At 72.7% G+C, this 111,225-nt stretch carries 107 protein-coding genes and 4 tRNA genes; 66 read left to right on the top strand and 45 right to left on the bottom strand.

Translation table 11 applies throughout. The features are described 5' to 3' along the window. The first annotated feature begins 122 nt into the window (after positions 1 to 122). Positions 123 to 380 carry a FitA-like ribbon-helix-helix domain-containing protein gene (locus ACZLKG_RS02880; protein WP_463647885.1) on the top strand — a complete coding sequence of 86 codons (258 nt, stop codon included), beginning with the start codon at positions 123 to 125 and terminating at the stop codon, positions 378 to 380. Then, entirely contained in the window at positions 377 to 766 is a 390-nt protein-coding gene (locus tag ACZLKG_RS02885; RefSeq protein WP_463647886.1) for a type II toxin-antitoxin system VapC family toxin, read from the top strand. Before ACZLKG_RS02880 ends, ACZLKG_RS02885 begins: the two co-directional genes overlap by 4 nt. 79 nt (positions 767 to 845) lie before the next feature. Here ACZLKG_RS02885 and ACZLKG_RS02890 read toward each other — a convergent pair whose 3' ends face one another. Beyond that, the gene (locus tag ACZLKG_RS02890) at positions 846 to 1,439 is read right to left on the bottom strand and encodes a hypothetical protein (protein ID WP_463647887.1); all 594 of its coding nucleotides are present in this window, start codon (positions 1,437 to 1,439) and stop codon (positions 846 to 848) included. A 520-nt stretch (positions 1,440 to 1,959) separates the two neighbouring features. Here ACZLKG_RS02890 and ACZLKG_RS02895 point away from each other — a divergent pair. Then, positions 1,960 to 2,964, top strand: coding sequence for an O-antigen ligase family protein (locus tag ACZLKG_RS02895; protein WP_463647888.1), 1,005 nt, complete (start codon positions 1,960 to 1,962; stop codon positions 2,962 to 2,964). Positions 2,965 to 2,969: 5 nt separating this feature from the next. On the opposite strand, the gene ACZLKG_RS02900 is transcribed toward ACZLKG_RS02895, so the two are convergent. From ACZLKG_RS02900 to ACZLKG_RS02915, 4 genes are all read right to left on the bottom strand, one after another. Beyond that, entirely contained in the window at positions 2,970 to 4,466 is a 1,497-nt protein-coding gene (locus tag ACZLKG_RS02900) for a bifunctional PIG-L family deacetylase/class I SAM-dependent methyltransferase (protein ID WP_463647889.1), read from the bottom strand. Beyond that, positions 4,459 to 5,529: an acyl-CoA dehydrogenase family protein gene (locus ACZLKG_RS02905; RefSeq protein ID WP_463647890.1), complete on the bottom strand. Its 1,071-nt coding sequence runs from the start codon at positions 5,527 to 5,529 to the stop codon at positions 4,459 to 4,461. The genes ACZLKG_RS02900 and ACZLKG_RS02905 overlap by 8 nt, the downstream gene beginning before the upstream one ends. Next, positions 5,526 to 6,095 (bottom strand): CinA family protein, encoded by a 570-nt coding sequence (locus ACZLKG_RS02910; protein WP_463647891.1) that lies wholly within the window; start codon positions 6,093 to 6,095, stop codon positions 5,526 to 5,528. Before ACZLKG_RS02910 ends, ACZLKG_RS02905 begins: the two co-directional genes overlap by 4 nt. A gap of 128 nt (positions 6,096 to 6,223) precedes the next feature. Further along, positions 6,224 to 6,952 (bottom strand): glycosyltransferase family 2 protein, encoded by a 729-nt coding sequence (locus ACZLKG_RS02915; protein ID WP_463647892.1) that lies wholly within the window; start codon positions 6,950 to 6,952, stop codon positions 6,224 to 6,226. Between the two features lie 134 nt (positions 6,953 to 7,086). Between ACZLKG_RS02915 and ACZLKG_RS02920 the strand changes: the two genes are divergently transcribed. Both ACZLKG_RS02920 and ACZLKG_RS02925 read left to right on the top strand, forming a co-directional pair. Then, complete coding sequence (locus ACZLKG_RS02920) at positions 7,087 to 8,187, top strand: FUSC family protein (protein ID WP_463647893.1); 1,101 nt, start codon at positions 7,087 to 7,089, stop codon at positions 8,185 to 8,187. An 84-nt stretch (positions 8,188 to 8,271) separates the two neighbouring features. Further along, positions 8,272 to 9,114, top strand: coding sequence for a formate/nitrite transporter family protein (locus ACZLKG_RS02925; RefSeq protein WP_463647894.1), 843 nt, complete (start codon positions 8,272 to 8,274; stop codon positions 9,112 to 9,114). A gap of 119 nt (positions 9,115 to 9,233) precedes the next feature. Here the strand turns inward: ACZLKG_RS02925 and ACZLKG_RS02930 are convergent, their stop codons facing one another. Then, positions 9,234 to 9,437: an AbrB/MazE/SpoVT family DNA-binding domain-containing protein gene (locus ACZLKG_RS02930; protein WP_463647895.1), complete on the bottom strand. Its 204-nt coding sequence runs from the start codon at positions 9,435 to 9,437 to the stop codon at positions 9,234 to 9,236. A gap of 116 nt (positions 9,438 to 9,553) precedes the next feature. Here ACZLKG_RS02930 and ACZLKG_RS02935 point away from each other — a divergent pair, with 116 nt between their 5' ends. From ACZLKG_RS02935 to ACZLKG_RS02945, 3 genes are all read left to right on the top strand, one after another. Then, positions 9,554 to 9,871, top strand: a complete 318-nt coding sequence (locus ACZLKG_RS02935; protein ID WP_463647896.1) for an ArsR/SmtB family transcription factor — start codon at positions 9,554 to 9,556, stop codon at positions 9,869 to 9,871. 3 nt (positions 9,872 to 9,874) lie between these two features. Continuing rightward, positions 9,875 to 10,504, top strand: a complete 630-nt coding sequence (locus ACZLKG_RS02940) for an SRPBCC domain-containing protein (RefSeq protein ID WP_463647897.1) — start codon at positions 9,875 to 9,877, stop codon at positions 10,502 to 10,504. 554 nt (positions 10,505 to 11,058) lie between these two features. Next, positions 11,059 to 12,141, top strand: coding sequence for a 3-deoxy-7-phosphoheptulonate synthase (locus tag ACZLKG_RS02945; protein WP_463647898.1), 1,083 nt, complete (start codon positions 11,059 to 11,061; stop codon positions 12,139 to 12,141). A gap of 8 nt (positions 12,142 to 12,149) precedes the next feature. Here ACZLKG_RS02945 and ACZLKG_RS02950 read toward each other — a convergent pair whose 3' ends face one another. After that, a complete protein-coding gene (locus tag ACZLKG_RS02950; RefSeq protein WP_463647899.1) occupies positions 12,150 to 12,695 on the bottom strand; it encodes a CinA family protein in 546 nt (181 codons plus the stop codon). A 135-nt stretch (positions 12,696 to 12,830) separates the two neighbouring features. Between ACZLKG_RS02950 and ACZLKG_RS02955 the strand changes: the two genes are divergently transcribed. Further along, positions 12,831 to 14,315, top strand: a complete 1,485-nt coding sequence (locus ACZLKG_RS02955) for an RNB domain-containing ribonuclease (protein WP_463647900.1) — start codon at positions 12,831 to 12,833, stop codon at positions 14,313 to 14,315. Between the two features lie 178 nt (positions 14,316 to 14,493). Here ACZLKG_RS02955 and ACZLKG_RS02960 read toward each other — a convergent pair whose 3' ends face one another. Then, positions 14,494 to 16,524 carry a heavy metal translocating P-type ATPase gene (locus tag ACZLKG_RS02960; RefSeq protein ID WP_463647901.1) on the bottom strand — a complete coding sequence of 677 codons (2,031 nt, stop codon included), beginning with the start codon at positions 16,522 to 16,524 and terminating at the stop codon, positions 14,494 to 14,496. A gap of 128 nt (positions 16,525 to 16,652) precedes the next feature. Beyond that, the gene (locus ACZLKG_RS02965; protein WP_425715550.1) at positions 16,653 to 16,889 is read right to left on the bottom strand and encodes a heavy-metal-associated domain-containing protein; all 237 of its coding nucleotides are present in this window, start codon (positions 16,887 to 16,889) and stop codon (positions 16,653 to 16,655) included. Between the two features lie 124 nt (positions 16,890 to 17,013). On the opposite strand from ACZLKG_RS02965, the gene ACZLKG_RS02970 reads away from it, so the two are divergent. Further along, positions 17,014 to 17,697: a Crp/Fnr family transcriptional regulator gene (locus ACZLKG_RS02970; protein ID WP_425707660.1), complete on the top strand. Its 684-nt coding sequence runs from the start codon at positions 17,014 to 17,016 to the stop codon at positions 17,695 to 17,697. Between the two features lie 101 nt (positions 17,698 to 17,798). Next, positions 17,799 to 18,497 carry a biliverdin-producing heme oxygenase gene (locus tag ACZLKG_RS02975; RefSeq protein ID WP_425707661.1) on the top strand — a complete coding sequence of 233 codons (699 nt, stop codon included), beginning with the start codon at positions 17,799 to 17,801 and terminating at the stop codon, positions 18,495 to 18,497. A gap of 193 nt (positions 18,498 to 18,690) precedes the next feature. Here ACZLKG_RS02975 and ACZLKG_RS02980 read toward each other — a convergent pair whose 3' ends face one another. Further along, a complete protein-coding gene (locus tag ACZLKG_RS02980; protein WP_463647902.1) occupies positions 18,691 to 19,893 on the bottom strand; it encodes an O-antigen ligase family protein in 1,203 nt (400 codons plus the stop codon). Between the two features lie 162 nt (positions 19,894 to 20,055). Between ACZLKG_RS02980 and ACZLKG_RS02985 the strand changes: the two genes are divergently transcribed. Then, entirely contained in the window at positions 20,056 to 21,153 is a 1,098-nt protein-coding gene (locus tag ACZLKG_RS02985; protein ID WP_463647903.1) for an alpha/beta hydrolase, read from the top strand. A gap of 192 nt (positions 21,154 to 21,345) precedes the next feature. Here the strand turns inward: ACZLKG_RS02985 and ACZLKG_RS02990 are convergent, their stop codons facing one another. Continuing rightward, entirely contained in the window at positions 21,346 to 22,317 is a 972-nt protein-coding gene (locus tag ACZLKG_RS02990; protein WP_463647904.1) for a LacI family DNA-binding transcriptional regulator, read from the bottom strand. Between the two features lie 181 nt (positions 22,318 to 22,498). On the opposite strand from ACZLKG_RS02990, the gene ACZLKG_RS02995 reads away from it, so the two are divergent. The 6 genes from ACZLKG_RS02995 to ACZLKG_RS03020 all read left to right on the top strand — a co-directional run bounded on the left by ACZLKG_RS02995 (position 22,499) and on the right by ACZLKG_RS03020 (position 28,791). Further along, positions 22,499 to 23,326, top strand: a complete 828-nt coding sequence (locus tag ACZLKG_RS02995) for an ABC transporter permease (RefSeq protein ID WP_463647905.1) — start codon at positions 22,499 to 22,501, stop codon at positions 23,324 to 23,326. Then, the gene (locus ACZLKG_RS03000) at positions 23,323 to 24,120 is read left to right on the top strand and encodes an ABC transporter permease (protein WP_463647906.1); all 798 of its coding nucleotides are present in this window, start codon (positions 23,323 to 23,325) and stop codon (positions 24,118 to 24,120) included. Before ACZLKG_RS02995 ends, ACZLKG_RS03000 begins: the two co-directional genes overlap by 4 nt. Then, positions 24,117 to 25,133: an ABC transporter ATP-binding protein gene (locus ACZLKG_RS03005; RefSeq protein ID WP_425707667.1), complete on the top strand. Its 1,017-nt coding sequence runs from the start codon at positions 24,117 to 24,119 to the stop codon at positions 25,131 to 25,133. Before ACZLKG_RS03000 ends, ACZLKG_RS03005 begins: the two co-directional genes overlap by 4 nt. A gap of 102 nt (positions 25,134 to 25,235) precedes the next feature. Next, entirely contained in the window at positions 25,236 to 26,306 is a 1,071-nt protein-coding gene (locus tag ACZLKG_RS03010) for an ABC transporter substrate-binding protein (RefSeq protein WP_463647907.1), read from the top strand. Continuing rightward, a complete protein-coding gene (locus ACZLKG_RS03015) occupies positions 26,299 to 27,399 on the top strand; it encodes an adenosine deaminase family protein (RefSeq protein WP_463647908.1) in 1,101 nt (366 codons plus the stop codon). The genes ACZLKG_RS03010 and ACZLKG_RS03015 overlap by 8 nt, the downstream gene beginning before the upstream one ends. Positions 27,400 to 27,645: 246 nt before the next feature. Continuing rightward, positions 27,646 to 28,791, top strand: coding sequence for an iron-containing alcohol dehydrogenase (locus ACZLKG_RS03020; RefSeq protein ID WP_463647910.1), 1,146 nt, complete (start codon positions 27,646 to 27,648; stop codon positions 28,789 to 28,791). Positions 28,792 to 28,964: 173 nt separating this feature from the next. On the opposite strand, the gene ACZLKG_RS03025 is transcribed toward ACZLKG_RS03020, so the two are convergent. The 3 genes from ACZLKG_RS03025 to ACZLKG_RS03035 form a co-directional block, all read right to left on the bottom strand. Next, positions 28,965 to 30,368 carry an FAD-binding oxidoreductase gene (locus tag ACZLKG_RS03025; RefSeq protein WP_463647911.1) on the bottom strand — a complete coding sequence of 468 codons (1,404 nt, stop codon included), beginning with the start codon at positions 30,366 to 30,368 and terminating at the stop codon, positions 28,965 to 28,967. An 11-nt stretch (positions 30,369 to 30,379) separates the two neighbouring features. Beyond that, a complete protein-coding gene (locus ACZLKG_RS03030) occupies positions 30,380 to 31,900 on the bottom strand; it encodes an FGGY family carbohydrate kinase (RefSeq protein ID WP_463647912.1) in 1,521 nt (506 codons plus the stop codon). Between the two features lie 107 nt (positions 31,901 to 32,007). Continuing rightward, on the bottom strand, positions 32,008 to 32,799 hold the full coding sequence (locus ACZLKG_RS03035) for an IclR family transcriptional regulator (protein WP_463647913.1): 792 nt from the start codon (positions 32,797 to 32,799) through the stop codon (positions 32,008 to 32,010). A gap of 276 nt (positions 32,800 to 33,075) precedes the next feature. Here ACZLKG_RS03035 and ACZLKG_RS03040 point away from each other — a divergent pair, with 276 nt between their 5' ends. Further along, positions 33,076 to 34,719, top strand: a complete 1,644-nt coding sequence (locus tag ACZLKG_RS03040) for a glycerol-3-phosphate dehydrogenase/oxidase (protein ID WP_463648077.1) — start codon at positions 33,076 to 33,078, stop codon at positions 34,717 to 34,719. 301 nt (positions 34,720 to 35,020) lie between these two features. On the opposite strand, the gene ACZLKG_RS03045 is transcribed toward ACZLKG_RS03040, so the two are convergent. From ACZLKG_RS03045 to ACZLKG_RS03075, 7 genes are all read right to left on the bottom strand, one after another. After that, the gene (locus ACZLKG_RS03045) at positions 35,021 to 35,764 is read right to left on the bottom strand and encodes an SDR family NAD(P)-dependent oxidoreductase (protein WP_463647914.1); all 744 of its coding nucleotides are present in this window, start codon (positions 35,762 to 35,764) and stop codon (positions 35,021 to 35,023) included. A 167-nt stretch (positions 35,765 to 35,931) separates the two neighbouring features. Beyond that, positions 35,932 to 36,987, bottom strand: coding sequence for a PfkB family carbohydrate kinase (locus ACZLKG_RS03050; RefSeq protein WP_463647915.1), 1,056 nt, complete (start codon positions 36,985 to 36,987; stop codon positions 35,932 to 35,934). Next, positions 36,984 to 38,474, bottom strand: a complete 1,491-nt coding sequence (locus ACZLKG_RS03055; protein WP_463647916.1) for a purine-cytosine permease family protein — start codon at positions 38,472 to 38,474, stop codon at positions 36,984 to 36,986. The genes ACZLKG_RS03050 and ACZLKG_RS03055 overlap by 4 nt, the downstream gene beginning before the upstream one ends. Positions 38,475 to 38,600: 126 nt before the next feature. Next, entirely contained in the window at positions 38,601 to 39,626 is a 1,026-nt protein-coding gene (locus ACZLKG_RS03060) for an ADP-ribosylglycohydrolase family protein (RefSeq protein WP_425707674.1), read from the bottom strand. After that, positions 39,623 to 40,390 carry a GntR family transcriptional regulator gene (locus tag ACZLKG_RS03065; RefSeq protein WP_425707675.1) on the bottom strand — a complete coding sequence of 256 codons (768 nt, stop codon included), beginning with the start codon at positions 40,388 to 40,390 and terminating at the stop codon, positions 39,623 to 39,625. The genes ACZLKG_RS03060 and ACZLKG_RS03065 overlap by 4 nt, the downstream gene beginning before the upstream one ends. 58 nt (positions 40,391 to 40,448) lie before the next feature. After that, a complete protein-coding gene (locus ACZLKG_RS03070) occupies positions 40,449 to 41,531 on the bottom strand; it encodes a FecCD family ABC transporter permease (protein WP_425707676.1) in 1,083 nt (360 codons plus the stop codon). Next, positions 41,528 to 42,712, bottom strand: coding sequence for a FecCD family ABC transporter permease (locus ACZLKG_RS03075; protein WP_425707677.1), 1,185 nt, complete (start codon positions 42,710 to 42,712; stop codon positions 41,528 to 41,530). Before ACZLKG_RS03075 ends, ACZLKG_RS03070 begins: the two co-directional genes overlap by 4 nt. Before the next feature lie 97 nt (positions 42,713 to 42,809). Here ACZLKG_RS03075 and ACZLKG_RS03080 point away from each other — a divergent pair, with 97 nt between their 5' ends. The 6 genes from ACZLKG_RS03080 (at position 42,810) to ACZLKG_RS03105 (ending at position 50,937) form a co-directional block, all read left to right on the top strand. Next, the gene (locus tag ACZLKG_RS03080; RefSeq protein WP_463647917.1) at positions 42,810 to 43,865 is read left to right on the top strand and encodes an iron-siderophore ABC transporter substrate-binding protein; all 1,056 of its coding nucleotides are present in this window, start codon (positions 42,810 to 42,812) and stop codon (positions 43,863 to 43,865) included. Positions 43,866 to 43,917: 52 nt separating this feature from the next. Continuing rightward, positions 43,918 to 44,910, top strand: coding sequence for a siderophore-interacting protein (locus ACZLKG_RS03085; protein ID WP_463647918.1), 993 nt, complete (start codon positions 43,918 to 43,920; stop codon positions 44,908 to 44,910). 276 nt (positions 44,911 to 45,186) lie between these two features. Next, positions 45,187 to 45,798: an O-methyltransferase gene (locus ACZLKG_RS03090; protein WP_463647919.1), complete on the top strand. Its 612-nt coding sequence runs from the start codon at positions 45,187 to 45,189 to the stop codon at positions 45,796 to 45,798. Positions 45,799 to 46,001: 203 nt separating this feature from the next. After that, positions 46,002 to 47,210 carry an acetamidase/formamidase family protein gene (locus tag ACZLKG_RS03095; RefSeq protein WP_463647920.1) on the top strand — a complete coding sequence of 403 codons (1,209 nt, stop codon included), beginning with the start codon at positions 46,002 to 46,004 and terminating at the stop codon, positions 47,208 to 47,210. Between the two features lie 648 nt (positions 47,211 to 47,858). Then, positions 47,859 to 49,139 (top strand): alpha-hydroxy acid oxidase, encoded by a 1,281-nt coding sequence (locus ACZLKG_RS03100; protein WP_463647921.1) that lies wholly within the window; start codon positions 47,859 to 47,861, stop codon positions 49,137 to 49,139. Between the two features lie 226 nt (positions 49,140 to 49,365). Beyond that, positions 49,366 to 50,937 (top strand): FGGY-family carbohydrate kinase, encoded by a 1,572-nt coding sequence (locus ACZLKG_RS03105; RefSeq protein ID WP_463647922.1) that lies wholly within the window; start codon positions 49,366 to 49,368, stop codon positions 50,935 to 50,937. A gap of 127 nt (positions 50,938 to 51,064) precedes the next feature. On the opposite strand, the gene ACZLKG_RS03110 is transcribed toward ACZLKG_RS03105, so the two are convergent. From ACZLKG_RS03110 to ACZLKG_RS03120, 3 genes are all read right to left on the bottom strand, one after another. Further along, positions 51,065 to 52,003 (bottom strand): serine hydrolase domain-containing protein, encoded by a 939-nt coding sequence (locus tag ACZLKG_RS03110; RefSeq protein WP_463647923.1) that lies wholly within the window; start codon positions 52,001 to 52,003, stop codon positions 51,065 to 51,067. Between the two features lie 136 nt (positions 52,004 to 52,139). After that, complete coding sequence (locus tag ACZLKG_RS03115) at positions 52,140 to 53,627, bottom strand: aldehyde dehydrogenase (NADP(+)) (protein ID WP_463647924.1); 1,488 nt, start codon at positions 53,625 to 53,627, stop codon at positions 52,140 to 52,142. An 8-nt stretch (positions 53,628 to 53,635) separates the two neighbouring features. After that, positions 53,636 to 54,484 carry a FadR/GntR family transcriptional regulator gene (locus ACZLKG_RS03120; protein WP_463647925.1) on the bottom strand — a complete coding sequence of 283 codons (849 nt, stop codon included), beginning with the start codon at positions 54,482 to 54,484 and terminating at the stop codon, positions 53,636 to 53,638. 70 nt (positions 54,485 to 54,554) lie between these two features. Here ACZLKG_RS03120 and ACZLKG_RS03125 point away from each other — a divergent pair, with 70 nt between their 5' ends. The 6 genes from ACZLKG_RS03125 to rpiA are packed head-to-tail and all read left to right on the top strand — an operon-like array spanning position 54,555 to position 61,367. Then, positions 54,555 to 55,829 carry a fumarylacetoacetate hydrolase family protein gene (locus ACZLKG_RS03125; RefSeq protein WP_463647926.1) on the top strand — a complete coding sequence of 425 codons (1,275 nt, stop codon included), beginning with the start codon at positions 54,555 to 54,557 and terminating at the stop codon, positions 55,827 to 55,829. A gap of 19 nt (positions 55,830 to 55,848) precedes the next feature. After that, positions 55,849 to 56,853, top strand: a complete 1,005-nt coding sequence (locus tag ACZLKG_RS03130; protein WP_463647927.1) for a C-terminal binding protein — start codon at positions 55,849 to 55,851, stop codon at positions 56,851 to 56,853. Continuing rightward, positions 56,850 to 58,286, top strand: a complete 1,437-nt coding sequence (locus ACZLKG_RS03135; protein WP_463647928.1) for an aldehyde dehydrogenase family protein — start codon at positions 56,850 to 56,852, stop codon at positions 58,284 to 58,286. Before ACZLKG_RS03130 ends, ACZLKG_RS03135 begins: the two co-directional genes overlap by 4 nt. Before the next feature lie 39 nt (positions 58,287 to 58,325). Then, positions 58,326 to 59,846, top strand: a complete 1,521-nt coding sequence (gene xylB / locus ACZLKG_RS03140; protein ID WP_463647929.1) for a xylulokinase — start codon at positions 58,326 to 58,328, stop codon at positions 59,844 to 59,846. After that, the gene (locus ACZLKG_RS03145) at positions 59,843 to 60,586 is read left to right on the top strand and encodes an HAD family hydrolase (protein WP_463647930.1); all 744 of its coding nucleotides are present in this window, start codon (positions 59,843 to 59,845) and stop codon (positions 60,584 to 60,586) included. The genes xylB and ACZLKG_RS03145 overlap by 4 nt, the downstream gene beginning before the upstream one ends. 1 nt (position 60,587) lies before the next feature. Further along, positions 60,588 to 61,367 carry a ribose-5-phosphate isomerase RpiA gene (gene rpiA / locus ACZLKG_RS03150; RefSeq protein ID WP_463647931.1) on the top strand — a complete coding sequence of 260 codons (780 nt, stop codon included), beginning with the start codon at positions 60,588 to 60,590 and terminating at the stop codon, positions 61,365 to 61,367. A gap of 141 nt (positions 61,368 to 61,508) precedes the next feature. Here rpiA and ACZLKG_RS03155 read toward each other — a convergent pair whose 3' ends face one another. The 7 genes from ACZLKG_RS03155 to ACZLKG_RS03185 all read right to left on the bottom strand — a co-directional run bounded on the left by ACZLKG_RS03155 (position 61,509) and on the right by ACZLKG_RS03185 (position 67,246). Continuing rightward, positions 61,509 to 61,946, bottom strand: coding sequence for a PPC domain-containing DNA-binding protein (locus ACZLKG_RS03155; RefSeq protein WP_425707693.1), 438 nt, complete (start codon positions 61,944 to 61,946; stop codon positions 61,509 to 61,511). Positions 61,947 to 62,054: 108 nt separating this feature from the next. Beyond that, positions 62,055 to 62,480, bottom strand: coding sequence for a hypothetical protein (locus ACZLKG_RS03160; RefSeq protein WP_425707694.1), 426 nt, complete (start codon positions 62,478 to 62,480; stop codon positions 62,055 to 62,057). Continuing rightward, complete coding sequence (locus ACZLKG_RS03165; protein ID WP_425707695.1) at positions 62,477 to 63,931, bottom strand: Nramp family divalent metal transporter; 1,455 nt, start codon at positions 63,929 to 63,931, stop codon at positions 62,477 to 62,479. The genes ACZLKG_RS03160 and ACZLKG_RS03165 overlap by 4 nt, the downstream gene beginning before the upstream one ends. 62 nt (positions 63,932 to 63,993) lie before the next feature. Further along, complete coding sequence (locus ACZLKG_RS03170; RefSeq protein WP_463647932.1) at positions 63,994 to 64,467, bottom strand: RpiB/LacA/LacB family sugar-phosphate isomerase; 474 nt, start codon at positions 64,465 to 64,467, stop codon at positions 63,994 to 63,996. A 36-nt stretch (positions 64,468 to 64,503) separates the two neighbouring features. Beyond that, positions 64,504 to 65,397, bottom strand: a complete 894-nt coding sequence (locus tag ACZLKG_RS03175; RefSeq protein WP_463647933.1) for a ribokinase — start codon at positions 65,395 to 65,397, stop codon at positions 64,504 to 64,506. Next, positions 65,394 to 66,464, bottom strand: a complete 1,071-nt coding sequence (locus ACZLKG_RS03180) for a LacI family DNA-binding transcriptional regulator (protein WP_463647934.1) — start codon at positions 66,462 to 66,464, stop codon at positions 65,394 to 65,396. The genes ACZLKG_RS03175 and ACZLKG_RS03180 overlap by 4 nt, the downstream gene beginning before the upstream one ends. Before the next feature lie 227 nt (positions 66,465 to 66,691). Next, the gene (locus ACZLKG_RS03185; protein ID WP_425707699.1) at positions 66,692 to 67,246 is read right to left on the bottom strand and encodes a GNAT family N-acetyltransferase; all 555 of its coding nucleotides are present in this window, start codon (positions 67,244 to 67,246) and stop codon (positions 66,692 to 66,694) included. Positions 67,247 to 67,515: 269 nt separating this feature from the next. Here ACZLKG_RS03185 and ACZLKG_RS03190 point away from each other — a divergent pair, with 269 nt between their 5' ends. The 4 genes from ACZLKG_RS03190 to purM all read left to right on the top strand — a co-directional run bounded on the left by ACZLKG_RS03190 (position 67,516) and on the right by purM (position 71,954). Next, positions 67,516 to 68,286, top strand: coding sequence for an SDR family NAD(P)-dependent oxidoreductase (locus ACZLKG_RS03190; protein ID WP_463647935.1), 771 nt, complete (start codon positions 67,516 to 67,518; stop codon positions 68,284 to 68,286). A gap of 184 nt (positions 68,287 to 68,470) precedes the next feature. Then, positions 68,471 to 69,010 (top strand): hypothetical protein, encoded by a 540-nt coding sequence (locus ACZLKG_RS03195; protein ID WP_463647936.1) that lies wholly within the window; start codon positions 68,471 to 68,473, stop codon positions 69,008 to 69,010. A 272-nt stretch (positions 69,011 to 69,282) separates the two neighbouring features. Continuing rightward, entirely contained in the window at positions 69,283 to 70,743 is a 1,461-nt protein-coding gene (gene purF / locus ACZLKG_RS03200) for an amidophosphoribosyltransferase (RefSeq protein ID WP_463647937.1), read from the top strand. Continuing rightward, entirely contained in the window at positions 70,740 to 71,954 is a 1,215-nt protein-coding gene (purM, locus tag ACZLKG_RS03205) for a phosphoribosylformylglycinamidine cyclo-ligase (protein WP_463647938.1), read from the top strand. The genes purF and purM overlap by 4 nt, the downstream gene beginning before the upstream one ends. A 235-nt stretch (positions 71,955 to 72,189) precedes the next feature. Here the strand turns inward: purM and ACZLKG_RS03210 are convergent, their stop codons facing one another. Continuing rightward, positions 72,190 to 72,381 carry a DUF3073 domain-containing protein gene (locus ACZLKG_RS03210; RefSeq protein ID WP_425707704.1) on the bottom strand — a complete coding sequence of 64 codons (192 nt, stop codon included), beginning with the start codon at positions 72,379 to 72,381 and terminating at the stop codon, positions 72,190 to 72,192. Between the two features lie 378 nt (positions 72,382 to 72,759). Here ACZLKG_RS03210 and ACZLKG_RS03215 point away from each other — a divergent pair, with 378 nt between their 5' ends. Beyond that, a complete protein-coding gene (locus tag ACZLKG_RS03215; RefSeq protein WP_425707917.1) occupies positions 72,760 to 72,975 on the top strand; it encodes a BldC family transcriptional regulator in 216 nt (71 codons plus the stop codon). Between the two features lie 115 nt (positions 72,976 to 73,090). Here ACZLKG_RS03215 and ACZLKG_RS03220 read toward each other — a convergent pair whose 3' ends face one another. Beyond that, on the bottom strand, positions 73,091 to 73,399 hold the full coding sequence (locus ACZLKG_RS03220) for a DUF3618 domain-containing protein (protein WP_425707705.1): 309 nt from the start codon (positions 73,397 to 73,399) through the stop codon (positions 73,091 to 73,093). Beyond that, positions 73,396 to 73,884, bottom strand: coding sequence for a phage holin family protein (locus ACZLKG_RS03225; protein WP_425707706.1), 489 nt, complete (start codon positions 73,882 to 73,884; stop codon positions 73,396 to 73,398). Before ACZLKG_RS03225 ends, ACZLKG_RS03220 begins: the two co-directional genes overlap by 4 nt. Before the next feature lie 643 nt (positions 73,885 to 74,527). Here ACZLKG_RS03225 and ACZLKG_RS03230 point away from each other — a divergent pair. Continuing rightward, entirely contained in the window at positions 74,528 to 76,450 is a 1,923-nt protein-coding gene (locus ACZLKG_RS03230) for a peptidoglycan DD-metalloendopeptidase family protein (RefSeq protein ID WP_463647939.1), read from the top strand. 102 nt (positions 76,451 to 76,552) lie between these two features. Here the strand turns inward: ACZLKG_RS03230 and ACZLKG_RS03235 are convergent, their stop codons facing one another. The 4 genes from ACZLKG_RS03235 to ACZLKG_RS03250 form a co-directional block, all read right to left on the bottom strand. Continuing rightward, positions 76,553 to 76,708: a hypothetical protein gene (locus ACZLKG_RS03235; protein ID WP_425707708.1), complete on the bottom strand. Its 156-nt coding sequence runs from the start codon at positions 76,706 to 76,708 to the stop codon at positions 76,553 to 76,555. 264 nt (positions 76,709 to 76,972) lie between these two features. After that, positions 76,973 to 77,045: transfer RNA gene (locus tag ACZLKG_RS03240), tRNA-Phe, on the bottom strand. A 36-nt stretch (positions 77,046 to 77,081) separates the two neighbouring features. Continuing rightward, positions 77,082 to 77,155, bottom strand: a tRNA-Asp gene (locus ACZLKG_RS03245). Between the two features lie 61 nt (positions 77,156 to 77,216). Beyond that, positions 77,217 to 77,289 (bottom strand) — tRNA-Glu (locus tag ACZLKG_RS03250). 412 nt (positions 77,290 to 77,701) lie between these two features. Here ACZLKG_RS03250 and ACZLKG_RS03255 point away from each other — a divergent pair. From ACZLKG_RS03255 to ACZLKG_RS03300, 10 genes are all read left to right on the top strand, one after another. Continuing rightward, the gene (locus ACZLKG_RS03255) at positions 77,702 to 78,061 is read left to right on the top strand and encodes a metallopeptidase family protein (protein ID WP_425707918.1); all 360 of its coding nucleotides are present in this window, start codon (positions 77,702 to 77,704) and stop codon (positions 78,059 to 78,061) included. Between the two features lie 298 nt (positions 78,062 to 78,359). Further along, entirely contained in the window at positions 78,360 to 79,043 is a 684-nt protein-coding gene (locus tag ACZLKG_RS03260; protein WP_463647940.1) for a hypothetical protein, read from the top strand. Continuing rightward, positions 79,036 to 79,224 carry a hypothetical protein gene (locus ACZLKG_RS03265; RefSeq protein WP_463647941.1) on the top strand — a complete coding sequence of 63 codons (189 nt, stop codon included), beginning with the start codon at positions 79,036 to 79,038 and terminating at the stop codon, positions 79,222 to 79,224. Before ACZLKG_RS03260 ends, ACZLKG_RS03265 begins: the two co-directional genes overlap by 8 nt. Positions 79,225 to 79,347: 123 nt before the next feature. Then, positions 79,348 to 80,094 carry an SRPBCC family protein gene (locus ACZLKG_RS03270; protein WP_463647942.1) on the top strand — a complete coding sequence of 249 codons (747 nt, stop codon included), beginning with the start codon at positions 79,348 to 79,350 and terminating at the stop codon, positions 80,092 to 80,094. Then, positions 80,091 to 80,915, top strand: a complete 825-nt coding sequence (locus ACZLKG_RS03275) for a GvpL/GvpF family gas vesicle protein (RefSeq protein WP_463647943.1) — start codon at positions 80,091 to 80,093, stop codon at positions 80,913 to 80,915. Before ACZLKG_RS03270 ends, ACZLKG_RS03275 begins: the two co-directional genes overlap by 4 nt. A gap of 126 nt (positions 80,916 to 81,041) precedes the next feature. Beyond that, positions 81,042 to 83,696 carry a mechanosensitive ion channel family protein gene (locus ACZLKG_RS03280; protein ID WP_463647944.1) on the top strand — a complete coding sequence of 885 codons (2,655 nt, stop codon included), beginning with the start codon at positions 81,042 to 81,044 and terminating at the stop codon, positions 83,694 to 83,696. Positions 83,697 to 83,772: 76 nt separating this feature from the next. Further along, positions 83,773 to 84,228 carry a peptide-methionine (R)-S-oxide reductase MsrB gene (gene msrB, locus ACZLKG_RS03285; RefSeq protein WP_463647945.1) on the top strand — a complete coding sequence of 152 codons (456 nt, stop codon included), beginning with the start codon at positions 83,773 to 83,775 and terminating at the stop codon, positions 84,226 to 84,228. Then, a complete protein-coding gene (locus ACZLKG_RS03290) occupies positions 84,228 to 85,127 on the top strand; it encodes an endonuclease/exonuclease/phosphatase family protein (RefSeq protein ID WP_463647946.1) in 900 nt (299 codons plus the stop codon). Before msrB ends, ACZLKG_RS03290 begins: the two co-directional genes overlap by 1 nt. Further along, positions 85,124 to 86,044, top strand: coding sequence for an AEC family transporter (locus ACZLKG_RS03295; RefSeq protein ID WP_463647947.1), 921 nt, complete (start codon positions 85,124 to 85,126; stop codon positions 86,042 to 86,044). Before ACZLKG_RS03290 ends, ACZLKG_RS03295 begins: the two co-directional genes overlap by 4 nt. Further along, positions 86,041 to 87,000, top strand: a complete 960-nt coding sequence (locus ACZLKG_RS03300; protein WP_425707723.1) for an EamA family transporter — start codon at positions 86,041 to 86,043, stop codon at positions 86,998 to 87,000. The genes ACZLKG_RS03295 and ACZLKG_RS03300 overlap by 4 nt, the downstream gene beginning before the upstream one ends. Positions 87,001 to 87,051: 51 nt before the next feature. Here the strand turns inward: ACZLKG_RS03300 and ACZLKG_RS03305 are convergent, their stop codons facing one another. Further along, positions 87,052 to 87,813 carry a TetR/AcrR family transcriptional regulator gene (locus ACZLKG_RS03305; RefSeq protein WP_463647948.1) on the bottom strand — a complete coding sequence of 254 codons (762 nt, stop codon included), beginning with the start codon at positions 87,811 to 87,813 and terminating at the stop codon, positions 87,052 to 87,054. A gap of 89 nt (positions 87,814 to 87,902) precedes the next feature. Here ACZLKG_RS03305 and ACZLKG_RS03310 point away from each other — a divergent pair, with 89 nt between their 5' ends. Genes ACZLKG_RS03310 through ACZLKG_RS03320 form a run of 3 tightly spaced genes read left to right on the top strand, consistent with a single transcriptional unit; the run spans position 87,903 to position 90,309 of the window. Continuing rightward, a complete protein-coding gene (locus tag ACZLKG_RS03310; protein ID WP_463647949.1) occupies positions 87,903 to 88,844 on the top strand; it encodes an ABC transporter ATP-binding protein in 942 nt (313 codons plus the stop codon). Continuing rightward, on the top strand, positions 88,841 to 89,701 hold the full coding sequence (locus tag ACZLKG_RS03315; protein ID WP_463647950.1) for an ABC transporter permease: 861 nt from the start codon (positions 88,841 to 88,843) through the stop codon (positions 89,699 to 89,701). Before ACZLKG_RS03310 ends, ACZLKG_RS03315 begins: the two co-directional genes overlap by 4 nt. After that, entirely contained in the window at positions 89,698 to 90,309 is a 612-nt protein-coding gene (locus ACZLKG_RS03320; protein ID WP_463647951.1) for a hypothetical protein, read from the top strand. The genes ACZLKG_RS03315 and ACZLKG_RS03320 overlap by 4 nt, the downstream gene beginning before the upstream one ends. Here the strand turns inward: ACZLKG_RS03320 and ACZLKG_RS03325 are convergent. Further along, a complete protein-coding gene (locus ACZLKG_RS03325) occupies positions 90,269 to 91,048 on the bottom strand; it encodes a TetR/AcrR family transcriptional regulator (protein ID WP_425707728.1) in 780 nt (259 codons plus the stop codon). The two genes, ACZLKG_RS03320 and ACZLKG_RS03325, sit on opposite strands and share 41 nt — an antisense overlap. Before the next feature lie 104 nt (positions 91,049 to 91,152). On the opposite strand from ACZLKG_RS03325, the gene ACZLKG_RS03330 reads away from it, so the two are divergent. The 3 genes from ACZLKG_RS03330 to ACZLKG_RS03340 all read left to right on the top strand — a co-directional run bounded on the left by ACZLKG_RS03330 (position 91,153) and on the right by ACZLKG_RS03340 (position 93,489). Continuing rightward, positions 91,153 to 92,166: an ATP-binding cassette domain-containing protein gene (locus ACZLKG_RS03330; RefSeq protein WP_463648078.1), complete on the top strand. Its 1,014-nt coding sequence runs from the start codon at positions 91,153 to 91,155 to the stop codon at positions 92,164 to 92,166. Beyond that, on the top strand, positions 92,163 to 93,014 hold the full coding sequence (locus tag ACZLKG_RS03335) for an ABC transporter permease (protein WP_463647952.1): 852 nt from the start codon (positions 92,163 to 92,165) through the stop codon (positions 93,012 to 93,014). Before ACZLKG_RS03330 ends, ACZLKG_RS03335 begins: the two co-directional genes overlap by 4 nt. Before the next feature lie 217 nt (positions 93,015 to 93,231). Further along, positions 93,232 to 93,489, top strand: coding sequence for a GlsB/YeaQ/YmgE family stress response membrane protein (locus tag ACZLKG_RS03340; RefSeq protein ID WP_463647953.1), 258 nt, complete (start codon positions 93,232 to 93,234; stop codon positions 93,487 to 93,489). Between the two features lie 196 nt (positions 93,490 to 93,685). On the opposite strand, the gene ACZLKG_RS03345 is transcribed toward ACZLKG_RS03340, so the two are convergent. Continuing rightward, the gene (locus ACZLKG_RS03345) at positions 93,686 to 93,952 is read right to left on the bottom strand and encodes a DUF7218 family protein (protein ID WP_463647954.1); all 267 of its coding nucleotides are present in this window, start codon (positions 93,950 to 93,952) and stop codon (positions 93,686 to 93,688) included. A gap of 445 nt (positions 93,953 to 94,397) precedes the next feature. Here ACZLKG_RS03345 and ACZLKG_RS03350 point away from each other — a divergent pair, with 445 nt between their 5' ends. Together ACZLKG_RS03350 and ACZLKG_RS03355 are read left to right on the top strand one after the other, a co-directional pair. After that, positions 94,398 to 95,558, top strand: a complete 1,161-nt coding sequence (locus ACZLKG_RS03350) for an NAD(P)H-dependent flavin oxidoreductase (RefSeq protein WP_463647955.1) — start codon at positions 94,398 to 94,400, stop codon at positions 95,556 to 95,558. Continuing rightward, positions 95,555 to 96,031 carry a nucleoside deaminase gene (locus tag ACZLKG_RS03355; protein WP_463647956.1) on the top strand — a complete coding sequence of 159 codons (477 nt, stop codon included), beginning with the start codon at positions 95,555 to 95,557 and terminating at the stop codon, positions 96,029 to 96,031. Before ACZLKG_RS03350 ends, ACZLKG_RS03355 begins: the two co-directional genes overlap by 4 nt. A 47-nt stretch (positions 96,032 to 96,078) precedes the next feature. Here the strand turns inward: ACZLKG_RS03355 and ACZLKG_RS03360 are convergent, their stop codons facing one another. Then, the gene (locus tag ACZLKG_RS03360; RefSeq protein ID WP_463647957.1) at positions 96,079 to 97,044 is read right to left on the bottom strand and encodes a helix-turn-helix transcriptional regulator; all 966 of its coding nucleotides are present in this window, start codon (positions 97,042 to 97,044) and stop codon (positions 96,079 to 96,081) included. 62 nt (positions 97,045 to 97,106) lie between these two features. Here ACZLKG_RS03360 and ACZLKG_RS03365 point away from each other — a divergent pair, with 62 nt between their 5' ends. Continuing rightward, complete coding sequence (locus tag ACZLKG_RS03365; protein ID WP_463647958.1) at positions 97,107 to 97,709, top strand: DinB family protein; 603 nt, start codon at positions 97,107 to 97,109, stop codon at positions 97,707 to 97,709. Next, on the top strand, positions 97,706 to 98,167 hold the full coding sequence (locus tag ACZLKG_RS03370; protein WP_463647959.1) for a VOC family protein: 462 nt from the start codon (positions 97,706 to 97,708) through the stop codon (positions 98,165 to 98,167). The genes ACZLKG_RS03365 and ACZLKG_RS03370 overlap by 4 nt, the downstream gene beginning before the upstream one ends. A gap of 94 nt (positions 98,168 to 98,261) precedes the next feature. On the opposite strand, the gene ACZLKG_RS03375 is transcribed toward ACZLKG_RS03370, so the two are convergent. Then, positions 98,262 to 98,334: transfer RNA gene (locus ACZLKG_RS03375), tRNA-Lys, on the bottom strand. A gap of 206 nt (positions 98,335 to 98,540) precedes the next feature. Between ACZLKG_RS03375 and ACZLKG_RS03380 the strand changes: the two genes are divergently transcribed. After that, a complete protein-coding gene (locus ACZLKG_RS03380) occupies positions 98,541 to 98,939 on the top strand; it encodes a VOC family protein (RefSeq protein ID WP_463647960.1) in 399 nt (132 codons plus the stop codon). A gap of 9 nt (positions 98,940 to 98,948) precedes the next feature. Here the strand turns inward: ACZLKG_RS03380 and ACZLKG_RS03385 are convergent, their stop codons facing one another. After that, a complete protein-coding gene (locus ACZLKG_RS03385) occupies positions 98,949 to 99,545 on the bottom strand; it encodes an NUDIX hydrolase (RefSeq protein ID WP_463647961.1) in 597 nt (198 codons plus the stop codon). Between the two features lies 1 nt (position 99,546). Further along, positions 99,547 to 100,368: a transglutaminase-like domain-containing protein gene (locus tag ACZLKG_RS03390; RefSeq protein WP_463647962.1), complete on the bottom strand. Its 822-nt coding sequence runs from the start codon at positions 100,366 to 100,368 to the stop codon at positions 99,547 to 99,549. 267 nt (positions 100,369 to 100,635) lie between these two features. On the opposite strand from ACZLKG_RS03390, the gene ACZLKG_RS03395 reads away from it, so the two are divergent. From ACZLKG_RS03395 to pstB, 8 genes are all read left to right on the top strand, one after another. Beyond that, on the top strand, positions 100,636 to 101,280 hold the full coding sequence (locus ACZLKG_RS03395) for a hypothetical protein (RefSeq protein WP_463647963.1): 645 nt from the start codon (positions 100,636 to 100,638) through the stop codon (positions 101,278 to 101,280). A 142-nt stretch (positions 101,281 to 101,422) separates the two neighbouring features. Then, positions 101,423 to 102,397, top strand: a complete 975-nt coding sequence (gene mshD / locus ACZLKG_RS03400) for a mycothiol synthase (RefSeq protein WP_463647964.1) — start codon at positions 101,423 to 101,425, stop codon at positions 102,395 to 102,397. 480 nt (positions 102,398 to 102,877) lie between these two features. Next, a complete protein-coding gene (locus ACZLKG_RS03405) occupies positions 102,878 to 105,247 on the top strand; it encodes an RNA degradosome polyphosphate kinase (RefSeq protein ID WP_463647965.1) in 2,370 nt (789 codons plus the stop codon). Further along, positions 105,244 to 106,224 (top strand): NUDIX hydrolase, encoded by a 981-nt coding sequence (locus tag ACZLKG_RS03410; protein ID WP_463647966.1) that lies wholly within the window; start codon positions 105,244 to 105,246, stop codon positions 106,222 to 106,224. The genes ACZLKG_RS03405 and ACZLKG_RS03410 overlap by 4 nt, the downstream gene beginning before the upstream one ends. Positions 106,225 to 106,532: 308 nt before the next feature. Next, on the top strand, positions 106,533 to 107,768 hold the full coding sequence (locus ACZLKG_RS03415; protein WP_463647967.1) for a PstS family phosphate ABC transporter substrate-binding protein: 1,236 nt from the start codon (positions 106,533 to 106,535) through the stop codon (positions 107,766 to 107,768). 141 nt (positions 107,769 to 107,909) lie between these two features. Beyond that, complete coding sequence (locus ACZLKG_RS03420; RefSeq protein ID WP_425707754.1) at positions 107,910 to 109,037, top strand: PstC family ABC transporter permease; 1,128 nt, start codon at positions 107,910 to 107,912, stop codon at positions 109,035 to 109,037. Further along, positions 109,034 to 110,260, top strand: a complete 1,227-nt coding sequence (pstA, locus tag ACZLKG_RS03425) for a phosphate ABC transporter permease PstA (RefSeq protein ID WP_463647968.1) — start codon at positions 109,034 to 109,036, stop codon at positions 110,258 to 110,260. The genes ACZLKG_RS03420 and pstA overlap by 4 nt, the downstream gene beginning before the upstream one ends. Positions 110,261 to 110,350: 90 nt before the next feature. Then, positions 110,351 to 111,130, top strand: coding sequence for a phosphate ABC transporter ATP-binding protein PstB (gene pstB, locus ACZLKG_RS03430; RefSeq protein WP_463647969.1), 780 nt, complete (start codon positions 110,351 to 110,353; stop codon positions 111,128 to 111,130). The last annotated feature ends 95 nt before the right edge of the window (positions 111,131 to 111,225 follow it).

Genomic DNA, 111,225 nt, shown 5'->3' on the forward strand with positions numbered 1-111,225 from the left:
TGCCGGCGGTCTGGTAGCCGGTTTGCCGGCGGCGCTGCGCGACCACGTGGTGTGGTCGCGCAGCGCTGTCCGAGCCGCATTGATCCATACACTCTGCATAGAGTGTGAGCTAATCTGGATGCATGGCCTCGCTGGTGCAGATCAGGAACGTGCCCGACGACGCGCGTCGGACGCTCAAGGCGCGGGCTGCCGCTCGTGGTGAGTCCTTGAACACCTACCTGTTGAAGCTGATCGAGCAGGAGGTCGCCCGGCCAACGGCCGCCGAGGTGCTCGACCGCGCAGCCAGCCGCAGCGAACGAGCGACCGCGTCTGCCGTCACCGTGCTCGACGAAGCGCGGGCGGAGCGCGAGGGCGAGCTCCCGCAGAGTTCGCCGACGTGATCGTCGTGGACAACGCCGCAGTGGTCGATGCCCTCACTGCGGTGGCAGGGACCGACGAGCTACGCGCCCGGCTTGCACGGGACGACCTGCATGCCCCCAGCTTGATCGACGTCGAGGTGGTCTCTGCCCTGCGGGGGCTCACCCTCGGAGGCCACCTCAGCGTGGCCCGGGCGGAGGACCTGCTCACCGATTTCGACGACCTGCCCCTGCGGCGCTGGCCGTCCGGCCACGCCCTGCGACGGCGCGCCTTCCAGTTGAGGCACAACGTCTCCGCCTATGACGCCGCCTATGTCGCCCTGGCCGAGGCGATGGACTGCCCGCTGGTGACGCGCGACGGCCGCTTGGCTCGCTCGGGCGGCCACGGCGCGCGGATCGTGGTCCTGTAGCCGATCCGTGCGGGCGCCTCGGCGCGCGGGGGCGCTGGTGAGAAGGCGGGTGAATCACCTGCGTGAGGTTAGTTCATCACTATTGCTCTGAACCTTCGTGCACGACGACAACCCCGCCTATCGCCTCACGAAGCATTTCCAGGCTGTCGGAAGGCGCGTTGATGATCCAGTTCGCACCGACGAGCCACTCAAACTGCCCGACCTCTGCGAAGACCTCCCTGCTGGTCTCAACCTGCGCGTTGGCTTCGTCGGCGTTGATGTAGATTGAAAAGACGTCCTCGGTCGAACAACTGCCCGATTGAGCTGCCATCGGCATGTGGTTCGTCTGCTCCCAAGTAGCGCAGTCGTAACCAGCCGCGACGGCAGCATCGCGCAGATCCACTAGTGATCCGTAGCTTTGCGCTTCCACCTGCGGTGATGCACTGGGCGTGGGTTCGGGTTCCGATGTGGGCTCAGGGTCGGTCTCGGCGGGGCTCTCCTCCCAGCGATAGACCTGGTCGCGGGCATCCACCGACTGCGAAGTGGAATCGGTGGACGGGGTCTCCTGTTGCGTCGATGCAGGTGACGACTCGCTGGCTTCCCCGGACGGGGTGGCATCGGTGGGTTCGTCGCCGCTGCATCCCGTCAGCGTTGCAAACGCCACCAACGCCAATCCATAGACTGATTTACGCATCCGTGCGCTCCCGTGCTCTCGAAATGTCAATTCAAGGATATCTGAGTGCTACCGTAAGATTAATGTGATGTGCGGCGCATTTCGAAAGATGCCGGTGCTCCCAGTGCAACCAATGCTGGTGTTGCTCTAGTGCCGCACTCTCCCGACGAAGTGGCGTTGTGGCCGCTCGCCGCGAGCCCGTGGCTACGCTCGACGGTTCGTCATTCTGTTGGGGGGCGATGCCGAGACCTTCGGCTTTGCGTCCGCGGGGATGGTTCGACGCGTGAGGCCTACGTGGGGCAGGCGCCGTCGTCTCGCGGGGCCGCCCGGCCTGCGGGCTGAGCGCCGACCCCACACTCTTCCGCCGAGCCCACAGAGTCGGTGCCGAGCCTGCCCACGGCGCATGTGGGGTCGGCACTCGATGTGTGGGTTCGGCGTCGGAGGGGTGTGCCGGGGCGTCGCTACGGCGTCGGCCGGCCCTTGATGCCGACGCAGGTGGTCGCTGACGCGGCGGAGGTCGAGCTGACCTACCGTTCTCAGCGTGCTCGTTCCTCACGGTCGCCGCCCGGTGGCGGACCGGTACCTGGTGGGGGCCGCGCTCCTATGGGTGGCGTGGGTGCTCGCCGCCTCGGCCCTTGCGTCATCGACGGCCGGGTCATGGGTGCCCTACGTGGCGGCACCGCTCGTCCTCCTTCTAGGCGTGCTGGCCGGTGGGCGGCTAGTGACGGAGTGGGAGCGCTGGTGGGTCGCGCCGGTCGCCGTGGTGGGCGCGCTCGCGGTGCTCGCGGCCGACGCGTTCTACGCCAACGCGCAGGCGGCCATCGGGGTCCAGGCCGTGGCGCTCGGCGCGCTCATGCTGGTCTCCGTCCGGCGCCTGGGGTTCAGCGAGCGTACTCCGCTCAGCGTCATCTCGGCTGTTCTGCTGGTCGTTCTTGGGGTCCTGCTCGCGTCGCGGTCGCAGGCGGCGCTCCTGCTCGCCGTCGTCGGGGCGCTGGCCGTGGTGGTCGCCCGGTGGCGGGGCGGACGCGTGCGCGCGCGGAGGTGGGCCTGGGCCGGCGGCGCGATCGTCGGGCTGGCCGGCGTCGGCGTCGTGTGGCTCGGGAGCCGGGATCAGTGGCCGGGGATCCTCACCGGGAGCGGCAGCCTGAGCGGCGCACGACACACGCTGTGGGCCGACGCGCTCGAGCTGTGGGCGCAGGCGCCGGTCGTGGGCGCGGGGCCGGGCTCGTTCGTCGAGCACTCCGCGCTGGCGGCGTCCGACCCGAGCCTGTCCGAGGTGCACTCGGCGATCCTGCAGGTCGGGTCGGAGCTCGGTGCGATCGGAGTCGTGCTGTTCCTCGGCCTGCTCGCGACCGGCCTGGCGGTGGCGGCGCGGGGGAGCGGGGTGTCCGGCGTCGTCGGGGTGGTGGCGTGGACCGCACTCGCCGTGCACGCGATGATCGACCACCTCTACGAGTTCCCGCCGGTGGTGCTCCTCGCGGGCGTGGTCATCGGCTGGGCGGGGGCCGCCGGCGGCCCCCGCGGCGAGGTCGACCGCAGGGGCTGACGGTCCTACCCGCCGCCGAAGAACTCCCCGCTCGCCACGCTCGGGCGCGGCGGTCCGAACGTCTCGATGAGCACGTCCTCGTCGCGGTAGGACGCCAGCTGCTCCCACCCCGGCTGGTCCGCCAGCGCACGATGGATCGCTTCGGCATCGCGGTACGCGCCGGGGATCGCATGCCGCCAGTGGGCCGCCGCGAGCACCCCGTCTTCCGCGAGGGACTCTTGCGAGTAGCGGAGGGCGTCCTCGAACTCGCTGTCGCTGAGGTAGTACGCGAGCTCGCTGAGCACGACGAGGTCGAGCTCGCCCGCGGGCCAGTCGGCGATGCCGCCGACCCGGAAGTCCACGTGCGGGTGCGGGACGCGCTCGCGCGCGGTCTCCAGCGCGGCGGGGACGACGTCGGTGGCGAGGAGCTGCTCGCAGCGGTCCGCCAGCAGCGCCGTGAGCCCGCCGATCGAGCAGCCCGGCTCGTATCCCCGCCGGAACGTCCGCCGCGGCAGCATGGCCACCGTCAGGGCGTACTTGCGCTCCTCGTACCACCGCTCGTCGACCGACCACGGGTCCTCCCCACGGTCGTAGATCGCGGCGAACCCGGCCGCGCCGTGGGGGAAGACGACCTGGCGGCGGCGCAGCATCCGGTCCCGCACCCGGCGGGGCAGGACCACCTGGTGCTCCGGGTCCGCGCCCACGGGGCCGACGGGCACGCCGAGGTCGAGGCTGATCTGCGAGCGGAAAGCCGCCATCGCCGCGGACCGTGCGTGGTCGAGCTCGTCGTCGACGACCAGCACCCGGGCAGAGTCCCAGTCGACACCCGGGTGCTCCCGCGGCAGCGTGTGCTGCCACAGCCACACCGGGTATTCGACGAGTCGCGCAGTGGGGACGCGGGCCAGGGCTCGGCGCGCGGCGCGCCCGGTGGCGTCGTGGTCCGGGTGCCCGTCGTGGCGCAGCGGTGCGGCCACCCACGTCCCCGGCGGGAGCTGGCCGAGCGCCTCGGCGATGCGCTCGGCGAGAGCGTCCTCGTGCTCGGAGACTCGCCCGTCGGGCAGCCGCAGCCGACTCCGCCGGATCTCGTGGTCCGGATCGGCATCGAGCTCCGCTAGCGTCGCAAGTGCGACGTCGGACTCCGCGGAGCGGACCTCGGCGAGGTCCTCCGGCGAGATGAGCTCGGGCGGGTGGGAGGCGTTGCCGTCGGTGACCGCGAGCACGAGCGTGGGGATCCCGGCGCGGACGGCCGTGCCGAGCAGGGCGCCGGCGCCGAGCACCTCGTCGTCGGGGTGCGGGGAGACGACGACCAGCGCGGGTGCCTCGGCGGAGTCGGTGGTCCCGGCGGACTCGTTCGCTCTGACGGGCCCGGTTGTCGCGGTGTCGCCGGAGGCAAGGTCGGCGGGGCGGTGGTCGCCGGTCGGCGCCGCGCGCAGGGTCCACGGCTCGAGCCCGTCCTCGAATTCCCGCAGCACCGCCTCCGACGTGGCCGGCGCGGCGTCTCCGCGGAACAGCGGCTCAGGCATCGCCGTCGGCGATCGCCGGCATGCCCGCCCCCGGGCGTCGCTCCGGGGTGTCCCCGCCGTTGGGGTCGAAGCCGATGATCGACCCCCAGAGGACGGACGCGTCCTCGCCCGCCTCGGACCGGGCGGCGACCTCGGCAGCGATCTGGGCCTCGTCGGCCTCGGCGTGGGACTGCCGGATGTACACGCCGAGATCGGCCACGCGCCGTGCATGGTCGCCGTCCGCGCACAGGGGGGCGGCGCCGAGGCCCCGGCCGACCCGCTCGAGGACCGTGGTGGCGAGGCGATCGATCCGGGTGCGCACCGAGAGGGCCCGCGCCGTTCGCAGCCCCGCGCGGTCGTCGGGGTCGGCGTCGATCGTCGCGGCGGCCTCGGTGAGCAGCGCCCACCCGGCCGCGAGCTCCGCGGCGGTCGCGCCGGCGTGCGCGCGGACCAGCTCCGAGGCGCCGGGGCGCGCGGCCCGGGCCAGGAGGGGAGCCGCGACGCCCGCGGCCCCGCCGAACCAGCAGGCGGCCACGCCGGCCCCGCCGTGCCAGAAGCCGGGCCGGTCGAGGTAGTCGGCGTGGCTGCCCAGGCGGCGCGCGGGTACCTCCGAGAGCTCGACCCAGCCGGAGTCGCTGTCCGCCATGCCCACGGCCGGCCACGTGTCCGGCACGGCGCGGACGCCGGGCCGGCGCAGGTCGACGGCGAACAGTGCCACCGCACCGCCGTCCCCGTCGACGGTGGCCGTGACGAGCGCGTGCGTGCACAACGACGCGCCCGAGCACCACGGTTTGGTGCCGGACAGCGTCCAGCTGCCGCCCGCCTCGGCGGCGTAGAGCCGGGGGCTGGGTGGCTCGGCCGCCCAGACGCCCCAGTGGGAGCCGGGCTCCACCAGCTCGGGGGCGCCGAGGTCGGTGGTGATCGCCACGGCGTCGGCGTGTGCCTCGGCGAGCCGGCCGGTCACGACGTTCCGCGCCGTCAGCCGCGCGAGGGCGCGCCATCGGGCGAGGGTGTCCCCGCGGCCCGGCAGAGGGAGCTCCAGCTCCGTGAGCAGCGGACCGTAGGTGCCGCGCGCGGGGCTCACGGGTGCGCCGCCGTCGGGTCGGTCGCGTTCGTCGACCCTGCGGAGGGGCGCTGTTGGTGCCGCTCGTCGTCGGGCCCCCAGCGCGTGGCCGCCTCCCACAGCATCTCGAGCGCGCGCTCCTCGGTCCGGGCGAGGATCTCGAGCGGCTCGCCGTCGACGTGGTGCAGCTCCGAGCGCACCTGGTCCCCGGCGAGGACGGCGAGCCAGGTGGTGCCCGGCTCCTGGCCCTCCTGGGTCGAGGGGCCGCCGGCCCCGGAGGCCGCGACCGCGAGGTCGGCGGCCATCAGGACGCCCACCGAGCGCGCCATCGTCTCCATCGCCTGCCGGGAGATGACCGGGCCCGGCGGGACGTCGAGGCCCTGGCGCTTGACCTCGGGGGAGTAGCAGACCACGGCGTCGCCGAACCACGCACCGGAGTCAGGCGCCGCCGCCAGCTGGGTGGCGATGTTTCCGCCCGTGAGGGACTCGGCCACGGCGGCCCTGAGGTCGTTCGCCAGCGGGACGGCGGCCAGGCGCTCGGCGATCCCTCCGGCTCGCTCCTCGTGCTCCTGCGAGTAGGTCACCATCGCGGTCCTTCCTGTGCTCGGGCGGTGCTTGTGTCGATCGCTGCTCGGAGCGCGCGTGCCGGTGCCTCGCGCTGCGGTGGTCGTCGGGCGAGGGCGGTGGGGGGCCGCCTGGCGCGTCGAGGCCCCGGTCAGCCGGTGCGCACCCTGGCCGGGGCGAGCGCGCCGGCCAGGTGGGCGAGATCGTCCGCGAAGCCGGCGGGTGCGCGGCCGGCGGTGCGGCGGGAGGTGACGACGGGCATGTCCAGGGCGCGCACCGTGCACAGCCCACGGGCCGCGGCGCGGCGCACGAGGTCGACGTCCTCGCCGGTCCGCAGCGGTCGGAAGCCGCCGAGGAGCCGGAAGGCCTGCGCGGAGAGGCCGAGGTTGGCGCCGTGCACGTGGTCGTGGCCGCGCGCGCTGACGGCGCTCGCGTACTGCTCAGCCCAGGCGCGGGCGAGGGGATCCTCGGCGTGACCGCCCTCCAGCGCGACGGTCCCCACCACGAGGTCGACCTGCCTCGACCGGTATCGAAGGTGCGCCGCGACCCAGTCCTCGGGGACCACGGAATCCGCGTCCGTCGTCGCGATCCAGGAGCGCGGGTCCGGTGCGGCGCCGGACAGCAGCGCGCGGTCGCAGCCGGCCTGGCGGGCGGCACCGACGTTGCGCGCCTCGATCTCGAGCACCTCCGCGCCGCAGGCCCGGGCGATCGCCGCGGTGCCGTCGGTGCACGAGTCGGCGACGACGATGACGCTCACCTCCGCCCCGGCCGCTCCGGCGGCCGCCCGCAGGGAGTCGAGCGTGCGCCCGATCAGCGCCTCCTCGTCACGCGCGGGGACGACGACGCAGACGTCGGGCCGGCGCGCAGGACCCACGCTCACGACTGGCCTCCTCACGGTGTGCCGGGTCGACGCGCGCGAGTGCACGCCGTCACGGGCAGTGCACCACAGCGCGGACCGTCTCGCACGGCGAGGTGGCCTGCAGGGGCGGCGCCGGGTGCAGGGACAATGGGCGGATGCGTCGACTGCGAGAGCTGGCCCTGCGGCCACAGTTCACGACCGACCTGCTGCAGATCCTCAAGAGCGTCGCCGCGGCCACCGCGGCGTGGTGGGTCTCAACCACCGTGCTCAGCTCCCCGCTGCCCTTCCTCGCTCCGTGGACGGCGCTGCTGACCGTGCACGCAACGGTCCACCGATCGCTGTCGCGCGGGGTGCAGTCGACGGTGGCCTCGGCGCTGGGCGTCGGACTGTCGTTCCTGGTGGGCGCCTACCTCGGCGTCAGCGTGTGGACCTTCGCTCTCGCACTGTTCGTCGGGCTGGCCGGAGCGCGGATCACCTGGATCCGGGACGAGGGCGTCGCGATCGCAACCACCGCGATCTTCGTCCTCGGCAGCGGATTCTCCGAGCAACAACCGCTGCTGCTCGACCGCATCATCGAGGTCGGCCTCGGCGTGGGCATCGGGGTGGCGGTCAACCTGCTGGTCATCCCGCCGCTGCGCGATCAGCAGGCGTCGCGCTACGTGGACAGCATCAACCGCCGGATCGGAAACGTCCTGGTCAACATGGCCGACGAGTTCTCGAACTCTTGGGAGACCGACAAGGCCGAAGCGTGGCGGGACGAGATCGAGTCGATGACCCACGAGCTGAACACCGCGTGGCAGTCGGTGCGCTTCGCCACCGAGAGCCGGCGGTACAACCCCCGGGAGCGCCTCGCTTCACGGTCGAGGGCAGACGAGGAGGTCAGCTACGAGAACATCCTCGAGCGCGTCGACGAGGGGATCTCGCACCTGCGTCACCTGGCTCGGACCCTGTACGAGGCCGCCTACGCCGAGGGCGCCTGGGACGAGGACTTCCGCGAGCGGTGGACTGCGATCGTGCGCGACACGGGTCACGCCGTCGCCGATCCCGACGCGGACGTGGAGCCGGTCCTCGGCCGGCTGACCGACCTGGCGCGGGACCTGTCCCACGAGCACGAGCTGCCGGCGGAGAGCTGGCCGCTCTACGGCTCCCTCCTGTCCGGCATGCGGCACATCGTCGTCATCATCGACGACGTCGCCTCGGCCCGCGAGGCGCGCGAGGCCGGGGCGAGCAATCCGCGAACCAGCGGTTCGTCGTAGGCACGCGTCGACGGGCAGCCGGTGCTCGCCGGCAGGTAGGCGGCCCGGTCGGCGAGGTTCGGCGCGCGTCCTTACGCTGAGCGGATGGATCAGAGCGAGCAGCGGCGGCGCCTCGGCCACACGGACTTCGACATCGAGGACGGGCTGGCTCAGGAGGCCGCCGCCACCGTGGTCAAGGGCTCGGAGCGGCTGAACCGGACCTGGCCCGAGCTGATCGTCACGGGGTTCTTCGGCGGGATCGACGTCGGGCTCGGCATCCTCGCGATGCTGCTCGTCAAGCAGGCCACGGGCTCCGACATCCTCGCCGGCATGGCCTTCGGGATCGGCCTGCTGGCGCTCAGGCTCGCGCACTCCGAGCTGTTCACCGAGGAGTTCCTGCTGCCCATCAACGCGGTGCTCGCCGGCCAGGGGACGTGGCTGCAGATCCTCCGGCTGTGGTCGGTCAGTCTCGTCACCAACCTCCTGGGTGGCATCGTGTTCGCCTGGCTCATGGTGCTCGCCCTGCCCGGGTATCACGCCACCATCACCGCCAGCGCGCTGAGCTACCTCGAGCAACCGTCGTTGGCCGTGACGATCGGGCTGTCCGTGCTGGCAGGGGCCACGATCACGCTCTCGACGCGGATGCAGCAGGGCACCTCCAACGACGTCGTGGCCGCCGTGACCTGCATGGCCTCCGGTCTGCTGCTCATCGGGTTCGGCATGCTGCACGGCGCGCTCAACGCGCTGGTCGTCTTCGCGGCGATGTTCGCCGGCGCCGAGATCTCGGTGGGGGACTTCCTGCAGTGGTTCGGCCTGGTCATCCCGTTCAACATGCTCGGCGGCCTGTTGATCATCACGCTGCCTCGCGTGGTGCGGACCTGGCGGCTGCTGCAGGGGCTGAGGCGCGGTGACTTCACGCTCGAGGAGCTCGAGCGGCAGGCGGGGTGATGGTGGTTGCTGAGTTCGGATCGGACTGGTCGCACGGCCGACCGGGCTACTCCGTCGTCGGCGAGACGAGGGAGAGGCCCGGGTACGGGTGCGCGCTCACTCGCCACGCAGCAGCGTCATCAGCTCGTCGGTGGACCGGGTTGTGGTCGCGGTACCGCGCACCGGCCGACCACGCGCTCGCCCCCGCACCCGCCCTGCGAGCTGTGCACGATGCGCAGCGTGCCGCCGTCGTCGACGACGTCGACCTCGTCCCCCTCGGAGAAGCCATGCCGACGTCGCAGTTCGGCTGGGATGGTGACCTGACCCTTGCTGTTGAGTCTCATCGCGCCTCCTGACACGTGGCAGATGTATTGCACGATACGGAGGCGAGGGGCGCTCGTGAGAGATGTGTCGGATATATGCCTTGACAGGCATATGTCAGCAGAGGAATACGTGGGGCATGGCCGAGCGTGAGGTGTTCACGGCGATCGGGGACCCGACCCGGCGCCGCATCCTCGAGCTGTTGCGCGACGGCGAGCGGTCGGCCGGTGACCTGGTCGCCGCCCTGGACGCCCCGCAGCCGAACGTGTCCAAGCACCTGCGTGTGCTGGGGGAGGCGGAGCTGGTCCGGGTCCGCGTCGAGGGGCCATGGCGCCAGTACCGGCTCGCCCCGGAGGGGCTGCGTGACCTCGACTCGTGGCTGCAGCCGTTCCGGGAGATCTGGGCCGACCGGCTCGACGCGTTGGAACGACACCTGGACGAGACGAACGAGGAGTAGGGCATGACCGACGAGCACGGACGACTGGGCGCGGTCGAGCGCGACGGCGAGCAGGTGCGACTGCGGTACGTGCGGCACCTTGCGCACCCGCCGGCCACCGTGTGGCGTGCCCTCACCGAGTCGGCCGGACTGCGGCACTGGTTCCCGGCCGACATCGTCGGCGAGAGGGTCGCCGGCGCCGAGGTGCAGCTGCCGTTCTGGCCCGAGGGGGCGCAGCAGAGCATGGAGATGCTCGACGAGGCCGGCGTGGACACGACCGGCATGGATCCCGACGAGGTGCTCCCCGGCCTGATCCGGGCCTTCGACCCGCCGACGCTCTTCGAGCTGGTCTGGGGCAACTCGGAGGGTGAGGCGGACGTCCTGCGGTTCGAGCTCGAGCCCGTCGACGGCGGAACTTGGCTGGTGTTCACCACGTGGCCCGGCGAGCCCGGGCCACTCGGGCACGCCGGTACGGCCGCGGGTTGGCACGCGTGCCTGGACGAGCTGGAGTTCATGCTGCGTGGCGCGGCCGGTTCTGCCGGCGCGGCGGGTGTCGCGGGTCCTGCTGGTGCGAGTGGTGCCGCCGGTTCGCCCGACCGGAATGCCGCGCAGCGGCTTCGGGAGGTGTACGCCGCCCGGCTGGCCGAGGCCTGACAGGTGGTCCGGAGCCGGTCGGTGGCGACCGGAGGGGAGCGGGTGAGGCACCCGCGCTACCCCTCGGTATAACGGAGGTCGGGCCGCGTGCGGGCGCCGACGTCGGCACGTGAGGACGGCGGGCCCCGGGCCAAGGGGGCGCGGCTGGTCTCGCGCGGACGGTAGCGGGTGTGGCGCCCGCGGGAGCTCTCGGTATAACGGAGGTCGGGCCTGACGCGGGCGCTTGGTGACGCACCCGTGCGAACCCTCCATTTAACGGAGGTTGGGCCGGGCGGCAATGGGGGGTCGGGGCGGCAACGGGGAGTCACGGCCCGCAACGCCGTCGATCCCACGTGGCGAGACGCGCGTGACGCCGACCGGTGGCGGGGACGTAGGTTCCACACGTGCATACCGCTCGCCAGTATTGGTTTGACGTGTCGGCCCCGGCCGGCGCGTTCATTCGCTGACGCGCGCAACCGGAGCCGACAGGGCGTGGACCATTGGGTCCGCGCCCTTTGCCATTCATGGCGGGCGCTCCGGACGGGGACGACCCGCCCCCGTCCGAGGAGAGCCCCATGACCGTCACCCCCACCGAACGCACCGTCGACCTGCGCGTGCGCCGCATGGCCCCGCTACCGACCCCCAGCGAGATCGTCGCCGAGCAGCCGCTCCCCGGCGACGCCGCCGCCCTCGTCTCGCGCTCCCGCAGCGAGGTCCAGGACATCCTCTACGGTCGGGACGACCGCCTGCTCGTCGTCGTCGGGCCGTGCTCCGTCCACGACCCGGCCGCCGCGATCGACTACGCGCACCGCCTCGCCGGCGCGGCGCAGCGGTTCGGCAGCGAGCTCGACCTCGTCATGCGCGTGTACTTCGAGAAGCCGCGCACCACGGTCGGCTGGAAGGGCCTCATCAACGACCCCGGCCTCGACGGCGGATACGACGTCCCCCGCGGCCTGCGCACCGCGAGGCGCGTCCTGCTCGACGTCCTGGACGCCGGCATCCCCGCCGGCTGCGAGTTCCTCGAGACCACCTCCCCGCAGTACATCGCCGACATCGTGACCTACGGCGCCGTCGGCGCGCGCACCGTGGAGTCCCAGGTGCACCGGCAGCTGGCGTCCGGGCTGTCCATGCCGGTCGGCTTCAAGAACGGCACCGACGGCGACGTCCAGGTCGCGATCGACGCGTCCGTCGCGGCCGCCGCCGAGCAGACGTTCTTCGGCGTCGACGACGAGGGACGCGCCGTGCTCGTGGACACCGCCGGCAACCCCGACGGCCACGTCATCCTGCGTGGCGGGAGGGGCGGACCCAACTACGGGCCGGCTGCCGTCGAGGCGGCCCTGGGCCTGCTGCGCCGCGCGGGTCGGAGCGCGGGGCTGGTCGTGGACGCCAGCCACGCCAACAGCGGCAAGGACCACGTGCGCCAGGCGCAGGTGGCCGGCGAGATCGCTGACGCCGTCGGGGCGGGGGAGCGTGGCGTCGTCGGGGTGATGCTGGAGAGCTTCCTCGTGGCCGGCCGTCAGGAGCCGGCGCCGAGCGGCCTGACCTACGGGCAGTCGGTGACCGACGCGTGCATGTCCTGGCAGACCACCGAGGACGTGCTCGAGCGGCTCGCCCGGGCGGTGGTGGCGCGGCGGGCGCTGCGTGGGCGGCGCGGCTGACAGCGCGGTCAGTCGGTGATCGGTGCGGCGTCGTCGTGCGGGGGGTGCCGTGAGGTGCCGGGCGCCCAGCGCTGCGCAGCCTCCCAGAGCATCTCCAGTGCGCGTTCCTCGGTCAGGGCGAGGACCTCGAGCGGCTCACCGTCGAAGTGGTGCAGCTCGGAGCGCACCTCGTCCCCGGCGAGGACGGCGAGCCAGGTGGTGCCCGGCTCCTGTCCCTCCTGCTCGGAGGGGCCGCCGGCTCCGGAGGCGGCGACGGCGATGTCTGCGCCCATCAGTCGGCTCACCGAGCGGACCATGGCCTCCACCGCCTGCCGGGAGATGACCGGGCCGGGCGGGACCCGGAGGAGGCTGCGCTTGACCCGGGCGGAGTAGCTGACGACGCCGCCGGCGAACCATCGCCCCGACTCGGGTGCGGCCGCCAGCTGGGTGGCGATCTTGCCGCCGGTGAGGGACTCGGCGACGGCGGCCTGAAGGCCGTGGGCCAACAGGACCTCCGACAGGCGCTCGGCGATCGCGGCGGCCCGCGCCTCGTGCTCCTCCGAGAACGTCACCATTGCGGTCCTTCCTGCGGCCGGGACGCTCGACGTCGGGGGTTCCGGGCCGTCGGGTCACGCGCAGGGTCGATCGTAGAGGGCTCGTCGTCGAGCGCGCGGACAGCGCAGTGACTCCGGTCTCGTTACTGTCGACGCGTGCCCACACGACACCTGAGGATCAACACCGCCGCCCCCGAGGAGCTCACGGCCGCCCTCGACGCCCTGGCCGCCGAGCTCGAGCTCCCCACCGAGTTCAGCCCCGAGGTGCTCGCCGAGGCCGAGGCGGCGGTGCGCGACGTCGTGCTCCCGGAGAAGGACCTCACCGACCTCGACCTGGTCACCATCGACCCGCCCGGCGCACGGGACCTCGACCAGGCGGTCCTCATCGAGCCCGACGGCGACGGCCACCGCATCCGCTACGCGATCGCCTCCGTCGGGTCGTTCGTCACGCCGGGCGGGGCGCTGGACGCTGAGGTCCGACGTCGGGCAATGACCGTCTACGGACCCACCGGGTCCGTGCCCCTGCACCCCGAGGTGCTTTCCGCCGGTGCGGCGAGCCTGCTGGCCGGCCAGGTGGCGCCGGCCTGCGTGTGGGACGTGCGGATCGACTCCACCGGTGAGGTGCGGTCCTCCGCGGTGGAGCGGGCGCTCGTACGGTCGCGGGCGCAGCTCACCTACGACCAGGTGCAGGACGCCCTCGACGGCAAGGCTTCGCTTTCGGCGGGTGTGCCCGATGATTTGCCGCGGCTGCTGGCCGAGGTGGGGCGGGCCCGGCAGGCGCAGGAGGTCGCCCGCGGGGCGGTCTCGCTCGACCTGCCCGAGCAGGTCGTCGAGCTCGGCGACGGCGGGCGGTACGTCCTCGACAGCCGCACCGTCCTGGAGGTCGAGGGCTACAACGCGCAGATCTCCCTGCTCACCGGGATCGTGGCCGCGGAGATGATGCTCGGGGCGGGCGTCGGTGTGCTGCGGACGTTGCCGCCGGCGCGCGAGAAGGACGTGGCGAAGCTGCGGCGGACCGCCCACGCGCTGGGCGTGCCGTGGCCGGACGGGATGACCTATCCGGACCTCGTGCGGTCGGTAAAGGCGAGCACGCCCGAGGGGGCGGCGTTCCTCAACGAGGCGACGGCGTTGTTCCGCGGGGCGGGGTACCTGGCGCTGCCAGTCTCGCCCGGTCAGGGCGGGGACGACGGCGAGGGCGGGGATGTGATGTCGACCCAGCACGCCGCGATCGCGTCCGACTACGCACACGTCACCGCGCCGCTGCGCCGGCTCGTCGACCGGTACGGGCTCGAGGCGTGCCTGGCGATCGCGGCCGACCGGGAGGTCCCGGCGTGGGTCACCGAGGCACTGCCCGAGCTTCCTTCAGCGATGGGGGCGGGCGGCCGGCGCGCGGGAGCCTACGAGCGCGGCGCCGTCGACGCCATGGAGGCTCTCGTGCTGCGCGGCCGCGAGGGGGAGGAGCTGCGCGGGGTGGTCGTGGACGTCGACGAGAAGAAGCCGCAGCGCGGTGAGGTCCAGGTGGCCGAGCCGGCGGTGCACGCCGTCGTCGAGGGGGAGGGCCTCGAGCTGGGCGCCGAGGTGACTGTGCGCGTGGCCGAGGTGGATGTACAGGCCAGAAAGGTGCGCGTCGAGGTGGTGTAGGGGCGGGGTCCGGTGAGCGCTGCGGCCTCTGCGACGAGCGGATGGGTTGTGCCACGAGCGGATGGACTGAGGGCATCCTCTCGTGACACGACCCATCCTTTCGATTGGGGGGCTGGCGGAGCAGGCCGACCGGGCGGACCCGGTGGCGCTGCCCTCGCACGGCGGGACCACCGCGGGTTCAGCGGGCGGCTGCGCGATCGTCCCGTGTGCGCCGCACGGCAGGATCCTGCTCGGTCCGCCGTTCCGGGGTGCGGCCGGCGCTCGAACCCGCACCGGCGCGGAGCCGGAGCAGCCGCATGGCGTTGGCGATGACCACCAGAACCGAGGCCTCGTGGACGAGCATGCCCACCGACATCGTCACGCCACCGGCGAAGACACCGGCCAGCAGCACGACCACCGTGGCCAGCGCGACCGCGATGTTCTGCCGCATGATCCGCGCGGTGCGCCGCGCCAGGTCGATGGCCTGGGGGAGCCTGAGCAGGTCGTCGGCCATGAGGGCGATGTCCGCGGTCTCCACCGCCACCGCGGACCCGGCGGCGCCCATCGCCACGCCGATGTCGGCGGTGGCCAGCGCGGGGGCGTCGTTGACGCCGTCGCCGACCATCGCCACGGTGTGCCCCTGACGCTGCAGCTCCGCGACGGCGTCGAGCTTGTCCTCCGGGAGCAGGGAGGCGCGGACCTCGTCGACGCCGGTCGCCGCGCCGACGGCCTCGGCGACCCGGTGGGTATCACCGGTGAGCATGACGACCGTCGACACCCCTGCCCGGTGCAGGCGCTCGACCATCTCGGCGGCGTCGGTGCGGACCTGGTCGGCCACCGCCAGGACGCCGATGACGGCGCCGTCCAGCGCGACGATCATCGGGGTCCTCCCCTGAGCGGCGAGCGAGTCGGCGACCTGCTCGGCGTCGGGCTGCTCGGGGAGCTCGTGGTGCGCGAGCAGGGCGGCGTTGCCGATGAGGACCTGGCGGCCGTCCACGACCGACGCGATGCCCTTGCCGGGGACCGGGGTGACAGCGCCGTCGATGGCATCCGGGGCGACGCCCTGGGCCGCGGCCGCCTCGAGGATCGGGCGGGCGAGCGGGTGCTCGGAGCCGGCCTCGGCGGCGGCGGCCCAGGCCAGTACCTCGGTGCGGTCCATCGCGGGGTCGAGGACGACGACGTCGGTCAGCTCGGGCCGACCCTCGGTGAGGGTGCCGGTCTTGTCGACGGCGACCGCGGAGATCCGCGCCGACGTCTCGAGGTACTCGCCGCCCTTGATGAGGATGCCGGAGCGGGCGGCGCGGCCGATGCCGGCGACGATGGCGACCGGGATGGAGATGACCAGGGCGCCGGGGCAGCCGATGACCAGCAGCGTCAGCGCGAGGACGATGTCACCGGTCAGTAGGCCGGCGACGAGGGCCAGCACCATGACGCCGGGGGTGTACCAGCGGGAGAAGCGGTCGATGAAGGTCTGGGTGGCCGCCTTGGCGTCCTGGGCCTCCTCGACCCGGTGGATGATGCGGGCGAGCGTGGTGTCGGCGCCGATCCCGGTGGCGCGCACCTGGAGGAAGCCGCCGCGGGAGACGGTGCCGGCGAAGACCTGGTCGCCGGTGGCCTTCTCGACGGGGATCGACTCGCCGGTGATGGAGGCCTCGTCCAGGGCGCCGGTGCCGGAGACGACCTCGCCGTCGACGGGAACCTTCGCACCGTTCTTCACCAGGACGACCTCGCCCATCGCGACCTGACCGGCGGGGATCTCCTGCTGCGCGCCGTCGCGGACGACGATCGCGGTGTCCGGGGCGACGGCCACCAGCTCGGCCAGCGCCGAGCGGGTCTTGCTCAGCGTGGCCGACTCCAGCGCATGCCCGACGGCGAACAGGAAGGTGACGGCGGCGGACTCCCAGAAGTTGCCGATGACGACGGCGCCGATCGCCGCGACGGAGACCAGCAGGTCGATGCCGATGACGCGCGCGGTCAGGGCGCGCAGGGCCTTGACCACGATGGGGTATCCGGCGACGACCGCCGCGGTCAGCATGAACACGTCGGCCAGGGTGAAGACGCCCGTGGCGTGGGTGGCGTGCCGTCCGGCGTCGAGCCACCACTGGGGCGTCAGCGCGAGGTTCGCCGCGCCGCCGGCGACGTGCTGCAGGGCGAAGGAGATGAGGATGAGCGCACCGGAGATCGCGGGAACTGCCCAGTTCCCGCGCAGCCGGCGCTGAAGCGTGTGCACGTGAGTCACGACCTTTCCCGTCGCGAGGTGGAGAAGCTGGTGATGGGTGGGTGGAGGAGGACCGGGGCGATGAGGAGAGGGAGGGCGGGGCGCCCTCCCTCTCCTGACGTGGAGTGAGTGGCCGGGGGTCAGAACGCCGAGGGGGCGGCGCTGTAGCCCGCCTTGGCCACGGCAGCGACGAGGTCGTCGACCGAGGCCCGGACCGGGTCGTGGTCAATCTCGATACGGGCGGAGGCGAAGTGCACGGTGACGTTCTCGACGCCGTCGAGCCGGCCGACCTGCTTCTCGATCTTGGCCACGCACGAGGGGCAGGAGAAGCCCTCGGCCCGGAGGATCGTGCGGGTGGTGGCGGCGGTGGTGGTCATGTCGATCTCACCTGTCCTTTCGTCGTGGATTGCGGTGTCTTCGCAATCTAGGAAGGTGGCGCGGGATTCTCCTTGACGCAGGTCAAGTCCGTGCGAGGTGAGGGGCGCCGGGTAGATTCCGGGTATGTCCGAGCCTGATCTGTGCGTGGTCCGGGTCCCGATCTTCCAGGGGCTGACGCGCGCCGAGCAGGAGACGGTGGCGGAGGTCGTGCGACCCCTGCGGGTGGCCAGGGGCGAGACCGTGCACCTGCCCGGACAACCGGTGACCCGAGTGCTCGTGGTGCACAGCGGACGGCTCAAGGTCAGCCAGACCTCAGCCAACGGGCACGAGCAGGTGCTGCGGACCGCCGGCGCGGGCGAGGTGGTGGGGGAGCGGGCCTTCCTCACCGGGCAGCGGTCCGAGGACCTCGTCGTCGCGATCGAGGACAGCCAGATGTGCGCGCTGGACCACGACGACCTCTCGGCGCTGCTCGGGCGCTACCCCGACATCACCCAACGGATCCTGCGCACGCTGTCCGATCGGCTGCACTCGACCGAACGGCTGCTGGCCGCGGTCACCTCCAGCGACGTCGGCGCTCGCGTGGCGGCCTACCTGCTCGACCTGCCCGTGAGCGTGCGCGACTCGGTGGTGGCGGTGCGGCTCCCGATGGCCAAGCAGGACATCGCGGGCTACCTGGGCACGACGCCGGAAACCCTGAGCCGGCGCCTGGCGGCGCTGTCCGACCGCGGGATCATTCGCCTGCAGGGGCGGCGAGACGTGGAGCTGCTGGACATCGACGCGCTCGAGGAGGTCGCGGAGCCGGGGTGACTGGTGGTGGCTGGCGAGGTAAGGCTTGCCTGAGCATCGGTTTGACGACAGGCTGTCAGTACGCTTGATCGTGACGTGCCGTCAGCAACCCAGGAGCCCCCATGGCCACCACCACCCAGCCGCTGTCCGAGGTCCTGCGGGACGCCACCCGGCCGCAGCACGAGCACGCCGAGACGCGCTCCTTCGTCAGCGACCTTATGGGCGGGCGCCTGGGCCGTGCGGCGTATGTCGACCTGGCCCGTCAGCACCACGCGATCTACACCGCGCTCGAGGGTGCGGGTGACCGGCTGGTCGGTGGTGGGACAGGTGGTGACCCGGTGGCGGCGGCCTTCGTGCTGCCTGAGCTGCGGCGGGTGCCGAGCCTGGAGGCGGACCTCGCCACCCTCGCCGGCCCGACCTGGCGCAAGGAGCTCCCCGTGCTGGCGGCGACCGAGACCTACGTGGCGCGGCTGGAGGGCATCGCGGACGCGGCCACCTACCTGGCGCACGCCTACACCCGCTATCTCGGCGACCTCTCCGGCGGCCAGGCCATCGCGCGGATGCTCCAGCGCCACTACGGCATGACCGCTGACGATCTGACCTTCTACACCTTCACCGGGATCGAGAAGGTCAAGCCGTTCAAGGACCGCTACCGGGCACTGATCGACGACGCCGCGTTCGCGTCCGAGCAGCGCGATCGGGTGGTCGAGGAGGCCAAGGTGGCCTTCGACCTCAACGCGGCGGTGTTCGTCGCACTGGGCGAGAGGCACGTGGCCGCGGCGGAGGGCGGGCGCGAGACGGCGTCGTCGGGGGCGGCCTGAGTCGCATCCCTTACCTCGCGCGTCGGGACTCAGACCGTCTCTCCCGCTTCGAGAGGATGGGTTGTGTCACGAGGGTATGCCCTCTGCCCATCCTTTCGTGACAGAACCCATCCTTTCGATGAAGTGGTGGGGCTGCGGAGGAGGTGGATGGGGCTGAGCGGGGTACGTGGCCGGTCGGACAGTGGGCGCGTGGTCAAGCAGGTCGGTGGTGCGGGGCCGAGGCCCAGCCGAGGACGAGGCCCGCGGCCAGGGTGACGGGCGGGAACTCGTAGAGGTGGTCGATCATCGAGTGCACCGCCAGAGCGGTCCAGGCCGTGGTGGCCACGAGCGCCGCGCGACCTCCGCGTTGCGCCCCGGCGGCCAGGCCTGCCGCGAGCAGCCCCGCCAGCAGCAGGACGCCGACCAGGCCGAGCTCGGCGGCGACCTGCAGGACCGAGGAGTGCACCTCGGACAGGTCGGCGCGCGTGGCGGCGATCGGTGAGGACGCGGCGAAGGAGCCCGGGCCCGAGCCGGTCAGCGGACGCTGCGACCACAGCTCGAGGGCGTCGGCCCACAGGGCGTGGCGGGCACCGCTGGGGCTGCCGGAGGTCGACAGCCAGGTCGGCCAGGTCGACAGGCCGCCGAGCCAGGTGACGACGGCGGCCGCGACGGCGATGACGGCACCACCGCCGATGGCGAGGGTGCGCGGGGCGGTGAGGCGGCGTCGGGAGAGGTGGTCGCGGCGGGCGAGCGCGAGGGTGAGGACGACCGTCAGGACGACGACGAGAGCCCCGGCCGCCTGGGCGCGGCCGGCCAGGAGCACGCCGAGGACGGCGGCGATGAGCATCGGGACCGGGGCCGTGAGGTGGTGCGTGCGGGAGGGAGCGGGCTCGTGGGGATCTGTCGAGTGAGCCCGGGAGCTCAGCGCGAACAATCCGGCCAGGGCGACGAGCTGGAGGCCGAGCGCCGCCTGGGCGTTGGCGTAGAACGGGACGAGCAGTGCCAGTCCGGCGACGAGCACGACGACCCAGGTGAGCGTCGAGGCGGTGAGGGCCTGCCACCGGCGTAAGGGAGTGGTGGTGCCGTCGTCGGGGGTTGCTCCGGTGCGGGAGGCGAGGGCGCGCCCCGCGACGACGCCGGCGAGGATGACGAGCGGCGCCGTGAGGTAGGGCAGGGCGTCGGCGAGCGGGCCGCCGTGAGCGAGCGTGCCGATCGCCGCGTAGACGATCCAGAGGCCGACGGCGAGCACCAGCAGGAGGTCGGCGCGCGAGCTAAGGCCGAGGAGAGTGAGGGCGCGTCGTGCGGAGCGATCGGCACCGGCCAGGCGGGCGCGGGCGGCGGTGCCTGTGCTCGCTCGCGGGTCGTTGATGGAGGTGTCCTCGGGCCGGGGGAGCCCGGGTGACGCGTGTGGGGGCACGTAGGTCGACGCTAGCGAAGTCGGGCAACGCGGGGGTGACGGGAGATCGTCCGTGAACGCGCGGTCGAGATCGCTCGACGTCTGTGGCCGCCACCCGCGGAGCCGGTGTATCTGGCGCCAGGGGCCGCATCCGCACACCTTGGTTCTGCCACACTCACCAGGATGCGCGCGAGGGCATGGATGGTGGGCGCAGCGGTCGTCGGCGTCGTCGGTGCCGCGCTGTTCCGGCCCGTGCGCTTGCCGCGGCCGGGCGGCCCGTTCGGGGTCGGCACGACGAGCCGGCACTGGGAGGATCGCACCAGGACCGAGATCCTCTCGTCCGAACCGGGCGAGGTCCGCGAGCTCGTCGCCCAGGTCTGGTACCCGACGACGGCGAGCCGCGGGGAGCGAAGCATCTACCTGGCCGATGCGCCCGACGTGTTCGCCTCGCTCCTCCAGGCGCTGCGGGAGGTGACCGGTGGCCGCACTTCGCCTCCGGCCTTCCTCTTCCGCAAGCTCGCGCGATCGCGGACCAACGCGATCATCAATGCGCGCGTCGTGCGTGGGATCGAGCTCCCTGTGATCGTTACCGCCCACACGATCCTTGCCGAGGCGCTCGCGTCGCACGGCTACGTCGTCGTCGGGGTCGATCAGCCCTTTGTCTCCGCACGCACCCGGCTGGCCGACGGCCGTGTGGTGAGGATGAGGCGGCGCGGGCATCTCTACGACGGGCTCGGCGAGGACGAGGTCATCGCGCACCTGGCGGTCGACGTCAGCGTCGTGCTCGACGAGATCGCCCGGGACCCGGTGCTTGCCCGGACGAGCAGCACGGGATCGGCCGGCGTCGTCGGGGTCTCCCTGGGCGGCACCGTCGCGGCGGCGGCAGCCCGGACGGACCCGCGGATCGCGGCCTGCCTGATGATGGACGCGGCGATGCCGGCGTCGGTCGCTGCCGACGGGATCCCGTGCGCTGCGCTGTGGCTGACCCGGCCCGCTGAGGATATGCGCCGTGAGCGTCGACGGGCGGGTGGTTGGCCGGAAGAGGTCATCGAGAAGACCCTGGGGTCGATGAGAGCGGCGCTCGCACGTCAATCGCCGGGCACCGGGCGGCTCGTCAGCATCCCCGGCATGTTCCACATCGACTTCACCGACGCGCCCCACTGGTTCCCCTGGGCCCGCTGGGTCGGGCTGTCAGGTCCCATCGGCGCTCGGTGTGCGCACCGGATCATCAACCGGAGCGCCGAGTGCTTCTTCACGCGTGCACAGATCGGTGGTGGTTAGGCGCGTCCCCGGGTGATCATCGCAGTTCCTTCGTCGAGAGCATGGGTCGTGTCTCGAGAGCATGGGCGCTAGCCATGGCCTCGACGCACCACCCATGGTCTCGGCGCGATGAGTACGAGAGGCCAGGTGGGCGGGGGAGCGGGGCGCCCCGCTCCTGTCACCCGGGCCCCTCCGCCACCCACACTGACGCGCTCACGCCCGCCCGCGCGGCCCCGTCCACTGCTCGGCCAGCGGCACCTCGAGCCGCCGCGTCGGTGACACGGGCGCCTCACCGCCGAGCAGGGGCAGGAGCTGGTCCATCGCCGCCGCACCCAGGGCCTCGCCGTCGACGTCCACCGCCGTCGCGCCGGGGACCCCGACCACCTCGACGGCACCGTCCGGCGCCGTGCCCTGCCCGAACCGCGCCTGACCACGGGCGATGAGCTCGAACAGCACGCCCAGCCCCAGGTCAGAGGCATAGGGGATCGACACGCTCGCACCCGATTCCGCGACCGCCCCGGCCAGCGCGGATCCGGCGGCGAACGTCGCGGGGGAGGGGCCGAGCACCTCGACCTCCACGCCAACGGCCCGGGCAGCGGCGGCCACCGCCTTCGTGCGCTGGACGTTCTGCCACGACAGCTCGGGCCCGTTGAGGAAGGCGATCCGCCGGTGCCCGCCCGCCGCGAGCCGCCGCACCAGGGCCGCGAAGGCCGCCGCCGTGTCCGCCGCCACCGACGGGATCCCGTCGATCTCCCGGTCCACCAGCACGCTCGGCTTGAGCGCGCACGCCCGACGCACGAGGTCGTCCGCGCCGCGCGGCGCCACGACGATCATGCCGTCGACCTGCGCGGCCAGCTGCTCGAAGCGGGCGCGTTCGTCCTCGTCCTCCATCGGGTGCACCGCCACCGTCAGGTGCAGGTCGGCGGCCTCGGCCCGCGCGTGCGCACCGGCGATGATCGGCGTGAAGAACGCGTTGTGCAGGGTCGGGACCAGCAGGGGCACGATCCCGGTCCGCCCGCGCGCGAGCAGCTGCGCCCCGCGGTTGGGCACGAAGCGGAGCTCGGCGGCCGCCGCCTGCACCCGCTCGACGGTCGCCGGTGCCACGAGGTCGGGCCGGTTGAGCGCGCGCGACGCCGTCGCCTTCGAGACCCGTGCGCGCGCCGCGACATCGCTCAGCGTGGCCACCGGGCCTCCTTCCTCGTCGTTCCTCGCATTGTGTCCGCCTGCGGGACGTCCGGAGCCCGGTCGACGTCGACACGGACCGGATCGATCTGTACTGTCCCACCGTAACCGGTTGTGGAACCGGTTGCACTCACTCAGTGCCGAGTCGACCGTCCGTCGTCGTGACCACGAAGGAGGAACGCCGATGCGTCAGACGCGTACCTCGACCGCCCTCCTGCTCCTGCCGGGCCTGGCCGTCCTGCTCGTCGGCTTCCTCGTCCCGGCCGTCGCGATGCTGCTCGCGCCGCCGGACGTCACCACCGGCGAGGTCCTGGCCCGGCTCGGGCAGATGCTCACCGACCCCTACGACCTCGCGATCATCGGTCGCACCCTCGGGCTCGGCCTCATCACGACGATCCTGTGCATCCTGCTCGGCTTCCCGATCGCCTACCTGCTCGCCCGGTCGACCTCCCGCTGGGCCGGCGTGCTGCTCGCGCTGGCGATCTTCCCGCTCCTGCTCAGCTCCGTGGTCCGCACCTTCGGCTGGCTCGTGGTCCTCGGCTCGCAGGGCGCGATCCCGCAGCTCCTGCTCCGCCTCGGCCTCGTCGACGAGGCGCCCCAGCTTCTCTACACGCCGCTGGCGATCGTCCTCGGCCTCACCCAGCTGTTCCTGCCGCTCGCCGTCGTCGCCTCCTACTCCGCGGTCGCGCAGGTCGACCCAGGGCTCGACGACGCTGCCCGCGGCCTGGGCGCCGGCAGGATCCGCACGTTCTGGACCGTGGTGCTGCCGCTGTCCCTGCCGGGCGTCGTCGTCGCCTCGGTCCTCGTGTTCGCCGGCTCGATCACCGCCTACACCACCCCCTACCTCCTGGGCGGCTCGCGCGAGCGCGTCCTCGCCACGCAGCTCTACACCTACGCCAGCACGACGATCGACTGGGCCGCCGCCAGCGCCACCGCCCTCATCATGACGATCCTCGTGTTCGCGATCTCGGGCATCTCGGCCGTCATCGGCCGCAGGGGAGCGACCTCATGAACACCCGACGCCCCGTCGCCGCGGCCCTCGCGGTCCTCGGCTACATCGTGATGATCGTGCCGATCCTGTTCGTCGTCGTCACGGCGTTCAGCTCCGGCAGCACGCTCCGGTTCCCGCCCGAGGGCTGGTCGCTGCGCTGGTTCGAGGAGGCGGTGACGTACGCGCCGTTCATGACCTCGCTCGTGTCCAGCCTCCAGCTCGCGCTGCTCGCCACCCTCATCGCGCTCGCCCTGGGCGTGCCGGTCACGCTCGCCATCCACCGCGGCCGCCTGCCCGGCAAGGGCCTGGTGGAGGGCCTGTTCCTCTCCCCGCTCATCGTCCCGGAGCTGGTGGTCGGCCTCGCGCTCTACCAGCAGCTGATGATCGGCCTCGGGCTCGGCAACTTCGAGACCCTCCTGTTCGGCCACACGGTGCTGATGTTCCCCTACGCCGTGCGCGTGACGGGCGCGTCGCTGGCCCTCATCGACCCGGCCGCCGAGGAGGCCGCCCGCGGGCTCGGCGCGGGGCCCGTGCACACCTTCTTCACCGTCACGCTGCCGCTCCTGCGGCCGGGCATCATCTCGGCCGCCCTGCTCAGCTTCATCGCCTCGTTCAACAACGTGCCGCTGTCCCTGCTGCTGCAGAGCCGCGACTTCCGCACCCTGCCCGTCGTCATGCTCGATTACGTCCAGCAGAACTACACGCCCATCATCGCCGCGATCTCCGTGCTCATCCTTGCCGGCACCGTGCTGATCGCCATCATCACCGAGCGCACCCTCGGGTTCGCCAAGGTGTTCGGAGGGATCAACGGATGACCGCCGCACAGCTCATCGGCGTGAGCCAGGTCTTCGGCGACTTCACCGCCGTCGACGCCATCGACCTCACCATCCCCGAGGGGAGACTGACGACCCTGCTCGGCCCGAGCGGCTGCGGCAAGACCACCAGCCTGCGCATGCTCGCCGGCTACCTCGCGCCCACCTCGGGCACGATCCTCATCGGCGGGAAGGACGCGACGCGTACGCCGCCCGAGAAGCGCAACCTCGGCATGGTGTTCCAGTCCTACGCGCTCTTCCCGCACATGACGGTGGCCGACAACGTGGCCTACGGCCTCAAGGTCCGCCGCGTGGGGAAGGCCGAGCGGGCCCGCCGCGTGGCGGAGTCCCTCGAGCTCGTCGGTCTCGCGCACCTGGCCGGGCAGAAGCCCAAGAAGCTCTCCGGCGGCCAGCAGCAGCGCGTGGCGCTCGCTCGCGCCATCACCATCGGCCCCGAGCTGCTCCTGCTCGACGAGCCGCTGTCCAACCTCGACGCCCGCCTGCGCATCCAGATGCGCGCCGAGATCCGGCGGATCCAGGCCGAGACCGGCCTCACCGTGGTGCTCGTGACGCACGACCAGGACGAGGCCCTGGAGATGAGCGACGAGATGGTCCTCATGAAGGACGGCCGGATCCAGCAGCAGGGCGCGCCCCAGGAGGTCTTCCCGGCGCCCGCCAACCGGTTCGTCGCCGAGTTCCTCGGCTACGAGAACTTCCTCCACGCCCCCGACGGCGAACTTCTCACCGTCCGACCCGAGCACCTCCAGCTGGTCACCGAGTCGGCCGGGTCGGCCGGCGCGCCGACCGGGCTCGAGCTGTCCGGCACCGTCCTCGACGTGGCCTACCGCGGCGTCGACGTCCTCGTCACGGTGGCGGCGACCGACCCGGCCGGGGAACGCGTCGAGGTCACCGCCGACCTGCGCGCCTCGACGGCACCGCAGTTCGCCACGGGCGATCCCGTGCGCGTGCTCGTGCCCGAGCACCACGTGGTCCCGATCGCGGCCGAGGCCGCCTGACACCTCTCGCCCGCCCGACGCCGCACGACACCCACCCCCTGCCCGACGCCGAAAGACCCGAGCCACCCGCCCGTTCCCGTGGCACCCGAAAGGACCCCTGACATGCGGACCCTCCCAGCGCGCCGACTCCTCGGAGCCGCGACCGTCACCACCCTTGCCGCGGCCGGGCTCACCGCCTGCGGAGGCGGCGACGAGGCGGCCGACGAGAACAGCATCGTCGTCAGCACGTTCCCGTTCAATGTCGAGCCGTTCACCGAGGCGGTGATCGACCCGTTCACCGAGGCCACCGGCATCGAGGTGGAGATCGACACCGGGTCCAACGCCGACCGCCTCTCCCAGCTCCAGCTCGACCAGGGCGACTCCGGCATCGACGTCATGCTCATCTCCGACACCTACGCCGCCATCGCGCAGGAGGACGAGCTCTTCCAGGAGGTCTCGGCGGACGACGTCCCGAACCTCGAGGCGATCGCGCCGTTCGCCGTCGAGGAGGGGTTCACCGGCCCGGCCTACAGCTACCAGCTCAACGGGATCATGTACGACACCGACGCCCTGAGCGCCGACGAGGCCGCACAGTGGGAGATCTTCGCCGACGAGGCCAACAGTGGCCGGCTCGTCCTGCCGGACATCGCGGTCACGGCCGGGCAGCTCACGGTCTCCGGCGTCGGGGAGGCGTACGGCACGGGCCCCTACGACGTCGACACCGCCTTCACGACGATGGCCGAATGGACGCCGAACATCCTCCAGTACTACGGCTCGAGCACCGAGATGACGAACCTGCTCACGCAGGGGGAGATCGTCGCCGGGGCCGCCCTCAACGGGTTCGCCACCGACCTCGTCGCCGCCGGTGAGCCCGTGGCCTGGACGCCGCCCGCCGAGGGCCGCTACATGGCCACCAACCGGGCGATGATCCCCACCGGCGCGCCCAACCTCGACGGCGCTCACCAGTTCATCGACTACCTGCTCTCCGCCGAGGCCCAGCAGGCGTCCGCGGAGCTCGTGGGGGACCTGCCGGTCAACCTCGACGTCGAGCTGCCCGAGGAGCTAACCGCCGTGGTCGGCGACATCGGCGACGACCCCGAGGCCGCCGGCTACGCCACGCTCGACCCGGCCGAGATCACGCCCAACCGGGGCGAGTGGGTCGAGCGGTTCGCGCGCGAGGTGGTCGGTGGCTGACGTGACCGACGCTCACGACTTCCTGCGCAGGCTGCCGAAGGTCGATCTGCACTGCCACCTGCTCGGGACGATCCGGCCGTCGACCTTCGCGGATCTTGCCCGGCGCGAAGGGTTGGACCTCCCGGACTCGCCGGAGCGGATCTTCGCCGACATCAACTCCCGTCCGCCGGACCCCTCGCTGTACCTGAACACGCGGATCCGCATGCCGCAGGGGCCGAGCGACGACGAGCCGGAGACCTCGTACTCGCTGTTCCAGGCCTCCGACTGGGTGCGGCAGGCGCTGCGCGGGCCGGACGACCTCACCCGGATCGTCTACGAGGCGCTCGAGGACGCGCACACCCTCAGCGGGACCCGGCACGTCGAGTTCTCCATCGACATGCCGCCGCCGCAGATCGAGGCCCTCGGCCACGGGCCGATGGTCGAGGCGTACGCCGAGGGGATCAGGCTCGCGGAGAGGGACTTCGGCATCACCGCCCGGATGCTCGCGGCGATCGACCGCTCCGGCACCGGCGAGGAGGCGCTGGAGTGGATCCGTACCGTCGTCGACCACCCGCACGAGTACCTCGTGGGCATCGGGCTGGACAACCTCGAGAACTCCGGGCCGCCGGAGCGGTTCGAGGCGGCCTACCGGCTCGCCGGTGAGGCCGGGCTGCGGCGCACCGCCCACACCTCCGAGCACGTGCCGTCGGCGCGCAACGCCGTGACCTGCCTGGACGTGCTGGGCTGCGAGCGGCTCGACCACGGCTACTTTGTGCTCGAGGACGACGACGTGGTGGCGCGCATGCGCGACGAGCAGATCGGGTTCACGGTGGTCTCCACGACCTCGCGTCGGTCGTGGCGTCCGTGGCGGCGGGCGTCGATCCGGGCGATGATCGACGCCGGCCTCAACGTCTACCCGGCGTCGGACGACCCCGGGATGTTCCCGACGACGCTGCTGGACGAGTACCGGATCCTGCACGAGCAGGTCGGGGTGGGGCTCGAGCAGCTGGCGTCGATGGCGCTCGCGGGCGTGGAGGCGAGCTGGCTGCCGGAGGAGCAGAAGGCCGTGCTCCGGGCCGAGCTCGCGTCCTTCCCCCTCCCCTCTGGCGAGTGAGGGGACTTTTCCCTGGCAAGTGAGCGCGGTTCGGCCTGTTTCGGTCCGCCACTGTCGTCGAGAGGGCGCGAAGTTGCACGACGTGCCACCTCCGGATGCAAATTCGCGCCCTCTCGGTAAGCCCCGGTCGTGAGATCGATGCTCGCATCCTGTGTAGCGGGGTGGTCCCACGTCCGAGATCGGGCACGTCCCGGTCGGAGTCGCCTGGATAGGCTCGAAGGGCCGCCACGACTCCGGGAGGACCCCATGACCTTCAGCTTCGCGACCGCCGGCCGCGTGACCTTCGGCGCCGGAGCCGCGGACGGCCTCGCCGAGATCGCCGCCGGGTTCGGTCCGCGCGTGCTCCTCGTCCTCGGCTCCTCCCGCAGCGCGGACGAGGCACCGCTTGCGGGCGTGGGTCAGGAGCGCGTCGTCGTGCGCGTCTCCGGCGAGCCGACGGTCCGGGGCGTGGCCGAGGCCGTCGCGACCGCGCGCGAGTTCGGGCCGGACGTCATCGTCGCCGTCGGTGGGGGATCGGTCGTCGACTCCGCGAAGGCGGTCGGCATCCTCCTGCGCAACGGCGGGCAGCCGCTGGACTACCTCGAGGTGGTCGGTGACGGGAAGCCGCTCGCCCCGGACTCGGTGCCGGTGGTCGCGGCCCCGACGACGGCGGGCACCGGCGCCGAGGTCACCGCGAACGCCCCGTTGTTCTCCCCCGAGCACCAGCTCAAGGCCAGCCTGCGCAGCCCGGCGATGATCCCGGCGGTCGCCGTCGTCGACCCGCTGCTCACGGTGACGAGCCCACCCGCGGTGACGGCGGCATCGGGCCTGGACGCCCTCACGCAGTGCCTCGAGCCGTACACCTCGTGGGCGGCGAACCCGGTGACCGACCTGTTCGCGGCCGAGGGGCTGCGCCGGGCGTCGACCGGGCTGCGGGCGGCCTACGCGGACGGCTCCGACGTCGAGGCGCGCACCGACATGGCCCTGGTCAGCCTGCTCGGCGGCATGGCGCTGGCGAACGCCAGGCTCGGTGCCGCGCACGGCCTGGCCGCGCCGCTGGGCGGGATGATCGAGGCCGCGCACGGCGAGATCTGCGCCGCCGTGCTCGTCGCCGCCACCGAGGTCAACGTCCGGGCGCTCACCGAGCGCGAGCCGGACAGTGCCGCGCTCGGGCGCTACGCGCAGGCCGCGCGCATCCTCACCGGCGACGAGCGGGCGGGCGTGGACGACGGCGTCGCGTGGATCCGCGAGACCACCCGCCTGCTCGACGTGCGCAGCCTGGGCGAGATCGGGCTGACCGAGGACCGGGTCGAGGAGGCCGCCGCCAAGGGCAGGCGCGCCAGCAGCATGAAGGGCAACCCCATCGAGCTCACCGAGGCGGAGGTCGTCGAGATCGTCCGGCGGTCGATGTAGCTGGGGTTCGGCGGCGGATGTAGAACGCGTCCGGCGTCCGGCTCGGCGACCTGCCGCCGGGACGACGACGGTGGCACCTGAGCGCCCGCCACTGCGCCACGCGAACGGCACGGGCCCGGGACCGCGCGAAATCGGTCCCGGGCCTGCGGCCCGCTACGGCGCCACCGATACCGTCAGATCCCGAGCTTGCCCGGGTTCATGATTCCTGCCGGGTCGAGGGCGCTCTTGATGCGGCGCAGCACCGTCATGCCGTTCTTACCGGCGGCCTGCTCCATCCACCGTGCGCGCTCGAGGCCGATGCCGTGGTGGTGGCCGATGCGTGCGCCGGCCTCGAGCGTCGCCGACATGACGACCTCCCAGAGCCGGTCGTAGGCGGCCATCGCCTCCTTCTCGGAGTCGAAGAGGCCGCGGGAGATGACGTAGAGCGACGCGCCCTGGTCGTAGACGTGCGACACGTGACCCATGACCTCGTCCATCACGGTCCCCGCCGCCTTCGCGACCTTCTCGTACAGGGCCGGGAGCTCGGACCACGTGCCGGCGATCTCGATGGCCTCGGCGATGCCGCCGACCTTGCCGACGTTGTCGGTGAACCACGAGTAGTTGAAGCGCCGCTTCTCCCAGTTGATGCCGGGTTCCTCGCCGAGCGCCTGGCCGCCGTGCTCGTCGACGAGGCGCAGCGCGATCGACTCCTGGGTGGCCGTCAGCTCGGCGGCGCCGTCGAAGGCCAGGACCATGAGCCAGCCCTCCGACTCGGAGAACTTCGCGTGCTTCGCGGCCCCCTCGACGGGGTCGTAGATGCGCAGCACCGCCGGGCGGACCCCCGCCTCGAGCATCTTCCGGGCCACGGCCAGGGACTGCTCGAAAGTGTCGAACAGGGCCGAGGCGAACCGACGCGATGCCGGCAGCGGAACGAGCCGAAGCGTGACCTCCGTGATGATGCCGAGGACGCCCTCCGAGCCGATGAACAGCTGCTTGAGGTCCGGCCCCTGCGAGGCCCGGGGGATCGAGCTGGTGCGCAGGATCTCGCCGTCGGGCAGGACGACCACCAGGTCGGCGAGGCGGTCCTCGATGTTACCGTAGAGGGAGGAGAAGGTGCCCGAGCCGCGCATGGCGATCCAGCCGCCGACCGACGCGAGGAAGAACGACTGCGGGTAGTGGCCGGTCGCGAGACCGTACGGCTCGAGCGCCTCCTCGAGGTCGCTGCCGAGCAGTCCGGCGCCGACGGTGACGAGTCGATTCTCGACGTCGACCTCGCCGACCGAGGCCAGCGCGCTGACGTCGACGACGACCCCACCCTCGATCGGCAGCCCGGAGCCGACGACGCCCGAGCCGCCGCCCCGAGCGACGATCGGGACGCCGTGCTCGTTCGCCCAGCGGACCGTCGTGGCGACGTCCTCCGTCGAGGTCGCCTGCACGACGGCCTGTGCCGTGGCGAGCGGGGTGTCCGCCGCCTCGGCCTTGCGGCTGCGCGGTGAGAGGTCCGCGGACGCCGCGCGGATCGTCGCGGGGTCGGTGGCGACGGTCGAGCCGGACAGTCTGCCGGTGAGGTCGGCCAGCTGCGTGTCGGTGATGGTCATGGAGCTCCTTCTCAGTTGTGGGTCTGTGGGCGCCAGCCGAGCGCACGGTCGACGGTGTCGAGCCATGTGCTGCGGGAGGCCTCGAGCTCCGACTCCTCGAGCGAGGGGTCGAACGTCCGGAGCTCGGTGGCGGCTGCGGCGGCTGTCTCGCGGTCGGGCCACACGCCGACGGCCAGGCCCGCCATCCACGCGGCGCCGCGGGCCGTGACGTACTCGGCGTCACCGGCGCGGATCACGGGCACGCCCGTGAAGTCGGCCTGCGCCTGCAGGAGCGCGTCGCTGCGTGCCAGTCCGCCGTCGGTCAGGACGAGGGTCGGGAGTGCGCCGGCCTTCTCCGCCATGAACAGCACGAGGTCCGCGGTCGTGCGTGCGATGCCGTCGACGGTCGCCTTGACCAGGTGCTCCGCGGTGACGCCGCGGTGCAGGCCGAACACCACGCCGCGGGCCTGCTGGTCCCAGTGCGGGGCCGTGAATCCGGCGAGCGCGGGGACGAACACCACGCCGGAGGTGTCGGGGGTGCGAGCATAGGTGGCGTCGAGCTCGGCGGCCTCGGGAAGGATGCGCAGACCGTCGACCAGCCAGTCGATGGCGCTGCCGGTCACGAAGGAGTTCCCCTCGTACATGTAGCGGACCTCGTCGGCGGTGCGCCACGCGATGCGGGTGTCGAGGCCCGCACCGACCACGTTCGGTTCCTCCCCGGCGTTGAAGTCGATGAAGCTGCCCGTGCCGTGGGTGCACTTGACCGCTCCCGCCTCGAAGCCGCCGTGCCCGTACAGCGCCGACTGCTGGTCGGCGAAGCACGAGCGGATCGGCAGCGACGCGCCGACCAGCTCGGCATCCGTGTCGCCGAAGTGCGCGTCCTCCTCGAGGACCTCCGGCAGCAGGGCGACCGGCACGTCCAGCTCGTCGAGCCACTCCTGCCACCAGGTGCCCGAGCCGAGGTCGAAGGCGCCGGTCGAACCGGCGTTGGAGTACGACGTCACGTGCCGGCCGCCCGCCGGCCCGCCGGTGAGCGTCCAGATCACCCAGGAGTCGGGCGTGCCCGCGAGGAGGTCGCCTGCCTCGGCCCGACGGCGGAGGTCGCCGTCGTCGAGGAGATCGGCCAGGTGCAGGGCCACGTTCGCGGGAGCGAGCTGCAGACCCGTGGTGGCCGTGAAGCGCTCGGCCCAGTCGCCGGCGAGCCGGTCGACGCGGGCCTGCGTGCGGGAGTCCTGCCACGAGACAACGGGGGCGACGGGCACCCCGGTGTGCCGGTCCCACAGGACCGTGGTGGTGCGCTGGTTCGTCACGCCGACGGCGGCGATCTCGCGCTCGGCGGAGGCCGCGCGGGCGATGACCGTGCGCAGGACGTCGGCCGAGCGCTCGGCGATCTCCGTGGCGTCCTGCTCGACGATCGCCGCGCTGGGTGTGTGCACGCCGATGCGGTGCGACTCGACGTCGAGCACGGAGCTCGAGTCGTCGAACAGCACGGCGCGGGTGCTGGTGGTGCCTTCGTCGACGACGACGACGTGGGGGGTGCGCTGAAGGTTCACGACGGTTCTCACTTCTTCGGGAGGGGGCGGCGACGGCGGGTGCCGCGCCGTGTCGTTCAGGGGGTCCAGTTCGTCAGGGGGTCTGGTTCGTCAGGGGGTCTGGTTCGTCAGGGAGTCTGGTTCGAGGAGCGTCCGCCGACGGCGCGGCTGAACTCGGCCGCGGCCGGGACGAGGTGCCCGAGGAGCTCGTTTCGGCGTCGTGCCGACATGGTCGGAGAGGTGGTGGACACCGACAGGGTGCCGACGACGCGGTCGTTCGCCCCGCGTACCGGGACCGCCACGCAGGTCACGCCGGTCATGAACTCCTGCCGGTCGGTCGCCCAGCCGTTCTCGCGCACGGTGAGGCACTCCTTCTCCAGGGCCTCCGGCGTGACGAGGGTGTGCTCCGTGAACCGCTCGAGCGGCCTGAGCACGTACGAGCGGAACGCGGACACGTTGTGCGCGAGGAAGACCTTCCCGCTCGCACTGGCGTGCGCCGGGCGCCGGGCGCCGAGGACGATCGGCGGCGACTTCTTCGCGACCAGGTCCGGCGTCGCGGAGGCGACGGTGACCGCCGTGCCGTGGTCGAGCACCGTGACGTGCACGGGCTGACCGGTGCGTTCCCCGGTCTCCTCGGCGAACGACCGCGCGATGCGCAGGAAGTGCGCCTGGTCGGACGCCTGGACGGCCATCGCGGCGATGCCGGGACCGAGCCGGTAGCGGTTCTTCGAGCCGCTGGCCGCGACCACCATCGCCAGGGTCCTGAGCGAGGCCAGGTGGCGGTAGACCGTGCGTTCGTTCAGGCCGGTCACCACGGCGATCTCGGGCACGTTCGTGCCGCCGGGGCCGGCCTGCGCGACGGCGTCCAGCACGGTGAAGCTGTGGCGGAGCGCGGCGGGCACGCGGTCGGTGTCTGGCACGCGGTCATGCTGTTGCTGGCGCAGATCGAGCGTCAACGTGATTGACATCCTGTGTCAGGCGCGTTGACCGGTCTCTCCCGAGAGGCGCACCGTGAGCCCCGACGCGCACAGGCGCGCACACGTCACGTGCGGTCGAGGCCGAGCGCGGTGGCGCACAGCGAAGGAGTCGGGATGAAGCAGGGACGGCGCAGCGCGCGAGTCGACAGCGGAGCAGCACCCCGTGGAGCGGCCGTGACCGCCCCGCACGTGTTCGACCGCACGGAGTCGCTGGAGGCGATGTCCGCACGCGAGCTGGACGTCCTCGTCGTCGGCGGGGGGATCACGGGGGTGAGCGTCGCGCTGGATGCGGCGCTGCGCGGCCTCGACGTCGGGCTCGTCGAGCGCGCCGACCTCGCCTCGGGGACGTCGTCGGGCTCGTCGAAGATGATTCACGGCGGGCTGCGCTACATCGAGCAGGGGCAACTGAGGATGGTCTACCACTCGCTCCTCGAGCGCCAGCGCATGTACCGCCGCGCGCCGCACCTGGTTACTCGCCTGCCGTTCCTGTTCCCCGTCTACCGGCGCTCGGAGCACTTCGGCCCCGCCATGGCCCGGGCGTTCGAAGGTCTCCTGCGGACCTACGACCTCGCCGGAGGCTGGCGCATCGGCCAGCGGTACCGCCGCATCGGCGCCGCGGAGACGCTCGCGCACTGCCCCACGCTCCCCGCCGACGGTCTGCGCGGCGGACTGCTGTACTTCGACACCCGGACCGACGATGCGCGCCTCACGCTCACGGTGGCGCGGACGGCCGCGCTGCACGGCGCACGGGTCGCGACCCGCTCGGAGGTGGTGGGACTGCGCCGGCGCAGTGCCGACGGGGTGTGGGAGGCGACCGTGCGTGACACCGCGCCCGGCGGCGATGGCGGCGGCGGTGGCGACGGGGGCGGCGCCGCGTCCGCGGGTGGCGGCGGCGAACGGGTGATCCGGGCGCGCGTGGTCGTCAACGCGGCCGGCGTGTGGTCCGACGTCGTCGACGGCATGGGTGACGCGAGCCATCGCGCCCGCATGCGTCCCGCGAAGGGTGTGCACGTCGTCGTCCCCTGGGAGAAGGTGCGGAGCCAGTCGACGCTGGTCTTCCCCATGCTCGGTGGGCTGCGCGGCAAGGGCGGGCGGGCGTTCGTCGTCCGGTGGGGGGACCATTGCTACATCGGCACGACCGACACCGCCTACGACGGCGATCTCGACTCGCCGCGCTGCGAGCAGCACGAGGCACAGCTGCTCATCGACTCCCTCAACGCCACCCTGACCACCGACCTGACACTGGACGACGTCACCGGCACCTGGGCCGGGCTGCGCCCCCTCATCGACACGGGCGGCGGCTCGACGGCGGAGCTCAGCCGCGAGCACGAGGTGACGGAGAAGGACGGCCTCGTCACCGTGGCCGGCGGCAAGCTGACCGTCGCGCGGACGATGGCGGAGCAGGCCGTCGACCGGGCGTGCGCCGTGCTCGGCGTGCGGCGGCGGTGCAGGACCACGCGTGCACCGCTCGTCGGCGGCGCGGGCTTCGACCACGAGGCCGTGACGGCGACCGGCGGCCGACTCGCGCACCTGGGGGAGCGGTACGGGACCGAGGCGCGGTTCGTCGAGGACCTGGCGCTCGCCGATCCCCGAATGGCCGAACCCATGGTCGAGGGGCTGCCGTACCTGTGGGCGGAAGCCCTGTTCGCGGTGCGCCACGAGATGGCGACCACCGTCGACGACGTGCTCCGGCGCCGGATCCCTGCGCGGCTGCTGGACGCACGGGCCGCCGCGGCCGCCGCCCCGGCCGTCGGGGAGCTGCTGCAGCGCGAGCTCGGCCTGACCGATGCCGCGATCGCCGACCAGGTCGGTGCGTTCGTCGACGAGGTGCGGGCCGAGTCCGTCGCGCTCGGCCGGGAGTAGGCCCCGCACGCGCAGGTGCGTCGACAGCGTGACCAGTGAGCGGTCTTCTGCCTGGCGAGTGAACGGGGTTCGGTCCGCGCCCGCGTCGAAACGAGGCTGCCGTGTCGCGCATTCATCCAGTCAATGGGGTAACCACCGAGTCAGTCCCCCGCGTCGACTGACTCGGCACTTTGCCCGCTGACTCGGCGAACGCCCCCGGAAGGTGCGGGCCGAGTCCGTCACCCTGGGCCAGGAGCAGGAGCAGGAGCAGGAGCAGGAGCAGGAGCAGGAGCAGAGGCTGTCCCCGGCGATCGGCGCGGGGTCAGAACGCGCGGGGGAGCCTGACGGTGCGGCCGCCGTCGATGACGATCGTCTCGCCGGTGAGGAAGCCGGCACGGTCGCCCGCGAGGAACACGGCGAGGTCGCCGACGTCGGCGGGGCGCCCTGTCCGGCCGACCGGGTGGATCTGGAGCAGCGACTCGCGGGACCCGCCCGCGAGATACTCGTCGCTGAGCTCCGTGTCGATCCAGCCCGGCGCGATCGCGTGGCACCGCACGCCGTCCGCACCGAGATCCACGGCCATGGCGCGGGTCAGCCCGTGCACTCCCGCCTTCGAGGCCGCGTAGGCGGCGTGGAGGGGATTGGCCGCGTCGGCCTCGACGGATCCGATGTTGATGACGCACCCGCCGCCGCGCCGCAGCATGTGTGGAAGTGCCGCCTGGGTGAGGAACATCGGCGTTCGTAGGTTGAGTGCCAGCATGAGGTCCCACTCGTCGACGGTCATCTCCGCGACCGCACGCTCGGTCATCATGCCGGCGTTGTTCACGAGGATGTCGAGCCCGCCGAGGTCGTCCACGGCGGCCTGGACGACCGCCGGGAACGCCGACGGGTCCACCAGGTCGGCCTGGATGCCGACGACGTCCTCGCGCTCCCGCAGCTCCGCGTCCAGCGGTCCGCGTTGGACCACCGCGACCCGGGCGCCGGCGTCGAGGAAGGCGTCGACGACTCCGCGACCGATCCCGCGCCCGCCGCCGGTGACGAGTGCGAGGCGTCCTGACAGTGGCATGTGGTGACCTGCTTCGGTGTCGGGGAGACGAGCTGCGGACCCGCAGGCGCGGGTGGCACGGCCGGTGTTGCGCGTTCGCGTGCACCGCCACGGTAACCGCCGGGAGGTGGCGCGGGCCGTCGACGCCGGGACCGCCGCTGCGTCCGGGGTCTCCGGTGGACGACGAGTCAGCCCGGAGTCAGCCGCGCGTCGATCTCGGCGGCCGTCGGCGACGTCGCCGGGCCGCGGCGGGTGACCGCGATGCCGGCCGCGACGTTGGCCCGCCGCACCGCCTCCGCGAGCGGCACGCCGGCGGCGAGGTCCGCGCACAGCACGCCGGTGTGGGCGTCACCGGCACCGTTGGTGTCCACCGCCTCGACGTCGATGCCCGGCACGTGTACCGCAGCCTCGCCCGGCCGGGCGACCCAGCAGCCGCCCGCCCCGACGCGCACGAGTACCACCGCCTCGAGCTCCCGGCTCAGGGCGGCGGCGAGCTCGTCCGCACCGACGCTCGCCACGTCAGTGCCCGCCGCACCGGCGCCCGCAGCGTCCTCGGGCACATCCGCAGGATTCCGCTCTCCCGCGCCGTCCCGCTCACGGAGCACCCGCCCCGCGAGGATGCCGGCCTCGCGCTCGTTGACCGACCACAGCGTCGCCGCGCCGCGCACCGCCGCCAGCGCCTCGCCCGCCACCTCACCGATGACCGGCGAGGCGTCGACGACGACCTGCGCCGCCTCCGCCATTCTCGGCAGCGCCCGGGCAAGCATCGCGGCGTTGTCGGGGTGCAGGAGCGAGTAGCCGCTGACGTAGACGATGTCGCCCGGCCCCACCGGCACGCCGTCGAGTGCGTCCACCGCGACGTGTCCCTCCGCGCCGAGTGTGGAGACGAAGGTGCGCTCGGCGTCGTCGTCGACCAGGGCCACGCAGAAGCCGGAGTCCATCCCGGGACGGGCGGCCAGGAGCACCTCGATCCCCTCTGCGGCCAGCGCCTCGCGCACCCGGTCGCCGAACGGCCCGGTGCCGTGCCCTCCCGCGTAGAGCACCTCGGCGCCCTCGCGTCGGGCGGCGGCCATGACGTTGAAGCCGCCGCCCACCTCGAGCGCGTGCTCGGAGGCGAAGACGTCCTCGCCGGTGGCCGGCACGCGGCCGACCTGCATGACGACGTCGACGATCGCCTGCCCGGTGTGGATGACGCGGGCCGGACGGCCGGGCACCGCGGCCGCACCCCCGACGCGGGCCGTCATCGCGCGGCCACGGACGGGTCGCGGCGGCCGGCGCGGGCACCGCCGAGCGCGGCGTAGAGTCCGGCCGAGATGACGAACGTGGCGACCCACGCGAGACCGTTGGACCCGATCCAGGTCTCGGCCAGCGCGCCGGTGAACCACACCTCCTCGGAGCTCACGCGCGCCGTCGTGAACAGGAAGCCGACGACGATCGCCGCCGCCCACGCGAGCGTCGAGCGCCACTCCACGCCCCCGCGGTACCAGTAGCCCGACGTCTTGCCCAGGTCCATCAGCGAGTCGCCGTGGTAGGTGCGGCGCCCGATCATGTCGACGACGAACACGCCCACCCACGCCGTGATCGGCACCGCGAGCAGCGAGATGAACGTGATGAACGGGCCGTAGAAGCTCTCCGAGATCAGCATGAAGTAGATGGCGCCGATCGTGGTGACGACGACGTCGAGGATGACGGCGTTGACCCGCTTGATCCGGATGCCCAGGGTGAGCGTGGTGAGGCCCGCCGAGTAGACGGACAGGTGGTTCGACAGCAGCAGGCCGCCGAACGCGGTGACGAGGTAGGGGATCGCCACCCAGGCGGGCAGGACCGAGCGGACCGCCGCCACCGGGTCGCCGGCGCTCGCGAGCCCGGAGTCGCCGGCGCCGAGGATCGCGCCGAGACCGATGATGATGACCAGCGGGATGCCGGCCCCGGCGGACGCCGAGGCGATGAGCGACCCGGCCCGCACGCGGGGCGACTGGTAGCGGGCCATGTCCGCGCCGGCGTTCGCCCAGCCGATGCCGGTGCCGGCCGCGATCGTGCCGACGCCGATGATCACGGCGGAGGCCGGCCCCGCCGGGGCCGACAGGACGAGGTCCCAGTCCACGGTGGTCACCAGGTAGGCGGCGACGAAGATGTTGAGCGCCCCGAAGATCCACGTGGCCCACTTCTGCACGGCGACGAGGAAGGCGTGGCCCATGCCGGACACCGCGACGGTGCAGACGACGAAGATCGCGATGCAGACCAGGGCGAGGACCGGGCTCTCCTTGGCGTCCGGGTTCGTGCCGAGCACCAGGGTGGACAGCGAGAGCAGCGCGAACGCACCGGTCGTGGTGTTGACGGTCTCCCAGCCGAGCCGCGAGGCCAGCGAGACCATCGTCGGGCCGATGTTGCCGCGCACGCCGAAGATCGCCCGGGACAGGGTGAGGCTCGGTGCGCCGCCGCGGCGGCCCGCGATCGAGATGACGCCGACGATCGCGAAAGAGCCGAACGCGCCGAGCACGGCGGCGATCAGGGCCTGCCAGATGTTCATGCCCAGCGCCACGAGCGTGACGCCGAGCGGGATGCCGAGGATCGACAGGTTGGCGGCGAACCACACCCAGAACAGGTCGAGTGGGTTGCCCTGCTGCTCCTCGACCGGCACCGGCTCGATGCCGCGCTGCTCGTACTTCGACAGGATCACGTCCTGGGCCTGCTCGGCCGCGGTCGGTGAGGCGTCGTGGTTCGGGGACATCGTGCACCCTTCGTTGGATGGTCCGGGGAAGGACGGGTGGGCGCCGGTACGCGCCGGCGGATCGTCGGTTCCGGGTTGTTCGGGTAGTTCGGAGTCGTTCGGGTTGGTCGGGCGGTGCCCGGTGCGTCAGGCGGGGTCCGGTGCCGCGGGGGCGTGCGACCGGCGCAGTGCGAGCAGCTCGTCCGTGACGCCGGCGAGGTCGAGGTCGGAGACGGACGAGACGGTGGCGACGTCGTCGGCGGGGAAGCCGGCGGGCCCGTGGGTGGCGCCGAGGATCGCGCCGGCCATCGCCGCCACGGTGTCCGTGTCGCCGCCGATGGTGGCGGCGAGGCAGAGGCCGCCGTAGGGGTCGTCGCGGAACCGGTTCGCGATGACCAGAGCGCTGACGACCGACTCCTGGGACTGCACCGACGTGCCGACCACGCCCACGAGGAAGTCCGCCAGGTCGGCGGTGCTCATGGCGTGGGTGGCACGCAGCGCCCACCCGGCGCGGTCGGGGATCGAGGCGCCCGCGACCCAGTGGCCCATCGCCTCCGCGCGGCGGGCCAGGTCGAGGCCGTAGATCAGCGCGTCGTCCGGTGCGGCGCCGTCGACCGCGGCGGAGACCGCCCCCGCGACGGCGGCCGCTCCGGACAGGCCGAGCCCCGTGTTGTGCGTGACGAAGCTGAGGTCGTGGACGGCGCGGAGCAGGGCGTCGGGGTCCGCGGACGGCACCGCCACGGCCACCGGTGTCACCCGCATCGCCGCGCCGTTCGTCGTCCCGCCGGAGCCGGTCTCGGACGGGTCTCCGCCGTCGGCGATCGTCGTGATGGCCGCGGAGGTGGAGGGGCCGAGGAGGTCGAGCGAGCCCTTCGCGCGCATCCGTCCCTCCCAGGCCATGAGCGCGTCGGCGAAGGCTCGGGCCGCCACCTGGCCGTCACCGTCGACGAGCAGCCGGGCGACGAGGAGGGCCTGCTCGGTGTCGTCCGTGACCGAGCCCGCCGGCATGCCCGGGGCGATCGGCTGGTCGGCCGGGCCGTCGACGAGGCCGGTGATCGGCCCCAGCTCGCGGGCGATCCGCTCGCGGGACATCGACTGCGTGGGCATGCCGAGCGCGTCGCCGAGCGCGAGGCCGGTGAGGGCGCCGAGAGCGCGGTCGTGCAGGGTGGTCATGCGGGGGTGTCTCCGAACGTGAGGTGGAGGCTGAAGTGCGCCGGGTCGAGGAAGGACTCGACGTGCTCGACGACGCTGCCGTCGGCCGAGTAGGACAGCCGCGTCGTGCGCAGCACGACGGTGCCGGGGGCGTGCTCGAGGTGCGCGGCGACGTCGCCGGACGTGGGCACGACCCGCGCGTCCTGCGTGCCGTGGTGCGCGACGAGGCCCGCGCTGCGGAGCGTGGCCGTGAGGGAGTCGTCGACGAGGCCGGTGGTCGGGAGGTCGCGCAGCGGGCCGGTGGCGGGCACGACGGCGCGCTCGTAGGAGATCGGGCGGCCGTCCAGGAGGCGTCGTCGGGCAAGGACGACGACGTCGCGGCCGGCGAGCTCGGGCGGCACGGCGTGTGCCGGGGCGGCTGTCGGGTGCGCGGGGCCGGGTGGGGGCGTGGCGCTGGCCGCGGGGACGAGCGTGATGCCGAGGATCTCGGTGGTGACGGCGGCGCCCGCGTCTGTCAGGGCGCGCGCCCAGCCGACGTCCGGATCCAGCGGGCTGCCGTCGAAGGTGACGAACGAGCCGAGCCCCGCGCGGGTGGCGATGAGGTCGCGGCGCTGCAGCTCGGCCAGGGCGCCGCGGACGGTGCCGCGCGAGACGCCGAACTCCGCGGCGATTCCTGACTCGCTGTCGAGGCGCTCGCCGGCACGCAGCGCGCCGGCGCTGATGCGCGCGGACAGGGCGGCGACGATGCGCTCGCGCTGCGTCATCGCAGCCGGGGGACCGGACATGCTGCACATGTTCATACCTGTTCACTTCGCCTGTCAAGGCCGTGCCGCGACCGAACGCTCACCGCCCCTTCCGCGGCTCCGCCGCCAGCAGCCACGCCAGGTACGCCCCGCCGAGCACCACCGTCACGGTGCCCACGGGTACCGGCTGCGCGAGCGTGTGCTGCGCCAGCAGGTCGGCGCCGAGCAGCACGAACGCCCCGGTCAGCGCGGAGTGCACGAGCGGGATGCCCGGGCTGCGGGCCAGCCGACGCGCGATCTGCGGCGCGGACAGGGCCACGAACGCGATCGGCCCGGTCGTCGCGGTGACGAGCGCGGTGAGCAGCACGCCCACCCCGAGCACGAGCAGCCGCGTCCGCTCGACGTGCACGCCGTGGGAGGCGGCCACGTCGTCGCCGAGCTCGAGCTGCCGCATCGGCCGCACGGACAGCAGGAGCAGCGGCAGCGCGGCGAGCACGACCGAGACGGCCGGCACGACGTCCGACCAGCTCGCCAGGCTCAGCGACCCCGACCCCCAGATCGCCGCCGTCATCGCCTGCTCGGTCTCGGCGCGCAGGAGGATCCACGAGTTGACGGCGTGCAGCGCGGCCGTCACGGCGATCCCCACGATGATGAGCCGGAACCCCTGCACGCCGCCGCGCCACGCGAGCAGGTACACGAGCACCCCCGTGCCGAGCCCGCCGAGGAGCGCCCCGCCCGTGGCCCCGACGAGTCCGCCGCCCACCGCGACCGTCGCCACGAGTACGCCCGTGTACGCGCCGGTGGAGAAACCGATGATGTCCGGCGAGCCGAGCGGGTTGCGCGTGAGCGTCTGGAACAGCGCGCCGGCCACGGCCAGTGCGGCCCCGAACACCAGCGCCGCCGACACCCGCGGCAGCCGCCACTCGAGCACCACGGTCGACGCGAACCCTTCCTGCCCCGTCGCCGCGCGCAGCACCTCCACCGGCGTCAGGGGGAGGTCACCCACGCCGAGCGCCACCACGGTGAGCGCGAGGAGGGCCGCTGCGAGCGCGAACCCCACTACGACCGGACGACGACGACGCCTCCGCGTCACCCGCCCTCCGCCCGGTGCGAGCTGGGTGGTCGCGACGCCACCGGGGCGGGCCGCTGCGCCGCCGTCGTTCGTCGTCGGGTCTGCGCTCACAGGGACAGCGCCTTTCGCCGTCGGGCGAGGGCGACGAGGACCGGCGCGCCGACGAGCGCGCTGACCAGTCCCACCGGCATCTCGCCCGGCCACACGACGAGGCGGGCGAGGATGTCCGCGCCGATCATGAGGACCGGCCCGAGCACGAGGGACAGCGCGAGCACCCAGCGCTGGTCGGCCCCCGCGAACCGCCGCGCGGCGTGCGGGACCATGAGGCCGATGAAGGCGATGGGTCCGGCGATCGCCGTCGCGCCGCCCGCGAGGACCGTGATCGCGAGGACGCTGAGCGCCCTCGTCCGAGCGAGGGACACGCCGAGGGAGGCGGCGACGTCGTCGCCCATCGCCACCCCGTTGAGCGCCTTGCCGAGCAGGAGCGCGAGGACGAGACCCGGGAGCAGGAGGGGAGCCACCGAGCCGACGACGTCGAGCCCCCGCCCCGACAGGATGCCCGCCTCCCAGACCTGGAGGGCGTTGAACGTGCGCGGGTCGGACAGGCGCAGCGCGCCGAGGATCCCGGAGAGCACCGCGCTGAGCGCCACGCCCGCGAGGACGAGCCGCACCGGGTCGACGCGCCCGCCGCCCGTGCGGCTGATGAGCGTGACCGCGACCGTCGCGAGCAGCGCGCCCAGCAGCGCGAACCACACGTAGGAGCTGGGGTCGGACAGGCCGAGCAGCGAGATCCCCATCGCGACCGCGAAGCTCGACCCCGCCGACACCCCCAGCAGGCCGGGCTCCGCCAGCGGGTTGCGGGTGAGCGCCTGCATGAGCGCTCCGGCCACGGCGAGAGCGGCCCCGACGGCGGCGGCCGCGAGCGTGCGCGGGAGCCGCAGGCCGGTGACGGCGTGCTGGTCTGCCGCCGAGACGTCGCCGCCCGTGAGGGCCGCGAGCACCGTGGGCAGCGGGACGTGGCTGCTGCCGACGACGATGCTCAGCACGCCGAGCACGAGCAGCAGCGCGAGCGCGACGAGGAGCGCCACCACCCGGACCCGCGTGGCCGACCCGCCGGGGCGGGGGGCGACGTCGCCGGGGACGAGGGGCGCGACGGCGTCGGCCGGACGGGTGTAGGAGGCCTCGGGAACCGGGGGCGTCCCGTCGGGGGCGGGACGGGTGGAGCCATCGGCGGTCGGACGGGTGGCGCCACCGGTGGGCGTGACGGCGTCGCGCCGTGACGAGTGTCCCATCGTGACCGTGCCCCATCCTTTGTGCCTTAGGTGAGCCTCACCTTAGTGTGGTGCCGGGTCGTTGTGGCCCGCAGTCCAGGTCGACAAGGAGACACCGATGTTCCGTACCCGCCCCGTGCGTCGCGCCCGCACGTTCGGCCTCGCGCTGGCCGCGGCCCTCGCTGTCACCCTGACGGCGTGCGGCGACGACGACGGTACAGCCGACGACTCCGGTGGTGGCTCCGCGGGCGGCGGCGCGTCCGAGGCTGGGTCCGACGGCTCGGCCGACTCGGGCGAGGCGTTCCCCGCGACGGTCGAGACCGAGTTCGGCGAGGTGACGATCGAGGAGCGCCCCGAGCGCGTCGTGGCGCTGGGCTGGGGCGACGCCGAGGTCGCGCTCCAGCTCGGCGTGCAGCCCGTGGGCGCCTCCGACTGGATCGGCTTCGACGACCCGACCGGCGTGGGCCCGTGGATGGAGGGCGCCTACGACGAGCCGCCCGAGATGTTCGGCACGATGGAGCTGTCGTACGAGGCGATCGGCGCGCTCGAGCCGGACCTCATCCTCGACGTCCACTCCAGCGGCGACCAGGAGCGCTACGACCGGCTCAGCGACATCGCCACGACCGTCGGCGTCGCCCCCGGCGGCGGCGACTACCTCACCGCCGGCGCCGAGCAGCTCGAGATGATCGCCACCGCGCTGGGGGAGGGCGACCAGGTCGAGGACATCCTCGCCGAGCAGGACGCAGCGTTCGCCGAGGTCGCGGAGGCGCACCCCGGCTGGGAGGGCCGGACCGTGACCGTGGGGTCGCGGACCTCCGAGGGCTGGGGCGCCTACACCGCCGCCGGCAGCCGCGTCGAGTTCATGACCGAGCTCGGGTTCGTGCCCAACCCCGAGGTCGAGGAGCTCGCCGATGAGGGCAGCTGGAGCGTCTCGCTGTCCGACGAACAGCTCCCCGTCCTCGACGCCGACCTCGTCATGGCCACCCCCATCTGGATCGACCCGACCGAGATCACCGACGACGCCGGCTGGCTCGCCATCCCCGCGGTCGAGGACGGCCGCTCGATCGTCATCGACGACGAGGTCTCCGACGCCTTCGCCCTCGCCACGCCCGTCGCCCGCCTCCACGCGCTCGAGCAGCTCGAGCCGCTCATCGAGGAGGCGCTCGGTGAGTGAGGCGTCGGTGCGTGAGGCGAGGGTGCGTGGGGCGTCGGGACGGTCGGCGAACGTGACCGGGACGGGGGGTGCCGACGTCGTCCCCACGCGTGCCTTCCGGACCACGGTGGCGCGCCGGCGGCGGCTCTCGCCGAGCTTCGTGCGCGTGACACTGACCGCCGACGAGCTGGAGCACGTCGGCCCGCAGGGAACGGCGGCCACGCCCGAGGCGGCGGCTGTCTCCCCGCCGGCCTGGGACCAGCGGATCAAGGCGTTCCTGCCGAGGGCCGACGGTACGTTCCCCGAGCTCGGGCTGTTCGCCGACCCGCCGGCGTCGATGATGGAGTGGTACACCGCGTGGCGGCAGCTCGACGACGACGAGCGCAACCCCATCCGCACCTACACGATCCGCGCGATCCGCACGGACCGGCGGGAGATCGACGTCGACTTCGTCCTCCACGTCGACGACGACGGCACCTCGGGCCCCGCTGCCGCGTGGGCCGCCGGGGCGCGGGAGGGGGACGACCTCGTCGTCATCGGTCCCGACCGTCGCGCGGCGGCGAGCAGCGGCGGCATCGAGTGGAGCCCCGGCGCCGCGCGCGACGTGCTGCTCGCCGGCGACGAGACCGCGGTCCCCGCGATCTGCGCGATCCTCGAGGCACTGCCCGCGGGGTTCCGCGGCGAGGCGTACCTCGAGGTGCCCTCCGGCGAGGACGTGCTGGACGTGACGACGGCGTCGGACGTGGCGGTGCACTGGCTGCCCCGCGACGGCGCGCCGCTCGGTCAGCGCCTCGACGCCGCCGTGCGCGACTGGGGCCGCCGGCGCGTGGCCGGTGGTGGTGCCGGGTCCGGTGCTGGCGCTGGTGGTGACGGTTATGTCGAGCTCGACCCTGACGGGCAGCTCTGGGAGGTCGCCGAGCCGGGCGACGCCGGGCTGTACGCCTGGCTCGCCGGCGAGGCGGGCGTCATCACGACGATGCGCCGCCACCTCGTCAAGGAGCTGGGCATGGACCGCGGGCGGGTGTCATTCATGGGCTACTGGAAGCGCGGCCGCTCCGAGACCTGACCCACCGACCGGTCAGCGCCAGGGGCCGAACCATCCCTGGCGAGTGAGGGGACTTCTGCCTGGCGGGTGAGCGGGCTTCTGCCTGGCGAGTGAGCGGGGGCGCGCCGTCGTGGGACGTTGTCGCCGAGCCGGTCGGTAATCCGCTGAGGCAGTGCCCCGCGTCGACTGACTCGGCACTTATCCGGTTGACTCACCGATCGACCCCTCCGATCGACCTCTCCGATCGACCCCTCCGACCGAAGGACCACCATGCCGCGCGACGCCCACAGAAGCAGGATGATCACGGACCCGCGGGTGCTGGCTGTCCTCGACGAGCTCTACGAGCGCGAGCGGCACATCGACTGGGCCGACTACGCCTGGCACCCCGACCCGCACCGCCACGCGGAGACCGGCTTCTCGCTCAGCCCCGAGCAGGGCGACCAGCTCTACCTGCTGGCGCGGCACGGGCGGGCGAGCAACGTCGTCGAGTTCGCGACGTCGCTGGGCTTCGCCACGATCTACCTCGCGGCCGCGGTGCGCGACGCCGGCGGCGGTACCGTCCGCACCGCCGAGCTCGTGCCGGAGAAGGCGGAGCGGGCGCGCGCGAACATCGAGCGCGCGGGACTGGGGGAGTACGTCGAGTTCCTCGTCGGCGACGCGCGTCAGACCCTGACCGGCGTCCCCGACGGCGTCGACCTCGCGCTCATCGACGGCTGGGCCCCCGACGTCTCGCTCGAGGTGCTGCGCGTGCTCGAGCCGAGGCTGCGCAGCGGCGCGCTCGTCTACAACGAGAACCTCGACGAGTCGTTCATCGACCACGTGCGGGGCGAGGGCAACGGGTACCGGAGCCTCACGCTGCTCAGCGGCTCGGAGTACAAGCCGAAGGGCGAGCTGGCGCTGCGACTCTGACGCGCCACCGCCCCTTCCCGCGGCGACGCTTCCTCGATACGGTCGGTGGCGTCGGGGTCGTCGTGACGGGGAGCACAGGAGCCACCGTCGACAGCGGGGGACCCCGACGTCCACCCGGCGACCGACGCACGAGCAGGCACACCTCCCTGATCAACGACGAGCCAGCGGTGCGCGGCGTCAGCTTCTCGACAAGGAGGCACGACATGACCGACTCGACAGACTTCACGCGCTCCGGCGTCTCCCGCTTCAAGGACCGCGACCTGGGCGTCCAGCGGTTCCGGTGCGAGGTCGGGGTCCCGCTCGCCGAGCAGAAGCATCTCGGTCACAACCGGTGGCACCCGGACATCCCGCCGCTGGTCGAGGTGGGACTCGGCGACGAGGTCATCCTCGAGAGCGGTGGCTACGACGACTATCAGCTCAAGGACGTCGACGACGACGCCGACATCCACACCTTCGACCTCACCCGCACGCACCCGCTGACCGGCCCGGTGAAGGTCGACGGAGTCAAGAAGGGCGATCTCCTCGTCGTCGACATCCTCGACGTGCTGCCGCTGTCCGGCATCGGCTACTCGAACATCCTGCCCGGCATGGGTGGCCCGCTCGCCGTCCAGTTCCCGCAGGGGTTCAAGACGATCTGGGACCTGCACGGCACCTATGCCACCAGCCGGCAGATCCCCGGCGTGCAGATCCCCGCGATCAGCCACCCGGGCATCATGGGCGTGGCGCCGTCGCACGAGCTGCTGCGGATCTGGAACGAGCGCGAGGACCCCCTGATCGCCGACGGTCTCGCCGGACCACGCGCCGACGCGATCGACAGCTCGGTGCTGCGTGACCTCGAGGGCGACGAGTGGCGGCGGGTCGCCGAGGCCGCCGCCCGCACCATCCCGCCGCGCGAGAACGGCGGAAACATGGACATCAAGAACCTCTCGCGGGGCTCGCGCGTCTACTACCCGGTGTTCGTCGACGGCGGCCTGTTCTCCTCGGGCGACTTCCACTTCGCCGAGGGCGACGGAGAGGTCACCTGGAACGCCATCGAGATGGACGGCGTCGGCTGGTACCGGTTCGGCGTGATCAAGGACGGGATGGCCCGCTACGGGGTGAGCACGCCGATGTTCCGGCCGTCCCCGTTCGACCCGAACATGGGCACGCGCTACATCTCCTTCACCGGGCTCTCGGCCAGCGGGTCCGAGCAGAAGTACCTCGACACCACGATGGCCGCCGTCCAGGCCCTCGAGCAGGCGATCGAGTACCTGGGCAAGTTCGGCTACACGCCGGAGCAGGCCTACACGATCATCTCGGTCGCGCCCTGCGAGATGCACGTGGGCGGCATCGTCGACATCCCCAACGCGGCCGTCGTCCTCAAGGTGCCGGTGGACATCTTCGACAAGGACATCCTGCCGCAGCCGGAGTAGGAACTCCGTCCACCCCACACGACGTCGGCCCCACACGACGTCGGCGAGTCGATGTCCTACGCCGAACCCACACGGAGTGCGTCGAACCAGGTGACGCCGTGAGTGCGGTCGACGGAGGACCTGTGGGCTCGGCAGGAACACGTGGGCTGGGCGTCGAACGACGGTGGGGCGGTGACCGATCGTCAGCTGGTCACCGCCCCACCGCCCCACCGCCCCACCGCCCGGTGGCATGACAGGTCGAGCTCGCCAAGTGGCCCACCCGCCGAGGTCGACAGGTCGAGATCGCCGCGGGAGGGCCACCGAGCGCCTGGTCGGCGCGGAAGAGCCGAGTGTTCCGGCGCGTGCGGCTACCGACGCGAGTCCTCGCACGTGAGTGCACGGTCAGCTCGCTCGCCCCGTTCGCGTCGTCCGTCGTGGCATGAGCGCGGTGACCGGAGAGAGGTTGAGCCGAGTGCCGTTGGGCAGCTTCTCCTCGATTCGCTGCGCGACCGGCTGCGCGAGCCGCACGGCTGACGTGCCGCGCTGCTGACGTCCAGTGCGGCCCGGCACCGCCCACCACCGCCCGGCCCGTTGACGACGGCCCTACTACAGTGGATCGCGTCCGGCCCGAGCCGAGGGGCGCGGCATCGACGGTCAAGGAGGCCCGCAGTGGTCGAACGGCAGATCCCCCGCCCCAGCGAGATCTTCGAGCTGGTCCAGCTCCGGCGCCCCAGCCTCGACCTCAAGAGGCGCAGGCTCGAGTCGGCCCTCACGATCGAGGACCTCCGCCGGATCGCCAAGCGCCGCACGCCGGCCGCGGCCTTCGACTACACCGACGGCGCCGCCGAGGACGAGCTGTCGCTGGCACGGGCCAGGCAGGCGTTCCGCGATGTCGAGCTGCACCCGGCGATCCTCAACGACGTCACCCACGTCGACACGAGCACCACGATCTTCGGCGGGCCTTCCGCCATGCCTTTCGGGATCGCGCCCACCGGTTTCACGCGCCTCATGCAGACCGAGGGCGAGAGCGCCGGAGCCGCGGCCGCCGGCGCCGCGGGCATCCCGTTCACGCTGTCCACGCTGGGCACCACGTCGATCGAGGACGTGGCTGCCGCGAACCCGGGCGGGCGGAACTTCTTCCAGCTCTACGTCATGCGCCAGCGAGAGAGGTCCTACAACCTCGTCGAGCGGGCGGCGGCGGCCGGCTTCGACACCCTGTTCTTCACCGTGGACACCCCCGTGGCAGGAGCCCGCCTGCGCGACGCCCGCAACGGGTTCTCGATCCCGCCGCGCCTCTCGCTGCGCACCATCGCCAACGCCGTGCCCCGACCCTGGTGGTGGTACGACTTCCTCACCACCCCGAAGCTCGAGTTCGCGTCCCTGTCCTCGACCGGAGGCACCGTCGGCGAGCTGCTCGACTCGGCGATGGACCCCTCGATCGGGTGGCACGACCTCGAGACGATCCGCGGCATGTGGCCGGGCCGGCTCGTGGTCAAGGGTGTGCAGACCGTGGAGGACGCGCGCCACCTCGTGGACCTGGGCGTGGACGGGATCGTGCTGTCGAACCACGGCGGCCGCCAGCTCGATCGGGCGCCCGTGCCGTTCCACCTGCTGCCGGAGGTGGTGCGCGAGGTCGGGCACCACACCGAGGTCGCGCTGGACACGGGGATCATGCACGGCGCCGACGTCGTGTCGTCGATCGCGCTCGGCGCGAAGTTCACGTTCATCGGCCGCGCGTACCTCTACGGCCTCATGGCCGGCGGGCGCGACGGCGTGGACCGGGCGATCGCCATCCTGTCCGAGCAGATCGAGCGGACGATGCGGCTGCTGCAGGTGGGCTCGCTCGCCGAGCTCGAGCCCAGGCACGTGACGCAGCTGCAGCGGTTGGTGCCGCGGGAGATTCCGCGGGCGGTGCCTGGTGCGGTGCCGGCCGAGGTGTCGGGCGCGTGATCGAGCCCGTCGCGGCTCGAGAGGTCCATCGAGTCAATCGGGTATCTATCGAGTCAGCGCCCGCGGGGAATCGACTCGAGCGTTACCTGATTGCCTCGGCGCAGACGCCCGAGTCCTGCCAGCGCGCACCACTGCTCAGAAGTGCGTAGAACAGTGCTCGGACCAGCGCGCACGGGCCCACGCCTAGCATCGAGGAGCAACGACGCGAGCGCCTGGGGAGGCCCCGATGGAGAAGTACTTTGCCGGCATCGACGCCGGAACGACCGGCACCACGGTGATGATCTTCGACCGCGACGGCAACGTCATGAGCAGCGGGTACTCCGAGTACCGGACGAAGCATCCCCATCCCGGGTGGGTCGACCAGGACATGCACGAGCTCTGGGACGGCCTCTGCGCCGCCGCGAAGCAGGCGACCAGCCGGTTCCGCGGCGACCTCTCGCGCATCGTGTCGATCGGCGTGTCCTCGCAGCGCGGGTCGTTCGTCCCCGTCGACGAGAACTGGGAGCCGCTCATCGACGCCATCGTGTGGTCGGACGGTCGCGCCACCAGGGAGACGCAGTGGATCAACGACGAGATCGGCTCTGACGAGTACTGCCGCATCACCGGCCTGAACCCCTCGAGCCTGTGGGTCTACCCGAAGCTGAAGTGGCTCAAGGACCAGCGCCCGGAGGTCTACGACCGGACGTGGAAGATCGTCAACGGCCACGAGTGGATCCTGCACCGCCTCGGGTCCACTGAGCTCTTCGCGAACCCGTCGGCACTCAACTACAACGGCATGTTCGACATCACCACCCTCGACTACGCCCCCGAGCTCTTCGACCGCGCGGGGCTCGACATCGACCTCATGCCCCCGATCGTCCACGAGCTCCGGCCCGTCGGTGAGGTCTCGGCGGCCGGGGCCCTGGCCACGGGCTTCGCCGAGGGCACCGTCCTGGCCCCGGGTGGCGGCGACCAGCAGTGCGCGGCGGTGGGCTCCGGCGTCAACAAGGCAGGCATGGCCGAGCTGTCGCTCGGCACGGCCGCGGTCATGGTCGCGCAGCTCGACGAGGCGCCCGACATGGTGGCGAACCTCGACAGCGGCGTCTCCTTCGGCGCGCACGCCATCCCGCACCGGTGGGACATGGAGGGCACCGCGCACGCCGCAGGCGCCGTCCTGCGCTGGTGGCGCGACACGTACGGCCAGCCCGAGGTCGCGGCGGCCGAGGCGCTCGACGTCAGCCCGTACGAGCTGATCTCGCTGGAGGCCTCGCACGCGCCGGTCGGCAGCGACGGCCTGCTGTTCTTCCCCTTCTTCAACTCCCAGGCGAACCCGCACTTCCACGACAACGCGCGTGGCGGCATGCTCGGCCTGACCCAGATCCACACGCGCAAGCACGCGGCCCGCGCCGTGCTCGAGGGGGTCATCTACGAGCTGCGCATGGCCGTGGAGGCGATGGAGGGCGCGCTCGGGCGTCCGTTCGACACGATCCGGCTCTCGGGCGGCGGCGCCAAGTCCGTGTTCTGGACCCAGATGCAGGCCGACATCTACGGGCGGCGGGTCGAGCGGCTCAAGGTCTCCGAGTGTGCGGTGCTCGGTGCGGCGATCCTCGGCGGGGTCGGCTCCGGCGAGCTCACCGACGTCGACTCGGCGATCGACGCGATGGTGCACACCCACGGCTTCGTCGACCCGGACATGGAGGCGCACGCCGTCTACAGCGACTACTTCGAGATCTTCGAGAAGGCGTTCCTCGCGCTGGTCGAGGCCGACGTCTACAACGACCTCGCGAAGGTCAACACGCGCCACAGCGGCGAGGACTGAGCCGGGAGGGGCGGCGCCCGGGAGGGCGCCGCCTCGTCCGGGTGGGGCTACGGCCCGACGGCGAACGGCAGCCGCTCACCACCGTCGGCCGACATCCCGACGGCGAACGACCCGCGCTGGCTGCCGCTCAGTCGAGCAGGCTGATCGCCTTGTCGACGAGCTCCTCGAGGCGCACGACGTCGACCTGGTGCGCCGTCGTGACGACGACCGCCTGCCGGTCCGGGACGATCGCGAGGGTCTGCCCGTCCGTCCCGTGGCCGAAGAAGATGCCGCGCCGGTTGCTCAGCCAGAGGCTGGACCCGTAGGCCCAGCGGCGGAACAGCGGGTTCGTCGGGGTGTCGACCCCCGGGGTGAAGTCGGTGAACTGCTTCATCCGCTCGATCCACCGCGCAGAGACGATGCCCTGCCCGCCGTGGAGCAGCACCTCGCCGACGGCGAGCAGGTCGTGCGGGGTCAGCCAGAGCCGCGTGGCGCCGGCGACATACTTCCCGTACCGCTCCCACGTGTAGCCGGTGATGCCGAGCGGCCGGAAGAGCACACGATCCGCGTAGGCCTCGAGGTCCTCACCCAGCAGCTCCTGCAGCACGATGGACAGCAGGTAGAAGCCGGCGTTGGAGTACAGGTAGTGCGTGCCGGGCTCGTGCACGATCGGAGCGTTGACGATGTAGTCGAGGTAGTCGGCCGGATCCATGTCGGCGATGTCGCCGCGCATCATGAGGACCTCGTCGAAACCGATCGTGTGGTTGAGCAGGTGCTTGATCCGCACCCGCTGCAGCTTCTCCCGATTCTCCTCGCGCGTGAGCGTGGACAGCGGCTCGAGGATCGGCCACACGGGGGCGTCCTCGTCGACGTCGTCGCGGCTCTCCACGATCGTCCCCGTGAGGAGCGCCATGATGGTCTTCGACAGCGAGCGGATGTCCGACCGCTCGGTCCGTCCGCCGAATGCATGGAGATGCTCGGTCTCGCCCTGCTTGATGAGCAGGTAGTGCATGTTGAGCGGGTCGCCGTCGCGATCCCGTGCCGACTCGAAGAGGTCGACGAGACCGTCGAACTGCTGGCTGTCCATGGAGTGCCTTGCGCTTTCAGGAGGAGGGGCGGCCGGCTCGGGGCCGGCGTCGTGACGCGTGTCGTGCGTCGGCCCGCGCGTGGCGGCGCCGTCGGAGCGGGCACCACCGCCGACGCCGCCGATCGCGTCATGGAGCCTACGCGTGGTCCGCCACCACGAGCTGACCGTCGACGCGCCTCGGGATGCCCAGCGGGTTCGCCTCCTGCAGCGGCTCGGGCAGCAGGTCGTCCGGCGTCGTCTGGTAGGTCACGGGCCGGAGCCAACGGCGGATCGCGGTGGTCCCCACCGAGGTGTGGATGCTCGTCGTCGACGGGTAGGGGCCGCCGTGGTGCTGGCCGTGCGACACGGCGACGCCGGTGGGCCAGCCCCCGAACAGCACCCGGCCGGCGCGCTCGCCGAGTGCCGGGACGAGGGTGCGAGCGAGCTCCTCACCAGGCGCGGCGTGGAGCGTCGCGGTGAGCGAGCCGGGCAGCACCCCCAGTGCGGCCCGCACGTCCTCCTCGGAGTCGTAGTCGACGATGAGCGTCGCCGGCCCGAACACCTCCTCGAGCAGGACCTCGGGCGACTCGAGCACTCGCTGCACGGTGGTCCGCAGCACCACCGGAGAGGTGCGCTCCTCGGAGTCGACGACGTCCGCGCCCGCGACCACGTCCACGCCCTCCTGGCCGGCGAGGCCGCTGAGTCGGTCGTGGAAGCCCGCGCGGATCCGGTCGTTGAGCATGGGCGGCGACGCCGGGTCACCCGCCGCGTCGGCGTCGACCTTCGTCGCGAGGCGGCCGGCCAGGTCCGCCCCGGCCGGCGAGAGGACCACGCCGGGCTTGGTGCAGAACTGACCGACGCCCATCGTGAAGGAGCCCAGCAGTCCGTCGACGATCTCGTCGATCGAGGACTCGACGGCCCCGGGCGTCACGACGACCGGGTTGATGCTCGCCAGCTCGCCGTAGAACGGGATGGGCTCCGGCCGCTGCGAGGCCAGGTCGAACAGGTGGCGCCCGCCGGCCAGCGATCCCGTGAAGCCGACCGCCCGCACGTCCGGGTGCCGGACGAGCTCGACGCCGGCCTCGCGCCCCTCGACGAGCTGGAGCAGTCCCGACGGCGCACCTGCGCCCTCGAGCGCCTGCGCGCCGAGCTCCGCCACCAGGCGGGACAGGGCGGGATGTCCCTCGTGCGCCTTGACGATCACGGGCGCGCCGGCCGCGAGCGCGCTCGCGGTGTCCCCGCCGAGGACCGAGAAGGCGAACGGGAAGTTGCTCGCCGCGAACACGACCACCGGGCCGAGCGGCACGAGCATCCGGCGCAGGTCGGGGATCGGGGGAGTGGCGGAGGGATCGGTGTGGTCGATCGTGGCCTCGAGGAAGCTGCCCTCTCGCACGACCGAGGCGAACAGCCGCAGCTGGGCGCTGGTCCGGGCGAGCTCCCCGGTCAGGCGCTTCTCCCCGAGGTGGCTCTCGTCGTCGGCGAGGGCGATGAGCTCGGGCGCGTGGGAGTCGAGGGTCTCGGCCAGCGCCTCGAGCCATCCGGCTCGGGTCTCGTAGCTCTCCCGGACGGACGCGCGGGCGGCGTCGGTGGCGGCAGCGACGGCCGCGTCGACGGTGGACCTCGAGGTCTCGTTCACGGAGGTCATGGCGTTGGTTACTCCTTCGGTCGAGCGGTGGTGGAGATCGTGGTGGGGTCGACGACGACGGCGTCCTCGTCGACGAGCGTGCCGGCGTCGTCGACGACGCGCCCCAGGTGGGCCGAGGTCGCCCGGCGCGCGGCCTCGATGTCGCGGGCAGCGATCGCGTCGGCGATCGCCGTGTGCTCGGCGACCGTGTCGGCCTGCGTCGCGAGGTACCCGATGGGCTTGCGGTAGACGTCGCGCAGCACGAGGTTGATGGGCTGGACGAACGCGAGGACGAACGGGTTCTGCGTCGCACGCGCGACGGCCATGTGGAAGGCCATGTCGGCGTCCATGCAGGCCACGTAGTCGTCGAGGTTCTCGGCCGCCCGGGCGATGGCGTCGCGCATGTGGGCCACGTCGTCGTCCGTCCGGTTGGCGGCCGCCAGGGTCGCCATGTCGACCTCGGTCATCCTGCGCAGCTCCATGAGCTTCTCGAAGCTTGCGTGGCCGTGCTGCAGCAGCATCCGGAAGCGCTGGACGATGGAGTCGACGTTCGGAGCGATCACCGTCATCCCGCGGCCGGCGCGGATCTCCACGAGGCCGCGGTCCTCCAGCAGCCGGGCGGCCTCGCGCACCACCTGCCGGCTCACGCCGAAGTCGTCGGCGATGGCCTTCTCCGTGGGCATCAGGGAGCCGACCGGGTACTCGCCGTGGAGGAGCGACTCCTCGAGCTGGTCCGCCAGCCACATCGGCAGTCGCGCGGGGCGCACCGGGGTCGGCGCCGATGCCTTCCGGGGAGACGGCACGCCCGGGCTCGTCGCCAGACCACCCGTCGCGGGGGTCGGCGCGGGCCGGCTGTCGGCGGCTGATTGACGGCTCATGTCAATCATCATATGTTTGGACACCTCGCACATCAAACACCCCGAAGCCACGCTCGAAGAGGAGTGCCCCATGTCCGACCCGCGAGCGCAGTCCGCGCAGGTCCTGCCCACCGACGCCGCCGACCCCACGCTGGTCGGACGGATCTGGGTCCCGGGCGCGGGCCCGCGCCTCGTCGCCGTCGCGGGGGACGCGCTCGTCGACGTCACCGCCCTCGGGCCGACGATGACCGAGCTGATGCAGGAGAGCGATCCCGCGTCGCGGGTACGAACCGTCCTCGCCGGCGACGCCACGGCCGCCGCCGCCACGGACGCCGCCGCCGGCACCACCGCGGCCGCCGCCACGGAGACCCTCTCCGCCCCCACCCGGTGGGACCTCGACGAGGTCCTCGCCGCCACCGTGCGCGAGGCGGACCGTCGCCGCGGCGCGGAGGGCCCGGTGGAGCTGGCCGAGACCGTCCTGCTCTCGCCGGTCGACCTCCAGGTGCTCAAGGCCGCGGGCGTCACCTTCGTACGGAGCATGATCGAGCGCGTCATCGAGGAGCGCGTGGGCGGGGATCCGACCAAGGCCGCAGCGGTGCGCGACCAGCTCAAGGAGACGCTCGGCGACTCGATCCGGGACATCCGCCCGGGCTCGCCCGAGGCGCTCGCCGCCCTCGAGGTGCTGCGCGAGAACGGGCTGTGGTCCCAGTACCTCCAGGTCGGGCTCGGCACGCACCCCGAGGTGTTCACGAAGGCGCCGATCCTGTCCAGCGTCGGCCACGGCTCCGACGTCGGCATCGCCGGCATCTCCACCTGGAACAACCCCGAGCCCGAGCTCGTCCTCGTCATCGACGGCGCCGGACAGGTCAAGGGCGCGACCCTCGGCAACGACGCGAACCTGCGGGACATGGAGGGCGCCAGCGCGCTGCTCCTCCCGCTCGCCAAGGACAACAACGCCTCCGCGGCGCTGGGCCCGTTCATCCGCCTGTTCGACGACGCGTTCACGCTGGAGGACGCCGCCGCCACGACGATCACCATGCGCATCACCGGTGAGGACGGTTTCGAGCTCGAGGCGACGGCCCCCCAGTCGGACATCTCGCGGCCGGTGAGCGAGCTCGGCGCGCACACGATCAACCGCCGTCACCAGTACCCCGACGGCCTGGTCCTGTACTGCGGCACCCCGTTCGCCCCGACCGAGGACCGAGGCGAGCCCGGCCAGGGATTCACCCACCACGAGGGCGACCTCGTCTCCATCAGCTCCCCGCAGCTCGGCACCCTGACCAATCGGGTGACCCCCAGCGAGAGCGCACCGGTGTGGGACTACGGCGTCCTCGACCTCGTCCGCGACCTCCACCGGGCCGGCTGAGGAGCGAAGGAGCTGACGCATGAGCGAGCAGATCATCGCGGTGACCGACACCGCCGTCGACGACGAGACCCTCGAGCGACGCCTCGCGAAGGACGAGGGGGCGACCTACCGGCGCTGGGACGGCTCCGGCGACCTCGGCGCGGTCCTCGACGGCGCCCACGTCGTCTTCACCAACTTCGCCCCGCTGGGTGCCGCCGAGCTCGACCGGCTCGCGCCGGACGCCGTCGTCATCCGGTACGGGGTCGGCGTCGACAACGTCGACCTGGCGGCGGCCGCCGCCGCGGGCGTGCGGGTGTGCAACGTGCCCGACTACGGGGCAAACGTCGTTGCCGACCACGCCACCATGCTCGCGCTCATGCTCGTGCGGCGGGTGCGCGTGTTCGACGACGCACTGCACGACGGCAGCACCATGCGTGCAGGAGACCTCGGCCCCATCCCGAGCATGGAGAGTCGCGTGGTCGGCCTCGTCGGCGCGGGCCGCATCGCCCGCATGGCCGCCGAGCGTCTCCGGGCGTTCGGTGCGACGACCATCGCCTACGACCCGTACCTCGCTCCCGGCGCGCTCGACGAGGAACAGATCCGCCTCGTCGGCTGGGACGAGCTCCTCGCCTCCGCGCACATCCTCTCGCTGCATCTGCCGCTGACCGAGGACACCCACCACCTGCTCGACGACGCGGCCTTCGCCGCCATGGGCGAGGGCACGTTCCTCATCAACACCGCGCGCGGCGGCCTGGTCGACCACGACGCGCTCGGCCGGGCGCTGGACTCGGGCAGGCTCGCCGGCGCCGCGCTCGACGTCACCGAGCCCGAGCCGCTCCCGACCGACCACCCGCTGCGCTCCCGGCCGGAGGTCATCCTCACGCCGCACGCGGCCTTCTACTCCACGGAGTCGATGGAACGTCTCCAGGTGCTGGCCGTCGACGAGGCACGGCGGGCGCTCCACGGCGAGCCGCTGCGCTGCCCCTTCCCCCTCCCGGACGTCCCTGCACCGCGCCCCGACGACGAAGGACGTGAGACCCGATGACCACCACGCCCCTGCACTGCTCGGCCTACATCGACGGAGAGTTCCGGCCCGGCGGCGAGACCTTCGAGCGCCGCAACCCCGCCACCGGCGAGGTGGCAGCCGTCGCGGACGTCGCCGACCAGGCCACCATCGACTCCGCCGTGGCGGCCGCCGTGCGCGCCTTTCCCACCTGGAGCCGCACCACCGGGTTCGAGCGCGGGGCACTGCTCCGCCGGCTCGGCGAGGTGGCCCTCGAGCGGGTCGACGACCTCGCGACCACCATGACGCTCGAGCAGGGCAAGCCGCTGAACGAGGCCCGCGGCGAGGTCCGCAAGTTCGCCCAGGCCATGCGCTTCTACGGCGAGGAGGCCGAGCGGATCGGCGGCGAGACCGTCCCGAACGAGTCCAACGACTTCCTCTCGGTCGTCCAGCGCGAGCCGGTGGGACCGGTCGCGGCCATCACGCCGTGGAACTATCCGGTCGAGCTGCTCGGCTGGAAGCTCGGCGGCGCGCTCGGTGCCGGCTGCACGATGGTCATCAAGGACTCCGAGCACACCCCCGGCGCCGGCCAGGTCATGGCGGAGTGCCTGACGGCCGCGGGCTTCCCGCCAGGGGTCGTCAACATCGTCCACGGCGCCGGAGAGGTCGGCGCGATGCTCGCCGGCCACCGGGACATCGCCAAGGTCGCCTTCACCGGTTCCAACGCCACGGGGCAGAAGCTGTTCCGCACGGTCTCCGGCGTCACCCAGCTGACGATGGAGCTCGGCGGCAGCTGCCCGATGATCGTCACCCGGCACGCGAACCTCGACCTCGCGGCCACGGGCGCCGTACGGCGCTCGTTCCGCAACGCCGGCCAGATCTGCATCGCGATCAACCGCATCTACGTGGAGCGCGCCGTGATGGCCGACTTCACCGACCGCATGGCCGAGCTCACCCGCGCGCTCGGCGTCGGCGACGGCTACGCGGACCCGGACGCCGACGTCGGTCCGGTGACCATGGAGGAGATCCGTGCCCGCACGGAGCGGCACGTGTCCGACGCGCTCTCCGGGGGTGCCCGGCTGCTCGCCGGCGCGGACGACCACCCCTCCGGCGGGCTGTTCCGCCACCCGGCCCTCGTCGTCGACGCCCCGTTCGACTCGCAGATCATGACGGAGGAGACGTTCGGCCCCGCGGTCGGCGTGGCGGCGGTCGAGTCGCTCGACGAGGCGGTCGCGCACGCGAACGGCGTCGCGGGCGGGCTCGCGGCGTACCTCTACACCGACGACCTCCGGGAGACGATGCGCGCCGGCCGGGAGCTCGACTTCGGCAACGTCGCGGTCAACAACGTCGACGCGGGCATCATCAACGCCCCCTACGGCGGCCGCCGCGAGTCCGGCTTCGGTTCGGAGCACGGCCGCGAGGGCCTCGAGGGCTACCTGCAGTACAAGCACCTGCGGATCCGTCACACCCACTGATCGACCCACCTCTCACCCACCGTTGCAAGGGAGCAACTCATGCTGATCGGAATCGACCTCGGAACCTCGAGCTTCAAGGCCATCGCCGTCGACGACGACGGAGTGGTGGTCGCCAAGTCCACCGCGACCTACCCGCTGATCAACCTCCGGTCGGGCTGGTCCGAGCAGGAGCCCGCGGAGTGGTGGCGCGCCACCGGCGAGGCGATGACCGCGCTCGCCGCCCAGCTGCCCGAGAAGGGCAAGGAGATCACCGGCATCGGCCTGTGCGGGCAGATGCACGGCCTGACCGCGATGGATGCCGACGGCGAGGTCATCCGCCCCGCCATCCTGTGGAACGACCAGCGCTGCGCGGCCGAGTGCGACTGGATCACCGAGCAGGTCGGCGGGCTCGACAAGCTCGTCGAGCTCAACGGCAACCGCATGTTCCCCGGCTACACGGGCGGCAAGATCATCTGGCTGCGCGACCACGAGCCGGAGAACTACGCGAAGATGGTCCGCCTGCTCAACCCCAAGGACTACATCCGCTTCCGGATGACCGGCCTGTACGTCACCGACGTCTCCGACGCCTCGGGCACCGGGCTGTTCGACGTCCGCAACCGCACCTGGTCGCTCGAGCTGCTCAGGGCCATCGACATCGACCCCGCGCTGCTGCCCGACGTCGTGGAGTCGACCGAGCAGACCGGCACCCTCGACGACGACATCGCCGCCGCGTGGGGCTTCCCCGCCGGCACACCCGTCTTCGGCGGTGGCGGCGACGCCGTCATCCAGACCTCGGCGATGGGACTTATCGAGGAGGGCTCCGCGGGCTTCACGGTCGGTACGGCGGGGATCGTCGCCGGCGGGCTCTCGCGCTACCCGGACAACCCCGCCGGCCGGGTCCAGGTCAGCTGCGGCAACGAGCCGGGCCGCTGGCACATCATGGGCAACGCGAACAGCGCCGGCGGCGCCTTCCAGTGGCTGCGCGACGCGCTCAGGCCGCTCAACGACGACGAGGAGCTGTCCTTCCAGACGCTCGTCCGCCTCGCCCGCGAGGTCGAGCCCGGCGCGAACGGCGTCCTCTTCCTGCCCTACCTCCTGGGCGAGCGGTCCCCCAACCTCGCCCCCGACGCGAGCGCCGCGCTCGTCGGCCTCACCCAGATGCACGACGTCGGGCACATCGCCCGCGCCGTCATGGAGGGTGTCCTGCTCAACATGCGCGGGATCTTCGAGATCTGCGTCGACGCCGGCCTGCAGAGCGACCAGGTCGTCGCCTCCGGCGGGGTGTCCAACGACCCGATGTGGCTGCAGCTCCTCGCCGACATCCTCGGCCGCGAGGTCGTCACGCAGGTCGGCGCCTCCGAGGGTGGCGCGTACGGCGCCGTGCTCGCCGCCGGCGTCGGCACCGGCCTCTGGGCGGACCTCACGTCCGCGCTCACGCAGGTCAAGGTCGAGAAGGCCTACGTGCCCGACGCCGACAGGCACGCCCGGTACGAGACCATCTTCGGGGCGCACCGCAGGCTGCACGGCGCGCTCACGGAGGTCTACGAGCTCGCCCGCACGGCCGAGGGCGTCTCCGCGTGACGGCATTCGACCCGGGCGCTCCCGACGCCGCGCCGGTCCGCGGGGTCGTCCTCGACCTCGACGGCACGCTCGTCGACACGCTGGCCGACGTCACCGCCGCGCTGACCGGCGCGTTCGAGGAGGCCGGCCTGCCCGCGGTCGGCCCCGCGCTGGCCGCCCGCGGCATGGGCCACGGGGCCTACGACCTCGTGCTCACCGCCATGCAGGAGGTCGCACCGGGACGTGCGGCGGACGAGGCGTTCGTGCGCGACGTCCACGACCGGTACCGGGCCCGGTACGCGGCGGCGCCGGCCGAGCTGTCGACCCCGTACGCCGACGCCGCGGACGTGCTGCCCGCGCTGCGCCGGGCGGGCATCAGGGTCGGCATCTGCACGAACAAGTCGACCGCCCTGTCGACCGAGGTCCTGCGTGCCGTCGGACTCGACGAGGTCGTGGAGGTCGTGCTCGGCCGCGACTCCGTCCAGCACCCCAAGCCCGACCCGCGGCACCTGCTCGACGTCCTCGACCGGCTCGGCCTGCGGCCCGAGGAGACCGTCTACGTGGGCGACAACCCCGTCGACGTCGTGGTCGGGGCCGGTGCCGGCGTCCGCTACCGGCACGTCGCCTGGGGCGAGCCGGTCGACCCCGACGTCGTGCGGATCGAACGGTTCGCCGACCTCGCCCGCGACCTCGACGTGCCCGGGCTCGCCGTGCCCGAGCTGCACGACGTCACCCCCACCACCCCCGCCAAGGAGCACTGACATGGACGCACTCTCCGCGCAGGACCGGGCGAAGAAGGCGGTCGGCATCGCCGCCGTCGAGCGCTACGTCCGGCCCGGCATGCTGCTCGGGCTCGGCTCGGGCACGACGAGCCACTGGTTCGTGCGCGCGCTCGCCGACAAGGTGGCCGACGGGCTCGAGGTCCGCGGCGTGCCGACGTCGAACGCGACGAAGGACCTCGCGCTCGAGCTCGGCGTGCCGCTCGTCGGGTTCGACGAGATCGACCGCCTCGAGCTCGTCGTCGACGGGCCGGACGAGGTCGACCACGACGGCCACATGATCAAGGGCGGCGGCGCGTGCCTGCTGTGGGAGCGGATCGTGGCCGACGCCGCGGATCGTTACGTGGTGGTGGCAGACACGAGCAAGCTCAAGGACCGCCTCGGCGCGTTCCCGCTGCCGATCGAGGTGATCCAGCACGGGTGGGAGTCCACCAGCCGGTCGATCGGCCGGCTGCTGCAGCACCACGGCTACCCGGCAGGCGTCGACCTGGTCCGGCGGGTCGACCAGGCGGGTGAGGTCGTCATCACGGACAGCGGGAACTTCATCGTCGACGCCCACCTCAAGGAGATCGACGACCCGCTCGTGCTCGACCGGGAGCTCAACTGGATCCCCGGCGTCGTCGAGAACGGCCTGTTCACCGGCCTCGCGGACGAGGTGATCTTCTGCGACCCGTCCGGGGAGGTCTCGATCATGTCCTGCGAGCACGCGCCCGCCGGCCGGCCCACCACGACGCCGCACGGCCTCCGGCTGACCAGCCCCTGACGCACCACCGCCACTGTCGTCGAGTGTGCGGTTCTCGACCCTCGAGCGTGCGGCTCACGAACCGCCGACACCACAACGGCGCCGTCCACCAGAAGGTGGGCGGCGCCGTCGTCGTGCGTGGGCCCTCCGGCCCGGCGACGCTCAGCCGTTCTTGGCCAGGAGCTGGGGCACGCCGTGCTCGTTCGGCTCACGGCTCAGCGAGTGCCCGCCGAGCTCGACGACGACGATCTCGCACAGGTAGAGGATGCGGCAGCCCTCCTCGAGGTGACCGCTCACGGCGGCGTCCTTGGTGGAGACGGTCATGTGGATGTGCGGGAAGCCGTCCGCGATCACGCCCTGCATCGAGACGAGCTCGAGCGCCGTGTCGGTCCATTCCGGGAACACCTCCACCGGTGGATACCCGGTGGTCGTGACCATGTGCATGCGGCAGTGGTCGAGCGTGCCGATGCCGGATACCACGGCGCCGTCGGTGATGCCCGCCCGCGCGATGAAGTCGCGCAGGGACACGAGCAGATCGTCGCCGGGGTCGAGCCGGACCACGTGCGTGGCGGTCGGGGCGGGTCCTGAGAAGTACTCCATCTCTCTCCTTCGATCGTGGGGGATGCTCGGTGGCCGGGACCGGTCTGGGGCCACCGGGCGGGCCGACCACCGTGGGCCGGCCCGCTCGCGCCGTTCCTGGTGCTCCGTCTACCTGGCGGCGGTGCCGACCGGGCGGGCCGCCTGCGGACGCACGGAGCGCGCCCGGTGTGCGGCATAGGCGCTGCACGCCGCCAGCACCAGCGCAAGCGGCGGGAACGACAGGGCGGCGACCACGGCCACCACCATTCCGCCGATCGCGATGACCCGCCAGTTCTTGCGGATCCGGGCCTCCTCGGCGTCGTCGCGTGTCGAGGTCGCGACGCGCACGGGGCTGTCGGCACCGGTCGCGCCGCGTGTCGTCCCGGCGGCCCCCGCACGACCCCGCGCCGGCGGCGTGCCGTGCCGGAGCGACAGGTAGAGGTTCGCCAGGCCGATGGCCACGAAGATACCGGCGAACAGCATGTCGCCGTCGGAGAAGCTCCACACCGACAGGAGCGCGAAGCAGCCGGTCGAGAGAGCTGCGCCGGGCCTCATGAGAGCAGCTCCCAGGTCGAGACGATGCCGAGCACCGTGAGCAGGACCCCCGACAGCCCCACCCACCAGCGAGCCGGCACGGTCAGGCGGTGCGTCTCCGGGAGGACCTTCTTCTCCGTCCAGAGCAGCACCAGGCAGAACAGCCCGGAGGTCAGCAGCCCGCCGAGCACGGATGCCGGGGTGACGATGATGACGAGCTCCCCGACGGTCCAGACCAGCAGCAGGCTGGCGATCAGCATGTAGACGTACATCCACGGGCGCACGCTGTTCGTGCCGCGCACGCGGATCTTCGTGAACACCGGGGCCAGGGTCTCGAACGCCGTGTAGGTGTACAGCTCCCAGAAGGCGTAGAGCGAACCGAAGAACGCGAAGAACACCGCGACGATGTAGAGGTACTCGAAGGTCGGGTGGACGGCCGTGAGGAACTGCGCCTGGAACGTCAGGGTGTCGTTCCCGGCCGGGATGAGCTGTTCGGCTGCCAGCAGGGAGGCGCCGTTGAGCATGAACATCGTGGCGAAGACGCCGATGGCGAGGAACGAGAGCACGGTGTCGCCGAGCGGTGCCCGGCTCCAGGCCCTGGCGCGCTCGACCTGCTCGGGCTCGGTCGACAGCGGGAGCTTGCCGTTGTACGGCACCTCGGCGAGTCGCTCGCCCAGGGCGACCTGGTCCTCGCGGCCGAGCATGCCCCAGCGCTTCTCGCGCGTCATGCCCGCGTAGCCGATGTAGTCGTAGGTGCCGCCGCCGACCGCGCCGAGGTAGGTCGCGACCTCGAGCCACACCGGCCGGGAGGCGATGTCGGGGTACGTGTCGCCGACCCAGGAGTTGTACTCGGGGATGCCGGGGACGAGCCCGCCGAGCGCGGCGAGCCAGTCGGGCTGGAGCACCACGACGCTGACCGCGATGGCCACGAGCATGAAGCCGACGATCACGGTCTGCGCCTTCTCCAGCCGCGCGTAGCCCCCGAACCAGGACAGGACACCGGACAGCACGATCAGCCCGGTGGCCCACAGCGCCCCGCTGCCGGTGGTGAGCGAGGCCATGAGGTCCCCGAGAGCGATACCCATGCCGCCGACCCACGACGGGACGGCGAGGATCGAGACGATCCCCATGAGCAGCGTGAACCAGCCCCGCGGACCGCGGAAGAGGACGGCCCAGCGGGCCATCGGGTGCTCGCCGGTGACGACCGTGTACCGGTTGAAGGAGTAGGCGAGCGCCGCCTTCGCCACGGCGGAGACGACGAACGCCCAGATCAGCGCGTAGCCGAAGACGGCACCGCCGCGGGAGGCGAAGACCATCTCGCCCGAGCCGATGTTGGCCGAGGCCACGATGGCTCCCGGGCCGAGGACCGCCACGGCGGCCGTGAAGGTCAGCCGCTTGCGCAGCTGTTCGGGCGGGTCCGGGTACTCGAGGTTCTCCAGATCCGCGGGAGGGGAGTGCTGCTCGGTGGACATGTCGCTCCTTTGCGAGACGGCGTGGGCCGGGAAGACGGAAAGCAGGGGAGGGGGCGGACCGGTCAGGCGCCGGGACGCCGGGCGGCGGCCGCGGCCTCCAGCTCCAGCTGGTGGAGCTTCTCCACCCGCCGCCGGCAGTCGGGGTCCGTGCTGAACTCCGCGGCGAGGAACTCGGTGACGACCTGCTCGATGACGGTGGGCCCGACCAGCCAGGCGCCGACGCAGATGACGTTGACGTCGTCGTGCTCGACCCCCTGCCGGGCGGAGTACGTGTCGTGGGCGACGGTCGCCCGGATGCCGGGGATCTTGTTCGCCGCGATCGCGGCACCGACCCCGGTACCGCAGACGAGGACGCCCCGGTCGGCCTCGCCGGCGAGGATCGGCTCGGCGACGGCGCGGGCGACGTCCGGGAAGTCGACGGGCTCCTCGGAGTGCGTGCCGACGTCGACGACGGTGTGGCCGAGCTTCTCGAGCACCGCCCGAGCCGTCTCCTTCATGGGGAACCCGGCGTGGTCTGCTCCGATGATCAGTCGCATGTCTGCACCTTTCGTGTGTGCTGGGGGTGGCGGCGGTTATGCGCCGGTGGTGAGGGAGTCGCGGTAGGGGATGGCGGGCTGGGCGCCCCGCCGGGTGACCGCGCTGGATCCGGCGTGCACGGCGAGGGTCACGGCCTCGCCGAGGGAGGAACCCTCGAGGAGCGCGGCGGCGAGGTAGCCGACGAAGCTGTCGCCGGCGCCCGTGGTGTCCACCGCGGTGACGGCGGGGGAGGGGGTCTCCACCGGGGCGCCGCCGGTGGTGTGCGCGGCGCCGCGTGCGCCGAGGGTGACGACCACCGTGAGCCCGTGCTCCGCGGCCAGGGCACCGGCGGTGGTCAGCGGGTCGGCGTCCTCCGCGCGCCCGGCCACCCGGAGGCACTCGTGCTCGTTGACCACGAGGACGTCGACGCCGTCGAGCGGGAGCGAGGGCAGGGCCGGGGCCGCGTTGAGGACGACCGTCGCGCCGGCCTCGTCCGCCAGTCGCGCGGCGTGCGCCACCAGCTCGAGCGGGATCTCGAGCTGCATGAGCACGACGTCGTCGGCGGTGAGGTTCGCGCACGCGGCGGTGACGTCCTCGACGGTGAGCATGTGATTCGTGCCGGGCACGACCGTGATGACGTTCTCGCCGTCGGACTGGACGAGGATGAGCGCGCGTCCCGTGTCGCCGTCCGCGGTGCGCAGGTCCAGGTCGATCCCGTCGGAGGACATCGACCCGCGCAGCAGGTCGGCGGCGTCGTCCGCCCCGACGGCGCCCACCATGCGCACGGGTGCGCCCGCCCGTGCCGCGGCGACCGCCTGGTTCGCGCCCTTGCCACCGGGATGCGTCGCGTAGCCGGTGGCGGTGACTGTCTCGCCCGGACGGGGCAGGACGTCGACGGAGGCGACCTCGTCGACGTTGAGGCTTCCGATGACGACGACCGTGCCGCTCATCGGGTCCTCCCCGGCGGCGTGGTCCCTGACGGCGGTGGTGCGGTGGTCCCTCGGGTGACCACGTGGACGTCGAGCATGCGGGAGCGTCCCTCCTTGTCGTCGAGCAGCAGCTCGGCCGCCTGTCGGCCGAGCTCGTCGATCTGCTGGTGGATGGTGGTGAGCCCCGGTCGCACGTACGACGCGAGGTGGATGTCGTCGAAGCCGACCACGCTGACGTCGCGAGGCACGGACAGGCCCCGCTCGTCGAGCGCGCGGACGGCACCGATCGCTGCCAGGTCGTTGACGGCGAAGACCGCGGTGAGGTCGGTGCCGCGGTCGAGGAGCTGCAGCGTGCCCCGGTAGCCGGCCTCCTCCTCGAAGTCCGCCTCGACGACGAGGGCCGGGTCGGCGTCGACTCCCGCTGCAGCGAGACCCTCGTGGTAGCCGACGGAGCGCTCCCGGGCGACCGCGATCTCCGGGCGGCCCGCGACGTGCGCGATCCGCCGATGTCCGAGGTCGACGAGGTGCTGGACCGCCATCCGGCCGCCGGAGCGGTGGTCGCTGGTCACGGAGGTCGCCCGGGTCGGGTCCAGCTCGCGGTCGAGCGCGACGAACCGCATGCCGTCCAGCGCCCGGACGAGCCGGTCGTCGTCGAGCCGGTCCTCGACGAGCACGACCCCGGCGACGTGGCGGGCGCGCATCTGGGCGATGGCTTCCGCGGTGCGGCTCGGGTCCGCCCCGGTGGCGGTGAGCAGGAGGACGGCGTCGTAGCGCGCGGCGGCCTCCTGGACGCCCTGTGCCAGCTCGGAGAAGAAGGGGTTGGTGATGTCGGGGACGACGATGCCGAGTGATGAGCTCTTGCCGCGCTTGAGCTGTCGGGCGAGCTCGTTGGGCCGGTAGCCGAGCTCGTCGGCCACCGAGCGCACGCGGTCCCGGGTGGTCTCGGCGACGCGGCCGGTGCCGTTGAGCGCGCGGGACGCGGTCGTCACGGAGACGTGCGCCGCCCGAGCGACCTCCCTGATGCCCATCCGATCCTCCTCGTCGAGGCCCGCCGCGGCGCCGATACCGGTGCGGGAACGTTTGCGCATGATCGTGCACCCGCCGTGCGGGCAGGGCAAGGAGGTGCGACGGATGCGCAAATATGCGCAACTGCGGGACGTGCCGCGCTGCGACTCATCGAGTCAATCGGGTACCGATCGAGTCAGCGGCCGCGGGGGACTGACTCGGTACCTACCCGATTGCCTCGGCGCCGACGGTCGCGAACTGGGCGGAGGAGGTAACGGACTGGGTGTAGAAGGTCGCGGACGCCCCCGCACTACGCCCAGGTGCTCAGCGGCGCGCTCCCGAGCCACTGCTCGGCGTCGAACTCGGTGAAGGTGCCCGAGTCCTGGAACCCGAGCCGCCGCGCCAGGCCGATCGAGCGGGTGTTGTCGGTCTGGCTGATGAGGAGCACCGGCTGGTCCTCCAGGTGGGCCGACGCCTCGCGGAGCAGCACCGAGGCGGCCTCGTGGGCGAGCCCCCGGCCCCAGACGCCGCGCAGCAGCACGTAGGACAGCTCCAGCTCCTCACCGTCCTCGCGGACGTGGCCGGGTCGGTGCGCCGACCGGCGCTCGAGGATGACCATGCCGAGCAGGTCGTCGGACCCCGGGTCCGCCACGACGAACTCGCCCGACCCCTCCGTGGACCACGAGATGCTGCGGGCGAGCAGGAGGTCGCGCACACGCTCGGCAGGGACGGCCCCACCGAGGTGACGCCGTACGTCCGGGTCGGACCGCAGCTCCACGAGCCCGTCGAGGTCGCGGTCGATCGCCTTGCGCAGCACCACGCGCTCGCCGGCGGCGGTGCGGAACGGGAGGTCGACGTCGGGCATGCCCCGATTGTGCGACACCCGTGGGGTCCCTACCCGGTTATCGCCCCGCCCCCCACCCGCGTGAGACCTGATCGTGACGCGCATGTGAGCACCGTGTGGACACGTCTGCCGCGCGAGTCATAATCTCGCCGCACGCCGAGCCGACCGAGGTTCGCGACCGTGATCCGTGACCGGACCGGTCCATCCCCTGAACGCCCGGCGCGACCATCGCGTCCGCCGGGCCGCACGACGCCCGTCCGGCGGACCGACGCTGCGACGAAGGAGTACGCATGTCGGACATCAGGACCCGGTTCTCGCTCGAGGGCAAGAAGGTCGTCCTCACGGGGGCCTCGCGCGGTATCGGGGAGGCGATCGCGGAGGTGCTCGCCGAGGCAGGTGCCGACCTCGTCCTCTCGGGCCGCGACGAGGCGGCGCTCGAGGACACCGCCGCGGCCGTGCGGGCCAAGGGCCGCTCCGCACACCTCGTGCCCGCCGACCTCACCACCCCGGCCGGCGCGCGCGAGCTGGGCCGGAAGGCGCTCGAGATCTTCGGTCATGTCGACGTCCTCATCAACAACGCGGGCGTCGCGCACATCGCCCCCTACACCGAGCTCACGCAGGAGCAGTGGGACGCGACGCTCGCCGTCAACCTCACCGCCCCGTTCGCCCTGACCCAGGAGATCGCCCCGAGCATGATCGAGCAGGGGCACGGCAAGATCATCAACATCGCGTCCCAGACCGGTGTCATCGCCGCCGACGACCACGCCGCCTACGCCGCCTCCAAGGGCGGGCTGATCTCGCTGACCAAGGTGCTCGCCGGCGAGCTCGGGCCGCACAACATCCAGGTCAACGCCGTGGCTCCCACCGTGATCCTCACGCCGATGGGCGAGCAGGTCTGGGGCCCGCCCGAGAAGGGCGACCCGATGAAGGCGAAGATCCCGCTCGGGCGTTTCGGCCAGCCCGTCGAGGTGGCCGACCTCGTCCTCTACCTCGCGGCCCCGGCGTCGGACTTCATGACCGGCGGCACCGTCATGCTCGAGGGCGGCTACACCGCGATGTGACGCGGCGCCGCGGGCCGGACGACGAGCCCAGCGCCCCGGTGTCGAGCCCCGAGCCCCGAGCCCGGCATCGAGCCACGGCCCCGACGTCGAGCCCAGCTCCCCGGGCCCCGACGTCGTGGCCGGCGCCCGTCGGTCCGCGCTACGCCCCTTGCGGCCGCGCGGGCCGTCGGCGTGCAATGGAGCCATGGCCACCACGCCGGCAACGCCCCCGACGACGTCGAACCCCTCCGCCCAGGGGCTGACCATCGTCGTCGACGACTCTGCCTGCGACCCGAACGACCTCGCCCAGTGCGGCGGAGTCGAGGTCACCGCCGGCGGTGACGTGCGCTGGGACGACCTCGTGGCGCGCGCCGTGACCTCCGGCTGGCCCGGCTTCGAGCTGCTCGGCGGCGCTGCGGCCACGGTCGCCGATGCGGTGCGCGGCAACGTCGAGCGGTACGGGCAGGCGGTCGCCGACGTCGTGGCCTCGGTGCGCGCCTGGGACCACGCCGACGACGCACGACGCACCTTCGCGTTCGTCGAGTGCCGGTTCGCGCCCGGCGGGTCGCGGTTCGCCGAGGCGCTCGCGGACGGCCGGCTGCGCTACGAGATCCTCGACGTCAGCTTCCTGCTCCAGCAGGGCGACCTCACGGCGCGGATCACGAGCGCGGAGCTGGCCGGGCGCCTCGGCGTCGAGGTGGGGGAGCGTGTCCCGCTCGCCGACGCCGCCCGCGCCACCCGCTGACCATCCGTCGACGCTGAGCCCGCAGGCCCGGGCCGACGCCGAGCCGGTCGCTCCCCGCCGACGCCGAGGCAGTGGGCAATCCACCGAGTCAGTGCCCGCGGTCGACTGCCTCGATGGATACCCGATTGACTCGGTGAAGGTGCTCCCCGCTGACTCAGCAGATCCCCCATCGTCTCGGCGGAGGGAACTCCCATCGCCTCGGTGAGGGGAGTACGCGGTCCGTCCCCGGACCGCCCCGCGGCTGCCACCTACCCCCGTGAGACACTGCGGGCGTGGCAGGTGGCGACGGTCGGCTCTCGCACGAGCTCATCCCAGGGGAGAAGGGCCCGCAGGACTCCTGCGGCGTCTTCGGCGTGTGGGCGCCGGGCGAGGAGGTCGCGCGGCTGACCTACTTCGGCCTCTATGCCCTCCAGCACCGGGGGCAGGAGGCCGCGGGCATCGCCACCTCCGACGGCGAGTCGATCCTCGTCTACAAGGACACCGGCCTCGTCTCCCAGGTCTTCGACGACCAGGCGCTCGAGTCGCTGCAGGGCCACCTCGCCGTCGGGCACGCGCGCTATGCCACCGCCGGGGGCCGCGCCTGGCACAACGCCCAGCCGACGCTCGGCCCCACCGCGACCGGCACCGTCGCGCTGGCCCACAACGGCAACCTCACCAACGTCCACGAGCTGCTCGACATCGTCAGCGAGCGCTCCGGCACCGACCTCACGGGCGACCTGGGCAAGGGCTCCTCGACGGACACCGCCGTCATCTCGCACCTGCTCGGCACCGAGCCGCCCTCCGACGGCGGTCTCGGTGACGCCGCCATGGCGGTCCTGCCCCTCCTGCGCGGCGCCTTCTCGCTGGTGTTCATGGACGAGCACACGCTCTACGCCGCCCGCGACCCGCACGGCATCCGCCCCCTCGTGCTCGGGCGCCTGCCCAGCGGGTGGGCGGTGGCCTCGGAGACGGCCGCGCTGGACATCGTCGGTGCCACGTTCGTGCGGGAGGTCGAGCCGGGCGAGCTCCTCGCCGTCGACGCCGACGGCCTGCGCTCGAGCCGCTTCGCCCCGGCCGACCCCAAGGGCTGCATCTTCGAGTACGTCTACCTGGCCCGCCCCGACACCACGATCGCGGGCCGCCCGGTCAACTCCGCGCGCACCGAGATGGGCCGCGTCCTGGCCCGCGAGGCCCCCGCCGACGCCGACCTCGTCATCCCCACCCCGGACTCCGGCACGCCGGCCGCGATCGGCTACGCCCAGGCCTCCGGACTGCCGTTCGCGCAGGGCCTGGTGAAGAACGCCTACGTGGGCCGGACGTTCATCCAGCCCACGCAGACGATCCGCCAGCTCGGCATCCGCCTCAAGCTCAACCCGATGCGCGAGGTCATCGCGGGCAAGCGGCTCGTCGTCGTCGACGACTCCATCGTGCGCGGCAACACCCAGCGCGCCCTCGTGCGGATGCTCCGGGAGGCCGGCGCCGCCGAGGTCCACGTCCGCATCTCCTCGCCGCCGGTGAAGTGGCCCTGCTACTACGGCATCGACTTCGCCACGCGCGCCGAGCTCATCGCCAACGGCATGAGCGTGGAGCAGATCCGTGACTCCCTCGGCGCCGACTCGCTCGGCTACATCTCCGTCGACGGCATGGTCGAGGCCACCGCCATCGCGCCGGATCGCCTGTGCACCGCCTGCTTCACCGGGGCCTACCCGGTGCCGCACGAGGACGCCTCGCTCACTCCGGTGGTCTCCGCATGAGCTCCTCCACGAGCCCGACGCCGGAGCACACCCCCGCGTCCCGGCCACCGATCGGGAGCACGACGCCGGACGGCACGACGTCGACGGGCACGGCCTCGCACGGCGAGGCGATCACCTACGCGGCCGCCGGCGTGGACACCGAGGCCGGGGACCGCGCCGTCGAGCTGATGAAGTCCGCCGTGCGGCGCACGCTCACGCCCGACGTGCTCGGCGGCGTCGGCGGCTTCGCGGGGCTCGTCGACGTGAGCGCGCTCAAGGACTACCGGCGGCCGCTGCTCGCGACCTCCACGGACGGTGTCGGGACCAAGATCGCGATCGCGCGAGCCATGGACGTCCACGACACGATCGGGCAGGACCTCGTGGCGATGGTCGTCGACGACATCGTGGTGGTCGGCGCGACGCCGCTGCTCATGACCGACTACATCGCGTGCGGGAAGGTCGACCCCGTGCGCGTGGCCGACATCGTCCGCGGGATCGCCGCCGCCTGCGAGGTGGCCGGCGTGCCGCTGCTGGGCGGGGAGACCGCCGAGCACCCGGGGCTCATGGCTGCGGACGAGTACGACGTGGCCGGCGCGGCGACCGGCGCGGTCGACGCCGACGACGTCCTGGGCCCCGAGCGGGTCCGTTCCGGCGACGTGCTGCTGGCCATGGCCTCCTCCGGGCTCCACTCGAACGGCTACTCGCTCGTGCGGCGCGTGGTGGAGACGGCCGGCTGGGCGCTCGACCGCGACGTGCCCGAGCTCGGTCGCACCCTGGGCGAGGAACTGCTCGAGCCGACGCGGCTGTACACGCGGCCGTCGCTCGACCTCGCCCGCGCGCTGGGGGCGGACCTGCACGCGTTCACGCACGTCACCGGGGGTGGTCTCGCCGCGAACCTCGCGCGCGTGCTGCCGACGGGGCTCGTGGCCGACGTCGACCGCGGCGCGTGGGAGGTGCCGCCGGTCTTCGGGCTCGTGCAGGCGCTCGGCCGCGTCCCCTGGGACGACCTCGAGGGCACGCTCAACCTCGGCGTCGGGATGGTGGCCGTCCTCGCGCCCGAGCGCGTCGACGAGGCGACGGCCCTGCTCGACGCGGCGGGAGTGCCCACGCGGGTGATCGGCGAGATCGGCGAGGACCCCGGTGCGGTGCCGGACGGCGCGCGCGTCGTCAGCGGGACGAAGGGCGTGGCCGGCGGCGCCGTCCACCTGCGCGGGAGCTACCGCGCCGGCTGACCCCGGTCCCACGAGTGAGGGGCTTTCTGCCCGTACGCCGGACGAGTGAGCGGACTACTGTCGGCCGACGCGTGCGGTTCGCCGTCGTCGGGCATGGTCCGGTTTGTGCCCTGGTCACGGGCACGACGGAGCCACGGCGCCGAGACGCCGTGGATGTCGTGTGCGCTACCGGCGGACCGTGGTGCTCACGCTCCGCCCGTCCTGACGTCGCCCGACAGGTGCCGGGCGTCCGGTGTCAGGAACGGGCCGAGTAGCCGTCCCACTCGTCGTCGTCCGCCGGAGTGGTCTCGTACGACCGCTGGTCGTCGCCACCGTCACCCCGGGACGCGAGCTCACGCTCGAGTGCCGCGTAGTCGGTCGCTGGGCTGAAGTACTTCAGCTCGCGGGCAACCTTGGTCTGCTTTGCCTTCTGACGGCCGCGCCCCATGGAGCCGACCCCCTCCAACGTAGGAACCGGGGCAAGCATCGCGAACGATGGGGTCCCGGCTGAGTGGTCAAGTATCTGTCGTGGGGCCACCGTACCCCGCCGCCCGGGCAGGTGCCCATTCCGGACAGGGCGTCGTAGGGCACACCCGAGGGGCACACCCGAGCAACGTGCCGGGCGGTGGCCGTCGGTGCGGCGGGCGCGTCGTCGGGGGCGGGCGCCGTGTCGCGCTCAGGGCGCGCGAAGGTGCGTGCCGATCGTCCACGTCCCAATTGTCGGGACCATCGGCCCAGGCGTCCGGCGCAGCGGCGGGCAATGATGGGGAGGAACGGATGGGGCCGCGGGGACGGGTGCGGCCACGAGGACCGAGGGGTGGAGAACATGGACGCGACGCCGCCGAAGGATCTGCTGACGCCCGGGGAGGTGGCCGGGTACTTCCGCGTGGATCCCAAGACCGTCACGCGCTGGGCGAACGCCGGGAAGATCGACGCGGTCCGCACGCTGGGCGGGCACCGGCGCTTCCGTCGCGACCAGGTCGCGCAGCTCATGCGGGAGTCGGGCATCGATCCCGCGCGGCTCGACCGCGAGGCCGGCTGAGCCCGACGCACGCAAAGGGCCGGCCCGGTGTCTCTCGACGCCGGGCCGGCCCTTCGGTCTGTTCTGCCGGGCTGCGCGGGGGTGCCGCGGAGCGCCGGTACTGCGCGGAGCCGCGCTACTTCTTCCCGCGGATCGCGGCGATGACGAACACGCCCGCGACGGCGGCCGCGACGCCGGCGACCGCCAGCGCCCCGGAGTCGCCCTCCTTGACGCCCTTGGCGAACCCGGTGGCCTTGTCCTTCATGCCGCCCACGGCGTCCCTGGCCCCGGCCTTGGCGGCCTCCACCTGGCGCTTGGGGTCGAGCTTGTAGGACAGCTCGCCGACCGTGGAGGTCAGGTCCGCCCGGGCGCGCTCGATCTCGGCCTGGATCTCCTCGGCCGTCTGCTTCTTGTCCGGTCGCTCGCCCGGCGTCTCAACGGTCATCGCTGAACCTCCTCGTCAGAGGTCGTGTCATTGCCGAGCCCCTTCTTCACGGCCGCGACGTCCTCCTTGAGGCCCTCCTGCGGCGCAACGGTGTACTGCTTGTGCTTGTTGAGCGTCTTGATGCCCACGAGAGCGAGGATCCCGACGACGAGGAAGATCCCGACCGTGACGATGAGCGCCGACAGCCACAGGGGCAGCGCCTCGGCGATCCCCCAGGTCGCGGTGAGGAAGGCCATGCCGAGGCCGTAGAGCGCGAGCACGCCGGCGATCGCGAGGAAGATCGCGCCCTTCGAGATCTTGGCGACCTTCTCGGTGGCCTGTGCCTTGGCCAGGTTGATCTCGCCCTTGACCAGCGCGCTGACCTGCTGCGACATACGACTGAAGAGTTCGCCGATCGACGGCTCCTCGGCGGGCGCGTTCGGGGCGAACCCCGGGGCCCGGCGTGCTTCCGTGGGGTCGACGCCCCCCAGGTCGGACTGGCTCACCGTGGATCAGCTCCTCCGTGTCGTGTCACCGGCCGCGGAACGCGCCGCCGGCGTTGATCCCGCTCAGCGTAATGCGGGAGGTCACTCCACCCCAACAGGAACGACGTCGGTGACGACTGGAGCGTCAGTCCGCCGACGCCGCGACGCACGTCGGCCATGGTGCTCGCCTCTCGTCCGGCCGGCGTCGGCGCGCGCGACCGTCGGTGGGCCGTGCGTGCCCGGGACCGCGGATCTGCGATCGCCCGCTGCCGTTCGGCCGTGCCTGCCGACGAGACCAGGGGAAGAATGACGAGTGCACGGGCTGTCGCACGGTGTCAACCTGTGTGGAGTCGCTGGCCGTCGCTCGCGGTGTTCAGTGTGACGGCGGCGTAGGGCGCCTTGAGTCGGGGCCGGCGGTGGCACCGGTCGGGGTGGGGGCGCGGCCAGCGCGTCGAGACTGGTCCGTCACCGGTGGTGACTCTCGATCCAGGTGCCGACCTGCACGTGCCGGGCAGATTCGCGCTCACTCGCGGGGAGGGACGGCGCTCGTCCGTCGGCGAGGGGGATGAACACTCGGCGACCGGGCACGCATAACGACTTCCCGTTGCCGTGACGGTGGCACGCTGTCCCCGGCTCCCCCCTTCCCGGCCACCCGAGGTCCACCGTGCGCTCTTCCCTTCCTTCCCCGACCGCCCGCCCAGGGCGACGACGACTGACCGGCTCCGGTGGGCGACCACGCCTGACCGGCCTGAGCTCCGCCGTCGGGCTGGGTCTGCTCCTCTCGCTCGCCGGCCCCGCCGCCGCGGACCCCGGCACCTCCGACGGCACCGGCACCTCCGACGGCACCGAGGAACCCACCACGGTCCCGGCGCCGGAGGACCAGACGGACGAGCTGCCCGAGAACCCGGCCCCCTCGGACGACCCGATCCGGGAGGGCGAGCTCGTCCCGCGCACGCAGAGCACCGCCCCGATCACCGCGGGACCGCTGGCCGAGGTCGACGCCCCACCCGCGGGGAACCGCGGGGTCGTCGGGCCGCTGGGGACGAGCACGTACGCGCTGACCTCCTACATGGGGCCGCGCTGCATCCCCATCAGGTACGGCTCGACCAGCCACGGCGGCGTCGACTTCGGTGCCCCCGCGGGCACGGCGCTGTACGCGATCGCGGACGGCGTCGTCGTCAACCAGCTCAACGACCCGGTCGCGGGGGAGTGGCTGCTCGTGCGGCACACCATCGACGGCCGGCACGTCTTCGCCAGCTACTCCCACACGCTGGACCGCGACCGGTACGTGCGGGTGGGGGACACCGTGCGCGCCGGACAGCGGATCGCCGACGTCGGATCGACCGGCGTGTCCACCGGCCCGCACCTCCACCTCGAGATCTGGCTCGACGCCTACCTGCGCGGCACCCGCGTCGAGCCGATCGCCTGGTTCGCCGGCCGCGGCGTCGACCTGCGGGCCGCGGCCGTGCGCGCCGTCCCGATGGAGACGCCCGCGACCTGCCAGTACTACGCCATCGGATCGACGCCGATCCGCGCCTCCGCGTCGTCGGGCGCCCGCGTGCTCACCACCGCCACGCACTTCACGCCGATGACCGGCTGGCCCGGGGACAAGACCGGCGACTGGGTGCGCGTCCGGGCGAACGACGGGGTCACCGGCTGGGCGCACGCCTCGAACGTCTCCCCGGTGCGCTCCGGCGAGCCCCAGGCCCGCACGACGGCGGCCACCATCCTGCGCTCGTCACGCGCCTTCGCGGACGACAACCACGTGGCCTCGCTCGCGTCGGGGGCGCGGATCGAGGTCGTCGACGCGCTCATCGACGGCTGGTACCGCGTGACGTCCGGCTCGAGGTCGGGCTGGCTGCACCACTCGACGGTCGCGGTCACGACCGGGGTGCGGCACGGCATCGACGAGGGGTTCTTCCTCGCGAACACCTTCACCACCAGCGCGACCTCGATCTTCAGCTTCGGCAGCTACTACGACCGGTTCTACGTGGGCGACTGGGACGGCAACGGCACCGACACGATCGCCTACCGGCGCGACGCCGTGTACCGGATCCGCCAGAACAACACCCCGGGCCAGCCCGACGTCGAGCTCACCTACGGGCGCGCGGGCGACGAGGTCTACGTCGGCGACTGGGACGGCGACGGCACGGACACCTTCGCCGTGCGGCGCGGCAACGAGTTCCACATCCGCAACTCGCTGACCTCGGGCGTGGCCGACGTCGTCCTGCAGTACGGGCGCGCGGGCGACGAGGTGCTCGTGGGCGACTGGGACGGCGACGGCATCGACACGTTCACCGTGCGGCGCGGCAACGAGTTCTTCGTGTCGAACACGATGGAGTCCGGCTGGGCCGACGCCGAGCTCACCTACGGCCGGGCCGGCGACGACGTGTACGTGGGCGACTGGGACGCCGACGGCGAGGACACCTTCGCCGTGCGCCGCGGGTTCACCTATTTCGTGCGCAACTCCATGGAGTCCGGCTGGGCCGACACGCAGATCGACTACGGCCGCGCCGCCGACGAGACCTACGTGGGCGACTGGGACGGCGACGGGTCCGACACGCTCGGGATCTACCGCTTCTCCTGAGCGGCGCTCCCGTCCTGAGGGGCGCTCCCGCCCTGAGCGGCGCTCCCGAACATGCGAGAGGGGGCCGGATCTCGTTGATCCGGCCCCCTCCGTCACGCGTCGCTACACGCGGTTCTTGCCCCGCCTGAGGAGGCTCAGGATGAGCGACACCACGACGATCGCGATGCCGAGCCAGATGAGGAACTGCGCCGCCTCGACCGCGACGCCGATGACCAGCATGATGACGCCCGCAACGATGAGAATCAGCCACAAGGACATGTGCACTCCCTTCGACGGCGGCGCCGTGCGGCACCGCGTGTGCTCCCGATGTTCGCAGGCCGGTGCGGCATCGGCATCTTGAGAATGGCCGCGTGACAGGTTCACCGCCCTCGCGCCCGTTCACCTGGCCTGCCCGTCCGGCCGCGCGGACGTCACATCGGGGCCGGGTCGGGCTTCGTCGTCGGGCATGGACCCGGCGCGGTTCGCGTCGTCGGGCATGAGCAAGGGGCCGGACCCGCGTGGGATCCGGCCCCTTGCCTGCAGTGGCTCCGACCGGGGTCGATCCGGTGACCTTCCGATTTTCAGTCGGACGCTCTACCAACTGAGCTACAGAGCCCTGCGCCGATGCGCGGCCGTCCGACCGGCTCGACTGCGACCCTGACGGGACTTGAACCCGCGACCTCCGCCGTGACAGGGCGGCGCGCTAACCAACTGCGCTACAGGGCCTTGCTGTGTACTTCTGGTCGTGCTGGTACTGCCGTGCTCAGGACGTTCCGGTCGAGGAGCGTACCCCCAACGGGATTCGAACCCGTGCTACCGCCGTGAAAGGGCGGGGTCCTAGGCCGCTAGACGATGGGGGCCAATGACTCCCGTCGCCCAGGCGTCCTGAGGCCTGGACAAGCATAGGTTGCTCGCCGGGGTGGTTCCAACCGGTTGGGGTGTGCGCTCCGTCATGCCGCGCGGACCATGCGGTGCGCTGTCGAGGACGCGGTTGCTGTGCCGAGGGCACGGTTGCCGTGTCGAGGACGCGGTGTGTCCTCGAGGGCGCGGTTGCCGTGCCGAGTGGATCCCCGCCGTCGGTCCTCTCGGCGCGTTGCTCGTCATCTCGGCGGGAGACCGCGTCCTCGGCGGGACCCCGGGCCTGCGGTGAGTACCCGGGCCTGCGGAGGGAACCCGCGCCCTCGACGCACACCCGCGCCCTCGACGCCGATGGAGCGCCCGCCCGTCCGGCCGCCGCACATCGCGGGGTGCGACGATGGGGGCGTGGTGGAGATGAGCGAGCAGGAGTTCGAGGAGGCCGTGGCCGACGCCCTGGACCTCGTCCCGCCCGAGCTCGCCGCCGCGATGGACAACGTGGTGGTCCTCGTCGAGGAGGAGGCCACGCCCGAGCAGCTCGACGGCGTCGAGGCGGGCGAGCTCTTCGGCATCTACGAGGGGACCCCGCTGACCGACCGCGACGACGGCTGGGCCGGCTCCCTGCCCGACCGCATCACGATCTTCCGCGGGCCGACGCTGCGGTGGTGCGAGGACGTCGAGGAGGTCGTCGACGAGGTCGCCGTCACGGTTGTCCACGAGATCGCCCACCACTTCGGCATCTCCGACGAGCGACTCCACGAGCTCGGCTGGGGCTGACGCCGGCCCGACCGCCGCAGGTTCGGACCGCGCCTCCCTCGGCGAGCAGGACCGGTCCAGCGCGCCGACCAGCGAGCACGTACCAACCGCGCGTCCCCCCAGTGAGCGGGGGCGCGTCCTGCGAGCAGTGCAGTGAGCAGGCCCGGACCACCTGCCCCGTCGGCGAGCAGGTCAGGCCGTGCGTTGAGGGCACCCGGTTCTGGGCACACGCAGGGCAGCACCAACGCCGGCAACCGAGCCTCACCGTCATCCGGGGGCCGGCGGCAGCAGTCGACCGCGACACGTTCGGAGGACGCACATGGCTAGCAAGGTGAAAGTGACAGGACTGGTGCTGGCGGGCTACCTGCTCGGCCGGACCAAGAAGTTGGGCCTGGCCCTGACCATCGCGGGCGCGATCGCCGGGTCCAAGGCGGCCGGCAACCGGGACAAGATATCGAGCGCGTTGAAGGAGCTCACCGAGGCCACGCCCGAGCTCAAGGAGCTGGGCGAGAAGGTGACGGGCCGACTGGCCGACTCCGGGAAGCATGCGGCCACGGCGTTCGCGGCCAAGGGCGCCGACACGCTGAGCGTGAAGCTCAAGGAGCAGACCGACAGGCTGAACGCGTCCATGGACACGTCGTCCTCGACGGATGCAGACTCCGAGTCCGACGACGACGCGCCCGCCGACGAGGCGCCGTCGGACGACGCGCCGGACGCCGAGGACGCCCCCGACGAGGAGGAGTCCGGCGACGCCCCGAAGGACGACGCCGACTCTGACGATGCCGATCCCGCGGACGACGACGAGTCGGCCGAGGCGGCAGAGGACGAGAAGTCCGAGCCCAAGAAGCCCACCCGCAGCAAGACATCGAGCTCGGGCAGCAGGTCCGGGACGGGCAGTCGGGCCAAGCGCGCCGCGTCCGGCGGCCGAGCCAAGCGTTCGACCTCTGGCTCGAAGTCGTCGTCGGGCGCCTCCAGCAAGGCCAAGGAGGAGTCGGATGAGTGAGGCAACCAGCGAGAACACCTCGGGCTCCGCGTTGGAGGGACTGAAGCAGCAGGCGATCGAGTTCGCCAAGACGGCCGGCCGCAAGGCACTGTCCTCGGCCGGCGACCGGGTCGACGACCTCGTCGACCGCTTCGAGGGCTCGGGAGGCTCCGCCGGCGAGGCCGCGAAGGCGGGCGCATAGAAGATCGCCGAGGGCGAGTCCCCCGCCAAGGCTGCGCTGTCCGCGGCGGGCACCGGGATCAAGGACAAGATCGCCGGCGCGTTCGGTGGCGGTTCGAGCGGCGGGTCCGGCGACTTCAAGTTCATGAACATCGTCGAGTCGGCAGACCTCGGCGTGCCCGTGAGCGCCGCCTACAACGCGTTCACCCAGTTCGAGGAGTGGCCCGACTTCATGAAAAAGGTCGAGCACGCCGAGCGGGGCGACGACGACGTCACGGTGACGATCAAGGGGCAGGTGATGTGGTCGCACCGGACCTGGGACGCGACGATCACCGAGCAGGTCGCGGACTCGCACATCGTGTGGGAGTCGACCGGCGAGAAGGGCCACATCAGCGGCAGCGTCTCGTTCCACGAGGTGGCGCCGCGGCTCACGCGCATGGTGATGGTCCTCGAGTACCACCCGCAGGGCTTCGTCGAGAAGACGGCCAACATCTGGCGCGCCGCGGGTCGTCGCGCCCGGCTCGAGATGAAGTTCTTCGTGCACCACGTGATGACCGAGACGATCCTCGACCCCGACGGCGTCGAGGGCTGGCGCGGCGAGATCCGCGACGGCGAGCTGGTCACCTCGCACGAGGACGCCCTCGAGCAGGAGGCCGCGGACCGGGAGGCGGCCGAGGCCGAGGGCGGCGACCTCACCGAGGAGGAGCAGGACCGGCTGGGCGAGGCGCTGCTCGAGCTCGACGAGGCCATGGACCAGATCAAGTCCGAGCACGGGATCACCGACTCCGTCACCGACCTCCACCGTGGACTCGACGACGTCGTCGACGAGGTCGTCGACAAGCTGATCAACCCCGCTCGCTGGGCGGAGGAGAACCGCAGGGAGGGCCCGTGACGCCCGATCCCGACGGCACCGGTGGCTCCGCGGGCTCCGCGGAGGTGACGCTCTACGTCTACGCGGTCGTCCCCGCCGGCGACCACCGACCGCGGGTGAGCGGGATCGACGGGGCAGCGCTCGACGTCGTCGGACCGGTCGGTGGACCCCGCGCGGTGGTCCACCGGCACGCCGCGGCTCCCTACGACGGCCCCGACGACGACGTCAAGCTGTGGATCCTGCAGCACAGCGACGTCGTCGAGGACGCGTGGGAGGGGGCGGGCGCCGTCCTGCCGGTCTCGTTCAACGTCATCGTCCGGCCCGACGCCGAGACCGGGGCCACGGCGGAGGCTCAGCTCACCGCATGGCTGATGACCGAGGGCCCGGCGCTGCGGCGCAGGCTCGACGAGCTGACCGGCACGTCGGAGCTGAGGGTGGAGGTCTCGCTGGACCACGAGGAGTACGCGGCCTCGAACGCGGAGATGCGGCAGATCGCGGACGAGATGGCGGACCGGCCCGCGGGGGTGCGCCGGCTGCTCGAGAAGCGCGCCGAGAAGATGGGCAAGGAGATCACGGACCGCGCCGCCGACGACCTCTACCCCGAGCTCCGGACGAGGATCGCCGGGCACTGCGTCGAGATCGAGGAGTACCGCTCGCCCGCGCGGGAGACCGGACTCGTCCCCGTGCTCACGGCGTCGTGCCTCGTGCGCGCGCCCCGCCAGCAGGAGCTCGGCGCGGAGCTCTCGGCGATCGCCTCGGAGCAGCCGGCGGTACGGATCCGGTTCCTCGGGCCCTGGCCGCCGTACTCGTTCGCGGAGCTGCCCGGCGCCGACCCGTCGTGAGCGCCCCGTGCGCAGGCGTGACCGCCCGTCGCGCACAGGTCGAGGGGCGCCGCGCCCCGTGAGACTGCGCACCTCCGCGCGGACGCTCCGGCACGGCGCCCGACGTCGGCCCCTAGCCTGGGAGCCATGGAAGAGGACACGACCGAGCAGGCCATCGAGACCACCCTCGACGTCCTCTCCGTGGCGTTCAGCTCGCTCGTCGGCGCCGCCGCCGGTCTCGCTGTCGCCCTCCTGCTGGGCGCCGTGTTCGGGGTGCTCGCGCGCCGGCGTGCGCCGATCAGGATCGTCTACGCACGCATCAAGGCTCCGGTGCGCCTGCTGCTCATGGTCATCGGTGCCACGATCGGCTTCTACCTCGCGACCCGCCTGCCCCCGGAGGCGCAGGTGCCGGGCTGGCGCGGCACCATCCAGCACTCGCTCGTCGTGGCGATCATCGTCGCGATCACGTGGCTGGTGGCCGCGCTCGCGAACGTGGCCGAGGACTTCGCACTCAAGGGCGTGCGCGAACGCGCGGGCGACGGCGAGGTCTCCACCCACGGCCGCCGGATCCAGACCCAGGCGGTCATGCTGCGTCGGGTCGGCGTCGTCGTCATCTGGGTCATCGGCATCGCGGTCGTGCTGCTGACCTTCCCCGGCGCGCGCGCGGCGGGTGCGTCGATGCTGGCGTCGGCCGGTGTGCTCTCGGTCGTCGCAGGAATCGCGGCCCAGGGGACCCTGGCGAACCTCTTCGCGGGCATCCAGCTCGCCTTCACGGACGCGATCCGCGTGGACGACACGATCGTCATCGAGGGCGAGTACGGATACATCGAGGAGATCACCCTCACCTACGTGGTGGTCCTGACCTGGGACAACCGGCGGATCATCCTGCCCTCGTCGCACTTCACCACCAACCCGTTCGAGAACTGGACCCGGCGCGAGACCAGCATCCTGGGCACGGTCACCTTCGACGTCGACTGGCGGGTCCCCGTGCCCGCGATGCGGGCCGAGATGCAACGGCTCCTCGACCGCACTCCGCTCTGGGACAAGAACCTCGGCATCTTCCAGGTGTTCGACGCCGTCGGCGGGTACGTCACCGTCCGCGCGCTCGTCTCCGCCAAGGACCCCGGCACGCTCGTCGACCTCAGGTACTACCTGCGCGAGGAGCTGCTCGACTTCCTGCAGACCCGTGCTCCCTACGCCCTGCCCCGCACGCGGATCGAGGACATCGTGCCGCCGCCGGATGCGCTCGTGCCGCCGCGCCCGCGCGACCTCGACGAGCAGGCCGAGCTCGACGCCGACCTGGCCGAGCTCGCCGACCTGGACAAGGAGTTCCGCGACCAGGCCCGCGCGCAGGAGTATGCGGTGCAGCAGGAGAGCCGCGAGACGATCGAGCGGCGCAAGCAGCGGGAGTCGTCGGCGCGACGTGCGCGCCGCCGGGCCGCGCGGGAGGACCGGCGTCGGGCGCGTGAGTCCGGCGGCGCCATCGGCAGGTCCGGACCGGTGGGACGGCACGACGACACCGGTTCCCAGACCACGGTGATGAGCACGGAGGCCCTCGAGGAGGCGCTCGCCGCGTCCCGCTCGGACCGGTCCGCGCCGTCGGGGCAGTCGCCGACGTCGACCGGCCGCCGCGGCACGGGCCGTGACGCCCGGTCCGGCCGCCGCGCCCGAGGGGCAGGCGCCGGCGCGGCGGACGTCGGTGCAGGTACCGGCGAGGCGGGTGCGGCCGGCGCCGGAGCGTCGGGTACGGAAGCGGCCGCGACCGGTGCGTCGGCCCCGTCGGCCGGGTCCGCAGCGATGGCGGGGCAGGGACCGGTGGGTTGGACCGCCAGGTCCCGGACCTCAGCGGTGTCGGCGATCTCCGCCGGCTCGGCGAACACGGCTGCCGTGTACCCCCCGGGCTACCCCGACGACATGGTGCGCACCGGCTCCGCGGACGTCCCCGGTCTGCACGACGAGTACCCCCTCGGACCCCTGCGCACGAGCCTGGTCTACCGGTTCGGTCGCGGCCTCTCGGCGCCGAGCGCCCGCTCCGCCGCGCCGGCCGGCAAGGCGCCGATCGGTGACGCACCGACCGGGGCGTCGAGGACGGCCGCGTCCGCCACCACCGGCACGCACGCCTCCTCGATGTACACCGGATCCCCGGAGAACGAGGAGCGGGGTGCCAAGTTCACGGGCCCGGACGAGGCCGTGCAGGCCGAGCTCGAGGCGAACGTCGAGCGCCGGCGTGCGGCCAGCACCGGGGAGAACCTCGCCCTGGACGGCGACGACGACTCCGCGCACGACCCGGCCGCCGTCGCCTTCGGAGCCGTCGCCACGGGCGGTGGGACCGGCGACGGCGGCGCTGCCGAGGAGCACGGCGAGGACGCCCTCACGTCCGACGAGCGGCCCGTGCCGCCCGACGCCACCCCCGTCGTCGAGGGGCCGGTCGAGGTCACAGGCGACCTGGGTGCGGTGCCGTCGGCGGACGTGCGTCCGGCGCGGTCGGGGGAGACCTCGGTGCTCCCGGCCGTCGAGGCCGAGAGCTTCGCCGACGCCGATGCGGAGGGCTTCGCGGGTGCCGACCCGGAGGGCTTCGGCGACATCGAGGACGACGCCGACGGCGCGTGGAGCGCGTCGGGCGCCGACCCGGAGACCGAGCACGGCGCGCAGGTGCGGGACCCCGACGAGGACGCGCGGGGCCCCCGTGGCCGCGGGGTCGTCTACGGCCGCGACGGCTCGGACCTGGGTGCCGGTCCCGGTGAGGGCGGCGCGGGACGGGGCCACGACGGCGGCGACGGCGGAGGTGCCGGCGGCGACTGAGCTCGACGGTTGTGCGGTGCGTCATCGGCTCTGGACCGCACGTGACGTTTCCGCGGAACAGGCGCACGATGGACCCATGACGACCTCCACCGGCGACTACGCCGTCAGCAGGACCGACGAGGAGTGGCGGGAGATCCTCGACCCCGCCGAGTTCCAGGTGCTCCGCCTCGCGGGCACCGAGCGCCCGGGCACGGGCGAGCTGTTGCACGAGGACCGCGAGGGCATCTACTCGTGCCGCGCCTGCGGCGCCGAGCTCTTCCGCTCGGAGACCAAGTTCGACGCGCACTGCGGCTGGCCGTCCTTCTACGCCCCGCAGGACTCCGACGCCGTCGAGCTGATCGAGGACCGCACCCTCGGCATGGTCCGCACCGAGGTCCGGTGCCGGCGCTGCGGCTCGCACCTCGGGCACGTCTTCGACGACGCGCCGCAGACCCCCACCGGCGACCGCTTCTGCATGAACTCGGTCTCGCTGTCCTTCGCCCCCGCGGGCGACGCGCCCGGGGGCCCCGCCAGGTCCGAGCCCTCGGCCTGATGGCCGGCCGCCCGCTCCGGGTGGCCACGGTCAACCTCCAGCACGGCTCGCCGTCGCGCGGTGACGACCCGCGCCCGGACTCGCACCCGCGCCCGGACTCGCACTCGCACCCGGGCCTGCCCGCCACGCACCGCGCGCTCGTCGCCGCGGGGCGGGCGCTCGCAGGCCTGGAGCTCGACGTCGTCGCGCTCCAGGAGGTCGACCGCGGCCAGCGGCGCTCCCGCTATGTCGACCAGGCGCGGGTCCTCGCGCGCATGCTGCGGATGCCGTGGTGGCGCCTCGCCGCCGCCGAGGTCGGTCCGCGCGGCGGCCCGAGGTTCCGGCCCCCGTTCGCGCCGACGGCCTGGCGGCCGGCCTACGGGGTCGCGCTGCTGAGCCGGCTGCCCGTGCGGGCCTGGCACGCGTGGGGCTTCCCCGCCGACCTGCGGGTCCTGCGCAGCGCCCACCCGCTGGCCGTCGGCGGGCCCGTGCTGCGCCTCGGTCCGTTCGCCGTGCGTCGTGACGAGGCCCGGGTGGCGCTCGCCGCCGAGATCGACGCGCCGGACGGGCCCCTCGCCGTCGCCGCCACGCACCTGAGCACCGACGGCGACGCCGCCCGCGCGCAGCTCCGTGCCGTCGCGGGCCGCCTGCGGACGCTCCCCGGCCCGCACGTCCTCGCCGGCGACCTCAACCTCGGCCCCGACGACGTCGCCGCAGTCACCGGCCTCTCGTCCCTCGGCGTCGGGTCGACGTTCCCGGCGCACGCCCCCCGGCGGCAGATCGACCACGTGCTCGGCGCCCTCGGCCCGCCCGGCGCCGCCGGTGCGACCGCCACCGGCGAGACCCACCGGCTGCCGGTGTCCGACCACCTCGCGCTCGTCGCGACCGTCGTCGGCCCGCGCCGCGGCGGAGCGTCGTGACCGGCGTCGTCACCGGCTTCCTCGGCCTCGCGCTCATCGCCGCCGCGGGCTACGTGCTCGCGCGGATCGGCGTCGTCGGCAAGGGTGGGGCGGACACCCTGAGCACGGTGGTGTTCTACGTCGGCGTGCCCATGCTCATGCTCCGCACGGTCGCCGAGGCCGACGTCGCGCACGTCCTGTCCCTCGCCGCCGTCGTCACGATCGTCGCCGCCCTGCTCGTCGCGGCGCTCTACGCGATCCTCGCCCGCACGGTCCTGAGGATCGACGCCGCGGGCACCGTCGTCGGTGCGCTGAGCGCCTCCTACGTCAACGCCGGCAACATCGGGCTGCCGATCCTCGTCCTCGCCGTCGGCACCGCCGCGCCCGTCGTCCCCGCGATGATGCTCCAGCTCCTCGTCCTCGCGCCGCTGAGCTTCGCCCTGCTCAACCGCTTCACCGGGCGGACCGGCTCGGGCTGGCGACGCGTCCTCTCCCCGATCACGTCACCACCCGTGCTGGGCGTGCTCGCGGGGCTGACGCTCTCGCTGACCGGGATCACCCTGCCGGCCGCCGTCGGGCTGCCCGTCGGGATGCTCGCCGACATGACCGTGCCGATGCTCCTGCTCGCCTTCGGCATGTCCATCCACGGCGGGGGTGCCGGCCCGGACCGGGAGCCCGCGGCCGTGGTCTGGACCGCGATCGTCCTGCGCGTGCTCCTCGGACCGCTGCTCGCCTGGACCATCGGGGGACCCGTCGTCGGACTGGAGGGTGACGTGCTGCTGGGCGTCGTCGTGGTGGCCGCCCTGCCGACCGCCCAGAACGTGTTCGTCTACGCCATGCGGTACGGCACGCACGTCGATCTCGCCCGCCGCGCGGTCCTCGTCACCAGCCTGCTCAGCGTGCCGGTGGTCGTCACGGCCACGGGCCTGCTCTCGTGACGGCCCGGGGAGGGGGCGCGACGTCGAACGGCACGCCCGGCGGCGGGCCGCCCGGACGTGGCCCGGGCCGGCTGGGCCGACTCGTCGGCTCCGTGCCGCCGCCCGTCTACTTCCTCACCGCGGGGACGTCGAGCTACGTGGGCTCGGGTCTCGCCGTCGGGCTGTTCGTCTCCTCGCCGGCCCTCGCCGTGGGCTGGGCGCGCATCCTGCTGGCGGCGATCATCCTCGTGGCGTGGCGGCGCCCCTGGCGCCGATGGCCCCGCGACCGGCCGTGGGTGGCGCTCGGCTGGACCGCGGCCTTCGGGGCGGCGCTCGGCGGCACGAACCTGCTGTTCTACGAGTCCATCGCCCGGCTGCCGCTCGGGACCGCCGTGTCGCTGGAGTACCTCGGCCCCGTGCTCCTCGCCGCGATCGGCGGCCGGGGCTGGCTCAACCGCGTGGCGGTCGTCCTCGCCTTCGCCGGCGTGGCGACGATCGGTGGCCTGGGCGTGGACCTCGCCGACACCGACCAGCTCGTCGGGACGATCTACGCGCTGCTGGCGGGTGCCACGTGGGCGACCTACATGTGGGTCGGACAGCGCCAGGCGGCGCGAGTGCCGGGGGCGGACACGCTCGCCGTCGGCCTGGCGATCGCGGCGCTGATGTACGCGCCGATCGGGATACCCGGCTCCGGGCCGCTGCTCGCGCCCGACCTCCTGCCGTTCGTCGTCGGGGTGGCGGTGCTGTCGTCCGTGGTGCCCTACGTCATCGACCAGCTGGCCTTCAGGCGGCTCACCGCGTCGATGTTCGCGCTGCTCAGCTCGCTGCTGCCGGTGACCTCGCTGATCGTCGGGCTCGTGGTGCTCGGCCAGGTGCCCAACGCCGCCGAGATCGCCGGGCTCGTCATGGTCTCGGTCGCCGTCGGGCTCGCGAGCCGGCCGAGTCCCGGGCGGCGGGCGAGCCGGCCGGCGCCGTAGTCGACACGCGGGCAGGGGCCGGACGCCGTCGTGCATCGGGTCCTCCGGGGCTCAGTCCTCCTCGGCCGACCGGACCCGCTGCTCGAGTCCGGCGATGATGAGATCCAGGCCCAGGTCGTACTCGGACTCGACGCCTTCGTCGGTCTCGACCACGGGGACCTCGCTGATGACGTAGCTGCCCGACTGCATCACCGGCTCCAGGTGCGGGAACCGCTCGGGCGTGACGACCTCGGCGAGGGTCCGGGCCCCTTCGGCCGTCACCGCGACGTTCCCCGTGGCGGCCAGGTTCTGCTCCAGCTCGACGACCGAGGCGACGTGCTGGGAGATCACCAGGATGAGGCCGATCTTCTCGTCGGCCTCCAGCGGCAGGTCCTTCATCGCCGCCAGGCCGTGGTCGGCCGCGCGGATGCTGTTGGGCATGAGGACCGAGATCGGCCCGCGCGGGATCTCGAGCACCCAGGGGTGGTCCCGATAGGCGTGGCGCACCATGTCCGCCCAGTCGCGCAGGGCCTCCCGCCAGTCGGACGGAAGCTCGAGCGTCTCCGGCACGGAGAGCGCGGCGTCCTGCATCAGCCACAGCAGCTCCTCCTTGCCCGAGACGTACCGGTAGAGCGACATCGTGGTGAACCCCAGGGACCGGGTGACCGCCTGCATGGTGACCGCGGCGAGTCCCTCCGCATCGGCGATCTCGATGGCGGCCTCGACGATCCGCTCGTGGCTCAGGCCGCGGCTGGGCCCGCGCTGCGGGACCTCGTGCATGCCCCAGGCGATGGCCACGGCGCGCGGCAGCCCGGTCTCGGTGGCGTCGGTCATGCCGAGCATCCTCCCACCGGCGGAGGTGAAGCGGGTCGCTCCGCGCGACATCTGTGTACGTCACAGACTGTGTATGGCACACTCAGTGCATGACATACACAGATGTGCCGCTCGTCGAGATCTCGGGTCTCTCGAAGAGCTATGGCAGGCACCAGGTCCTCAGCGACCTCGACCTGAGCCTTCCGCCCGGCATCCACGCGCTGCTGGGGCCCAACGGGGCGGGGAAGACCACCCTGGTCAACATCCTGTCCACCCTGGTCCCGGCCACCTCCGGCGAGGCGCGCGTGCTCGGCATGGACGTGCGTCGTGACCGGAAGCGGCTCCAGGGGCTGATCTCCCTGACCGGCCAGTACGCGGCCGTCGACGGTTCGCTGTCCGGCATGGAGAACATGCTGATGATGGGTGAGCTCTTCGGGCTCTCCCGCAAGGATGCGCGGCGTCGCGCCGACGAGCTGCTGGAGAGCTTCGACCTGACCGGGGCGAGCGGCCGGCGCACCTCGACCTACTCCGGCGGGATGCGGCGCAAGCTCGACATCGCGGTGAGCCTCATCGCCGGGCCGCAGCTGATCTTCCTCGACGAGCCCACCACGGGCCTCGACACCCGTAGCCGGCAGGCGCTCTGGGACGAGATCAACTCCCTGGCCGACGCCGGAACCTCCATCGTGCTGACCACCCAGTACCTGGAGGAGGCCGACGTGCTCGCCGACCGCATCATGGTGCTCAACGACGGCGGGATCGTCGCCGACGGCACCCCCGCCCAGCTCAAGGAACGCGTCGGTGGATCGACCATCCAGCTGCACGACGACGCCGGCCACATCGTCGAGACGCTGCCCACCCGGGGCTCCGCCGCCGACGTTGCGCGGGAGGTCGCCGAGGTCGCCCGCCGCCGACCCGACGTCGGCATCACCGTGCGCACCCCGACCATGGACGAGGTCTTCCTCGAGCTCACCGGGACCGCGACGCCCTCGACCACCGCGTCCCCCTCGACCGCCGCGTCGCCCACGACCACCGCGAAGGAGGTCACCCCGTGACCACGACCGACACCCTCCCCACGACCGGGCAGGCGTCCCAGGGGGCCCACGCCTCTCCGGCCGTCACGCCGATGTCCGGCGCCGGCTTCCTCACCGCGCTCAAGGTCTTCTCCGTGCGGAGCCTCAAGCACTCGTTCCGTGACGCCGAGTCGCTCCTCATGGCCGTCATCCTGCCGATCATGCTCATGCTGATCTTCACCTACGTGATGGGTGGCGCGATGGACGTGAGCGGTGACGGCTCCACCTCGAGCGACGCCTACCTCTCGTATGTGCTGCCGGCGATCGTCGTCACGGCCGCCGGGTTCGGGGCGTCCTACACGGCGGTGGTCGTCAGCAACGACATGACGACCGGCTTCATGAACCGCCTGCGCACCATGCCCTTCCCGTCCGTCACCGTGCTGCTGGGGCACGCGGTGTCCTCCATGGTGCGCAACCTGCTGGCCACCGCGGTGGTCTTCGCCGTGGCGCTGGCGGTCGGCTTCCGTACCGACGCGTCGTTCCTCCAGCTGCTCGGCTCCGTCGGGCTGGTCGCCCTGTGGATCCTCGTCATCACCGTGGTCTTCGCGGTGCTCGGCATGGTCGCAGGCTCGGCCGAGTCCGCCAGCGGGTACGGGTTCATGCTGCTGTTCCTGCCGTACGTCTCCTCGGGCTTCGCGCCGGTGGAGTCGATGCCGAGCTGGCTGCAGGGCTTCGCTCAGCACCAGCCGATGACGCCCGTCATCGACGCCTCCCGAGCCCTGCTCAACGGCCAGAACCCCGGGAACGAGTGGTGGATCGGCGTCCTGTGGTGCGCCGGGTTCGTGGCGCTCGCCGTCTGGATGGCCGCCGTGCTCTTCCCCCGGAAGGTGGCCCGGTGATCCGCGAGGCGTGGGGGAGGTTCGTCGGCCCCGAGGCCACACGGCTCGACCACGCGCTGACGGCGACGACGATGGCGGGCGGCGCCCTGATGGCAGCCGCGCTGGCCCGGGGTCGGGGTGGCGGCCGAGCCGCCACCGCGGCGTCGGCCGTCCTGGCGGCCGATCTCGTCGGCGGGGCCTACGTCAACAACACCCTCGCCTGTGCTCGCTGGTACGCCCGGCCCGGACAGGGCGACCGTGAGCACCTGACGTTCGCGGTCTGGCACGTGCATCCCGCGCTCGTGGCGTGGTTGGACCGCGGGCGATCGGGGCCCGTCCCCGGGCCGCTGTGGGCCGCGCTGCACCACGGCTACCTCATGGGTGCCACCCTCGCGATCCGCAGGTTCCCCCGACGACGCCGCACCCTCGGCGTGGCGCTGACCGCCGGAGGACTCGCGCTCGACCAGGCGATCGGCCGGTCTCGGCTCGTCCCCTGGTTCGCGTGGACCTACTACCCCAAGCTGCTCATGGGGCACGCCGCGGCCGCGCTCTGGTCCGACCGCCGGCTGGCCGAGCCGCGGGTCGGCGTCAGCCCGGGGCGTCCGGGTCCGAGCCGGACGCGCGGATGAGCTCGGCGACGCCGTCGACGACGAGCGAGACCCCGAGGCGGAACGTGCGTCGCGGGTCGCGCGCGGCGTCGGCGGCAGTGCCGACGCTGGTGCCGACCCGCCCCGAGACGGGGTAGTCCTCGTCGGCCATGAGATGGTCGAGCGCCGGTGCCACGACGGCCCACCACTCGGCATCGGTCAGACCCGAGCTGCTGCGTGCGGCGTGGTCGGCGCGGAGGTGACGCGCGGCGCCCTCGACGATGTTGAGGAGCGCGGTGAGGCTCGACTCCATGTCCAGGTCGGACAGCCCGATCCCGTCGAGGACCCCCAGCTCCGCCTCGTACTTCCGGGAGGCGTTCGGTCCGAGCAGGCTCCTGGCCTCGTGCACGTCGAGCAACCACGGGTGGCGTTCAAGGAGCTGCCAGTTGCGCTCGGCCACCTCGCGCAGGCCCGTGCGCCAGTCATCGGCAGGCCGTGCGTGGTCGACGTCGCCGTACAGCTCGCCGTAGACGTCGTCGGTCATGAGTGCGGTGAGGTCCTCCTTGCCGGGGACGTGGTGGTACAGCGCCATGGTGCTCACCCCGAGCTCCTCGGCGACCTTCCTCATGGAGGTGGCCGCCAGGCCCTGGGCGTCGGCCAGCTGCACGCCCGCCCGCACGATGCGCCCCACCGAGAGCCCGGACCTGCCCTGCTCCGGGTGGTGCCCCCACAGCAGGTAGAGGCTGCGGACGACCTCGGGCGCCGACCTGCCAGTGGCCACGATCCTCCTGATCCGGACGGAGGCGTGCGATCGACCGCACGCCATGTGCGCATCGGGCAAGGCTAGCGTACGCTCGATTCGTACGCCGTACAGTACGGCGTCAGATAAGGGAGGACGATGGTGCGCACAGACATGGCGATCGCCTTGACGGACGTCCGCAAGGCCTTCGGCGGAGCACGGGCCCCGCGGTCCTCGACGGCCTGGACCTCGAGGTCGCGCGCGGGAGCGTCCACGGACTGCTCGGGCCGAACGGGGCGGGGAAGACGACGGCGGTGCGGATCATGACCACTCTCCTCGCGCCGGATGCCGGCCGGGTGGTGGTCGCCGGGCACGACGCCGTCCGGGACGCCGGCCGCGTGCGCGCCAGGATCGGACTCGTCGGACAGATCGCCGCGGTCGACGAAGCGCTGACCGGCCGTCAGAACCTGGTGATGTTCGCCCGGCTCAACCGGTACCGGCCCACGTCCGCGGCCCGCCGCGCGGGAGAGCTGCTGGACCGGTTCGGGCTCGCCGACGCAGCGGATCGGCAGGTGAAGAGCTACTCCGGTGGCATGCGGAGGCGCGTCGACCTGGCCGCCGGCCTCATCACCGCCCCGGACATCCTCTTCGTCGACGAGCCGACGACGGGCCTCGACCCCGGGGTCCGCCAGGACGTCTGGGAGGCGATCCGGGAGCTGGTGAGGGGCGGCACCACCGTCCTGCTGACGACCCAGTACCTGGAGGAGGCCGACCAGCTCGCCGACCGTATCTCGATGCTCGGGCGAGGACGCGTGGCGGCGGAAGGCAGCCCGGCCGAGCTCAAGGCCAAGGTCGGTGACGACTGGCTCGAGGTCACGCCCGCCGCCGACGCCGACCTGCCGCGACTGTGCGCGGAGCTGGCCCCATGGTCCAGCGGCGACGTCACCGTCCAGCACGGCCGGGTCCGGGTGCCGTTGGCCGACCGCACCGCCTCGTTGATCGGCGCGACAGCCGCCCTGCGCGACGCGCGCCTGTCCGTGTCCGACCTCTCCGTGCGCACCCCGAGCCTCGACGAGGTCTTCCTCCGGATCACCGGGCGTACCGCCCTCGGTCCCATGAACGAGACAGGTGCCGACGTCACCGAGGAGGCCACCCCATGAGCACGATCAGCGACCGGTCGAGCACGATGCTGCCGACCACCGGCCCGGACGGTCCGGCCACGCCCGTGGCCCGGGCCCTTGCCGACACCTGGACCATCACGCGCCGCGACCTCCAGCACTGGCGCCACATGATCGGCGCGAGGGTGTTCAGCTGGCTCTGGCCGATCATCCTCATGTCGCTCTTCCTCGGGCTCATGGGAGGAGCGCTCGGCGACGCCCTGGGTGGTAGCTACATCGACTTCGTCATGCCCGGCGTGCTGGCGATGACCGTGTTCCTCGGGCTCGAAGGGACCATGGCCGCGGTCTGTCAGGACTCCTCGCGCGGCATCACCGACCGGTTCCGGTCCCTACCGATGAGCGGTGTCGCCGTCGTCGGGGGACGTTGCCTCGCGGACCTCCTGGACTCCCTCGTCTCGCTCGTCGTCGTCGTCGGAGCGGGCGTGGCCTTCGGATGGCGGCCCGTGACCACCCTCACGGAGGCGCTCGCGGCCCTCGGACTCCTTCTCCTGCTGCGGGTCGCCATGCTCTGGGCCGGCATCGTCGTGGGTCTGAGGGCCTCCAGCCCCGAGTCGCTCGCCCCGATCAACATGCTCGTCTGGCCGGTGCTGTTCTTCTCCAGCGTCTTCATCGCGACGTCGACCATGCCCGGATGGCTGGCGACCGTCGCCGACGCCAATCCCGTCTCGGCCACGGCGACCACCGTGCGCGGACTTCTCGGCGCTCCGTCGGACAGCGGCGGCACCTGGTTCGCCGAGCACGCCTCGGTCCTGGCGGTCCTCTGGCCCGTGCTGCTCATCGCGGTCTTCCTGCCGTTGGCCGTCTCGACCTACCGCCACCTGCGGCGCTGACCGGTCGACGTGAGGACGGTCGAGGTGCCAGCCGGCGCACGCGGTTCCATCGCCCCCGACCTCGGACGTCGCGCTCACCCCGAGCGGGCGAACCGTGACGGAACAGTGATCTTCGACGCGTATGTCAGCGCGTGCAGTTGTGCAACATCGGTGCAAGAGTTGGGCCGCTGTCACAGTATGGCCGCCGCCCACCGGTGGCCGGACAAGGAGGCACGTCATGTGGGAACTCATCTCGCTCATCGTCGTCGGCGCGATCATGGGCGCCCTCGCCCGCCTGTTCATGAAGGGTGACCAGAACCTGGGCATCCTGTGGACGATCATCCTCGGCGCGCTCGGCGCGCTCGGTGGTGGCTGGGTCGCCGACCAGCTCGACGCCGGCACGATCGTCAAGTGGATCGCGGGCGTGGTGCTCGCGATCATTCTCATCACGATCTTCATTGCGGTCCGTGGCCGCGCGAGCCGCGCCTCGCGCTGACCACCACGGGGCGGATGCCCCGGGGTGCCACCAGGGACCCGACCGGATCGGGCGCCAGGGCTCCCGACCAGCACGGCCCGGAGGGGCCGGCCACCCACCCGGGCGGTCGGCCCCTCCGGTCGTCCTTGCCGGGAACGGCGCGGCTGTCCGAGCCGAGGCTGGCCGGCGTCGAACCCGCCGGCGGACCCGCCCGACCTCAGTGGTTCCGGAGCAGGTCGACGAGCTCGGCCTTCCGCTTGTCGGAGTACCCGGTGATCCCGAGCTCCTTCGCCCGCTCCTTCAGCTCGGGGACGGACCAGTCGTCGTAGCTGCCGGCCTCCCCGCCGCGGCGGCCGACCTCCTGCTCCCCGTCGCGCGCGGCGGCGTTGGAGATCCGGGCGGCCTTCTCCTTCGACGCCCCATCCTCCCGCAGCTCCTCGTACATCTCGGGATTCTTCAGGCTCGGTGCCTCGTCCTTCGGCATGTCAGCCCCTTTCCTTCGGCGTCTCAGCCGTTCCGGGTGGTGCGGACCTTGCAGAACGCATTGTCCCCGCCCAGGCAAGCCCGCGCGCGAGAGCCGGGCGACTCGAACCTGCCCCAGGTGGTCGTCGATGCCACCCAGCAGCGCGTCGGTACCGGAGGCACAGAGGGCGCGACAGGCGCCGGCGGTACGACATGCGCCGGAGGCTCCGGCCCGCGGCCGGGTGAGGCTCCGGACGCCCGACCTCGTCCTGGCAGGCATGGATGACCTGCTCGGCAAGCGCCGGCTCCTCACCTGGTCGCTCGTGGTGTTCCTCGGCCCCTGCAGTGGGACGGGCGCGGGGCGACCGCGATGTCCGTCGTCGTGCCCCTCGGGCCCGACCACCTCGTCCACGGGCGGACCGCCGTCGCCCGCGGTAGGCCGGGCGATGCTCGCTAGGGTCGGTGCCGTGCCCGCCACCGATCGCGCCGCCACCGACCGCACCGCCTCCGACCGCACCGCCTCCGACCGCACCGCCTCCGACCGCACCGCCTCCGACCGCGCCTCGCTCGCGGACCTGGACGTCCCGATCGTCGGCGCGCCGATGGCGGGTGCGCCGTCCACGCCGGAGCTCGTCCGCGCCGTCGAGCGGGCGGGCGGCGCCGGCTTCCTCGCCTCCGGCTACGGCTCCGTCGACGCTCTGACCGAGCAGGTCCGCCGGGTGCGCGACCTCGGCGCCCGCCGCTTCGGCGTCAACCTCTTCGTCCCCGACGCCGTGCCCGCCGACCTCGACGCCGCCCTCGCCTACCGCGACGCGCTGGCACCGCTCGCCGCCGAGCTCGGCATCGACGGGCTCGGCACCCCGCACCAGGACGACTCCGGCTTCGACGGCAAGGTCGCCGCGCTCCTCGGCGATCCGGTCCCGGTCGTCTCCTTCACGTTCGGCCTGCCCGCGCCGGAGACTCTTCGCCGGTTCCACGACGTCGGCACCGCGGTGTGGGTGACGGTCACGACCGCTGGTGACGCGGTGGCGGCGGCGGACGCGGGTGCGGACGCGCTCGTCGTCCAGGGTCCGGAGGCGGGCGGGCACCGCTCGACGTTCGCCGTCGCCGACACCCCGGGTGACGTGCCGCTGGTCGAGCTGCTGCTCGCCGTCCGAGCTGTCGTCGATGTCCCGCTCGTGGCGGCGGGCGGGCTGACCACGGGGGAGGCTGTGGCGCGGGCGCTCGAGGTCGCCGACGCCGCGCAGGTGGGCACCGCGCTGCTCGACGCCGACGAGGCCGGTACCTCGCCCGGCCACCGCGCCGCCCTGCGCGACCCGGCGCTGACCACCACCGCCGTGACGCGCGCGTTCACCGGCCGTCCCGCACGCTCGCTCGCCAACGAGCTGGTGCGCCGCTACGACGCCGTCGCGCCGCCCGCTTACCCCGCGCTCAACCACGTGACCTGGCCGATCAGGCAGGCCGGGGGAGCGGCCGGCGACACCCGGTTCATCCCGCTGTGGTCCGGACAGGGCTGGCGGGACGCCCCGAGCGGGCCCGCGCAGCGGATCGTCGCTGACCTGTGGGCCGCGGCCGAGACGGTGGCCCGGAGCGGGGGCGCGGCGCCGTCGGGCAGGATGCAGCCATGATCACGGAGCCCGACCGCGCGTTTCTCGTCCGTGCCGTGGAGCTGGCCGAGCAGGCGCTCGCCGGCGGCGACGAGCCGTTCGGTTCCGTCCTCGTCTCGCCCGACGGCGACGTCCTGCTCGAGGACCACAACCACGTCTCCGGCGGCGACGGCACGCGGCATCCCGAGCTGGCGATCGCGCAGTGGGCGGCCCGGCGCCTCGAGCCGGCCGTGCGGTCACGATGCGTCGTCTACACCTCCGGGGAACACTGCGCGATGTGCTCGGCCGCGCACGGCTGGGCGGGGCTCGGGCGGATCGTGTACGCGTCGTCGGGGGAGCAGCTGACGCGGTGGGCCGCCGAGCTCGGCCTGCCGGACTCCCCGGTCGCGAGCCTGCCGATCCGGGCGGTGGTGCCCGGTGCCGACGTCGACGGCCCCGACGACGAGCTCGCCGAGCGCGTCCGCGCCCTGCACGCCGCGCGCGTCGGGAGGTAGGTCGCGCGTCACGCCTCGTCGTCGACGCCCGCCGGCGTACCGGGCTCCTAAGCCCCGTCGCGCCCCGCCAGGTTCCCCAGCACGCCCGCCAGCCGCGCGGCCGTCTCCCGCAGCTCGGGCGGCTCGACCACCTCCGCCTCGAGACCGAGCAGCGCCACCCGGATCGCCAGCCAGTCGAGGTCCTCCGCGCCGGCGACCAGGACGCACCACCCGTCCTCAGCCTCCTCGACCCGTCCGGCGGCGGCCGGCACGAGCGCCCGCACCTCCTCGGCCGGCGCCCGGAGCCGGATGCGGGCGAGATGCCGGTACGGCGACGCGGTCACCGACCGCTGGACGTACTCGACCGGGTCCGGGTGCTCGCGCGGGGCGACCCGCCACGTCGTCACCTCGAGATCGGTCAGCCGGTCGAGGCGGAACGTCCGCCAGTCGGCGCGGTCGACGTCGTACGCCATGAGGTACCAGCGCGGGCCGATCGTCACCATCCGCACCGGCTCGGCGGTCCGTTCTCCCTCGGTGCCGTCGCGCGCCGTGTACCGGAACCGCACGCGCACGTGGTCGCGGCAGGCGCGCGCGAGCTGAACGAGCACGTCGGCGTCGACGGAGGCCTGCGGCCCCGCGACGGTGCCGGTCGCGTCGTACAGCGCGTGGACCTCCGCGCGCAGCCGCGGCGGGAGCACCTGGTCGAGCTTCGTCAGCGCCCGCAGCGCCGCGTCGCCGACCCCGGTGACCGTGCCGCCGGCCGCCAGCCTCAGCGACAGGGCGGTCGCGGTGGCCTCCTCGGCGTCGAGCAGGAGGGGCGGGAGCCGCGTCCCGGCGCCCAGCCGGTAGCCACCCCCGACGCCGGGGCTCGCCTCGACGGGGTACCCCAGCGCCCGAAGCCGCTCGACGTCGCGACGGACCGACCGCGGCGTCACGCCGAGCTCGTCGGCGAGCTCGGCCGCGGTCCACGAGGCCCGGCGCTGCAGCAGGCCGAGCAGCCGCAGGACCCGCTCGGTCGTCCCCTCGGTGCGCATGCCGAGAACTCTCCCACCGATCGCGGAACGAGCCTGTCCGCGATGGGTGCCACGGTGCGTCCATGTCCGAGACGACGATGACCCTGTCCGACACCTCCTGGAGCGCCGCACTGCGTGACCAGACCGACTGGCACTGGACCCATCAGATCCGCGAACGCCTCGCCGGGCTCACCGACGAGGAGTACTTCTGGGAGCCGACCCTCGGCGCGTGGAGCGTGCGCCCGCGCGGGACGAGCTCCGCGCCGGTCCAGGCCGGCGGAGGCGAGATGACCATCGACTTCGCGATCCCGCCGCCCGAACCGGCGCCCATGACGACGATCGCCTGGCGCCTCGGGCACGTGATCGTCGGCGTCCTGGCGATGCGCAACGCCGCCCACTTCGGCCGCGCGGCCACCGACTACCACTCCTTCGAGTACGCGCCGACCGCGGCTGCGGCGCTGGCCCAGCTGGACGAGGAGTACGCGCGATGGACCGAGGGCGTGGCGAGCCTGGGGGAGGACGGCCTCGCCCGCCCGTGCGGTGACGCGGAAGGTCCGTTCGCGCAGGACCCGATGGCGCGGCTCGTCCTGCACATCAACCGCGAGCTCATCCACCACCTCGCCGAGGTCGCCCTGATGCGCGACCTCTACCTCCACACATTCACCGACAGGTCGGAGCAGTCATGAGCGCGAAGATCCAGGTCACCTTCGACGCCCGCGACCCGCGGGCGCTGTCGATCTTCTGGCGCGACGTCCTCGGGTACGTCCACCCCGCACCGCCGGGCGTGGACCTCCCACGCGGCGCCGACCCGCTCGCCGCGTGGGACTCGTTCCTCGAGGAGTCCGGGGTGCCCGAGGAGCAGCGGAACTCGGCCTCCGCCCTGGAGGATCCCGACGGCGCCGGCCCGCGCATCTACTTCCAGCAGGTGCCCGAGGAGAAGGTGGCCAAGAACCGCGTGCACCTCGACGTCCGCACCGCCTCCGACCTACGCGACGACGAACGGATGGCGGCCCTCGAGGTCGAGTGCGAGCGGCTCGTCGGGCTCGGCGGGACCAGGCTCCGGCGGCACGAGCCAGAGGCGCCGGTGAGCATCGGCTTCATCGTCATGGCCGACCCCGAGGGCAACGAGTTCTGCCTGGACTGAGTCGGGAGGAGTTCTGCCTGGACCGAGTCGGCTGCCGACCCGGACCCGACCCGGGGGCCTGCCCGGGGATCCGCGTGCTTGTGCGCACGTTGAGTAGGCCCCGTGGGGCTCGAACCCACAACCCACGGATTAAAAGTCCGTTGCTCTACCGATTGAGCTAGAGGCCCGCGGAGCCCGGCGTCGCGACGGCTCCCGCGAGCGGTCAGGTTACGTCGGGCGGGGTCCCACGCGTGAATCCCGACGACGACGATCCGGACAGCTCCCACGCGACACCCGCCCACAGCTACCCGGGCCGCACACGCCGCCCAGGAGGACGCACCGACTCCTGCTCCCACCGACCCACCTCCGACCCACCGATCGAAAGGGCGCGACGATGAACACGCTCCACGGCCTGACCACGATGGTTCTCACCGCCGAGGACGTCGACTCCGCAGCACGTTGGTACGCGGATCTCCTCGGCCTCGACCCCTACTTCCGGCGCCCGGAGACCGGGCCGCCCGCCTACGTCGAGTTCCGGATCGGGCCCGACGAGGACGAGCTCGGCCTCATGGATCGCTCCTACGCGCCCGGCGCGTCCGGCCCTGGGACCTCGACCACGTACTGGCACGTCGACGACGTCGAGGCCACCCTGGCCGACCTGCTCGCGCGGGGTGCCACGACCCACGAGCCGCTGATCGTGCGCGGGCACGGGTTCGTCACGGCATCGGTGGTGGACCCGTTCGGCAACGTCCTCGGCCTCATGCACAGCCCGCACTGGTCCGGGCGCCACTGAGGGGAGTCGTCAGTGCGGGCCGGGGGCGTCCTCGCCAGGGGAGCCCCGGTGCGGTGCGGGGGCGTCCCCGCCGGTGAACCGCGCCGGCCGCTCGGGCGTGAGCGCGGCGTCGATGCGGACGCGCATCTCCTCGCCCATCTCAGGCAGCTCGTCCAGGTCGAACCAGCGCGCCTCGGTGTTCTCCCCGTCGGCCGGGTACGGCTCGCCGGCGACCCACTCGCACCGGAACGTCGCGTCGACGTACTGCGCGACGTCCCCGTTCGCATAGGTGATCGGCTCCAACGTGTGCAGGCGGACGAGCCGCACGGCGCGCGCCCGCACGCCGGTCTCCTCGAGGACCTCCCGGACAGCGGCGTCCGCCACCTGCTCGCCCGGGTCGACGATCCCGGTCACCGGCGTCCACCGGCCGTTGTCGGCGCGCCGGACGAGCAGCACCTCGCGCCGCAGGGCGGGCGACCCGGGCGTGGCCGCGGCGTCGTCGGGGGAGGGGGTGGGAGGAGGCCGGTGCGCACGGTCGCGCACGACCACCGCCGTCGTGGCCGGCATCCACAGCAGGGCGTGGCCGACGTGCCGGCGCAGCTCGAGAACGAAGTCCGGGGTGCCCACGTCAGGCGATCTGGACGAGCTCGGTGCGGTCGTCGACCGGCAGGTCGCCGTCCACGACCGCGGAGACCTGCAGCGTCTGGAAGCGGATGCCGGCGCCGTGCGAGGTGAGGAAGGCGTTGTCCGCCGCGTCGCGCCCGGTCGAGATCCGCAGGAGCGACTGCCGGGGCGCGAGCCGGGTCGCGTCGATCGCGTGCCAACGGTTCTCGTGCCAGGCCTCGGCGACGGCGTGGAAGTCCATCGGGGACAGACCCGGCGCGTACACCGACGTCACGCGCGCGGGCACGTCCAGCGCCCGCAGCAGGGCGACCACGAGGTGGGCGTAGTCCCGGCACACTCCCTGGCGGGCGAGCATGGTCTCGACCGCCCCGTCCGTCGGCCGGGAGGAGTCCCGCACATAGGCGAGCGAGTCGAACACCCACGCCTCGACGGCCCGGACGAGCTCCAGGCCGCGCAGGCCGCCGAACTCCGCGTGCGCGAGCCGGAACAGCCGGTCGGACTCCGCGTAGCGCGAGGGCCGTAGGTAGGCGAGGAGCTCGGCGGGCTCGTCCATCTCGCCGAGGTCGCCGCTGCCGCTCACGCGGGCCTCGTAGTCCAGGGTCAGCGGCACGCCGAGCTCGGTGTCCTCGCCGAGGTCGAGGACGTGCGTGACGGTGCCGTGCGCGCCGACGAACTCGATGAGCTCGAGCTCGGTGTCGCCGAGCCGGCAGACGAGGCGCTCATCGATGTCGAGGCCGGGCTGACGGGCCACCGCGACGAGGAACGCGAGGCGGGACGCACCCCGGCGGGTGGTCATCTGGAGGTGGGAGGTGACGGTGCGCAGCACGCAGATCAGCGTAGGTGCCCGGCGAGGTGGTTCACGCAGTGAGGTGCGCGACGCGGCGAGATCGTGCGCGAGTCGGCGAGGTCGTGCTTGCGAATCACGACCTCGCCAGTCATGGCACGACCTCACCACCGGTGGTCCCGGACGACGCCCTCGGCGCACCGCGTAGGCCCGGACGGCCCCCGTGGGAGACAATGGACCGACCGCCGCCCGGTGCCGTGCCGGACGCCCGTCGCCCGGCCACCCCCGGGCACGCCGAAGGAGGTCGACATGAACGAACCACGACGACCCCGCCGGCCCGCGATGCTCGACCCCGCCGTGGCGGAGGGCATCGAGGGCGACGAGGACCCGGCCACGAGATCCGAGCTCGCCCACACGACCGCCCGGCTCATCGTCGACGGCGGACGACGCGACTCGGGCACCGACCCCGACCTGCTCGACCGCCTGGTCACGCTCGTGGACTCCGAGGGGCTGGACACCATCGCCGAGCTCTGGTCGCGCAGCCCGGCGGTCACGCTGCCGGGCGCCCTGTGGCGCCTGTACCTGCTGCGCGAGTGGGTCCGTCGCGATCCGGGCACCGTCGCCGCGCGCTACCGCGAGGGGCTGACCCGCGCCGAGGTGGCAGGCGCCGTCGCGGGGGTCGCCGCGCCGAACGGCCCGGACGACGTGGTCGGCGTCGTCGACCAGGTGCTCTCCGGGGTGTACTCGGGGGACCTCGCCGTCGCGCTCGACCGCGCGGCCGCGTTCCTGCGCGTGCTCGCGACCGGCTCCGCGCTCCACGCGGACCACGAGGAGACCGACGGCGACGGCACGGACCTCGCCTTCGAGATCACGCGGCGGGCAGGCGGGCTGCTCACGACCGCCGAGGACCTCGAGGCCGCCGCCACCCTGCACGGCAGCGGTCAGCTCGACTGAGGCCGGCAGCCCGCAGCCCGCAGCTCGCGTCTCGACCACCGACCCAGAGCGAGGCACGTCGGACCTGGCCGCTCACGCACGGATCCAGGCGGAGACGCACGACGGCCCCCGCTGACGCACTCACCCAGGAGGAGATCGACCGATGCGCACTGCGCAGGAGCTGACCCACGAGGAGGCCGACGCCGTCCGCGCGCTCGCCGCCGAGGCCGAGCAGGCGGACGGGGTCGCCCCGCTCGACGAGCAGACCCTCCTGCGCCTCGAGCCCGGATCGGCCCGGTCCGCCACCCATCTCCTGATCACCGACGACGACGGCGCCCTCCTCGCCTACGCGCAGGTCGCCGACGGCTCCGGCGAGCTCGTCGTGGCCCCGTCCGCCCGGCGGCGCGGTCTCGGCCGCCAGCTGCTGGTCGCCGCCCGGGAGGCCGGGAGCCCGGCCGACGGCACCGCGTCGCGCCCGGCGGTCTGGGCCCACGGCGACCTGCCCGGCGCGCAGGCGCTCGCTGCGTCGCTCGGCCTCGACCGGGTGCGGGAGCTGCTGCGGATGGGCGCGCGCGTCGAGCCGGGTCCGGATCCCGCGGCTCCCGACGGTGTGCGGATCGAGACCTTCGACGTCGAACGGCACGCCGAGGCCTGGCTGCGCGTCAACGCCCGCGCCTTCGCCACGCACCCCGAGCAGGGCCGGATGACGCGCGCCGACCTCGACGAGCGCCTCGCCCAGCCCTGGTTCGACCCGGAGCTCCTCCTCCTCGCGTTCGACGAGCCGGGCACGGACGAGAACGGACCGGTGCGCACGGCCGACGACCCGGGCACGAACGAGGACGACGACCCGCAGGTCGCGGACGAGAACGGGCCGGCCCGCGCGGCCGACGACCCGGTCGGGTTCATCTGGATGAAGCCCGGCGACGACGGTGAGGCCGAGCTGTACGTGCTCGGCGTCGACCCGGTCGCGCGGGGGCGAGGACTCGGGCGCGGCCTGACCGCAGTCGGCCTGGCCGAGGTGGCGGCGCGGGGGCGGACCGCGGTCGACCTCTACGTCGAGGGCGACAACGCGCCGGCGCTGGCGACCTACGAGAGGCAGGGCTTCGACGTCGTCGAGCGGCACAGCCAGTACGCCTGAGCCGGCCGTCGGGGCGTCACCGCGTCGAGCTGGACTCTTGTGCGCCGATCCTGACCGTGCAGCGGTCCAGTTCGAGCCGGACCGGTCGAGGTCGGGCTGGAGTGGTCCAGGTCGGCGTTGGGGCGGGGCCGTCGGGTCCAGGTCGGCGCCGGGTCCCCCGCTGGAGAGTCACAGCTGCCCCACCGCGCGCCGAGGACGCGGGTTCTTGCCGAGGACACGAGCGAGGTGTCGAGCGGCCCCCCGGCGTCAGTCCTCTCGGCACGTACCCCGCGTCCTCGACGCACATCCCGTGTCCTCGGCGTGCGGGCGTGCGGGCGTGCGGGCGTGCGTGCGGGCGTGCGTGCGGGTGTGCGGGTGTGCGGGCGTGCGGGCGTGCAGGCGTCAAGCCGGGCGCGACCCAACACTGATCCCGCTGCCGATGAGTCGAGCCCACAGCGCACGCCGTCCCGGCGGCGCCGCGACAGGTGGTTGGATGTCCGCATGAGCTCTTCCTCCGCTCCGCACGGCACCGACGAGCACGCTCCCGACCTGCACGAGGACCGCGAGGACGCCGAGGCGCGAGCCGCGCGGAAGCTGGTCGCAGAGCCGACGCCGATGGAGCCGGACCCCGGCCGGGAGGGCACCGACGACGAGCGAGCCACCGAGGGCGCCGCCACCACCGCGGCCGGCCCGCCGACGTACGTCATCCAGGGTAGCGGCGCGGACGAGGTCTCGGACGAGCCGGCGGAGGACGACGACCTGCCCGACGACCGCTTCGCCGACCGCGAGCTCAGCTGGATCGCGTTCAACCAGCGCGTCCTGGAGCAGGCGGAGGACCAGGAGCTGCCGATCCTCGAGCGCGCCTGGTTCCTCGGGATCTTCGCCTCGAACCTGGACGAGTACTTCATGGTCCGCGTCGCCGGCCTCAAGCGCCGGATCAGCACCGGTATGGCCGTCCCCGGTGCGTCCGGCCTCGGCCCGCGCCAGGTGCTCGACCGGATCGGGGCCTCGGCGCAGGAGCTCATGGCCCGCCACGCGAAGGTCTTCCTCGACGACGTGCAGCCCAAGCTCGCCGAGGAGGGCATCGACATCCTCCACTGGGGCGAGCTCGCGGACAGCGAGAAGGAGCGCCTGCACAAGTTCTTCCGCACGCAGATCTTCCCGGTGCTCACGCCGCTGGCCGTCGACCCCGCCCACCCGTTCCCCTACATCTCGGGGCTCTCGCTCAACCTGGCGGTCCTGGTCCGCAACCCCAGCACGGGCACGGAGCACTTCGCCCGCGTCAAGGTGCCGGCCCTCCTGCCGCGGTTCATCGCCGTCGACGCCGAGGGGCGCCCGTACCGGCCCGAGGACGTCCCGGAGGACGCGGGCGGCCGCACCTCCTACGTCCCGCTCGAGGAGATCATCGGCCAGCACCTCGACGCCCTCTTCCCGGGCATGGACATCGTCGAGCACCACACGTTCCGCGTCACCCGCAACGAGGACCTCGAGGTCGAGGAGGACGACGCCGAGAACCTGCTCCAGGCCCTGGAGAAGGAGCTCTCGCGGCGCCGGTTCGGCGCGGCCGTCCGGCTCGAGGTCGAGGAGCACATCTCCGAGCGGGTCCTCGACCTCCTGGCCCGCGAGCTCGGCATCGGCGAGCAGGAGATCTACCGCCTGCCGGCCCCGCTCGACCTCACCGGGCTCAACGTCATCCACGACCTGGACCGGCCGCACCTGAAGTTCAAGAAGTACGTGCCCGTGACCGCGGCCGGCCTCGCGAAGGTCGAGTCGGCCAACCCGACCGACATCTTCGCCGCGATCCGTGAGCGCGACGTCCTGCTGCACCACCCCTACGACTCGTTCTCCACGTCGGTCCAGCAGTTCCTCCAGCAGGCGGCCGCGGACCCCAAGGTCCTGGCCATCAAGCAGACCCTGTACCGCACCTCGGGCGACTCCCCGATCGTCGACGCCCTCATCGCGGCGGCCGAGGCGGGCAAGCAGGTCCTCGCGATCGTCGAGATCAAGGCCCGGTTCGACGAGCAGGCCAACATCGAGTGGGCCCGCAAGCTTGAGGAGTCCGGCGTCCACGTGGTCTACGGGATCGTCGGCCTCAAGACGCACTGCAAGCTGTCGATGGTCGTGCGCCAGGAGGCGGACGGGCTGCGCCGCTACTGCCATGTCGGGACCGGCAACTACCACCCCAAGACCGCGCGCGGCTACGAGGACATCGGCATGTTCACCTGCCATCGCGACGTCGGGCAGGACCTCACCCGGCTGTTCAACCAGCTCTCCGGGTACGCGCCGAGCACGAGCTACCACCGCCTGCTCGTGGCGCCGCGCGACATCCGTCCGGGACTGCTCGAGGGCATCGACCGGGAGATCGCCCACCACGAGGCGGGACGCCCGGCGTGGATCAAGATCAAGGTCAACTCCATCGTCGACGAGCGACTCATCGACGCCCTGTACCGGGCGAGCCGGGCGGGAGTTCCGGTCGACGTGGTCGTGCGCGGCATCTGCGGCATCAAGGTGGGGCTGCCTGGCACGGGGGCGAACCTCCGGGTGCGCTCTATCCTCGGCCGCTTCCTCGAGCACTCCCGGATCTTCGCGTTCGCGGGCGACGGCGACCCGCAGGTGTGGATCGGCTCCGCGGACCTCATGCACCGCAACCTCGACCGCCGCGTCGAGGCGCTCATCCGGATCGTGGACCCGGGCCAGCGGGAGCGACTGATCGAGGTCGTCGACCTCGCGGCCTCCGACGACACGGCGTCCTGGCGCCTCGGCCCGGACGGCTGGTCCCGGGTCGCCCACGACGCCGAGGGCAACCGCCTGCGCGACGTGCAGCAGCACCACATGCGCCAGGCGCGACGGCGGGTCGCGAGCTCGAGATGAGCGGGTCTGGACGCAAGCTCGTCCGTGCGGCGGGCCTCGTCGTCTGGCGCGTGCGGAACAAGAAGCTCGAGGTCCTGCTCGTGCACTCCCCGCGGCACCGTGAGTGGGGCTTCCCCAAGGGCCACCTCGACCCGCACGAGACGCTGCAGGAGTGCGCGGTCCGCGAGGTGGCCGAGGAGACGGGCGAGACCGTCGTCGTCGGGCAGCCGCTCGGCGTGGTGCGCTACCGGCTGCCGGGGGGCGCGCGCAAGCAGGTGAGCTACTGGGCCGCGACGGCGGAGACGCCCGACGGCGCCTGGTCGCGCGTGCGCCGGGTCCCGCCGGCGGCGCTCGCCACGGAGATCGACCGGGTCGAGTGGGTGAACGTGCGCGAGGCGACGCGCAGGCTCGCGCACGACGAGGACCGGGAGATCCTCGGCCAGCTCGTCGACCAGTGGAAGGACTCCCGGCTCGACACCTGGACGGTGCTGCTCGTGCGGCACGCCCGCGCGCGCACCCGCCGCTCCTGGAAGGGCGAGGAGGAGACCCGTCCGCTGACGGCGGGGGGCGCCGTCCAGGCGATCGGGATGGGGTCGCTGTTCTCGGCCTACGGGGTCGAGCACCTCGTCAGCTCACCGTGGGAGCGGTGCCGCGCCACCCTCGCGCCCTACGCGGAGCGGGGCGGGATCGAGCTCGAGCTGCACGAGGAGCTGACCGAGGCCGCCCACGAGAGGCGCAAGCGACCGGTCCGGGCGCTGGTGGACGCCGCGCTGCGCCGCCCGACCAGTCCGACCGCGATCTGCACCCACCGGCCGGTGCTGCCCACGGTCGTCGCGACGCTGCTCGACCGGGCGCCGAACCGGCTGCGCAAGACCGTGCCGACGAGGGACCCGTTCCTGCGCACGGGGGAGATGCTCGTGGTGCACTGCGCGCGGCGTGCCAAGCACGGCCCCGCCGTCGTCGCGGTGGAGCGGGTCCGCGCCGTCGAGGACGACTGAGCGGACCTTCGCCCGGCGAGTGAGCGCGCGTCCGCCCGGCGAGTGAGCGGACCTTCGCCCGGCGAGTGAGCGCGCGTCCGCCCGCCCGAGACCCGACCGGCGGCCGGAACAGCGAACGGGCCCCATCGTCATGCGTCCGAGAACCCCCGGCCATGCCGCGACCCATGGTCAAGTTGTGACTGACGTGACTGGGGCAGTTCATCGATTGTTCACCTCCGGCGTGACGTCCGTACACCCTCGGTGCCTAACGTCCCCACGTGGTCGGGCTTTTCCCGAACCGGACTCCACTTGTAGAGGATGGAAATACCGTGAAGCTTGCTGGTTCCCGCCGTCTGGCCGGCCTGGCCGCCGTCGGCGCTGTCGCCATGACCCTTGCCGCCTGTGGCGGTGACGACGCCGAGCCCACCACCGAGGAGGAGACCTCGGAGGAGCAGACCTCGGAGGAGGAGGACACCGGGGAGTCCGACTCCGAGGACGCCGGCGCAGAGTCGCCGTCCGAGACCGAGTCCGACGAGGCCGGGGGTGACGCCGGTGCGTCCGGCGCCCAGGACCTCGGCATCGACTACGCCTCGCTCTCGGGCACGCTCAACGGCTCGGGCGCCTCCTCGCAGGAGAACGGGATGCAGGCGTGGCGTGACCAGTTCGGGCAGCTGTCCGACGTCACGGTCAACTACAACGCCACGGGCTCCGGCACGGGCCGCGAGCAGTTCGTCGGAGGCCAGGTCTCCTTCATCGGCACCGACTCCTACTTCGAGGGCGACGAGCTCGCCGCCGCCGAGGAGCGCTGCGGCGGCAACCCGATCGTCGAGCTGCCGACCTACGTCTCGCCGATCGCGATCGCCTTCAACCTCCCGGGCGTCGACACGCTCAACCTCACCCCGGAGAACGTCGCCGGCATCTTCAACGGCGACATCACCTCCTGGGACGCCGAGGAGATCGTGGCCGACAACCCGGACGCCGACCTCCCCGCTCTGCCGATCATCCCGGTCAACCGTTCGGACGACTCCGGCACCACGGAGAACTTCCAGCAGTGGCTGGACGAGTCGGGCTCGGGCTGGGAGCACGAGCCGTCCGACGTGTGGCCGGTCGACGGCACGCAGTCGGCTCAGGCGACCTCGGGCGTCGTCCAGCTCGTCACCGGCACGGAGGGCGCGATCACGTACGCCGACGCGTCGCAGATCGGTGACCTTGGCGCCGCGTCCATCGGCCTCGCCGACGGCGAGTTCGTCGAGTACTCGGCCGAGGCCGCCACGGCCATCGTCGACGGCTCGGAGCCGGCCGAGGGTGCGAGCGACACGCGGCTGACCGTCGCGCTCCAGCGCGACGGCTCGATCGAGGGCGCCTACCCGGTCGTCCAGATCTCGTACCACGTCGCCTGCACGGTGTACGAGGACGAGACCGAGGCCGCCAACGTCCAGGGCTTCCTCGCCTACATCGCGTCCGCGGAGGGCCAGGAGGCCGCCGAGGCGTTCGGTGTCGCGCCGATCTCGGACGAGCTCCGCGGCGACGTCAACGCGGCGATCGAGCAGATCTCGGCCGGCTGACGCACGCCTGACCACGCCGACGGTCCGGCCCCGGTCGGGGCCGGACCGTCGGCGCGCGTTCCCCGTACGATCGGGCCCGTCAGGTCCCCCCGGGCCGGACGCGGCCGGCCCACCCCACCGCCACGGCGACTGGAGCCTCGCGTGTCAGAACCTGTCAAGACCTCCGAACCCACGGACAACCGCCCCCCGGACCGACGCGTCACCCGGGGCAGGGTCCGCACCGGCGACCGCGTCTTCACCGGCATCTCCTTCGGCGCCGGCGCAGTCATCGTCGCGGTCCTCGGAGCGGTCGCGCTCTTCCTGCTCCTGCAGTCGATCCCCGCGCTGACCTCCAGCTCGGAGGACGTGGCCGCCGCGGCACCGTTCACGAGCGGCAACGGCTTCTGGGCCTACGCCGGCATCACGATCTTCGGCACGCTGCTCGCCTCGGTCCTCGCGCTCATCATCGCGGTGCCGTTCGCGATCGCCATCTCGCTGTTCATCTCGCACTACGCCCCGCGCCGCATGGCGTCCGCGCTCGGCTACGTCATCGACCTGCTCGCCGCCATCCCCTCGGTCGTCTTCGGCCTGTGGGGCATGCGCCTGCTCGAGCCGCTGCTGCGCCCCGCCTTCACCTGGGTGTCCGAGACGTTCACGCCCGTGCTCGAGCTCATCGCCGGCAACTGGGGTGACGCCGACGCCGGACAGGACCCCGAGCAGTGGTACGGCGGCATCCCCGGCCTCAGCTACATGGCCGAGAACTTCGAGTGGTGGCCGCTGTCGCCGTTCCTGTTCGACTTCACCCCGCCGGCCCGCAACATCCTCATGGGCGGGCTCGTCCTCGCGATCATGATCCTGCCGATCATCACCTCCCTGTGCCGCGAGGTCTTCCTGCAGACCCCGCGCCTGCAGGAGGAGGCCTCGCTCGCGCTGGGCGCCACGCGCTGGGAGATGATCAAGCAGACGGTGCTGCCGTTCGGCCGCTCCGGCATGGTGTCCGCCTCGATGCTCGGCCTGGGCCGGGCGCTCGGCGAGACGATGGCGCTGCTCATGGTCCTCTCGCCGGGCCTCGCCGTGAACTTCTGGCTCATGTCCCCCGGGCAGCACGCGACGATCGCCTCGCAGATCGCGCTGTCCTTCCCCGAGGCGCACGCGACCGGTGACCCGGTCGCCGGCCAGGACGTCCTCATCGCGATCGGCCTGATGCTCTTCATCCTGACGTTCGTCGTCAACTACATCTCCCGGGCCATCGTCGCCCGGTACGCCGAGTTCTCGGGAGCCAACGCATGAGCGACACCGACAGCACCGGACCCGTCGGGAGCGGGGGAGCAGCCAACGAGCAGCTGACGACCAACGCCGGGGCGGCGCTCGGCAGGCGGGTCGGCGACGGTCCGCCGGTCCCGTCCGGCGGCCCCTCCATCCGCAGCCACGGCCGCCGCCTGCCGTGGTGGGTGCAGTGGGTCGTCATCGCGTTCGCGCTGGCGGTCGGCATCTTCTTCGGCATGCGGACGGACACGTTCGCACCCGCCGTCGAGACCTGGTCGGACCCGGATCGTGAGGCGCAGTACTCGCTCCCGCTCCTGACGATCGGGCTCTACGCCGTCGTCACGTACGTCCTCGTCATGATCGTCGTCGCCTACCTCTACGAGGGGCGTCGCTACGGCGGCGACCGGGTGGCGACGACCGTCATCACCGGCGCGTTCCTTGTCGCCCTCCTGCCGCTGATCTCGCTGCTGTGGACGTCCGTGCAGCAGGGCTGGGAGGCGATCTCCTGGAGCTTCCTCACGCACAACAACGTGGGCGCGTCGATCGAGACGGTGGAGACCGGTCTCGGCCACGCGATCGTCGGGACGTTCTACGTCACCCTGCTCACGGCCGCGGCCGCGATCCCGCTGGGCATCTTCACCGCGATCTACCTCGTCGAGTACGGCAAGGGTCCGTTCGCCCGCGCCGTCACCTTCCTCGTCGACATCATGACCGGCATCCCGTCGATCGTCGCGGGTCTGTTCGCCGTCGCCATGCTGACGATGATCATGGGCCAGCTCGGGTTCGACAGCGCCCCGGCGTACCGCTCGGGTGCGATGGGTGCCGTCGCGCTCCTCGTGCTCATGACGCCGATCGTCGTGCGCAACACCGAGGAGATGCTCCGGCTCGTGCCCAACGAGCTGCGCGAGGCGTCCTACGCGCTGGGCGTGCCGAAGTGGCTCACCATCGTCAAGGTCGTGCTCCGCACGTCGGTGGCGGGCATCATCTCGGGCGTGGTCATCGCCGTCGCCCGCGTGATCGGTGAGTCGGCCCCGCTGATGATCACCGCGATGTCGACGGACGTGTTCAACTACAACCCGTTCGACAACTACATGATGACGCTGCCCGTGTACGTCTACAACACGTTCCGCACCGGCGACTTCGAGGCCTCGTGGGGCGGCGCGCTCGTCCTCATCTTCATCGTCCTCGTCTTCAACCTCATCGCCCGGTTCGTGGCGGCGATGTTCGCCCCCAAGGGCGAGAAGTGAGCGGCACCATGACGCTCTCACCCGCCACCACCGGCACCAGCACCGACCGCGCCGTCAACGGCCCGGCCCCCCACGGAAGGATCTGACCGCGTGTCCAAGCGCATCGAGGTCAAGGACCTCAACATCTTCTACGGCTCCTTCAAGGCGGTGGAGGACGTCACCGTCACCATCGAGCCCCGCTCGGTCACGGCCCTCATCGGCCCGTCCGGCTGCGGGAAGTCGACGTTCCTCCGCACGCTCAACCGCATGCACGAGGTCATCCCCGGCGCGTACGTCGACGGTGAGGTCAACGTCGACGGCCAGAACCTCTACGGCCCGGGCGTGGACCCCGTGGACGTGCGCGGCATGGTCGGCATGGTGTTCCAGCGGCCCAACCCGTTCCCCACGATGTCGATCGCGGACAACGTGCTGGCGGGTGTGCGACTGAACAACCGCCAGATCTCCAAGTCCGACGCCGAGGCACTCGTCGAGCGTTCCCTGCGCGGAGCGAACCTGTGGAACGAGGTCAAGGACCGCCTGGCCCGCCCGGGCTCGTCGCTCTCGGGCGGCCAGCAGCAGCGCCTGTGCATCGCCCGCGCCATCGCGGTCAAGCCTGAGGTCCTGCTGATGGACGAGCCCTGCTCCGCGCTCGACCCGATCTCCACGCTCGCGATCGAGGACCTCATCGCCGAGCTGAAGGAGAACTACACGATCGTCATCGTCACGCACAACATGCAGCAGGCTGCACGCGTGTCGGACAAGACGGGCTTCTTCAACATCCAGGGCACCGGCAAGCCCGGCCGTCTCATCGAGTACGACGTCACCGAGACGATCTTCCAGAACCCGGCCAACCAGCAGACCTCGGACTACGTGTCCGGCCGGTTCGGCTGACCCGGTCCCGCACCGAGCCGGTCCCGCACCGAGCGCGGTCGCGCGAACGGCCCTGCACGACGACGGCGCCGCACCCCTCGTGGGTGCGGCGCCGT

Source organism: Georgenia sp. Z2081, from assembly GCF_055326445.1.

Coding starts and splice junctions, on each gene's coding strand:
- ACZLKG_RS02975 (WP_425707661.1), top strand. CDS start 17,799: ATGGCCACCACCACCCAGCCGCTGTCCGAGGTCCTGCGGGACGCCACC.
- ACZLKG_RS02935 (WP_463647896.1), top strand. CDS start 9,554: ATGGCCGAGCGTGAGGTGTTCACGGCGATCGGGGACCCGACCCGGCGC.
- ACZLKG_RS03175 (WP_463647933.1), bottom strand. CDS start 65,397: ATGAGCGGCACGGTCGTCGTCATCGGAAGCCTCAACGTCGACGAGGTC.
- ACZLKG_RS03165 (WP_425707695.1), bottom strand. CDS start 63,931: ATGTCCACCGAGCAGCACTCCCCTCCCGCGGATCTGGAGAACCTCGAG.
- ACZLKG_RS02930 (WP_463647895.1), bottom strand. CDS start 9,437: ATGAGACTCAACAGCAAGGGTCAGGTCACCATCCCAGCCGAACTGCGA.
- ACZLKG_RS03075 (WP_425707677.1), bottom strand. CDS start 42,712: ATGGGACACTCGTCACGGCGCGACGCCGTCACGCCCACCGGTGGCGCC.
- ACZLKG_RS03170 (WP_463647932.1), bottom strand. CDS start 64,467: ATGCGACTGATCATCGGAGCAGACCACGCCGGGTTCCCCATGAAGGAG.
- rpiA (WP_463647931.1), top strand. CDS start 60,588: ATGGACGCACTCTCCGCGCAGGACCGGGCGAAGAAGGCGGTCGGCATC.
- ACZLKG_RS03040 (WP_463648077.1), top strand. CDS start 33,076: ATGTCCGCACGCGAGCTGGACGTCCTCGTCGTCGGCGGGGGGATCACG.
- ACZLKG_RS02920 (WP_463647893.1), top strand. CDS start 7,087: ATGCGTCGACTGCGAGAGCTGGCCCTGCGGCCACAGTTCACGACCGAC.
- ACZLKG_RS03065 (WP_425707675.1), bottom strand. CDS start 40,390: ATGTCCGGTCCCCCGGCTGCGATGACGCAGCGCGAGCGCATCGTCGCC.
- ACZLKG_RS03195 (WP_463647936.1), top strand. CDS start 68,471: ATGGCCACCACGCCGGCAACGCCCCCGACGACGTCGAACCCCTCCGCC.
- ACZLKG_RS02950 (WP_463647899.1), bottom strand. CDS start 12,695: ATGGTGACGTTCTCGGAGGAGCACGAGGCGCGGGCCGCCGCGATCGCC.
- ACZLKG_RS03095 (WP_463647920.1), top strand. CDS start 46,002: ATGACCGACTCGACAGACTTCACGCGCTCCGGCGTCTCCCGCTTCAAG.
- ACZLKG_RS03405 (WP_463647965.1), top strand. CDS start 102,878: ATGAGCTCTTCCTCCGCTCCGCACGGCACCGACGAGCACGCTCCCGAC.
- ACZLKG_RS03025 (WP_463647911.1), bottom strand. CDS start 30,368: ATGACCATCACCGACACGCAGCTGGCCGACCTCACCGGCAGACTGTCC.
- ACZLKG_RS03130 (WP_463647927.1), top strand. CDS start 55,849: ATGAGCGAGCAGATCATCGCGGTGACCGACACCGCCGTCGACGACGAG.
- ACZLKG_RS03115 (WP_463647924.1), bottom strand. CDS start 53,627: ATGACCTCCGTGAACGAGACCTCGAGGTCCACCGTCGACGCGGCCGTC.
- ACZLKG_RS03265 (WP_463647941.1), top strand. CDS start 79,036: ATGAGTGAGGCAACCAGCGAGAACACCTCGGGCTCCGCGTTGGAGGGA.
- ACZLKG_RS03080 (WP_463647917.1), top strand. CDS start 42,810: ATGTTCCGTACCCGCCCCGTGCGTCGCGCCCGCACGTTCGGCCTCGCG.
- ACZLKG_RS03010 (WP_463647907.1), top strand. CDS start 25,236: ATGCGGACCCTCCCAGCGCGCCGACTCCTCGGAGCCGCGACCGTCACC.
- ACZLKG_RS03050 (WP_463647915.1), bottom strand. CDS start 36,987: ATGACGGCCCGCGTCGGGGGTGCGGCCGCGGTGCCCGGCCGTCCGGCC.
- msrB (WP_463647945.1), top strand. CDS start 83,773: ATGACGACCTCCACCGGCGACTACGCCGTCAGCAGGACCGACGAGGAG.
- ACZLKG_RS03110 (WP_463647923.1), bottom strand. CDS start 52,003: ATGGACAGCCAGCAGTTCGACGGTCTCGTCGACCTCTTCGAGTCGGCA.
- ACZLKG_RS03105 (WP_463647922.1), top strand. CDS start 49,366: ATGGAGAAGTACTTTGCCGGCATCGACGCCGGAACGACCGGCACCACG.
- ACZLKG_RS03220 (WP_425707705.1), bottom strand. CDS start 73,399: ATGACCGTTGAGACGCCGGGCGAGCGACCGGACAAGAAGCAGACGGCC.
- ACZLKG_RS02940 (WP_463647897.1), top strand. CDS start 9,875: ATGACCGACGAGCACGGACGACTGGGCGCGGTCGAGCGCGACGGCGAG.
- mshD (WP_463647964.1), top strand. CDS start 101,423: ATGCGCACTGCGCAGGAGCTGACCCACGAGGAGGCCGACGCCGTCCGC.
- ACZLKG_RS03395 (WP_463647963.1), top strand. CDS start 100,636: ATGAACGAACCACGACGACCCCGCCGGCCCGCGATGCTCGACCCCGCC.
- ACZLKG_RS03060 (WP_425707674.1), bottom strand. CDS start 39,626: ATGACCACCCTGCACGACCGCGCTCTCGGCGCCCTCACCGGCCTCGCG.
- ACZLKG_RS03255 (WP_425707918.1), top strand. CDS start 77,702: ATGAGCGAGCAGGAGTTCGAGGAGGCCGTGGCCGACGCCCTGGACCTC.
- ACZLKG_RS02880 (WP_463647885.1), top strand. CDS start 123: ATGGCCTCGCTGGTGCAGATCAGGAACGTGCCCGACGACGCGCGTCGG.
- ACZLKG_RS02910 (WP_463647891.1), bottom strand. CDS start 6,095: ATGGTGACCTACTCGCAGGAGCACGAGGAGCGAGCCGGAGGGATCGCC.
- ACZLKG_RS02965 (WP_425715550.1), bottom strand. CDS start 16,889: ATGACCACCACCGCCGCCACCACCCGCACGATCCTCCGGGCCGAGGGC.
- ACZLKG_RS03190 (WP_463647935.1), top strand. CDS start 67,516: ATGTCGGACATCAGGACCCGGTTCTCGCTCGAGGGCAAGAAGGTCGTC.
- ACZLKG_RS03270 (WP_463647942.1), top strand. CDS start 79,348: ATGAACATCGTCGAGTCGGCAGACCTCGGCGTGCCCGTGAGCGCCGCC.
- ACZLKG_RS03045 (WP_463647914.1), bottom strand. CDS start 35,764: ATGCCACTGTCAGGACGCCTCGCACTCGTCACCGGCGGCGGGCGCGGG.
- ACZLKG_RS03160 (WP_425707694.1), bottom strand. CDS start 62,480: ATGAGGCCCGGCGCAGCTCTCTCGACCGGCTGCTTCGCGCTCCTGTCG.
- ACZLKG_RS03290 (WP_463647946.1), top strand. CDS start 84,228: ATGGCCGGCCGCCCGCTCCGGGTGGCCACGGTCAACCTCCAGCACGGC.
- ACZLKG_RS03235 (WP_425707708.1), bottom strand. CDS start 76,708: ATGTCCTTGTGGCTGATTCTCATCGTTGCGGGCGTCATCATGCTGGTC.
- ACZLKG_RS03125 (WP_463647926.1), top strand. CDS start 54,555: ATGTCCGACCCGCGAGCGCAGTCCGCGCAGGTCCTGCCCACCGACGCC.
- ACZLKG_RS03370 (WP_463647959.1), top strand. CDS start 97,706: ATGAGCGCGAAGATCCAGGTCACCTTCGACGCCCGCGACCCGCGGGCG.
- ACZLKG_RS03380 (WP_463647960.1), top strand. CDS start 98,541: ATGAACACGCTCCACGGCCTGACCACGATGGTTCTCACCGCCGAGGAC.
- ACZLKG_RS03180 (WP_463647934.1), bottom strand. CDS start 66,464: ATGCGCAAACGTTCCCGCACCGGTATCGGCGCCGCGGCGGGCCTCGAC.
- ACZLKG_RS02945 (WP_463647898.1), top strand. CDS start 11,059: ATGACCGTCACCCCCACCGAACGCACCGTCGACCTGCGCGTGCGCCGC.
- ACZLKG_RS03210 (WP_425707704.1), bottom strand. CDS start 72,381: ATGGGGCGCGGCCGTCAGAAGGCAAAGCAGACCAAGGTTGCCCGCGAG.
- ACZLKG_RS03360 (WP_463647957.1), bottom strand. CDS start 97,044: ATGCGCACCGAGGGGACGACCGAGCGGGTCCTGCGGCTGCTCGGCCTG.
- ACZLKG_RS03155 (WP_425707693.1), bottom strand. CDS start 61,946: ATGGAGTACTTCTCAGGACCCGCCCCGACCGCCACGCACGTGGTCCGG.
- ACZLKG_RS03305 (WP_463647948.1), bottom strand. CDS start 87,813: ATGACCGACGCCACCGAGACCGGGCTGCCGCGCGCCGTGGCCATCGCC.
- ACZLKG_RS03260 (WP_463647940.1), top strand. CDS start 78,360: ATGGCTAGCAAGGTGAAAGTGACAGGACTGGTGCTGGCGGGCTACCTG.
- ACZLKG_RS03410 (WP_463647966.1), top strand. CDS start 105,244: ATGAGCGGGTCTGGACGCAAGCTCGTCCGTGCGGCGGGCCTCGTCGTC.
- ACZLKG_RS03340 (WP_463647953.1), top strand. CDS start 93,232: ATGTGGGAACTCATCTCGCTCATCGTCGTCGGCGCGATCATGGGCGCC.
- ACZLKG_RS03005 (WP_425707667.1), top strand. CDS start 24,117: ATGACCGCCGCACAGCTCATCGGCGTGAGCCAGGTCTTCGGCGACTTC.
- xylB (WP_463647929.1), top strand. CDS start 58,326: ATGCTGATCGGAATCGACCTCGGAACCTCGAGCTTCAAGGCCATCGCC.
- ACZLKG_RS03355 (WP_463647956.1), top strand. CDS start 95,555: ATGATCACGGAGCCCGACCGCGCGTTTCTCGTCCGTGCCGTGGAGCTG.
- ACZLKG_RS02900 (WP_463647889.1), bottom strand. CDS start 4,466: ATGCCTGAGCCGCTGTTCCGCGGAGACGCCGCGCCGGCCACGTCGGAG.
- ACZLKG_RS03310 (WP_463647949.1), top strand. CDS start 87,903: ATGACATACACAGATGTGCCGCTCGTCGAGATCTCGGGTCTCTCGAAG.
- ACZLKG_RS03020 (WP_463647910.1), top strand. CDS start 27,646: ATGACCTTCAGCTTCGCGACCGCCGGCCGCGTGACCTTCGGCGCCGGA.
- ACZLKG_RS03345 (WP_463647954.1), bottom strand. CDS start 93,952: ATGCCGAAGGACGAGGCACCGAGCCTGAAGAATCCCGAGATGTACGAG.
- ACZLKG_RS03365 (WP_463647958.1), top strand. CDS start 97,107: ATGTCCGAGACGACGATGACCCTGTCCGACACCTCCTGGAGCGCCGCA.
- ACZLKG_RS03120 (WP_463647925.1), bottom strand. CDS start 54,484: ATGAGCCGTCAATCAGCCGCCGACAGCCGGCCCGCGCCGACCCCCGCG.
- ACZLKG_RS02890 (WP_463647887.1), bottom strand. CDS start 1,439: ATGCGTAAATCAGTCTATGGATTGGCGTTGGTGGCGTTTGCAACGCTG.
- ACZLKG_RS03215 (WP_425707917.1), top strand. CDS start 72,760: ATGGACGCGACGCCGCCGAAGGATCTGCTGACGCCCGGGGAGGTGGCC.
- ACZLKG_RS03135 (WP_463647928.1), top strand. CDS start 56,850: ATGACCACCACGCCCCTGCACTGCTCGGCCTACATCGACGGAGAGTTC.
- ACZLKG_RS03090 (WP_463647919.1), top strand. CDS start 45,187: ATGATCACGGACCCGCGGGTGCTGGCTGTCCTCGACGAGCTCTACGAG.
- ACZLKG_RS03000 (WP_463647906.1), top strand. CDS start 23,323: ATGAACACCCGACGCCCCGTCGCCGCGGCCCTCGCGGTCCTCGGCTAC.
- pstA (WP_463647968.1), top strand. CDS start 109,034: ATGAGCGACACCGACAGCACCGGACCCGTCGGGAGCGGGGGAGCAGCC.
- ACZLKG_RS03055 (WP_463647916.1), bottom strand. CDS start 38,474: ATGTCCCCGAACCACGACGCCTCACCGACCGCGGCCGAGCAGGCCCAG.
- purM (WP_463647938.1), top strand. CDS start 70,740: ATGAGCTCCTCCACGAGCCCGACGCCGGAGCACACCCCCGCGTCCCGG.
- ACZLKG_RS02925 (WP_463647894.1), top strand. CDS start 8,272: ATGGATCAGAGCGAGCAGCGGCGGCGCCTCGGCCACACGGACTTCGAC.
- ACZLKG_RS02970 (WP_425707660.1), top strand. CDS start 17,014: ATGTCCGAGCCTGATCTGTGCGTGGTCCGGGTCCCGATCTTCCAGGGG.
- ACZLKG_RS03185 (WP_425707699.1), bottom strand. CDS start 67,246: ATGCCCGACGTCGACCTCCCGTTCCGCACCGCCGCCGGCGAGCGCGTG.
- ACZLKG_RS02995 (WP_463647905.1), top strand. CDS start 22,499: ATGCGTCAGACGCGTACCTCGACCGCCCTCCTGCTCCTGCCGGGCCTG.
- ACZLKG_RS02985 (WP_463647903.1), top strand. CDS start 20,056: ATGCGCGCGAGGGCATGGATGGTGGGCGCAGCGGTCGTCGGCGTCGTC.
- ACZLKG_RS03335 (WP_463647952.1), top strand. CDS start 92,163: ATGAGCACGATCAGCGACCGGTCGAGCACGATGCTGCCGACCACCGGC.
- ACZLKG_RS03280 (WP_463647944.1), top strand. CDS start 81,042: ATGGAAGAGGACACGACCGAGCAGGCCATCGAGACCACCCTCGACGTC.